Genomic DNA, 115,343 nt, shown 5'->3' on the forward strand with positions numbered 1-115,343 from the left:
GAGGTTGCGCTGGCTCATGGGGCGGGCGGTGGCGCCCGGCGTGCGGTTGAAGCCGGTCATCTGCCAGCGCTGGACGGCGGACCCGGCCGCGGCGCGGTGCAGCAGGCGCAGCGCCGAGACGGCGACGAGGGCGTCGTCGGCGCCGATCTGGATCCACAGCTCGCCGCCCGAGCGGTCCGGGTCCAGGGCGTCGGCGCTGAACTCGGGCAGCGGGGCGAGCGCCGTGGGCCGGGCCTCGGTGAGGCCGAGGGTGTCGAAGAGGGCGGCGCCGAAGCCGAAGGTGACGGTGAGGGAGGACGGGCCGGCGTCCAGGGCGATGTGGGTGCCGTCCACGTCCGCCGCCTCGCCCGCCATCAGCGCGGCGGCCAGCTGGGACCAGCGACGCAGCAGTGCGGCGGCGCCCCGCCGGTCGGTGCCGGGGACGAGGTCGTAGGCGAGCAGGTGGCCGTGGGTCTGCAACGGGCTGGTGATGCCCGGCTGGTGGGTGCCGTGGAAGGGGTGGGCGGTGGTGCCGATGCTGGTGAGCGGGGTGGTGGTGGAGCCCGCGTGGGCGGTGCCGAGCAGGGTGCCGCCGGTGGCTCCCGCGGCGAGTCCGGCGGCGCCGGTGGCCCCGGCGGTGCCCAGCAGGCGGCGTCGGCTGATCGGCCGGGGGGCGGTGGGTTCTGGCATGGCAGTGGGTTCGCTATCCGACGGTGACGGTGGTGGTCTCGGTGGTCTGGTCGATCTCGGAGGTGCGCAGGGTGAGGGAGAGTTCCCAGTCGCCGGGGCGGGGGAGCCGCAGGTCGTCGGCGACCCAGTGGCCGACGTCGACGTGGGTGGGCTCGTAGCGCAGCGGCCCGAGGTCCTCGGCGGGGAGGGTGAGGGAGATCCGTACCTCCTCGGCGCCGTTGGGCAGGCCCTCGGGGTCGGTCAGGCGCAGGTGCAGCACGTTGTCGCCGGTGCCGCCGGGGGTGATGTCCAGCAGTGCGGTGCCCTGCCCGTGGGGGCCGCCGGTGTCGTAGGGGAGCTGGACGGAGATCGGTTCGGGGGTGCTCGTGGTCGCGGCGGCGGCCTCGGTGCGGGCCGGGGTGCTGCCGGTGAGGGCGGTGGTGACGGCGAGGATGAGGGCGGCGATGGCGGCCTCGGCGAGGACGCTGCGGCGCAGTCCGGAGCGTTCGGCGTCGGCGTCGCGGTCGCGGCGGCGCCGGGTCTGCCGGACGGCGGCGCGCTGGCGGGCGAGCTGCGCCCGGCGTACCGGGTCCTCGCCGTCCTCGCTCCCGGGGGCGGACGGTACGGCGGCGGGCTCGGGGGCCGGGTCGCCTTCCGCCGGTGGGTCCGCGTCCCGGTGGCCGGTTCCCTCGGCCAGCCGGGCCGTCCAGCGCCGGGAGATCCAGGCGGCGGCCAGGATCAGCACCACCAGCGCGACTTTGACGATCAGCAGCTGACCGTACCGGGTGCTGAGGAGGGCGTCCGCGTCGCCGACCTGTCGCCACGCCTGGAAGATCCCGGTCACCGCCAGCGCCACCACCGACCAGAACGCCAGCAGCGAGAAGCGCCGCACCACCGCCCGCGACACCCGCTCGGGGAAGCGGAACAGCAGTGTCAGCAGCGTGGCCAGCCCGCCCAGCCAGGCCCCCGCGGCCAGCAGATGGATCACATCCGCCGGGACGGCCACCTGTGTCCACCGCCCGGTGGAGGCGTGCTCGGACAGCGCCCAGGTCGCCGCCAGCCCCACCGCCAGCAGCGTGCCCGCGACCGGCAGCGCGTACCCCGGCAGGTCCCGGCCGCCGCGCCGCTCCCGCGCCCCGCCGCCGTACAGCACCGCGAGGAACAGCGCGGCGGCGGCGAGCAGCAGCAGCCGGCTCAGCAGCGCCGTACCGGTCCTGGTGTCGATGGCGTCCCGCAGCCCGACTCCGGTGTACGGGCCGCGCAGCAGCACCAGCGTGATCGTGGCGCCGGTCAGCGCCGTCCAGCCGGCCAGCGCCAGCCTCCCGCCGGCCCGCGCCGCCCCCGCGCCGGGACGGCACAGCAGGGTGAACGCCACGCCGCCCACCAGCAGCACGAACCCGGCGTACGCGGGAAAGCGCGCCGTCTCGTACAGCAGCCCCACCGTTCCGCCGCCCGGTTGCTGGCCGGACAGCCGCACGGAGGTCTCGGACGGGGCGCCGACGGAGAAGGTGAAGGCGCCGGCGATGGGGTGGCTGTCTGCGGAGACGGCCTGCCAGGCGACGGTGTAGGTGCCGTCCGCCAGGCCGCCCGTCAGCGCCACCCCGTGCCGTACCGTCCCGTCCGCGCTCAGGTCCGTGATCTCGCCGGTGTCCACCCGGCCGCCCGCCGGGTCGAGCACGCGCAGCGCCTTGTCGCCGCTGAGCGTGACCCGTTCGGAGAAGGTGAGGACGACGGTCTCCGGGGCGGTGGCCACCACCTCCCCGTCCGCCGGGCTGCTCCCGGTCAGGCTCGCGTGCGCCGCGGCCTGCGGGGCCCCGGCGAACAGCAGGGTGCCGAGCGCCGCCAGCAGGACGAGCAGCCGGGCGGCGCGGGTGGCGGTGGTGGTCGTGGGCATGCGGGAGGTCACTCCCCGGTGTAGGTGGTGGCCTGGACCGGTACGTCGAGGGTGATCGGCTCGGACTTCTCGAAGCGCAGTTCGAGGGAGACGCTCTCGCCTTCGAGCGGCTGGTGCGAGAGGCCGACCAGCATCAGATGACTGCCGCCCCGCTCCAGGCTCAGCCGCCCGCCCGCCGGGACGGGGAAGGAGTCGACCGGGCGCATGGCGTTGTCCACCGTCTCGTGCATCTCGACGCTCTCGGCGAGGTCGCTGTGCACGGAGGTGAGGGTGTCGTCCGCGTCCCCGGTGTTCTCGATGACGAGGAAGCCGCCCGCCATGTCCGCGGTGATGGGCTCGGGGATGTACGCGCCCGCGGCCGTCAGTTCCGGTTCGCCGCCGCCGTCGGAGGAACAGGCGGTGAGCACGGTGAGCGCCAGCGCGAGGCCCGCCGCCGCGCGTGCCGCGCGCCTCACGGGGTGCGCCCCTCGATCAGGCCGGGCAGATCGGCGGCGTAGGTGTCCTGGGTGACGCCCTCCATGTAGATGACGTGCGCCTTGTCATCGGTGGGCAGGAAGGCCAGCACCTGCGAGCCGTGGGTGGAGATCCAGTTGCCGTCCTCGTCCTGGCTGGGCGGGTCGATGTAGATGCCGAGCGAGCGGGCGGCCTCCTGGATGGTGTCGAAGTCGCCGGTGAGGCCGACGAAGTCCTCGCCCTGGGCGCGCAGCCAGGGGCCGAGCGATTCGGGGGTGTCGCGCTCGGGGTCGGAGGTGATGAAGACGACGCGCAGGTCCTCGCGCTGCTCGGGGGTGAGCCCGGCGGTGGCGTTGCCGATGTTGCTCATGGTGAGGGGGCAGACGTCGGGGCAGTTGGTGTAGCCGAAGTAGACGAGGGTGGCGTGCCCCGCGGTCTCGGCGACCAGGTCGTACGGTTCGCCCTCGGTGTCGGTGAGGGTGATGGCCGGCTTGGCGAACGGGGTGTCGAGCACGGTGCCCTGGGTGGGGTCCTGCTCCCCGGAGACATCGGCGACGGCCGCGTCGCCTCCGGCGCCGGAGCCGGAGTCACCGCCGCAGGCGGTCAGGGCGAAGGCCGCGGCGAGGGCGACGGCGGCGGTACGGGTGAGGGTGCGAGTGGTGTGCGGACGCATGTGGCTTTCCTGTGGTGCGGGTTTCGGGACAGGGGGACCGGCGGGGGACGGGGCGGGGCGGACGGACGACCGCCCCACCCCGTCCGTCCGGCTCAGGACTGCGGGTCGGCGGGGGTGGCGCGGCGGCGGCCGGCGAGCACGCCGATGGCGATGCCGGCGATGCCGGTGGCGAGGCCGGCCCCGGCCAGCACCCGCGCGGTGGTGTCACTGGCGGAGGCGGCCTCGGCGACGACCGACTCCGTACCGTCGTGGCCCGCCTCGCCCGCCCCGGACTCGGGGGCGCCGTGGCCGTGCCCGCCGTCCGTGGCGGGGGTCAGCCGCAGCACGGCCGCGGGGTACTCGGGCTCGGTGCCGTCCGCGGCCGGTTCCTCGATCCAGCGCACGACCTCGTCGCTGTCGTAGGTCTGGATGGCCTTGAAGACGAGCTGATCGGTGTCGCCGGGCAGCGGGCCCAGGGAGACGGGGAACTGCTGGAAGGTGCCGGGGGCGATCTCCCCGCCGCTCCAGGTGATGACGCTGGGGGCCTCGGTGATCTGGCTGCCGTGGTGGTCCAGGGGCTCGTCGAGCGGCGCGGTCTCGATCTCCACGTCCCAGCCGGGAACGGGCTGCGGCATGACCGAGGACAGCGGGTACGCCGGGTCGAGGTGGATCTCCAGCCGGACGGTGGAGGCGTCGGCGCGCTCGTTGGGGACCTTGAAGTTGACGACGCTGTAGCCGCCCTGCCCGGCCTCGCCGGGGTCGACGGAGACATGGGCCTGGGCGGTGCCGGCCAGCGCGAGGACGCCGGTGGCGGTGAGGAGGAGCGTGGCCGCGCGGGCGGCGACGCGAGTGCGATGCATGACAGGACACTCCACGGACGGACGTCGGGTGAATGAGGGAGAAGGAGCGCGCGGCACCGCGCCGCGCTCCCTTCGGGTGTCCGTCGGAGAGGCGGGCGATCAGGCCGCGAGGGTGAGCCCGGGCGGCGGTCCGCGCCGGTGCATGCTGTGCGCGAGCAGCAGCGTGGGCGGCTTGGCGGCGGCCGGGTACCGGTCGGCGCGGGGCACGGCCGGGCCGTACGGGACGGGCCGCGCGGCGCCGTACAGCAGGTGGGTCAGCCGGACGGCGAGCGGCCACGGCAGGTGGGCCGCGGCGACCCGGGTGGCCAGCCGCACCAGCTGCCACAGCGCGGCCTCGCCGCGGCGCAGCAGCCAGCCGGTGGCGAGGGCGGCCAGCAGGTGGCCGAGCAGCATGAGGGAGCCGCTGGGCGCGGCCCCGGCGGCGTGCGCGGTCGCTTCGGCGCTCTGCGCGGCGCCCGCGGTGGGGTCGAGTCCGGCGTCGCGGACGATCTGGGCGGCCCGCTCCTCGGTGAGGGGGACGGCGTAGCCGTTGCACAGCAGCCGCCCGGCCAGGGCGAGCGGGCCCTCGCCGCTGTCGCCGCCGTGGTGGGTGGGGAGGCCGAACTGGCCGAGGGAGAAGAGGTGGTGCAGGGCGAACTGTCCGGCGGCCAGCGCGCCGGCCAGTGCGGCCACCGAGCGGCGTTCGCGCCCGGCCAGCGGGAGGGACAGGGCGCACAGGGCGGCCCAGGCGGTGACCAGCGTCCAGGCCGGCAGCGGTGGGCCGCCGGCGCTCAGGTGCCCGGCGGCGGCCAGCGCGGTGCAGGCCGCGGCGAAGACCGCGGCCCTCAGCAGACGCAGATCGGCTCCGGCTCGCATGGCGGGCTCATCATCTCACCGGCCGCCACGCCGGAGACGGGCGGGATCAGGGATCGTACGCATGTGCCCGCATTCACCCTCGCCCGGCTGTCGTTATATCGACGTAAGCCTCCCGGTACATCCGCTGAATGGGGGTTGTTGGTTCCTTCCCACGCTTACGGGCCGCGCTCACCGGCAATGCCTAGGGAGAATTCACCGCGCGGTCGGGAGGCTGGAGCATGAGCATCTGGTGGTCACTCCAACTGCGGCGGGAAGCGTCCAGCGTCCCGCTCGCCCGGCGGTTGCTGCTGGGAGCCATGGAGACGGCGGGGGTGGACACGGACATCACCCACGAACTGTGCGTGGCGCTCACCGAGGCCTGTGCCAACGCCGTCCAGCACGGAGGCGGCGGCGGGGCCGTGTACCGCGTGACGGCGTCGATCGACGGCGACGTGTGCCGCATCGAGGTCACCGACTCGGGCCCCGGCTTCCCGGCCGATCCCCCCGGACCGCGCCGCGAGAGCCAGGCCCTGGCACAGGGCGGGCGCGGGCTCCAGCTGATCGAGGCGCTCTCGGACGCCTCCCGGTTCGGCAACCACCCCGGCGGCGGAGGCGCGGTCGTCAGCTTCGACAAGGTCCTCAAGTGGCGCGAGGACGCCCTGCTCAGGGCCTCCTGACCCCCTCGCCCCCCGCCCCGCCGCGCGACTCGGCGGAAAACTTTCCGGCGGGCTGCAACATCGTCCCGGGCCCGGCGCATCGAAGGGAGTGAAGGGCGAGAGCGACGGGAAACCCCGCCTCGCCAGGCACTTTCACCGGCCGATGGCCGGTGTGGATGGGGGTCCGGGAACGATGGAGAAGATTGTGAAGCGCAGCTGGCGGCGCCGGGCGGCTCTGACGGCGGCCATCGCCACCGTCGCCGCGGCGACGACCATGGGGGCGGCGTCCGTGAGCACGGCGTCCGAGCAGGGCACCGCTCCGGCCACCGGGCAGGAGATCGTCGAGGCGCTGACCGGCCTGCTGCCGGAGGGCACCGAGATCACCGAGTCCTTCGGCGAGGGCTACCAGGACAGCGAGTACCCGTACGGCTACGTCGAGGCCACGGACAACACCGGCGGCGCCACCACCATCGACGTGGGCGTCCACCGCTCCACCGGCGACTGGCGCGAGTACGCCGGCTGCCAGGAGGACATCGACGAGGGTGACACCGAGGAGGGCTTCCTCGGCGACTGCGTCGAGACCGAGCTGTCCGACGGCCGGCTGCTCTCGGTCAACACCTGGGAGTACGAGACCGACGGCACCGGCGAGGGCGAGGACGGCGAGGCCTACCACGCGATCGGCTGGGACGTGTGGCTGGAAGGCCCGGGCAACCCGGACTTCGAGAACGAGAGCGGCCGCAGCGTCTACCTCTCGCAGTACAAGGACCTCACCGAGGTCGCCGACGCCGGAGCCTACGTCCCGGTCCTCGACGAGGCGCAGCTGACCGAGGCCGCGCAGTCCCAGGTGTGGCAGGACCTGCTGGCCGCGCTCGACGCCGAGTACGGCGAGCCCGTCGAGGAGGAGTGGGAGGGCCCCGACGGCCCGCAGATCCCCGCCGCGCAGCTCCAGGACACCTTCCGTTCGCTGGCGCCCGAGGGCATCCAGGTCACCCCCGTCGAGGCCGGTGAGGAGGAGGTCGACTACGCCTCCCTGCTGGTCGACGACGGCCGGGGCGCCGTGCTGGTGGACATCTTCGCCTTCGGCCCCTGGGACGAGGAGGGCTTCGATGAGGGCATCGACTTCGACGCCGCCGCCGACGACGAGTTCGGCCCGGAGTGCGAGCACACCATCCTGGACAACGGCAACGAGCTGAACGTGTGCACCTGGGCGCCCAGCGACGAGGACCCGCTGGGTCTGTGGTCCGCCACCGTGTACTACGCCGACGGCTCCAGCCTCGACATCACCCAGTACAACGTCGCCGACTGGGACAGTGACCCGACCCGCGCCGACGCCCCGCTGAGCGTGGACCAGCTGGCCGACATCGCCACCGACAGCGCCTGGCAGGACCTGTTCGGCGCCTCCGCGGTCTGATCCGTTCGGTACGACCGGAGGGTGGCGGTGACGGCGATCACCGCCACCCCCGGAAATAGGCTGTAACGTCCGGCGGCTGCTCGCGCGTCATGGAAGTGAGCGGGGGCAGCCCCGGGGAATGTTGAGGGGGACCTGATGAAGCAGCGGGATCTGGAGGCGTACCACGACTTCGCCATGCGGCGAAGCGGTGCGCTGTACCGGTCCGCGTGCCTGCTGACGAGCGGCGACACCCACCTCGCCGAGGACCTCGTCCAGGAGACGCTCGGGCGGATGTACACCGCCTGGAAACGCAAGCGCTGCATCGACAACCCGGCGGCGTACGCCCACACCGTTCTGGTGCGCTGCTTCCTGACGTACAAGCGCCGCCGCAGCAGCGGTGAACGGCCCGCGGTGGCGCTGCCCGACCAGCCCGCCCCCTCGGCGGACTCCACCCTCAAGGTCACCCTGCTCCAGGCGCTCGCCCAGCTGCCGCCCCTGGACCGGACGGTCCTGGTGCTGCGGTTCTGGGAGGACATGAGTGTGGAGCAGACCGCGGAGATGATGCGCACGAGCTCCAGCGCGGTACGCACCCGCAGCAGCAGGGCCCTGACCAAGCTCCGAGGCGTGCTCGGCGCGTCCGGTCTCGCTGAACTGATCGCGCAGTAAGGCCGATGGAGAGACACCCCATGAAGAGAATCGACGACACTCCCTCCAGCTTCGAACACGAACTCAGCACCATGCTCCGGCAGACCGGTGAGGGCTTCGAGCCCGACCCGCTGCGGCTGGCCGAGGGCGGGCTGCGGCGCGGCCGGACCCGGGTGTTCCGCCGGCGTGCCGGCATCGTGGCGGGCGCGGCCTCGGTGGCACTGCTGTCCGTCGGCGCGGTCCAGCTCACCGGCGGCGGTCAGACCACCCCGGTGGCCGACTCCCCCCCGGAGAACAGCGAGGAGATGATCGAGACCCTCAGCGCGATGCTGCCCGAGGGGGTGGAGGTGCTGAGCAGCGAGGCCGAGAGCCCGCGCGGCCTGGAGACCCCCAGCATCTTCCTGACGCTGCGGGACACCGTCCCCGGCGAGGTCACCCTGGGCGTGACGCTCCAGCGGTGGGCGACCGAGGACTTCCGGGTGGACGCGGGCTGCGTGGTGCCCGACGAGCCGGGCTACCGGTGCTCCCAGAAGGACCTGGACGACGGTTCGGTGCTGACCCATCTGCGGTGGGACTGGCACGGCATGGAGGACATGCCGGACATGACGACCTGGAACACGACGCTGGAGAAGGAAGGGTCCTTCGAGGACGTTCCCTCCGTGCGTTCCGTCTCCGTCGACCTCGAAAAGGACCTCTCGCGGATCGGCGATGCGGACAGCTACCAGCCGCTCCTCGACGAGGACCAGCTGGCCGCGATCGCCACGGCGCCGGTCTGGCAGCAGGTCTTCGACCTGGTGGACGACACCCAGGGCGCGCCGGGCGAGGACTACTTCGACCCGGAGATGGTCAATGTCGCGCCCGAGGTGCTGCGGGATCTGTTCCGCGACCTGGCCCCGGAGCGTCTGACGGTCACCGACGACGTGCGGGAGGAGGAGGGGCCCGGCGAGGCGTACCTGGTGGTGGACGACGGCGACGGTCCCGCCTACGTCTCGATCCAGCTGTGGGCCTCCTACGAGCCGTACGAGCCCTATGACCCCAGCATGGAGGGGTACTTCGACAGCTGGGACGACCTGGATCTCACCGCGGAGGAGCGGGAGGCCCTGGAGGAGTTCGGCTGCGCGAACGAACGGGTCGATGACGCCACGCATGTCGAGCTGTGCGACCTCGGCCCCACGGAGGGCGACCCGACGGGCATCTGGTCGGCGTCGGTCGGGTTCTCCGACGGGGCGATGATGGACATTACGGTGAGCAACATGCCGGGCCTGGAGGACGACGATGCCGTGAGCCGCCCCGACAGCCCGCTGACGATGGAGGAGCTGAGGGAGATCGCCCTCGCCCCGGAATGGCGTGACCTTTTCGAGTGATGCGGGGCCGGTGTGATGCATGATGTGCTGGCCGACATGACCACGGACGGAAGGCGTCGCACATGAACCGCACCTCCCGGCGGCTGGCCGCCGCGCTGCTGTGCCTGGGCCTGATGACGGCCTGCGGCTCCGAATCCGGGGACGAGGGGTCCTCGGACTCCCAGGGCCGGGAACAGCAGGGCGGGCAGCAGGAGCAGGACGGGCAGGAAGAGGAGCAGAGCGACCTCGGGCAGGACATCCCGTCCTCCCTGGCCGGCCCCGCAGGGGCGGAGGCGTCGCAGGCCACCAGCGCCGTCCTGCACACCAGCGAGGGCGACATCACGGTGACGCTGTTCCCCGAGGAAGCGCCGCTGACGGTGACCAACTTCGCCGGACTGGCGGACGGTTCGCTGCCCTGGGAGGGGCAGCAGGACGGCGAGCCGCTCTACCAGGACCTCATCTTCCACCGGGTGATCGACGGCTTCATGATCCAGGGCGGCGACCCGCAGGGCACCGGCATGGGCGGCCCCGGCTACCAGTTCGACGACGAGGTCGATTCCGGCCGGACCTTCGACGAGCCGTACCTGCTGGCGATGGCCAACGCGGGGCTCAACCCGGACGGTTCGGGCACCAACGGCTCGCAGTTCTTCATCACGGTGGTCCCGACCGAGCACCTCAACGGGAAGCACACCATCTTCGGCGAGGTCGCCGACGAGGAGTCCCGGGCCGTGGTGGACGCCATCGCGACCACCGAGACCGCCGCCCAGGACCGGCCGGTCAAGGACATCGTCATCGAGTCCGTAACGATCGGCGACTGACCGCACCCCACCCGCACCACCCCCGTACTGCCCGCCGGGGCCATGGGCGGCACGCTCAGCGCGTGCCGCCCATGGCCCCGGCCTTCGTCTTCCCCGCCTTGTCCGCGCACAGCGCCCCGCGGACGGCCGCGATGTGCGCCATGTTCTCCCGGCCCCAGTCCCCCAGCGGGCCCAGCGCCCCGTTCAGCGAAACCCCCAGCGCGGTCAGCGAGTACTCCACCTTCGGCGGCACCTCGCGGTAGACCTCCCGGTGCACGATCTCGTCGGCCTCCAGCTCCCGCAGCTGCTGGATCAGCACCTTCTCGCTGACCCCGGGAAGCTGCCGTTTCACTTCCCCGAAACGCTGCTTGCCGTCCTTCAGCGCCCACAGAATGAGCACTTTCCATTTTCCGCCGATGACATCGACGGCCGCGTCAATTCCGCACACATAAGGCTGTTCCCGCATCGCGACTCCCCGCCCGTACGCACCTGTAGGTAGGTATCTGACTTCACAGTCGGTACTTGCCGATCGTACCGCCGTGGAACAGGCTTTCTCCTGGCGCCAGTTCTCATACCCCTTGACACGGAGCGGAGCGAAACACGTGAGCGGGACATCCCCCGTCACTCCGGTGACGGTGCTGGGCCTGGGCGCCATGGGAAGCGCCCTGGCCACCGCGTTCCTCGACGGCGGCCATCCGGTCACCGTCTGGAACCGCACCCCGGCCAGGGCGGACGCCCTGGCCGCACGCGGCGCCACCCGGGCCGACGACGCCCGGCAGGCGGTGACGGCCGGCGAACTGGTCGTGCTGTGCGTGCTGGACCACACCGCGGCCTACGCCACCCTGGGCGCGATCGGCGACGCCCTGCGGGGCCGGACCCTGGTCCACCTCACCAACGGCACCCCGGCCCAGGCACGGGAGTTTGCCGAGTGGGCCACCCAGCGCGGCGCACGGTACGTGGACGGCGGCATCATGGCCGTCCCGCCGATGATCGGCGGGCCCGGCTCGCTGGTGCTGTACAGCGGCGACCGGTCCGCCCTGGAGGAGCACCGCACCGCCCTCGAACTGCTGGGCGCCGCCCGCTGGCTGGGCGATGATCCCGGCCTGGCGTCCCTGTACGATCTCGCGCTGCTCAGCGGAATGTACGGGCTGTTCGCCGGATATCTGCACGCGACCGCGCTCGCCCGGACGGAGGGCGGGAGCACCCGGGAATTCACCGACGAACTGCTGATTCCCTGGATGACCGCGATGATGTCCGGATTCCCGGACTGGGCCCGGCAGATCGACAGCGGAGAATTCGGCCCGGTGTCCTCACCCCTCGCGATGCAGGCCACCGCTTTCGTGAATCTCATCGAGGCCAGTACCGCGCAGGGCGTCGATCCGGCACTGCTGATCCCGGTGCAGGAACTCCTGAACCGCGCGGTCTCCGCCGGACTCGGCGATCAGGACAGCCCCGCGCTCGCCACCCTGCTGAGCGGCACGGGGAGGAAGCCCGTCCGATGACCCCGCACCCCACGGACGTCACCGTGCTCGGCCTGGGCGGCATGGGCAGCGCCCTCGCCGGCGCCGCGCGGGACGTGGACGCCCGGCACTACCCGGGCGACGTCGGCAATCTGGCGGTGGAGGCGACCGGCATCGGACACATCATCGACGCCGTCGTCGCCCGTGGCCTGGACGCGAGCGTGCTGCGGTCGGTCAAGGCACTCGCCGACCGGGCCGTCGCCCGGGGCCACGGCGGGGACGATTTCAGCCGGCTGGTCGAGGTGATCAGGCCGGGGTGACCGCAGGGGTTGGCGCCCGTACACACGAGGGCCCCGGGACGGTTTTCCGTCCCGGGGCCCTCGCCCGCTCCTTTACGCCACCGGTTCCGGCCGCATCAGCCGCACCAGCAGGTCATCCAGGCTGATCAGCCCGGACAGCCGTCCGTCACCGTCGCGGACCACCGCCAGCGAGGCGCGCCGCTGCCGCAGCTGCTCCACCGCGTAGGAGACGGTGTCGTCCGGGGCCAGCTCGGGCACCGGCCGGGCCAGCTCGCCCGCGGTGACCCGCTGTCCGCGGGCCCGCGCCACGATGGCGTCGCGCGCGTGCACCGAGCCGAGGATCCGCTCCCCGTCCCGTACCAGCAGCCGGGTGTGGTCGCTGGCGGTCGCCGCGGTCAGGATCGCGTCGGCCCCGGCGCCCGCCGGCACCTCCGCGATCTTGTCGGCCGGCACCAGGATGCCGCCCACCGGCGACAGCGGCTGGGTCAGCGAGCGGGTGATCAGCCCCGAGTCGGCCTCACTGATCAGGCCGAGCCGCTGGGACTCGCCGACCAGATGGGCCAGCTGCTCCCGGTCGTGGATCGAGGTCAGCTCCTCGCGCGGGGTCACCTTGCACAGCCGCACCAGACCGTTGGCGATCTTGTTCATCAGCCAGATGACCGGCCGGACCGCCCCCACCACCGCACGGAACGGCGGTGCCAGCAGCATCGCCGAGCGCTCCGGATGGGAGATCGCCCAGGACTTGGGCGCCATCTCGCCGACCACCATGTGCAGGAAGACCACCACGACCATCGCGAACAGGAACGCGATGCCGTAGGAGAGCCCGCCGGGCAGCCCCAGCTTCTCCAGCAGCGGATCGACCTCGTGCGAGATCGCCGGCTTGGAGATGGAGCCCAGCCCCAGGGTGCACGCGGTGATGCCCAGCTGGGCGCCGGCCAGCATGAGCGAGAGCTCACGCGTTCCGGCGAGCGCCGCCTTGGCGCCGCGCTTGCCCTCGGTGACGGCCTGCTCCAGGCGGTGCCGCTTGGCGGCGACCAGCGCGAACTCGGCGGCCACGAAGAAGCCACTGCCGATCAGCAGCAGCACGGTGATGAACGCTGCCATGCCCATGCTCATGAGCGCTGCTCCACCCGTTCACGCGGCGCGCCCACCGGGAGACCCCCGGCGGTGCCCTCCGCGGGCGGTTCGACGCGCTCCAGCCGGACCCGGCCAGGCACCCGCCGGTCGAGGGTGAGCACCTCGATGACGGCCGTGGCGCCGTCCGCCAGGCCGACCTCGATGCGGTCGCCGACGCCGGGGAAACGGCCACAGCGGTTGATGATCAGACCGGCCACGGTCTCGAAGTCCTCTTCCTCCGGCAGTGCGATGCCGGTGGCCTCGGCCGCCTCGTCGACGCGGCGGCCCGCGTCCACCAGCCAGCTTGTGCCGTCGGCGATCGCCGGCAGCTCGATCTCGTCGGTCTCATCGGCGATGTCGCCGACCAGTTCCTCGGCGATGTCCTCCAGGGTGACGATGCCGGCCAGACCGCCGTACTCGTCCAGCACCACGGCGAACTCCTCGCCGGCCGCCTGCATCTGTTCCACGGCACCCGGCAGCGGCAGGGTGTCGGGCAGCAACAGCGCGGTCCTGGCCAGCGGGCCCGCCTGGGCGTCCGCCAGCTCCGGCGGGGTCGCGCGCATCAGCTCGCGCACCCCGAGCACGCCGGTGATGTCATCGATCCGCTCGCCGACCACCAGGTAGTGGGAGTGGCCGTGCTCGCCGATCAGCGCGACGACGGAGGAGGCCGGATCGGTGGCGCGTACATAGGACACGTCGACCCTGGGCACCATCACCTCTGCGAGGGTGCGATCCGAGAACTCCAGAGCGTGATCGAGGAGCTGCGCGGTGTCATGCGTCAGCTGCCCGTGCTCGTGGGATTCGTCGATCAGCCGTCCCAGCTCCTCCAGGGTCGCCCCGTGGTGGAGTTCCTCGACCGGCTCGATGCCGACCTTGCGCAGCAGCTTGTTGGCCACCGAGTCGAAGACATGGACCACGGGGCCCGCGATCTTCAGGTAGGCGAGGGTGGAGGAGGCGAGGGACTTGGCCAGGCGCTCGGGTACGGCGAGCGCGAGATTCTTGGGGCCCAGCTCACCCAGGACCATCTGGATGACGGTGGCCAGCAGGAACGCCGTCACCAGCGCGACACCGGTCGCGGCGGCCTCGGGCACGCCCATGCCGCTCAGTACGGGATCGAGCAGGGTGGCGAAGGCGGGTTCCGCCAGGAAACCCACGATCAGGCCCGTCACGGTGATGCCCAGCTGGGCGCCGGAGAGCATGAAGGACAGCCGTTCCTGGACCTTCAGCGCGCGGGCGGCACGCTTGTCACCCGCGTCGGCCTCGCTCTGCAGGGCCAGCCGGTCGGCGGCCACGTAGGCGAATTCCTGGGCTACGAAATACCCGGTGCCGGCTGTCAGCACGATCACTGCCAGCAGACCCAGTAGCGCGGCACTCAACTGACACCACCTCGCCGTGTGCCGCTGTGCGTTCCATGCGGACGAGGTGGTCGGGGACTATGCCCAGGAGGGTCCGACGAATTGGCGGACAAGTTATCTCCTTTCATGGTGGGTGACACCGTTCAGCACGGTTGTGAACGGTCTGGCTGCTTGTCCAACGGGACGGGAGGTGTCCGTGTTCCCAGGGCTGTACCCGAAAACACCCTCTTGACACCTCGCGTCCCAGGCGGAACGTTCAGGCGCCGGCCGGGGCCGCGGCCCCGGCCGGCGGAGGTACGGAATCAGCCGGTCAGCCGGGCCATCCAGGCCTCGACCTCCCCGGCCTCGCGCGGCAGGCCGGCCGAGAGGTTACGGGTGCCGTCCTCGGTGACCAGCAGGTCGTCCTCGATGCGCACGCCGATGCCCCGGTACTCCTCGGGCACCGTGAGGTCATCGGCCTGGAAGTACAGGCCCGGCTCCACGGTCAGCACCATGCCGGGCTCCAGGGTGCCCTCGACGTACGCCTCCCGCCGCGCGACGGCGCAGTCGTGCACGTCCAGGCCCAGCATGTGGCCGGTGCCGTGCAGGGTCCAGCGGCGCTGCAGCCCCAGCTCCAGCACCCGGTCGACCGGGCCCTCCAGCAGGCCCCACGCCACCAGGTGCCCGGCCAGTACGCGCTGGGCCGCCTCGTGGAAGTCGCGGTACTTGGCGCCCGGCCGCACGGCGGCGATGCCCGCCTCCTGGGCCTCGTACACGGCGTCGTAGATCGTGCGCTGGAGCGCGGTGAAGCGGCCGTCGATGGGCAGTGTGCGGGTGACATCGGCGGTGTAGAGGGAGCGGGTCTCCACGCCGGCGTCCAGCAGGAGCAGCTCGCCGGGGCGCACCTGCCCGTCGTTGCGGACCCAGTGCAGGGTGGTGGCGTGCGGTCCGGCCGCGCAGATCGAGCCGTACCCGACATCGTTGCCCTCGACGCGGGCCCGCAGGAAGAAGGTGCCCTCGATGTAGCGCTCGGAGGTGGCGACGGCCTTGTCCAGCACCCGGACGACATCCTCGAAGCCGCGCGCGGTGGCCTCGCAGGCGTACGTCAGCTCGGCGATCTCGAACTCGTCCTTGATCAGCCGCTGCTCGGACAGGAAGCTCTTGAGCTCGGCGTCGCGCTCGGCGGTGATCTTGTCGGTGAGGGCCGTCTCGATGGTGCTGTCGTGGCCGCGGACCACGCGCACCGGGCCGGTGGCCTCCTTGAGCAGCGCGGCGACGGTGCGCACGTCGGCGACGGGGAGCCCGTACAGCTGCTCGGCCTCGGCCAGGCTGTCGCGGCGGCCGACCCACAGCTCGCCCTGGCCGCTGAGCCAGAACTCGCCGTTCTCGCGGTCGGAGCGGGGCAGCAGGTACAGCGTGGCCTCGTGGCCCCGGCCGTCCGGCGCGCCCTCGGCGTTCTCGGTGGGCTCCAGGACCAGGACGCCGTCCTCGGTCTGGTTGCCGGTGAGGTAGACGTACTCGGTGGCGGCGCGGAAGGGGTACTCCGTGTCGTTGGAGCGCGTCTTCAGCCGGCCGGCCGGGATGACCAGTCGCTCGCCGGGGAAACGGGCGGAGAGCGCGGCGCGCCGGGCGGCGGTGTGGCCGGCCTGCGGGACGGGGGCCAGATCGCGCTGCTCGGTGTCGGCCCAGCCGCTCTTCATGTTCTCGGCGAGCTCGTCGGAGACCGTCTTGTTCACGTTGTTCTTGCGCTGCTTGATGGTCTCGGCGGGCTTCTTCCCGTCCGTGGGCTTGGCTTCCTCGGCCACCCTGCTGCCTCCTCGCGTGCCGGCGGGTCCCGGTGGGGACCGGGTTCCATCGTATGTGCGAGTGGGGGATGCCGGACAGAGCCGTTCAGGGCCAGACATATGGCATGGCACTCCCCGGTGCCGCCTGGTGGTACCCGGTGTGACGCGGCGTGGCTCAGTGGAAGCGAACGGCGAGCAGTACGACCTCCTCGGCGCCGCTGTCGGTGGCGGGCACGGTGCGCAGCATGTGGTCGAGGAGGGCCTCGGGGTCGGCGCGCACCTCGGGTGCCGCGGCGCGGGCCGCGGTTCTCAGCCGGGCGAAGGCCCGGTCCATGGGCTCGCCGGTGCGGCGCAGCAGTCCGGCGCTGTACAGCAGGACCGTTTCTCCCCGCGCGACGTCGATCTCGACGCTGGGCGCCTCCCAGCAGGCGAGCATGCCGAGCGGGGCGGAGAGCGTGGTGTCGGCGAACTCGGCCCGGTGTTCCCCGATGACCAGGGGCGGCGGGTGCCCGGCGGAGGCGAGCACGAGGCGCCCGGCGGCGGGCTCGGCGTAGCCGAACAGCGCGGTGGCGGAGCGGGCGGGTTCGGTCAGCCGCAGCAGCAGTTCCAGGTCGGACAGGACGGCGACCGGGTCCTCGCCCTCCATGACGGCGTAGGCGCGCAGCCCGGCGCGCAGCCGTCCCATGGCGGCCACGGTGGCCGGGCCGCTGCCGCCGGTGCTGCCGATGGCCAGGCCCAGTGCCTGTTCGGGCAGGGCGAGGGCGTCGTAGAAGTCGCCGCCGCCGGCCGGCAGGGGCCGGTGGCGCACGGCGAGGGTGACGCCGGGGAGGTACGGCAGCCGGCTGGGCAGCAGTCCTTCGCGCAGTGTGGCCAGCTCGGCGCGGGCGGCGGCGAGGGTGGCGTGGTGGGCGAGCTGCTGGGCGGCGTGCCGCAGATAGCGGCCGAGCAGATGGCGCTGGCGCTGGTCGGGCTCGGTGGGCTGGTCGTAGAGCCAGACGGCGGCGGCGCGCAGCCGGCGGTCCGGGCTCCGGGCGGGGTCGGCGTCCGCGGCGCCCGGTCCGGCGGTGAGCAGGACGGCGTGGCTGGCGGCGGCGCCCAGGCGCCGGGCGACGTCGCGGTGCCGGGGGTCGAGTGTGTCGTCGGCGGCGATGTCCTGGTGGGTCAGCTCGGTGGGGCCGGCGGGGGTGTCCTGCGTCGCGGCGTCCAGGAGCCGGGTGTGGGGGGCGGCGGTGTCCGGCACGGTCTCCAGGTGGCCGAGTTCGCCGGGGGTGAGGCCGTAGCCGACGAGCCGGTCGGGAGCGGTGGGCCGGGGCCGGCCGACGGCGGCGTCGCCGTCCGGCGCACCGGGGTCGCCGGACTCCTCGGGGCGCAGCGCGATCAAGCCGCGGCGTGCGCCGATCAGGTGCGCTCCGGCACGGAGAGTCTCGTGAATTGCATCACTGAGCGTGCTGGTACGGGCGAGGCGCTCGGTGAGGTCGTGGAGAGCGCTGAGGTCGCTGATCCAGGAGGCGAGCCGTTCGGGCCCCGCGCCGGGTGGGACGGGTGCGTCAGTGGGTGGAGGAGTTTGCGGTACAGGGGTGATCGTTGGGTGGATTCCGGCCACATTCGAGGGGACGGATGTGCTCATGGGCGCTCTCTTCCGTCGAGGAGCGACTGCCGCGATCTCATCGCAAACCCCCCTGTTGTGCGGGGCGGCCACGAACGGCGCACCGCTGCCGGTGGGCGGGACCTTGGTGTCCGGTGTGCTCTTGGGTCGGGAATGATGATGCCCGTGTGACTGTGGTGTTCTCTGATCGACAGGCCGGGTCCAGAAGAGTTTGGCGTAAAAGGAACGCCGGTGCGTGGGACGCGCGATCGACTGGGAGGAGCCGGCGGCGGTCGCGCCGGACGGGCTGGGTACGTACGGGGTAGTGCTCCGGGCCAGTCACGGCCGGAACGGTTGTTTGGGTTCTGGCGTCCTCACCAATGCGCAAGACGCTACACACGGTGATCTAAGTTCCACGTGAGTGATTGGCCGGAGGATCTCTTCCGGCCCTCAATCAGCCGCGAAGGAAGGGACGAGCGCTCATGCGCGAGATCCTCGGAATGCGACGCACGAACGGCAAGGGCGAAAGCGGGGGGAAGGACGACAACGGATCCGGTCACGGCGATGACCGCGTGCTGCGCGACGCCGCCTTCGGCTATGCCCGGCGCTGGGGCTGGCCGGTGCTGCCCGGCGTCGAGCGGGGGGCGGACGGCCGCTGCGGCTGCGGGAAGGCCACCTGCGTGGTGCCCGGTGCCCACCCCCTGGACCCCGAGCTGCTGGCGGCCAGCAGCGATCCCCGGATGGTGCGGTGGTGGTGGACCGAACGGCCCACCGCGCCGATCATCCTGGCCACCGGCACCGACGGGGCGCCGTGCGCGCTGAGCCTGCCCGCCGCGGCCGCCCCCTGGGCCCAGGCCGAACTGGCGAGCCGGGGCGTGCGGACCGGGCCGGTGCTGGTCACCCCCACCCGGGCCTGCTGGCTGGTGGCGCCGTACGACCCGGCCGAGCTGGGGGAACTGCTGTACGCCCAGGACCTGGTGCCCGGCTCGCTGCGGTTCCACTCCGCGGGGGGCTACGTACCGCTGCCGCCCTCGGAACTGGCGGCCGGCCGGGCGGCCTGGCTGCACGGCCCGTGGCCGGGGCGGGACGGGCGGATCCGGCTGCCGCGCACCGCCGCGCTGCTCGATGTGCTCGTGGAGGCGGCGATCCGTACGCCGGGCGGCGGCTCGCGGCTGGCGCACTGAGGGCCGTCCGCGGGCGGACACGCAAGAACCCGGTCGCTGGCGACGGGGGATGCACCAGCGACCGGGCTCACTTCAGACGGTAACAACTCCAGCGGGAATCGCAAATCCCGGCCGGCCCCCGCGCGGGTGGATCCCGCCATCCACCCGGGGCCCTGTGACCGGAATCACTCCTTTCGGATGACCGCTAGTTCAGGGTGATCTGACGGTTCGTGAGGCCGCTGCGGGCCTTGCGCTCCTCGGGGGTGAGCGGGGTGGTCGCGGCCAGCGCCTCGGCCAGCCGCTCGCCGAACGCGGTGGCCGGCTTCTCGCACTCCTCGGCCCCGAAGGCACTGGGCAGATCCCACACCGGCACGGTCAGTCCGTGCGCCCGGAAGGAACCCACCAGACGGGTGTCCTCGCCCAGGGACGACGCGCCGGCGGCGTGCAGCCGGGCGAGCGCGTCCAGCAGCTGGTCCTCGGGGTGCGGCATGACCCACCGCAGGTGGTTCTTCTCGGGGGTGCGGCACCAGTACGCGGCGTCCACACCGGTCAGCCGGGTGGTGGGCACGGCGGCGGCGTTGGCGCGCTCCAGGGAGGCGGCGACCTCGCCGGTGGCGGACTCGGCGTCATCCAGCCAGAACTCGAAGCCGCTGTGCACCTCGGGCACGAACGGGGCGGACAGGTCCAGCAGGTCCTGGAGCCGGGGCCCGCCGGAGGCGGTGCGGCCGGCGGCCACCGGGCTGCCGGGGGTGGTGGCCAGCGCGCGGGTGAGCACATCGGCGAGGTCGCGCGAGAGGTCGCCGGTGGCGGTGTCGTTCTGCAGGGCGAGCAGCACGGCGCCGTCGTCACGGCGCAGCGCCGGCCAGGCCATCGGCAGCACGGTGGCCAGGGTGAGCGCCGGGACGTCCTGCGGCAGCCCCTCGCGCAGGGTCAGCGGCACGGTGGCGGCGGGCACCAGCTCGCGCAGCGCGACCCAGTCGCACTCGCCGGGCAGGCCCTCGAAGGGGCGGCGCACCAGCTCGGTGGCCGCCTGGGCGGCGGCACGGCCGTGGCAGGCCTTGTAGCGGCGTCCCGAGCCGCACGGGCACGGCTCGCGCGCGCCGACGACGGGGATCTCGCCGTCGGTGAGCTGCGGCGTGGCCGCGGCGCTGGGCTGGGTACGGGGGCGGCGCTTCTTGGCCATGCGGACGGCTCTCCTGCGTGTGTCGCGTACTCCTACGGCTTCGCCGCGAGCTTAGTGGCTCCGCGCGGGCCGCCCTCCGCCCCTCAGCGCGGATCCAGCACCACCCACACCGTCACCGCGCCGGACGGGTCGGCGTCGTGCACGCCCCAGGCGCGGGCGAGTGAGCCGATGATGGTCAGCCCGCGGCCGCCGCGCGCCGTGACGGACGGGGAGCCGGCGCGTGGCCGGGTCGGCCCGCCACCGTCCGTGACCGAGATGGTGATCTCACCGTCGGCGTCCTGGGACCAGGACGCCCGGACATGGCGGCCTTCGTTCAGTGGCCGTGCATGTCGATATGCATTACTGAGCAGTTCGGAAAGGATCAATACCGCATCGTCGATGATCGATTCCCTGGCACCATTTTCGAGCAATTCCGATCGCATACGCCGTCGTGCCGTCCCCACGCCACCGGGGCCATGGGGGACCGACATGGACGACGACGTCGGCACCTGCTGAGTTACCACCAACGCCACCCCCGATACCTCCTTTGCCCCACGCCAAGATGGGGATGCCCCCGGGGCGGAAAGCGGAAACCGGCTGTGCCCCATCCGTTGACGTACTCGTAATGATCGGATACGAAGCGAATGCGCCGGTGCACTCCCTGTCAGGCTTTGGTCAACCCATGCGCCTCAGCTGGTCACGCACCGTACGCGGCCGGTTGGTGATGATCGCGTCCACCCCGAGTCGCGCGCACAGCTCGACGTCCGCCGGGTCGTCCACCGTCCACACGTGCACCCGGTGACCGGCGCGGTGCGCCCGTTCCACATAACCGGGGTCGCGGCGCAGGATCCGGATGCCGGGGCCGGCGATCGAGGCGGCGGCGGGCAGCCGGCCGGTGCGGTTCCTGGGCAGCAGGAACTGCATCAGGAAGACGGTGGGCAGCTGCGGGGCGGCCTTGTGCACCCGCTGCAGCGAACGGGCCGAGAAGGACATGACACGGACCTGGCCCGGCAGCGGATGCGCGTCCAGGAGTTCCAGCAGCCGCTCCTCGACCCGGCCCGCCCAGCGGGTGGGGTGCTTGGTCTCGATGGCGAGCCCGATCGGCCGGTCGGCGTCGGCGACCAGCCGCAGCAGACGTTCCAGAGTGAGGACCGTGGTCCGCTCGGGGTCGGCGGCGTCGGGTGCCTCGGCCCCGCCGGAGGGCGTCATCCAGGAGCCGAAGTCCAGCTCGTTCAGCTGCGCCAGCTCCAGGGTGGACACGGCGCCGCGGCCGTTGGAGGTGCGGTTGACCCGCCGGTCGTGCACACACACCAGATGGCCGTCCGCCGTCAGCCGGACATCGCATTCCAGCGCGTCCGCGCCGTCCTCGATGGCCTGCCGGTAGGCGGCCAGGGTGTGCTCGGGGGCGTCCTCGGAGGAGCCCCGGTGCGCGATCACCTGAATCCGGTGGGGTGCGGGTTCCATCGGCTCATCCTGTCATGCACCGGGTTTACGTCCCGCTGACAGACACTGGGGAAGACTTCCCGCACTGCCCCGCACCACCCCCGACCGCTCGTGCACCCGAGGAGACAGCTGTGAGCACCGAGAAGGAGGGCCTGGCCCAGCCGGAGGAGCGGCCCACCCCGGCCCCGGCGGCGGTCACGCCGGAGGAGTCCCCGGCCGCGCCCGCGACGGCGCCCATCCCCGTGCCGCCGGCCGCCCCGGGCCCGCCGCCCGCCCCCGCGGCGCCGCCGATCCCGGCCGTGACGGGCGCGGAGGCGCCGCCGGCGCCCGCCGGGCCTCCGCCGGGCGCGTTCGGCGGTCCGGTCGGCCCGCCGGTGGGCCCGCCGGCCGGTCCGCCCGATGTCCCGTGGACGGCGTTCGGGGCCGCCCCGCCGCCGAAGAAGCGGCGCACCGGCCTGATCGCGGCCGTGATCGCCGCCACACTGCTGGCGGGCGGCGTCGGCGGCGGTGTCGGCTACCTGGTGGCGGACGGCGACTCGGCCACCACCAGTTCCGCGGCGTCCGGCGCGGGCACCGGCGAGGGCACCTCCGCGCGCCCGCCGGAGTCGGTGGCGGGGATAGCGGAAGCGGCGCTGCCCAGCGTGGTGACGATCGAGGCGCAGAGCTCCACCGAGGGCGGCACCGGCACCGGCTTCGTCTACGACGAGCAGGGCCACATCCTCACCAACAACCACGTCGTGGCCTCGGCCGCCGACGGCGGCACCCTGACGGTCACCTTCTCGGACGGCACGAGCTACGACGCGGAGGTCGTGGGCCGCGCCGAGGGGTACGACGTGGCGGTGCTGCGCCTGCTGGACGCGGGGGACCGCGACCTGGTGCCGCTGCCGGTGGGTGACTCGGACGCGGTGGCGGTGGGCGACGCCACGATCGCCATCGGCGCCCCGTTCGGCCTGTCCGGAACGGTCACCACCGGCATCGTGAGCGCCAAGAACCGTCCGGTGGCCTCCAGCGACGGCCAGGGCGGCAGCGCCTCCTACATGAGCGCGCTGCAGACCGACGCCTCGATCAACCCGGGCAACTCCGGAGGCCCGCTGCTGAACGGCGACGGCGAGGTCATCGGCGTCAACTCGGCGATCCAGTCCACCCCCGGAAGTGGGATGGGCCAGAGCCAGGCGGGCAGCATCGGTCTCGGATTCGCGATCCCGATCAACCAGGCGCAGCGCGTCGCACAGGATCTGATCGACAACGGTCAGCCGGTGTACGCGATCATCGGCGCCTCGGTGGAGACGCGCGGCGACACCCTGGGCGCCAAGATCTCGGACGCCGACGCCGCGGGCACCGACGCGGTCACCCCGGGCGGCCCGGCCGCCGAGGCCGGCCTGCAGCCGGGCGATGTGATCACGCGCTTCGGCGACCGGGTGATCGACAGCGGTCCGACCCTGATCAGCGAGATCTGGGCGTACGAACCGGGCGACACCGTCCCGGTGACGTACCAGCGCGGCGGCCAGGAGCACACGGCGGACATCGTGCTGGGCGAGCGGGTGGGCGACGCGTAGCACCGTCCCACCCACCGCGAGCCGTTACCCTTACTCCTGCCGTCCCGACGGACGGCAGGGGAGACTTGCCCGAGCGGCCTAAGGGAACGGTCTTGAAAACCGTCGTGGCAGCGATGTCACCGTGGGTTCAAATCCCACAGTCTCCGCAGCACGGCTGAACGCCGACCCCGAGGGGGTGTCCGGATCCCGGACACCCCCTCCGCCGTGCCGGGCCCCGGGCCGGTGCGCCGGCCATCGCAGGAGCCACGCCGTCGCTGGTCATGCGCTCCGAGCCGCGGATCGTGTCCCCTTCGGTGCTCTCCGAGGAGGGCCCCGCACCGGGCTCCGTCGGGCGGCCGCCGGCGGATACCGAGGCCATGGCGCGGCGTCGGGCCGACCGGCGCGGACGAGCCGATCGCTCGGCATCCGCCGTTCATATAAGCGTTGTTGGGGCCGTCATGACCGGCCCTGTGGGCAAGGGGCGGCGGTAGGGTAGGGGTTGCCTGCCACTGGCGCAGGTCAGGAAACTGGGCTTGCTCGGCGGGATCCGTGGCCGTGAGGACCGTCGGGATGGCGATGCCGTCCCTGGTCCGCCGGCCACCGTTCTCGCCAGGGGTACCGCGGAGTCCGGAACGACGTGTTCCCGTACGGCGGTGCCCCTCGACGTATGCCCGGGAATGATCGTTTCGGGTAGTCGGAACGCTTCATTCCGTAAGTTTTCTGGTCTTGATGATGCACGATGGGGTCCCGTTGTTCGTTGTGAGGGGCAGAGGGCGCACAACGTGTCTTCTCCGCACACGACTTGAGAGGACCTGTGGGTCTGTGATCCCGCGTCACACTCCCGCCGCCCTACGCGCCCTGGAGGGGTACCGGTGACCGAAGCATCTCGCGCCCCGTTGGCGGGGGTGATGCCCTTGCCCGCGGACCTCCGGGCGTTCCACCAGCTGTACCGGCCCGCCTATGTGCGCTGGGCCGAGCTGTACCTGGGGGAACGTCCCGGCGCCGAGGACGTGGTGGACCTCGCCTTCGAGCAGCTCGCCGAGGACTGGGGCGAGGCGCTGCGGCTGGACAGCCCCGCCGGGTACGCCTGGACCATCCTCAGGAGCCGCACGCTGGAGGCCGCCCGCTCCCGCGGCCGGCGGCCGGTCGTGATGGACACCGCCGCCTTCGAGACCGCCGCCCTGCGGGACGCCGTGGACCCGGTCGGCGAACTGGAGGAGAGCCTCAGCATCTACCAGGCGATCCGGGAGCTGCCGGAACGGCAGCATGATGTGATCGTCCTGTTGTACTGCCTTGGCTACGGTGTCCGGGAGACGGCCGATGTGCTGGGCATCAGCGTGCCCGGGGTCCGTTCCACCGCCCGCTACGCCAGGCGGCGGCTGAAGGAAGCACTCGGCCTCGACCGGGAAGGAGGCAGCGGTGACCTCACCGATCTCGCCGATTGACCGGATGCTCGCCAAGGCCACTCTCACGGCGCGGCCCTACACCGAGGCCGAGCTGGACGCCGCCGAACTGCGGCTGGCCGCGCGCATCACCCACCGTGTGCTGTTCGGTGCCCTGCACTTCGACGACGAGATCCGCTCGGTACGGGGCGAGGCGCTGCCGCCGCCCCGGGCGCAGATCGACGCCGAGGCGGCCGGGCATCTGGAGATTCTGTGCCGCACCGTCATCGAACGGGACGGCGCGCTCCAGCACATGTCCGCTTTTCTGGGCCGGCGCATTCCGTACCCGGACGGAGCGCGGGTGCTGGGCTGTGTGCTCCAGCTCGCCGGTCGCGAGGACAGCGCCCGATTCTGGTGGCAGTTCGCGGCGGGCGCGGGGGACGGTGCCGCCGCCTATTGCCTGTATCTGCACCACCTCACCCTCGGGGAGGTGTGGGAGGCGCAGTTGTGGCGCGGCCAGGCCGCCGAGTGCTCCGGCGAGGCCGCGGACGCCGGTGAGAGCACCGAGAGCGGCGGCGCCACCACTGACCTGGTGCTGCGCGTGCTGGGCCTGCTGCGCGGCAACCACTGCTGTCTGACGGACGTGGCCAGCGCCGTCCTGCGGTATGTGCCGGACGCCGTACATTTCGTCGACGAAATCGAACTGCCGCTTCCCGCCGTCGATTTCGCCCAGAGAATCGAAGAACTGACCACCTCTGCCTGAGGCGGGTTCAGCCTTTCGTGTCGGCCGAAGACGTTTATCGCGACCTCTTCATTCGTGCGAGGGAATGACCCGGTGGAACGCGAATGACCGGAGTGGGCTTGGGCAACTCTGCTTCCGCGACGTCGTGCTCAACAACCACTTCGGTTCACTGGAGGAATTCCATGGCAAGCATCCGCACCGCCCGTGTCATCGCTGCCGCCGCCTCGGTCCCGCTGGCGGTAGGTCTGCTCGGTGGCACCGCCCACGCGCTGGTAGGCGACAGTGGCGCCCTGGCGGGTGTCGCCTCCGACGCGACCGCCATCAGCACCGTGGGCAGCGGGGTGGCCGGCATCAACACCGGCAACTCCGGCACCATCCAGCAGGGTGCCACCGGAACCGGAGCCACCAACCAGAGCAACGCCGCCCAGGTGAAGGACGCGGGCTTCGTGGCGATCGACCAGGACACCACGAACTTCCAGCTGATCTTCAGCCCCCTGTGGTGAACCGTCGGGCCCACTGAGCCCACCCCCGGGCCACGGCCCACCGGGGTGCGCCATCAGAGGGTGACCGGGCAGGGGCAGGCCGTGCGGCCGTACCGGAAGGTACGGCCGCACGGTCATGTCTGTGCTCATGTCCCCGGTCACGTCTGCTCGCGCACGGTCGCGGACGGTCATCCCGATCACCAGGGAGATCCCTGATGACCCCTGAGGAGACACGCACCGCTCCTCCACCCCTGGGAGGTGTCACCAGGACCACCTCTACTCCCTGGGGGGGATACCTCATCGCGACCTGTGGCCGATCCGGTGAGGGGGTGCCCCCGCCTACGTTGGTTTCCATGACCACGCCCAGGACGGCCCAGTCGGGGACGCCGCTGACCTTCACCTCCTACGTGCAGGCACGCGGCCCCGTGCTGCTGCGTACGGCCCGCTCGCTGACCGCCAACCCCAGCGACGCCGAGGACCTGCTCCAGACCGCGCTGACCAAGACGTACGTGGCGTGGGAGAACATCGAGGACCACCGCGCCCTGGACGGCTACGTCCGGCGCGCGCTCGTGAACACCCGCACCTCGCAGTGGCGCAAGCGCCGCGTCGACGAGTACGCGGTGGACGAGCTGCCCGAGCCCGACCCGCTGCCCGAGCCCGATCCGGCCGAGCAGCAGGCGATACGCGAGGCCATGTGGCAGGCCGTGCGCAAGCTGCCCGAGCGGCAGCGGGCCATGGTCGTCCTGCGGTACTACGAGGACATGAGTGAGGCCGCCACCGCCGAGCTGCTCGGGGTGTCGGTCGGCACCGTCAAGAGCGCCGTCTCCCGGGCGCTGGCCAAGCTGCGCGAGGACACCGAGCTGGTGGCCGTCACCCGCCCCCAGGTACTCGCCGCCTGACCCGGCCCGCCCGATCGGGCCCAGCCCCATCGGGCCCGCGTGACCCGGATCTCCCGTCGGGCACCCCCCGGCCGCCGTCCGCCGGGAACCCCCCGCGCGGGCAGCGCGTCCCGCACACCCTCCTGACAGATCGCGTCCGCACTGTCAGACTGCCGAGGCATCATGGTGTTACTCAGAGTGACCTCGGGAGGCTCCGGTGTTCAGCACGATGCAGGACGTACCGCTCACCGTCACACGCATACTGCGCCACGGGCAGCGCATCCACGGCGGCTCCCAGGTGATCACCTGGACCGGTGACCCGGCCACGCCCCGGCGCCGTACCTACGCCGAGATCGGCGCCCGCGCCGCCCAGCTGGCCCACGGTCTGCGGGAGCTGGGTGTCCGCCCCGGTCAGCCCGCCGCCACCCTGATGTGGAACAACGCGGAGCACGTCGAGGCGTACTTCGCGATCCCCGCCATGGGCTCCGTCCTGCACACCCTCAACCTGCGGCTCCCCGCCCACCAGCTGAGCTTCATCATCCAGCACGCGGACGACCGCGTGATCATCGCGAACGGCTCGGTCCTGCCCCTGCTCGCGCCCCTGCTCCCCGCCCTCGACCGGGTCGAGCACATCGTGGTCAGCGGCCCCGGCGACACCTCACTCCTGGCCGGTACCCGGGCCCGCGTCCACGACTACGAGGAACTGATCGCCGGCCGCCCCACCACCTACCCGTGGCCCGACCTGGACGAACGCGCCGCCGCCGCCCTGTGCTACACCTCCGGCACCACCGGGGACCCCAGCGGCATCGTCTACTCGCACCGGTCCATCTACCTGCACTCCATGCAGGTCAACTCGGCCGAGTCGATGGCCCTCACCGCCGGTGACGTCTCCCTGGCCGTGGTCCCGCAGTTCCACGTGCTCTCCTGGGGCTTGCCGCACGCCGCCCTGCTCTCCGGCTTCAGCCTGCTGATGCCCGACCGGTTCCTCCAGCCGGGGCCCCTCGCCGACATGATCGCCGCCGAACGCCCCCGGCACGCCGCCGCCGTTCCCACCATCTTCCAGGCCCTCGTCCACGAACTCGCCGAACGCCCCCGCGACATCTCCGCCCTCGCATCCGTCACCATCGGTGGCTCCGCCTGCCCCGAGAGCCTGATGCGCACCCTCGACGAGCGGTACGGCGTACGCGTCGCCCACGCCTGGGGCATGACCGAGACCTCCCCCCTGGGCACCACCTCCCAGCCGCCGCCCGGCCTCACTCCCGAGGAGGAGTGGCCCTACCGGCTCAGCCAGGGCCGCTTCCCGGCCGGCGTCGAGGCCCGCCTGATCGGCCCGGACGGCGCCGAGATGCCCTGGGACGGCACGGCGGCCGGCGAACTGGAGGTGCGCGGACCCTGGATCGCCGGCGGCTACTACGGCGGCGCCGGCGCCACCGGCCCCGAGCGCCCCGCCGACCGCTTCAGCCCGGACGGCTGGCTGCGCACCGGCGACGTCGGCACCATCAGCCCCGACGGCTACCTCACCCTCACCGACCGCGCCAAGGACGTGATCAAGTCGGGCGGCGAGTGGATCTCCTCCGTGGAGCTGGAAGGGCTGCTGATGGGCCACCCAGAGGTACGGGAGGCGGCGGTGGTCGCCGTGCCCGACGAACGGTGGGGCGAACGCCCGCTCGCCTGCGTCGTCCCCGTCATCACCGGCGAGGTGGACTACGCCGCGCTGCGCGCCTTCCTCGGCGAACGGCTCGCCCGCTGGCAGCTCCCCGAACACTGGACGACCATCGAGGAGGTCCCCAAGACCAGCGTCGGCAAGTACGACAAGAAGGTGCTGCGAGCCCGCCACGCGGCGGGCGACCTGACGGTCACCACCCTCGCCCCGGTCCCCCGCTGACCGCGGGGCACAGCCCGCCCGGCCGCGCCCCCACGCCACACGGCGTGCGGAGGCGCGGGCCCGGCAGGCGCCATGCGCCCATGCGCCGGAGAAGGCGCCTAGTGTGCGCCTATCTTGGTCAGCAGATCCACGATCTTGCTCTGCACCTCGGGATGGGTGGACCGCTCCGCCAGGAACAGCACCGTCTCGCCCGAGGCCAGCTGCGGCAACTGCGTCGGGTCCATCTCGGCCGCCGTGTAGACGACGAACGGGGTACGGCTCAGCAGCCCGTTGATGCGCAGCCAGTCGATGATGCCGGCCCGGCGACGGCGGACCTGGTTCAGGTCCATCACCACCAGGTTCGGCCGGATCTGCGCCGCCACCTCCATCGCCTCGGCGTCCGAGACGGCGTGCGCCGCCTGCATACCGCGCCGCTCCAGCGACATGGCCAGCGCCTGGGCGATGGCGGGCTGCTCCTCCACCAGCAGGACGCGCGGCGGATGCTGCTCGCTGTCGCGCGGGGCCAGCGCCTTCAGCAGGACGGCCGGATCGGCACCGTACGCCGCCTCCCGGCTGGCCTGGCCGAGACCGGCCGTCACCAGCACCGGCACCTCGGCGGCCACCGCCGCCTGCCGCAGCGACTGCAGCGCGGTGCGGGTGATCGGGCCGGTCAGCGGATCGACGAACAGCGCGGCCGGGTAGGCGGCGATCTGCGCGTCGACCTCCTCACGCGAGTGCACGAGGACCGGACGGTAGCCGCGCTCGGTCAGCGCCTGCTGAGTGGAGGGGTCCGGCTCGGGCCACACCAGCAGCCGGCGCGGATTGTCCAGTGGCTCCGGCGGCAGTTCGTCGTCGGCCGGGGCGGGCACCCGCGGGGCGCCGCCCGGGCGGCCCTCGGTGACCTCCACCGCGCCGCCGGGACCGTCCAGCGGCTCCGGACCCTCGGCGGCACCGGCCGCCGGGGCGCTGATGGCGAACTCCCGCCCGCCGCCCGTCACATTCTGCGCCGCCTGCCGGGCCGCGCCCACGGCACGGGCCTCGGCGGGCGCGGCGGCGCCCTCCGGACCCGCGGGCTGCGGCGGCTCGATCTCGGCGGGCGGGGCGGCGAGCTTGCGGCGGCGGCCCGGATGCGTCCCCGTCCCGGCGGCACCGGCGCCGGTGCCCTGCGGCGGAGTGTGCACCGGGACACCCTGGCCGAGCGTCTGCACGCTCACGGCCGCCCGGGCGTCCGGCTTGCCGGCCCGGTCGCTGCCGGGCATCGGCAGGGCGCGGGGCTGGCGTACGGGCAGGGCGTTCTGCGGGGCGCTGCCGTCCAGGATCGGGCTGGACGCGACCACGGAGTGCTCGACGGGCTGCGGTTCGGGTTCCGCCTCCACCTCCGGCGCGGGTGCCGGGGCGGGCACGGGCCCCTGAGGTTCCGCGCCCTGGCCCTCGCCCGGATTGGCCCGGCGACGGCGCCCGGTCGGCGCCTCGCCGGAGGGCCCCGTCGACTGCTGCGGAATCTCCGGCTCGGGCCCGGCGGCCGGCACCGGGCCCAGCGCGCGCCGGCGGCGACCGCCCAGCGTGCCGCCCTGCCCCTCCGGCTCCTCGGGCCCCGCCGGCAGCGCCGCGGGCACCGGCACGGGCGCGGGAGCGGGCGTCGGCCCCGGGGGCAGCGCGGGCAGCGCCTCCCCCTGCCGCCGGCGCCGCCCACTGGGCGCCTCGGCCTCGGCCTCCACCGCCGGCTGCGGCTGCTTCTTCTTGGCCTGCGTCCCGCGCGCGGGCTGCGCGGGCACCGGCATCACCGTGGTGTCACCGCTGGCGTCCCGGCCCGCTCCCACGCCCGTACCGACGGCCTGGGGCGCGCCCGCGCCGTCCCCGCCGGAGACCGGAACCTCCAGCACGTACGCGCTGCCGCCCGCCCCCGGCACCTGATGCGTCTGGAGCACGCCGCCGTGCTGCCGCACGATCCCGCGCACGATCGGCTCGTGCACCGCGCCGCCGCCGGGGCGGGGCCCGCGTACCTCGATCCGTACGACATCCCCGCGCTGCGCCGCGGCCACCACGATCGTGGCGTCCCCGCCGCCGCCGCGGCCGGTGGCGTCCACCCCGGCCACATCGGCGATCAGATGGGCCAGCGCCTGCGCCAGCCGCTCCGGGTCCACCTCGGCGTCGATCGGCGGGGCGTGCACGGCGAACTGCACCCGGCCCGGGCCGATCAGCTCGGTCGCGCCCTCCACCCCGGCCGCCACGACCTCGTCCAGCGACGCCTTCTCCAGGGACAGCTTCTCGACGCCCTCGTCCAGGCGCTGGTAGCTGAGCACGTTGTCGACCAGCGTGGTCATCCGGGCGTACCCGGCGGCCAGATGGTGCAGCAGCTGATTGGCCTCCGGCCACAGCTGCCCGGCCGGATCGGCGGCCAGCGTGGTGAGTTCGTCGCGCAACTGCTCCAGCGGGCCGCGCAGGCTCTCGCTGAGCACGGACTGCAACTGCACGTGCCGGGCGACGAGCGCGTCGTACGGGCGCCGGTCGGTGAACGTGAGCACCGCGCCGACCAGTTGCTGCCCGTCCCGGACGGGCGCGGTGGTGAGATCCACCGGCACCGCGCGGCCGTCCTTGGTCCACAGCACCCGGCCGCGCACCCGGTGCTTGCGCCCGGAGTGCAGCGTGTCGTGCAGCGGGGTCTCCTCGTACGGCAGCGGGCTGCCGTCGGCGCGCGAGTGCTGGATGAGCGGGTGCAGTTCCTGGCCGCCGAGCTGGCTGGCCCGGTGCCCCAGGATCTGCGCGGCGGCCGGATTGACGAGCACGATGCGGCCCGCCGTGTCCACCCCCACCACGCCCTCGGAGGCGGCCCGCAGGATCATCTCCGTCTGCCGCTGCTGGCGGACGAGTTCGGCCTCGGTGTCCAGTGTCCCGGACAGGTCCCGCACCACCAGGACCAGCAGTTCCTCGCCCGAGTAGTCATCGGTGAACGCGGCCTCGACGGCCGAGGCGTAGTGCGCGTGCCGGTTGTTGAGCCCGGCGCTGGTCACCTCCACCGGCAACTCGACGCCGTCCGTGCGCCGCGCGACCATGCGGGTCGGCTTGGTGCGCGCGGCGGGATCCTCCTCGGGACGGCGCATGGAGCCCGGAATACGCCGCGGATCGAAGTCCGGGACGATGTCGAGCAGTCCGCGTCCGATGAGGGGCGCGCCGGGGACCTCGAGGGTCTCCATCGCGATGGCGTTGGCGTTGACGACGGTGCCGTTGCCGTTGACGAGCAACAGCGCGTCCGGCAGCGCGTCGAGTATGGCGGCGAGGCGAGCAGCGCCTCTCGCTGGCCTGCTGCTCACGACGTCGTTCCTCCCTAGCCCGTGCCAGTCGTTAGGGGGGAGTCTACGGCCAGCGGTCCCCGGCGCGGTGGTGTGTTCGTGGAAGCGCTGTTCAGGAGTGGTTGCCGACCCGCGGCAGGGCGGGGACGAGGGCGTCCCAGCGGGCGATCTCACACCCGTCCGTGCGGCTGAACTCGGCAGCCACCCGCTGCCCGTCCCACACCCCTTCGACCCGCGCGGTGGCCGGCCCGCCGTAGACGCGGGTGCACAGGGTGCCGTCGGCGAGCGGCGCGAACGGCGCCTGCACGGCCTCGATGGCGGCACAGGCGTCGGCCGCCCGCGGGTGGTCCCCGCCGGCCGGCGAACAGCGGAGCCGCTGGACGCCGTCGGCCGACCCGTGATCGCTGACGGTGATGGTCAGCTCGTGGGTGGGCGCGGGCGCCGGCTGCGGCTGCGCGGTACCGGCGAGGGCGGCGAGAACGAGGGCGGCGAGGGAACTGCTGTACACGGGGGCCTCCAGGACGATCGACTCCGGACGGGGTACTCCCCGCCGCCGTGCCTAACGCCCGTCCCCCCGGATCGTTGCGGAACGGATTGGCTGACCCCGCCACGCCTGTGGCATCATGTGCCACGCACCGTGTGCGAGGAGGCTTCGCCTAGTCTGGTCTATGGCGCCGCACTGCTAATGCGGTTTGGGGTAACCCCCCATCCCGGGTTCAAATCCCGGAGCCTCCGCCGTGAGCCCTGGTCCCGAGGACCAGGGCTTTGGTGTGTTTGCCCAGCTCAGAGGGGCTGGACGAACGGATTTCCCCCCCGGCCGCAGGTCATGTAATGTTGTCCCCGCAAGCCGGTCCGCAAGGGCCGCAGGCGCTCGTAGCTTAACGGATAGAGCATCTGACTACGGATCAGAAGGTTGCAGGTTCGAATCCTGCCGAGCGCACAGAATGAAGCCCCGTTCCCACCGGAACGGGGCTTTTTCGTGCGATGAAACAGCCGCCGGTACGTTCCGGAGAGCCTGGCCCGGCCTGGGTGAACTCGATCCCGCTCCGTTCATCCTTCGTGATCGGCGACGCTCTCCACGCCTGAAGGGGAGATCCGCTCGGCACCTGGAGCGACAAGGTTGTCGGCGGGCTGGAACCAGACCAGGGCGATCAGCAGGAGAGGCCAGGGGCGGAGAGCCAGTCGGCCGGTGATCTCCCGCATGGTCGCGAAAAGGTCGACGAGGAGGGCAGCGGTTGTCCGGGAGTCCTCGCCTTGGTCGATCGGAGTAGGGCGATGGTGACAGGGATGAGCGACATCGGCCGTGGAACGCGACGCAGGCTCCGCAGGGGAGAAGCATCCCGCAAGAGGGCAGGTCGTGGTGCCCTGTTGCGCCCCGTGAGCCTGCGAAGCAGAGCCACCCCGAACTGACCCGACGGCGCGGGGGAAGCGGCTTAAGTGAGACATGGATGCCTTCCTTCCGGATGTGCGAGGAGGGGCTTCAACGTGGCCGCCGGTTGCCCGGAAACGGACATTTTGGGGTTCCTTGGACGCTGCCGAGTCGGGCTGTCGAGACAAGCAAGGCGGCGCACGTGCGCCCGTGTCGGTCGGTGGAGCCGTACTGCTCCGCGTCGGCCAGGACCGTCTCCTGGCCGACGCGTTCGCAGGGTCCGCACGCTTCGCCTGCCGGAGGCGAGAGGCGCTGCCAACGTCTCCACCGTAGCTCGCACAGAAAGTACTGTCTAGTACTTCAGATACCAGTTCACATTTCTTGTACGCCCAACTCGCTTGCCAATGCTCGGAGCTGGTCGGACGGCAGCGGGCTCATGGCCATGAGATCGGCGACGAGCTGCTTGACGGCGGGCTTCGCGCGGAACATCTCCGGCAGCAACTCGCGCACGTTGCTGAGGGAGTGGACGGCCTTGTCGATCTGGCGGCGTTGGGCATGGGCTTTGGCGAGGTCGATGCCGAAGCGTGCCTGTCGTTCCGAGGACAGGCCGGACGGGTCCACGCTCTCGGCGGCGCGCAGGGCTACTCCGGCGTCGCCCAGGTCGACAGCCACGGCGACTTCGTGGAGCGCGACATTGGTGGGGCCGAACTCGGTGTTGTAGTCGTTGCGTCCGTCGCCAATCCGATCGGCTAGCTCCTTGGCCGCCCGAAGGTGCGTGTATGCGTCGTCGGCGTGGTTGAGGCGGCCGGCGGCGAGCGCACGCTGAAGGGTGAGGGCGCCGCGCAGCGCGATGGCTTCTGGTTCACCGCCGTCGGCCAGGGGGGCAAGCGCGTCAGCCGCGCTGCCGGAGACCTGGGCAGCTTGGTCGTAGTGGCGTGCCCCGAGGAAGACGATCGACAGCCGGAACTCGCCGGCCGCCATCAGCAGCGGATCTCCTGCCCGCTCAGCTGCGACGACGGCGCGGTCGACAGCGATCCACGCCGCTTCGGGCTCTCCCATGTTCGCGAGGGCCGCACTGCACGTGTGGTACATCGAGGCCAACAGCCGGAAGAGTCCGGGGCGTTCTCCGTCACTGCCGGCACGAGTGGCTGACTCCAGTCGCGGAACCAGACCTTCGAGCAGCTCCGCCAGATCCGCGTAGTTGCCCTCGTGTGTCAGCGACCAAGCCCGATCGACATCGGTGCGCAGAGCGGGGATGTCCGGCGATTCCGGCTGGCCGAGGATGGCCTTCAGGGAGTGCGCGGAGCTGAGCACGAGCCGGAGACGGCTCGCACCGGGTGCCTCGTGCTCCGTCACCGAGGCGACGATCGGAGCCTCGGCGGCCAACTCGGCGACCGGCAGGTCCAAGACCTCGGCGACCTTCTCCAGGACCGTCATCCGGTCGATGCGGCGCACGCCCCGTTCCACTTGGGAGACCCAGGCTTCCGACCGGTCCAGCAGGCCGGCGAACTCCTTCTGCGACAGCCCGCGCCGTTTGCGGTTGAACGCGATCTTGCGGCCGAGGGTCTTCTCGTAATCAGTGCTCAACGTCCACACCCTTGCCGGACACGAAGTCCAGGCGGTCGACCTCGGTCGAGGCGAGGTACTGCTCCCGCTCGGCGAGGAAGGAGCGCACGTAGTCCTGCGACTCGTGCGTGTCGAAGGCGGCCACGTCCCGGTACAGCTCGTAGAAGATCCGCTCCAGCGGCCGGCCGTCAACACGGTGCACGGTGTAGATCACCGTTCCCGGCTCGTTCGCACGAATCTGCTCCCCTGTCCGCGCGACCAGTTCATCGAACGCAGCGGCTGCGGCCTCGTCCTTGCAGGTGAACCGCACCATCAATCCGAACATCGGGGTTCCTCTCTCGTCGACGTACGCGCCCGGCATCGCGCCACTGCGCACGCTATGCGGGCATCACCCGCACGAAAAGTGCGATCCCGCACTTTCGCAACGCACATTTTGGGTACGGTGCTAGTACTAATTCTACGTGTCATTGCGGTTGGCGTCATCACAACGCACGAACTGGTGCAAGAAACCGCAGGTCACCAAGGATGAAGGAGCGCTCATGCCGACCCATCGACGCACCTTCCCAGGGCTACCTGAGGAAGTCAGTCGTGCTCGTCACTGGATCCGGGAGATCCTCGGCGACCACCCCTGCACGCAGGACGCCGAGCTGATCGTCACGGAGCTCAGCGCCAACGCCATCACTCATACAGAAAGTGCAGACGCTGCCTTCCGCATCGCGGTGACCTGTACCGGAGACACGGTGAAGATCGCCGTCGCCGATGCCGGTGGCGCCCACCGCCGCCCGCGCATCGAGCACCAGGACAACAGTTCCCCTCACGGCCGAGGTCTGTTCCTCGTCTTCGCTTGCGCGTCGACCGTCGACATCAGAGGTGACCGTCACGGCCACACCGTGACCGCTGAGCTCACCGGCAAGCCGACCGGCACCTGTACATGCTGATCACCACCAAGGCGTTGCCGCTCCAACTCGACACAGGATTCTGGTGCGAGGCCATTGCCTACACCTCCAATGGCGTGTCCACGCACTGGCTGGGATCGGCTCCGTCTTCGACGGCCTGGATCGCGATCCGGTGGCTTCGCTGGAGGGCCGGGCCACATCAGCGACCAGCTGGATCCGCCGGCTGCGTATCCGGTGCGGTGCTGGCTCGCGGACCAGGCCGAGCACGAGCGGGCGCTGGAAGTTCTGGTGACCGGGGACCTGTACACGCTCACGATCCCCGACGGCGCGGTCCGCTTTCTCCTGTCAGCCCAGCCGGCGAAACACACGCCCCTGCCGAGGCGCGCATGGTGAACGAACACGAGTACCAGCACGAACAGCTCTACCGCTACGAGATCACTGCCGCCATGAACCATGTGGTCCGCGCCTGCCACGAGATCGCCCGCGAGCACAGCCACCGCGGCTTCTGGACGCCCCACACCGACCCCGGAGCCGAATTGCACATCGACCTCATCGAAGCCGCCCGCCGCGACATCCTGACCAAGCTCCAAGTGGTAGTCACAGCAGCCGAAACTGTTGCCTACGATATCGAGCAGGACCGCCAACGGACCCAGTGAGTGACAATCCTCTCTGCGAGTTCAAGGTGCCACGCAAGCGCGGCACGCGCGGCAGCGGGCCGCCGCTTGTGTCTCGCCCACGCCAGCCAGCGCCCGCTGGGCGCGCGCCGAGACAGGCTTAACTGGTTACGTTGAGGAATTCCGAGAGCCTCTTCTTTGATGGGTACTTGTGATTTTGGCGGAGTCACTGTACGGCAGCACATAGCAGCAATCAGTCCAGCCGAAGAGGAGTTTATGTCAGCAGCCATGCCAGTGTCACAGGACCGACGAAGAAGGCCTCTGCCTTACTCGGTTTTTGGTTAGCCCTTCGCACTTTAGACGCTGAGCATGTTGTGGAGGTGGTCCGACAGAGTCAGCAATAGAAATTTGCGACAGTAATCGAATGTGCGTCAAGCTAATATTCCTTTCTCCGATCGAATCCATTGGGCTCAAGGTGGCGAGCGCATCATTAGATTCCCAGCTGCAGAATAGTAATTACGCTAGCCAGATGAGTGACTACAGTTCAGAATTTGCAACCGATCAAATAAGTGGTGACTACCCGTGTAGTCGCTCGGAAAGCTGCTGCACCCTAAGTAGGCAGCGAGCCAAACTTGGTGATTCTCTAGCAGCCATACGAGGTCGCCAATTTCGCTGTCCAAATTCGCGAATATCTGAAGCGTAAGTTGGTCCGACAGACGCGCCGCTCTTGGACCTTGGAACTAGCCCCTCTCTGATATCTCTCTTTCGCGATCTGCGTGCCAGATTGATAATTTCTTGCTTCGGATCTCGGAGCGAATCAGGATTCCTTGGGATCCTGCTTTCGGCAACTCCAAGGAAATCTGCAATCGCCTCTCGATCAGCTAGAAGCCAACTTTCAAGTTCTGCCACTGCCACGCGAAAGACCATGTTCTCCGAGGGGTTCGGTAGCCATGTTGCCACGCTTTCGACGACGCAGTCCTCAGGCGAATCCATGTCAATGAGAACGAACCAGGGAAAATGAATGGCCGACTTGTTGTAGGCGGACAGTTTCCTCAGTAGGGAATTTTTCCCATTCTTTCCCTGGATCATTTTCGGCGTCAATCCAAACTCTCCGAGAATGGATCGAACGGCGCCTTCATCGGAGATTCCTTCAACTCCAACCATGACTTGATTCATTTCTACCCCACAAAGAAGCTCAACTGGCCAGCTTCCTCGGGGGCTGTTAGTTCTTTCAAGATATCCCCCAGTGGAACTCCGGCTTCCCGCAACGACTGAAGATCAGACTGCTCAGACAGTGAATTTACTGCAGTTCCTTCTGACTCTGGAATCAAAGCCAAAACTTCGTCCGAGCCAATTCCCGAATCATTCAAAATTTCGGGAGAATGCGAACTTACTAGAATTTGACGGGCGGACCTTCGTTGAACACGTGCGAACATCTGAGGAATATAACGGACCACCTCAGGGTGGAGTGAGAGCTCCGGCTCTTCAAGGAGCAATGGCCCCTTGGAGTCTGCTACGGCCCAGAGCAGTCCGAGAAGGCGAAGTGTGCCGTCAGAAAAATGATCTTCGGTTTGCCAGGCACCATTTGGCCTCCAGTGCTGGTATTTTCCTCGTAGATGCGGGACGCCCCGAATGTCAGGCTGCAATTCCAGAGTTTGTAGCTGTGGTACCGCGACCTTCAGTGCATCGACGATCTTGCGTAGTCTGGAATCACGCGTGGCCTTCGGCGTCCTTGCGATCTGTTCAAGAAAGTCTCCACCAAATGGGTCGTTCTTTTTTCCGACGGATCGATCCGGTTCGCGAACCAATTGAGGGACGATGTGCATATAATTCAAATTTGCGAAAAACTCTGCAACTGTCCTGAATCTGCGATTGACATTCACTTGCTCCAAGTGAGTCTGCTTCAAACGTTCGGCGTCATCACGGTCGCCGGAATCAGGTCTGCGTAGAACATCTTTCCCGCGATATTTCACCACTTCAGACTCGATAATGGGGCGTCGGTTATTATCTTGTTTGAACTTGAGTTCATACATCCATTCATTGGGAATTGAGTCATTCCCCAGGGTTACTTTTAGGGAAATTGATGGATATCTACGAGCGGCGAAAGAGCGGATCATGCTTACTCCTCCACGTCTGGCGACTGCGGCCTCAAAGCCACCTCCCACGGATACGATTTCGGACAAAAATCGAAAGCAGTCCAGAAAGTTCGATTTTCCTGACGCATTGGGACCCACCAGAAACATTCTCTGTTGCAAATCTACGGAGAAGCTGGTGAAGTTTCTCCAGTTTCCCACTTGAAGACTTGTAAAGCGCATGCCCCTGCGCTCCAGAGGCTCCAAGACAGTAGGGCTTTCGATGTTGCTCATTTTTCCTCCCCCTAGGGTTCGAAAAATCATCGCCTTGATAGAGATGCTACCGCTCTACGGGCGCCTTTGTCAGCGTTTCATCCGGACGGCCGGTATGGCCTTTCGTCTTTGTGTTTTTGTCCTGATCGATGGTGGAGCCATCATCAGAGTTGCATCCCGGGTCGGTGCGGCGGGGCACTTGGCTGGGGCCTGGTGTTGTGTGGCAAGACTTGTGCCGCTGTCAGTGAAAATCGTCATATCCGACACGGTCTCGTCTGCGTCAGCTGGTCTGAGGAGCAGGCGTAGCAGATCTGGTTCGGTCCACCATCTGGCAAAATCTGGTGACGATCTTGATGTTCTTCCTCAACGGACTGGTCGCTGCGTTGCTCAACAGGGCGAAACGGTGAGGCCCCGGATACCTAGGTGTGACTGACTGTTGTCTTCGGCCTTGATGGAGACGCATGGCTGAACCCGGCGTCACAGCAGGGCTTCGGCCAGGGTGTGCCATTGGGGGAGGGGGATTTCTTCTTCGTTCCGGGTGACCACGTTCAGGGCGACGTGGTCCGCGCCGGCCGCGTGGAAGGTTTCGACCTTGGCGGCGATGTCGGCCGGGGAGCCGAGGGCGAAGACCGCGTCGAGGAGGGGGTCCGAGCCGCCGTTCTCGAAGTCTTCGGTGGTGAAGCCCAGCCGCTGGAGGTTGTTCGTGTAGTTGGGGAGGGCCAGGTAGCGGGCCAGGTAGGTGCGGGCCGTCTCGCGGGCGCGGGGGATGTCCTCGTCCAGGACGACCTTCAGGTCGGGGGCGAGCAGGGCGTCCGGGCCGAGGGCCTCGCGGGCCTGCGCCGTGTGCTCCGCCGTGACCAGGTAGGGGTGGGCGCCCGCGGACTCGGTGCGGGCCAGCTCCAGCATGCGCGGGCCGAGGGCGGCCAGGACGCGGTGGTCCCTGGGGACCGGGGTGGTGGCCTCGTCCAGGGCGGTCAGGAAGTCCCGCATCGAGGCGTACGGCTTCTCGTAGCGCTCGGTGAGGATCTCGTGGCTGACGCCCAGGCCCAGCAGCAGCCGGTCGTCGAAGGCCGCGTTGACGCGGCTGAAGGCCTGGGCGACGTCGGCCGGCTCGTCGTTCCAGATGCTGAGGATGCCGGTGGCCACCACGATCCGGGAGGTGGCCTCCAGCAGCGGAACGGTGTCCCGCACGTGCGGGCTGCCGCCGAGCCAGATGGCGCCGTAGCCGAGGCGGTCCAGCTCGGTGGCGGCCTCGGTGATCAGGGCGCGGCGTTCGGGGTCCTCCGAGCGGAGCACGGGGGTCCAGATGCCGATCCTGCCGATGGTGTCCTTCAGCTGCTTCAGCGTCATGGGCCAAGCCTGCCATCCCGAGCTTCAGCCGACGGTGATTTCGTCCCCTTGTACATGGACGTCCAGCGGCGGGAGGGGTTTCAGGGCGGGGCCCGAGAGGGGTTCGCCGGTGGCGGCGTCGAAGACCGAGTTGTGCAGGTGGCAGCGGAGCTGGGTGCCCTCGGGGGTGACCTTGCCGCCCATGTGGGTGCAGACCGCGGTGAAGGCCACGAGCTCCGTGTCGTCGGCGCGGTAGAGCAGCGCCTCCTCGCCGGAGGCGGTGGCGACCTCCACCGCCTCGCCGACGGGGATGTCGGTCAGGGACAGCTCGGAGGGGGGCGTGGTCTGGTCGGCGCCGCCCCCGCCTGCGCCGCAGGCCGCCAGGCACAGGGTGCCGGCCGTCGCCGCCGCGCCCGTGAGCAGGGCGCGGCGGCTGGGAGGTGTGAGGGGTCTGTCCGTGGCTCTCATACCCCGGTGAACGAACGGGGACGGATCAGGGTGCCGTCCACTTCTGGGCCGCGTTCCCGGAGCAGGTCGCGATCTGGAGCTGGTTGTTGTTGGCCGGGTCCGCCCAGGGGACGTCCAGGCACTTGTCGGCGGAGATGTTCACGATGTCCCGCGCGCCGCTGATCGCCCAGCGCTGTGTCGCGTTGCCCGTGCAGTCCCACAGGTGGACCTTCGTGCCGTCGCCGGTCGCGCTGCCCACCAGGCTCAGGCACTTGCCCAGCGCGCGCAGGGTGCCGTCGGAGTGGACCGTCCAGCGCTGCGCCGAGGAACCGTTGCAGTCGTACAGGACGACCGGGGTGCCGTTCGCGGTGTTCGAGCCCGCCACGTCGACGCACTTGCCGGCCAGGCCGGAGATCTGGCCGGTGCGGCCGTTGCCGCCGCCGTTGTCGCCCCCGCCGTCGTACGAGGTGACCGTCACGTAGTCGACGATCATCTGCTGCGGGAAGGTGGTGCTGCCGTCCGGGTAGCCGGGCCATTCGCCGCCGACGGCCAGGTTGAGGATCATGAAGAACGGCTTGTTGAACGCCCACTGGTTGCCGCCGAGGTCGGCGGGGGTGCGGGTCTGGTAGGTGACGCCGTCCACGGACCAGCTGATCCGGTCGGGGGCCCAGTCCACCGCGAAGGTGTGGAAGTCGTCGGCGAAGGCCCGCCCGCCGGGCAGGGTGTACGAGGCGCCGATGCCGCCGCCGCCCGAGTAGCCGGGGCCGTGCAGGGTGCCGTGCACGGTGCCGGGCTCGCGGCCGATGTTCTCCATGATGTCGATCTCGCCGCTGGCCGGCCAGCCGATCTGGCCGATGTCGTTGCCCAGCATCCAGAACGCGGGCCAGATGCCCTGCCCGCGCGGCAGCTTGATGCGGGCCTCGACCTTGCCGTACGTCGTGGTGAACTTTCCGGCCGTGTTCATCCGGGCCGAGGTGTACTGGCAGGTCCCGTACCAGCACTGGTAGTTGTTCGGGTTCTCCTTGCGGGCGGTGATCACCAGGTTGCCGTTGCCGTCGAGGGCGGCGTTGTTGTTGCCCGGCGTGTAGTACTGGTGCTCGCGGTTGTTGCCGCTGTTGTCACCCGTCTCCAGCTGCCACTTGGAGCTGTCGACGGCCGAGCCGGCGGGGCCGTTGAAGTCGTCGTGGAACAGGACGGCCGCGGTGGACACGTCGGTGTCCGTCTCCTGGTCGGCCGTCGCGGTCATGGTCGTCAGCGCGGTCCAGGCCAGGGCCAGTGACAGACCTGCCGCGAGAAGTCCGCGGGTGGGGGTACGCAGTGCGTGTCTCCGCTTCATGGCCCTTATTTCAGCGGCTCACTCTGCGCATGACAAGGTGTTGGTATAGACCAGGCTTAGGGCGAGGTTAAGCCATCCTCAAGGGCCCGGACTGTGTCCTGTGGGCAGGCGTTCGCTAGGGTCACCGGACATGGCTCACAACCCCCAAGCACCCCAGAACCCGCAGCAGGATCCGGCGGGCAGCACCCAGATGTTCCGCGCCTTCGTCGACGAGGAGCCGCCGCAGCGGCGCGCCCAGCAGTCGGCGTCGGCCGGCCCGCGTGTCGGGCTGATCGTGGGCATCGTGGTGGGTGTCATCGCGCTCGCCGGCGTGGCCTGGCTCGCCTTCAGCTGACCCCTGTCACGTCCCCGGACCGGCGCCCCGACGCCGGTCCGGGTTTCTCATTCCTCGGCCGTCAGACCGTCGCGCAACTGGGCGAGGGTGCGCGTCAGCAGCCGTGAGACATGCATCTGCGAGATGCCGACCTCCTCGCCGATCTGCGACTGGGTCATGTTGGCGAAAAAGCGCAGCATGATGATCCGCCGCTCGCGCGCGGGCAGCTTCGCCAGCAGCGGCTTGAGGGACTCGCGGTACTCCACGCCCTCCAGCGCGCCGTCCTCGTAGCCGAGCCGGTCGGCCAACGAGCCCTCGCCGCCGTCCTCTTCGGGCGCGGGGGAGTCCAGGGAGCTGGCGGTGTAGGCGTTGCCGACGGCGAGGCCGTCGACGACCTCGTCCTCCGACACCCCCAGGCACACGGCGAGTTCGGCGACGGTGGGGGAACGGTCCAGGCGCTGCGCGAGTTCGTCGCTGGCCTTGGTGAGGGCGAGCCGCAGCTCCTGGAGCCGGCGCGGGACCCGTACCGACCACGAGGTGTCGCGGAAGAAGCGCTTGATCTCCCCGACCACGGTGGGCATCGCGAAGGTGGGGAACTCCACCCCGCGTTCGCAGTCGAAGCGGTCGATCGCCTTGATCAGGCCGATGGTGCCGACCTGGACGATGTCCTCCATCGGCTCGTTGCGGCTGCGGAACCGCGCCGCCGCGTACCGCACGAGCGGCAGGTTGAGCTCGATGAGGGTGTCCCGGACATAGCCGCGCTCGGGGCTGTCCTTCTCCAGGGTGGCGAGGCGCTGGAAGAGGGAACGCGAGAGCGTGCGGGTGTCGAGGCCTTCGGTCGGCGGTACGGCGGGGAGCGGTTCGGGTTCCTGCGGCGTGCCGGCTGTGGTGAGCACCTTGGAGCTGCCCAGTTCTACGGACATGCCACCCCCTTGAGGTCGTGGACGGTCACGGCGGCGCACTTGGTACGAGAAGTGGCGTCACCCTCGTGGATACCGGAGCTGCCGCCACGGCAAACGCGGTTCTAGCAGAATGTCACATGTCATCAACACGATGTAGCGTCATGTCGATAAAACGGCACAGCGAAGCCCGGAGTTCCAGGAGTTGGGTCCCTCGTTCGAGTTACGCGTCGATCGGATTTGCGGAACGCAGCCGCGCGAAGCTCCTGGTGAGCAGCCGGGACACGTGCATCTGCGAGACGCCCAGCTCCGCGCTGATCTGCGACTGGGTCAGATTGCGGTAGTAGCGCAGCAGCAGGATGCGCTGCTCGCGCTCCGGCAACTGCACCAGCAGATGCCGTACCAGCGCCCGGTGTTCGACCCCCGCCAGCTCCGGGTCCTCGTACCCGAGCCGCTCGATCAGCCCGGCGGACCCGTCGTCGCGCTCCTGCGCCGCCTCCAGCGACGAGACGCGGTACGCGCTGCCCGCCTCCAGCGAGGCCAGCACGTCCTCCTCGGGGATCTGGAGCCGCTCGGCGATCTCCGCCGGGTTCGGGTCCCGCCCCAGCGCCACCGTCAGCTCCTCGGTGGCCGCCCGTACCTGGGCCCACAACTCGTGCAGTCGGCGCGGCACATGGACCGAGCGCACGCTGTCACGGAAGTAGCGGCGGATCTCGCCCACGATGGTGGGCATCGCGAAGGTGGGGAACTGCACCCCCCGCTCCAGGTCGAACCGGTCGATCGCGTGGATCAGCCCGATCGTCCCGACCTGGACGATGTCCTCCATCGGTTCGTTGCGGCTGTGGAAGCGCAGCGCCGCGTACCGCACCAGCGGCACATTGGCCTCGATCAGCGCTCCACGGACCCGGGCGTGCTCGGCGGTGCCGGCCTCCAGCCGGTCCAGTTGCTCGAACAGCGCCTGCGTCAGCGCCCGTGCCTGGGCGCCCCGGGTCTGCGTCACCGCCACCAGCCGACCGACCTTTCACGTTTCAATCAACGGCAAAAGCGGTCATAGCATCACAAGACATGTCCACTGTGTGCAAGCACCTGAGCACGACGTGTTGATCGCCGCGCCCCGGGCGTCAGTGGACGAGGGAGGCCACGAACCGGCCCACCCCGAGCGCGGCCCCCGACACGGCCTCGATCGTCATCGCCGCGAAGTCCGCCGCCCGCCCCGGCTCCGCGATCACCGCGTACAGCATGAACACCAGCAGGGCGAAGAGCAGCAGCCGACGGGTGTGTTCCAGCGTCACAGCGGCGCCACCTCCCGCGGATACGGCGAGGGCCCGAGCCCCCGGAAGGGGGTCGGGCCCGTCGCACACACGCGGTAGCGGAGGGATTTGAACCCTCGGTGGAGTTGCCCCCACACTCGCTTTCGAGGCGAGCTCCTTAGGCCGCTCGGACACGCTACCGTGCGGAAGCTTAGCATCCGCCGCGCCGGAAGAATTCCGTGAGGAGGCCCGCGGTCTCCGCCTCCAGCACGCCACCGATCACCTCGGGCCGGTGATTGAGCCGCCGGTCGCGCAGGACGTCCCACAGCGAGCCCGCGGCCCCCGTCTTGGCGTCCCTGGCGCCGTACACGACGCGGTCCACCCGGGAGAGCACGATGGCCCCCGCGCACATCGTGCACGGCTCCAGCGTGACCACCAGCGTGCAGCCGGTCAGCCGCCAGTCGCCCAGATGCCCGGCGGCCTCGCGCAGCGCCAGCACCTCGGCGTGCGCGGTCGGGTCCCCGGTGGCCTCCCGCTCGTTGAAACCCCGGCCGAGCACGGCCGCGCCGTCCGGCCCGCCGGGGCCGAGCACCAGCGCCCCGACGGGTACGTCACCGGCCGCGCCCGCCGTGCCGGCCAGGGTCATGGCCCGCCGCATCGCGGGGATCCAGGGATCGCGCACGGGGTCCGCGGGGTCTGCGGGGTACGGGGGGCCGGCAGCCGTTCCGTCACCCATCCCGCGCGGCACCCCGGGCGGTCACCTGACGGCCTCCAGCACATCCGCCGCGCCCAGCGTCTCGGCGATCTCGCCGAGCGCGTCGTCGGCGGAGAGCTTGAGCACGGTCCCGGCGTCGATGCCGAGATCGGCCAGCAGGCCCGCGTCCCCGACCGGGCCGCGCGGCACCTCGTCCGGATCGGTGTCGCCGTCGCCGTCCAGGGCGCCGCCGGCGCCGGTCTCGTCGTCGTCCGTGTCCCGGCCGGCCCCGACCTCGTCGTCCGCGGGCTCGTCCAGGTCATCGAGGGCCAGCATGTCGGCTTCCGCCGCCTCCCGGCCCAGCAGTTCGTCCGTCAGCAGGATCTCGCCGTACGCGCTGCGCATGGCCCGTGCGGCGTCCGAGACGAAGACGCGTGGATCGTCCTCGCCGTCGATCCGGACGATGCCGAACCAGACGCCCTCCTGCTCGATGCAGACCAGGACGGTGTCGTCATCGGGAGCTGCCTCCCGGGCCATATCGGCCAACTCGTCCAGGCTCTCCACATCGTCGAACTCGGTATCACTCGCTTCCCAACCATCATCGGTCCGCGCGAGCAGTGCGGTGAAGTACACCGTGACTCTCCCCACTCGGTCTGGCTCTGCCACTCAGCATCGTGGCAGAAAAGGGGTGCCCTGTCGGGTAACCCGGCAGTTCACCCGCGGAATATTCCGCATCCGCCCGGCAGCCGGGGTGTCCGGGGCATTCGGTACTGTCGCACTCATGCGGACCCATGTCGTCGACCACCCGCTGGTGGCGCACAAGCTGACCACGCTGCGCGACGAGCGCACCGATTCCCCCACCTTCCGGCGGCTGGCTGACGAGCTGGTCACCCTGCTGGCGTACGAAGCGACCCGTGACGTCCGCACCGAACTCGTGGACATCACCACCCCCGTGGCCGCGACGACGGGGGTGCGCCTGTCACACCCCAAGCCCCTCGTCGTGCCGATCATACGGGCGGGTCTGGGGATGCTCGACGGCATGGTGCGGCTGCTGCCGACCGCCGAGGTGGGCTTCCTGGGGATGGTCCGGGACGAGGAGACGCTCCAGGCGGCGACGTACGCCTCGCGGATGCCCGAGGACCTGTCGGGGCGCCAGGTGTACGTGCTGGACCCGATGCTGGCGACGGGCGGCACGCTGGTGGCGGCGATCCGGGACCTGATCGAGCGCGGCGCCGACGACGTGACCGCGATCTGTCTGCTGGCCGCGCCGGAGGGTGTGGAGTTGATGGAGCGCGAGCTGGCCGGAGCGCCGGTCACGATGGTGACGGCGGCGCTCGACGAGCGGCTGAACGAGCTGGGCTACATCGTGCCGGGTCTGGGCGACGCCGGCGACCGGCTGTACGGGACGGCCGGCTGACGCGGCCGGTCAGCAGGCCGGGGCGGTCTCCTCTTCCGCGGGCTTGCGGAGCTCCTCCAGGGCGCGGGCGGCGTCCTGGGGGGCGGAGAGGTTCTTGAAGCCCTCGCCGATGACGAAGTCGACCTGGGGGCCGGCCGCGGCCTCCTCGTCCTGCTCCTCGCCCTCGGGCGCGGCCGGGGCCGCCGCGTCCCCCTCGGCCTGCTCGGCGCCGGCCAGCTGGGCGCCGACCACGGCCAGCGCGCCGGACTCCTGGGCGTCGGCGGCGCCCATCAGCAGCCCGGGTGCCGCGACCTTGCCGTCCAGTTCCTCGGGGGCGTTGTCCACCGTGCCGATGGTGAAGCCGCGTTCGGCGAGCGCGTCGGCGGTCTGCTGGGCGAGGCCGGTACGTGCGGTCGCGTTGTAGACGTTGACGGTGATCGTCTTGGGCTCGGGCAGTTCCGCCAGCGGTCCCGAGGCGCCCTCGGTCTCCTCCCCGACCCCGGGCCGGTCGGTGGCGCACTCCCGCACGCCGGAGGCGGCCGGCCGGGTGCCGTCGCCCTCCGCGTCCGCGGAGAACACCCGGATGAGCTGGAGCGTGCCGGTGCCCACCAGGCCGAGGACCGCGAGGGTGGACAGGGCCACGGCAACGGTGCGGCGGCGACGGCGCGGGGGGCGCATCCGGGGGTAGCGGTCACCCGTGACGCGGTTCTTCTTTCCGCCCATGCCGGGAGGCGTCAGCATGCTCATGGACGCAGCGTAGTCATGTGCGGCGCCAGGACCTACTAAATGATCAACCGATGGGCGGAACCGGCCCCGAACGGCGGACCGGCCGCGGCCTCACAGCGGGTGGTCCATCTCCAGGACCCGGGCGTGCAGGACCTGGCGCTGCTGGAGCGCGGCGCGGACCGCCCGGTGCAGGCCGTCCTCCAGATAGAGGTCGCCCTGCCACTTCACGACATGGGCGAAGAGGTCGCCGTAGAAGGTGGAGTCCTCGGCGAGCAGCGTTTCCAGGTCCAGCTGGCCCTTGGTGGTGATCAGCTGGTCCAGGCGCACGGGGCGCGGGGCGACGTCCGCCCACTGCCGCGTGTTCTCCCGGCCGTGGTCAGGGTATGGCCGGCCGGTTCCGATGCGCTTGAAGATCACAGGCAGAGCCTACCGGGCGGGGCCCCCACCGCGCAGCCGCACAGTTTTTTCCGGCCTCAGGGGGCGGTGGTGAGCGCCTCCGGGTGCCACACGGCACGGCCGACCGTCCCCGCGATCACGCGGACGTTCGCGGCCAGCGCCGCGTGGCCGATATTGCCGAGGTCGTCGCAGGCGGAGTGGTAGCAGGGATCGTACGGTTCGCCCGCCGTGCCGCCCCACAGCCGGGCCTGGGCCTCGGTCTTCAGGCCCTCGGCGCCGGTGAACAGGCCGCCGGCCGCGATGCCCGCCTCGACGAAGGGGGCGTGGTCGCTGCGGCTGCCGAACGGCGTGAGTTCGGCGGTCAGGCCCTGTTCGGCGAGGGACGTCACCAGGTGCTCCGTGACCGCGGCCGAGCCGGCCGGCCCCTCGCTCCCGTCGTAGACGAACAGGGCGTGGTTGGGGGAGGCGATCATGTCGAAGTTCAGATAGACGGAGATCGCGTCCCGCTCGGCGCCGGTGAGCCCGGCCACGTAGTGGCGGGAGCCGAGCAGCCCCCACTCCTCCGCGGACCACAGCGCGAACCGTACGGTGGCGCCGCCGCCGCGGTGGTGCTCGGCCAGCCGCAGGGCGGTCTCCAGGACGCCGGCCGTGCCGGAGCCGTTGTCGTTGATGCCGGGGCCCTCGCGCACCGAGTCCAGGTGGGCGCCCGCCATCACCACCCGGTCGGGGTCGCCGCCCCGGCTCTCGGCGATGACGTTGAAGGTCTCGCGCTCCTCGGCGAGCTGTTCCAGCTCCAGGTGGACGGTCGCCCCGTCCGCCGCCGCCAGTTCGTGTCCGTCCGCCAGGGTGAGGCCGCCGACCGGGATCACCCCGGCGTCCGGGTCGCTGAGGCTGCCGGTGAAGGGGGTGTCGCCGGGGACGTTGTCGTGGACGAGGGCGGCCACCGCGCCCGCCGCCGCCGCGTGGGCGGCCTTCTCGGCGAAGGTGCAGGTGCCGCGGGCGATGAGGGCGATCCGGCCCCGGTACGCGTCGCCCGCGAAGTCGCCGGGCGCGCAGCCCTCGCTCCCGGTGACGGCGAGCGGGGCCGTCAGCCCGCCGGGCGGGGTGTTCGCGGTGTACGTGAGGGCCCGTACGGGGACGGCGCGCTCCCCGTCGCCGGTGAGGGTGAGGCGTTCGGCGGTGGTCTCCCGGTGGGAGAAGGTGAAGGGCTGGTGGCTGACCCGGTAGCCGGCCGCCTCCAGCAGCGCGGTGGCGTACCGCGCCGAGCGCTCGTGGCCGGTGCTGCCGGCCTCGCGGTGGCCGCCGGAGGCGTCGGCGATCCGCTGGAGGGCGGTCAGATGGCGCAGGGCGCCCTCGGCGGTGGTCCGCTCGGCGAGGACCTCGGCGAGGTGGTCGCCGGGGCCGGGGGCCTCGGTGGCCCGGGGGGTTTCGGGGGCGAGTCCGAGCAGGAGGGGGAGGACGGCCAGCGGCGCGATGATCGTACGCATTCTCGTGTGCACGGAGGGTGACGGTAGGCGTCCGGCTCGGTGCTGTCACGCAGGTCAGCGGTGCGTCCCGGTAGTTGAGATCACATTGACCTATTAGATGTACACGACACATAGTTGCCCGCATGGGTGGTGTGATCACAGGGTTCGCGATCATCGCCAGCGTGATCGGCACCGGCTATCTGCTCGGATGGCGGGGATCGCTCGGCGAGAACGGGCGGGAGGTCCTCACCAAGCTCGCCTTCTACGTCGCCACCCCCGCGCTGCTGTTCACCACCCTCGCCGGCGCCGACCTGGGCGTCATCTTCTCCACCCCGCTGCTGGTCACCGCCATCTCGACGTTCGCGGTCGCGGCCGTCTTCATCGCGCTCGGCGCGATACGCGGCTGGGGGGTGGGCCGCACCACCGTCGGCGCGCTGTGCTCCAGCTACGTGAACGCGGGCAACCTCGGCATCCCCATCGCCGTGTACGTGCTGAACGACGCCACCCTGGTCGCGCCGGTGCTGCTTTTCCAGCAGCTCATCGTCATGCCGGTGGCGCTGACCGTGCTCGACCTGTCGGGCGGGGGCAGCGCGGACACCCCGGTGTGGCAGCGGGTGCTGACCCCGTTCCGCAACCCCGTGGTGATCAGCGCGCTCGCCGGCGTGGCGGTGGCGGGATCCGGCTGGACGGTGCCCGAGCAACTGCTGGAGCCCGCGGTGCTCATCGGCAACATGGCGGTGCCCGCCGTGCTGCTGGCGTTCGGGATCTCGCTGCACGGCAGCAGCCTGCCGGGGCAGGGGGACGACCGCTGGCCGATGCTGCTGTCCGTCGCCCTGAAGTCGGTGGGCATGCCGGTGGTGGCCTGGGCGGTGGCCGCCGGGGTCTTCGGGCTCGGGGCCACCGACGTCTTCCATGTCGTGGTGACCTCCGCGCTGCCGGCCGCGCAGAACCTGTTCACCTACGCCTCCCGCTACCAGGTGGGGGTGCGGCTGGCCCGGGAGTCGATCCTGCTGTCGACGGTGCTGGCCATTCCGGTGCTGGTGGTCGTGGCGGCCCTGCTGGGCTGACCCGGGGCGGCGCGCGGACCGGCCGCCCGTGATGTTGGGTTAGGTTCAGCTCTGTTGATTCGCGGGCGTTTCTCTTACGCTTCGGCCCTATGACCGTTCTCTTCCGCGACCCCGTGCACGACGGGGCCACCGACCCCACCCTCATCCGGCACCGCGACACCGGCGCGTGGTGGATGTTCTACACCGCCCGCCGGGCCGGCCACGACGGCGCGGGCGTGGAGTGGGTGCACGGCACCGACATCGGCATCGCCGTCAGCACCGACGACGGCGCGCACTGGGAGTACCGGGGCATCGCCCGCGGCCTGGAGTACGAGGCGGGCCGCAACACCTACTGGGCCCCCGAGGTGCTGTGGCACGACGGCACGTACCACATGTACGTGACCTACCTCACCGGCATCCGCGCCGACTGGAGCGGGCCGCGCCACATCCTCCACTACACCTCGGCCGACCTCGAGCACTGGAGCTTCGTCTCCCGCCTGGAACTCTCCTCCGAGAAGGTCATCGACGCCTGCGTGTGGCCGCTGCCGCCCGAGGCCGGCGGCGGCTGGCGGATGTGGTTCAAGGACGAGGCGGACGGCTCCACAATTCACGCCGCGGATTCACCCGATCTCTTCTCCTGGCGCCCGATCGGCCGCGCCCTGGAGGGTGACCAGGCCCACGAGGGCCCCACCGTCCTGGCCCACGCCGACGCCTACTGGATGCTCACCGACTGCTGGGACGGGCTGCTGGTGTACCGCTCCACCGACCTGACCCACTGGGAGCGGCAGCCCGGCGCCGTCCTGGCCGGTGAGAGCCCCGCGCACCACGCGGTCGCGATCGGTCAGGGGGACGACGCGGGGCTGCTCGTCTACTTCACCCAGCCCGAGCCCGACAGCGTGCCGCGCCGTTCCCAGGTCGAGGCGCTGCCGCTGGCGGTCGTGGACGGCGCGCTGACACCCCTGATGTCCGGCACGCTCCCGCCGCTGCGCGCGGACCTCACCGTGCCGCTGCGCGGCGGGACGGCGCACTGAGCGGCTCCGCCGCCGCGCCGCCCCCGTAGCACTGCGGGCAGTGCTCGCGCCGCACCTCCAGCGGCGAACGCGCGTCGTCGTAGCGGTAGATCTCGCCCACCGAGCCGTCACAACCCCGGGTCGGACACGGGGCGTTGGCACGCAGCGCGGAGGCGCGCGGGGCGGCGGCCGGCACCCAGTTGCAGGACAGGCAAGGGTGGAGGAAGATCTCGCCGCGCACGTCCAGCGCGGTCACCGCCTGCGGGGCATCGCAATCGGGGCAGGGGTAGGCCATGCGCCGGAACGTACCCGGCTCACGCCCTTCCCCTGCCCCGAGTCAGCTTCTGTCACCCGTGGACGCCCGTGCGATCAGCCGGAGATGGTCCACTTCTGCGCCGGGTTGCCCGAGCAGATGGCGATCTGGAGCTGGATGCCGCTGGAGGAGTCCGCCCAGGGCACGTCCAGGCACTTGTCGGCCGAGATGTTCACGATGTCGTTGTTGGGGCTGACGGCCCAGCGCTGGGTGGCGTTCCCGGTGCAGTCCCACATGTGCAGGAGCGTGCCGTCGGTGGTCTTGGCGCCCACCACGCTCAGGCAGTTGCCCATCGCGCGCAGGGTGCCGTCCGACCAGAAGTTCCACTTCTGGGCGTTGCTGCCGTTGCAGTCGAACAAGGTGGCGGGCGTGCCGTTGTCGGTACGGGAGTTGGCCACGTCCAGACACTTGCCGTCCAGACCCTTGATCTGGACATTGCCCCGGGTGATGTACGGGGCCGGCGGGTCCTCGTTCTTGGGCTCGGCCGGAGGATCGTTCTTCTTCTCCTCCTTCTCGGCCGGCGGGTCCGCCTTCTTCTCCTCCTCGACCACCACCGGCGGGGCGGGCGGGGGCGCGGCCGGCGGGTCGGCCTGCCTCCGCTCCTCCTCCTTCTCCTCCTCGGCTTCCTCTTCCTCCTCCTCGACGAGCTCCTCCTCGGGCTCCTCGGAGGGCAGTTCCTCGATGATCAGGGGCGGGAGTTCGAACTCGGGGGTACGGACGTCGGCGGCCAGTTCGGTGTTGCCGCTGTCGAAGACGTTGGCGCTCAGCAGCGGCACCGCGAGGACGGTGGCGGCCGCGAGCACGACGCCGGAACCCAGCGACGTCCACACCCGGCGGCCGGGAACGAGACCGCGCGGCGCCCGGGCGGGCGCGCGGGCGAAGGTCTCCGCGAATCGTGCATCGGACATGGGGTCTTCTCCTGTCAGAGGGGAAGGTCTTCTTCGCGCAGCGTCATCAGCTGCTGCGCCTCGGGGCTGGTCAGTTCGGAGACACGCATGGCCTGACGCTCCGTCATGGCCTGGAACAGCTGGCGCGCGGTACGGCCGTTGCCGAACCGGTCATCGCGCGGAATGGCCTCCACATAGGCCGCCAGCCGGTCGCGGGCGCCGTCGCTCAGCTCGTAGCTGTGCAGCTGGGCGTGGTGTTCCACGATGGACACGAGTTCCTGGGAGGTGTAGTCGGCGAACAGCAGCGTACGGGTGAACCGTGAGGACAGGCCAGGGTTGGAGCCGATGAAGCGGTCCATGTCCTGGGGATATCCGGCGGCGATGACCACGACCTCGTCACGGTGGTCCTCCATGAGCTTCACCAGGGTCGCGATCGCCTCCCCACCGAAGTCATTGGCGACACCGGCCGGAACCAGCGCGTACGCCTCGTCGATGAAGAGTACGCCGCCGCGCGCCCGCTGGAACGCCTCGGTGGTCTTGGGACCGGTGTGCCCCACGTACTCACCGACCAGCGCGCTGCGGTCCACCTCCACCAGGTGGCCCTTGCCCAGCAGCCCCAGCGCCTTGAGCAGCCGGCCGTACAGCCGCGCCACCGTCGTCTTGCCCGTACCGGGGTTGCCCGCGAAGACCAGATGCCGTGAGAGGGGCGGGGCCGGCAGCCCGGCCTCCTCGCGCATCCGCACCATCTGCATGAGCTTGACCATGCCGCCGACGTCGCCCTTGACCCCGTCCAGGCCCACCAGCTCGTCGAGTTCGGCCAGCAGCTCCTCCAGGGTCTCCGGCTCCGGCTCGGCCTCGCCCGCGTCGGCCAGACCCGCCTCGGGGTCATCGGCCGAGGCCGGTCCGGTGCCGCCGTTGATGTCCTGGGGCACGGCGGGCGGGCTCCCGGGGCCGGTGCCGGGACCCGCGGGACCGCCACCGCCCTTGGGGCCGGTGCCGATCGGGCCGCCGGTCAGCGTCGCGCTGCCCACCCGGACCGACACGCACTCCTCGAACGTCGGCTTCGCCCCGTTCGCCGTGCCCACGTCCTGCTCGCAGTCGAAGACCCGGCAGCCGCGGAACACCGGCTCGGCGTCCGCCCCGATGTGCAGCGCCGGGAAGGTGGTCACCGACACGTCGCAGTGCTCGAAGAGGCCGCGCGCCTTCTCCCCGACCAGGATGCCGTTCTTGCCGGCCCGTTCGATCCGCACCCCGCGCACCTGCGGCTCGGTGCCCTGCCACACCACCAGGCCGCTGCCGCCCGCCCCGTAGACCCCGCCGCCCTCCATCCGCAGCCGGGCCCCGGAGTCCACCGTCACCCCGGCGCTGCCCACCCCGGTCACCGAGGTGGCCAGCAGGGCGACGGTGGCGTCCGTGCCGATCTCCACGCCGCCCTTGCTCTGGCCCCCGATGGCGCACTCGCGCAGTTCGCTCTCGCCCGAGGACCGCACCCGCACCCCGGTCTCGCCGCCCACCACCCGGCTGCCGCGCATCGTCAGCCGGGCCGCATCCGTCACCTGCGCCCCGCACATCACCGCGCCGGTCAGGGTGCAGCCGGTCAGCTCGGCGCTCGCCGAGTCGGTGACGGCCACCGCGTGTTCGCGGCTGTCGGCGACGACGGTGCCCAGCACCGTGCCCGTGGAGCGGTCCGCGAAGTGCAGAGCGGAGAAACCGGTACGCGACAGCTGGCAGTTCACCGCCTCCGCCGTGGCGTCCCCCAGCGCGAGCAGGCCGTTGGCGGCCGGCTCCACGATCCGGCAGCCGTTCGCGATCAGCCGGGTGGTGCCGCCCGCCGCCAGCGCGCTGCCGCCGGCCCGGGTGACCCGGCAGTCCGTCAACTCGGCGCGTGCCTCGTGGTCCAGCTGCACCCCGGACATCGCCACGCCGTCGATGCGGCAGTCCTCCACCTTGGCACGCGCGGTGTCCTGCACCAGCACCCCGTGCCGCCCCGCCCCGGACAGCCGCGCGTCGCGCACCAGCAGCCGGGAGTTGCCCCGGGCGCGCAGCGCCGAACCGGACACCTCGCTCACCCGCAGCCGCTCGGCCAGCAGCACCGCGGCACCCGACAGCACCACCCCGATGCCCTCCACCGAGTCGATGATCGAGTCCTCGGCGCGGGCCCGGGCGTCGCCGTCCAGGTGCAGGGCGGTGTGGTGCGCGCCGTGCAGCCGGGTGTGCCGCAGGACGAGTACGCCGCCGGCCACCGGATCGTCCAGCTGGGCGCGCAGATCGTCGTCCACCGTCAGCGGCAGCGGGCCCCCGTCGGGGTCGGCCGGCACCCCGGCCGAGCCCAGCACCTCCACCCGGCCGTGACTGAGCCCGCAGTCCTCCAGGGTGAGCCCGGAGCCGTCCTCGACCCGGACCAGCGGCTGGGCCGGGTCCTGGCCGCGCAGCACCAGGCCGCGCACCAGGCAGTCGGCGGCGGCCACGGTCAGCGCCGGACTCTCCACCGGGCGGATGACGACCGAGCCCGCGCCGGCGGCCGGTTCCAGGGTGACGCGGCGCTCCAGGCGCAGCGCCTCCGGGTATTCGCCGGGCGCGATGGAGATCACCGCGCCCGCCTCGGCGGCGGCCAGGGCGCGCGCGATGGTGCGGTGGGCACCGCGGCCCTTGGGGGCGACCAGGATCTTCATCGGTATCAGTTCGTTTCCTCGGTGCTCTCGGTGCTCTCGCCGGTCTCATTGTCGCCCGCGCCCGTGTACCAGTCGGGGGAGATCTGTTCGCGCAGCCAGCCGCCCATGAAGCCGAGGCTGAAGCCCTTGTCGCCCAGCTTGCCCAGGAACGGGATGCCGAAGATGTCGAGGGCGCCCTGACGGTGGTACCAGCGGCCGCTCATGTTGTGGATCAGCGCGGTCCGGCCCGCGCCGATGCTCACACCGCCGATGAGTCCGCCGAGCGAGGCGCTCGCGCCCTCCAGGAGGGCGTCCGTGCCGGTCAGCTTGACGAGGTTGCCGTCGGCGTCCTTGACGCCGAAGATCGCGGCCGAGGCGGCGCCGGAGATGAAGCCGCCGATCAGCCCGGAGGCGATGGCCACCCCGTAGTCGTAGGTGCCGGACCGCCAGCGGGTGATCTTCTCGATGCCGGCGTACTCCGAGCCCCAGTTGTCGTCGTTGGGGCGCCGGGTGAACGGGTTGCCCGCGTCGACCTGGCTGTTGCCGACCTTCCAGGTGCCGCCGCGCGACTGCGAGAAGTGGCCCAGGGAGAAGGTGCCCTTGACCCCGGCGGCGATGGTCGCGCCGAACGCCGCCTTGGCCACGTCCAGCCAGGTGAACTCGGTGTCGGTGGCGGCCGAGATGATGCCGGTGATGGTGATGGTGGCCAGGAAGTCGATGATCCACTCCTGGGCCATGTCCACCGCGAGCGACCGTACGGCCTTGCCGGTGAACGAGGCGTACTGCGACTCGCCCGCGCCGAACTGCGGGCGGCTCCACTGCCAGTCGTTGACCTCGCGGTACATCCGGCTGAAGCCGCGGTACTCGGCGGCCAGGCCGGTCCAGTTGGTGTCGCGGCCGATGAGCTGGGCCGGCGGCACGGACGTCATCGGGGTGGGCGTGGTCGCCGCGGGAGCGGCCGCCGGGGCGCCCGTGGCCCCCGGTGCCGGGGCGGTCCCGGCGGGGACCACGGCGCCCGACCCGCCGGCGGTGCCCGGGGTGACGTCCCGGCCGCTCAGCGAGACCCGGCCGAAGGGGTCGTAGCTGTAGACGTAGCCGGACATGGTGCGCTCATTGATGACGAACTGGGTGCCGTCGATCTCGGTGTAGCGGCGCCACGCCTTGGTCCACTCGTCGCTCTCCAGGAACGTGCCGTCGTCCAGTTCGACCTTGCGGCGGATCTCGATGCCGTTGTCGAACTCCTTCCAGGCCCGCAGATCCTGGGCCGCGCCGCCGACGGCGCCGGCGCCCGGGGGCTCGGCGTGGTACTCGCGGACCCGGGGCGGGCCGTCGTGGTGCCAGGCGCGGATGCTGCCGTTGTTCGGCTGCTTGGGCATCTCCTGGATCTTGAAGACGGTGCCGTCGCGGGTGAAGGAGTCCTCCCAGCGGAAGCCGTTCTGCCAGTCGGCGTGCCGGGCGCCGTTGGCGTCGATCCACATGCGGGTGCGGTCGCCGACGTCGCCGAAGTGCTGGATGTTGCCGTGCCGGTCGATCTTGTTCCAGTGCCAGGTGACGTTGGTGCCGTCCGCGTTGGTCACCCGCCAGGCGTCCACGGTGGTGCCGTCGGACAGCATCCGGTGCTCGCGGACCAGCGGGCCCCGCTGGTTCGGGATGATCGCACCGTCGCCGCCGCGCACCGCGGCGAAGTCCTGGAAGGACTCACGGTCCCAGTAGAGCTTGTTCATCTGGCCGTTGAAGGCCGTCCCGCGGATGCCGGAGGCGATCTCGTTGCCGGCCGCGTCGAAGGACTGCCAGGTCATCGTGCCGGTGGGCCCGCCCCTGGAGATGACGGTGACCTGGTGGGCGCCGGAGCCGAAGGTGTCGGAGCGGCCGATGACGTTGCCGTGGATGTCGTAGTGCGTCCAGTTGTTGGAGCGGGAGTCGACGGTGAGCCGGAAGTTCCGGTCCCCGCTGCCCGTCGTCACACCGCCGCCGGTACGGACCTCCGGCGAGGGCCGGAACTCCATCAGGGAGCCGTCCTTGAAGCCGATCCGGGCCACCCGCATGTCGCCGTCGGCCCCGCGCAGGAACGGGTTGACGCCGTCGGTGGCCTGGTCGGCCCGGAAGCGGTCCTGGAACAGCATGGTGTTGGCGTCGGTGTCCGGCCGGGCGGCCAGGTCCGGGCGGACCGGCGGCTGGGGTGCGGGGGCGCCCGGGGCCGCGCCGGGGGCGGGTGCCGGCGCGGGCCCCGGCCGGGTGTTGGTGACCGTGAAGTCGGCCTGGTCGAAGGTGCGCACGCCCTGGAGCTTGTCGGCGCCCTCGGACCAGGGGAGGTTGCGGCCCGGCATGACGGTGCCGTCCGGCATCTTCACGTCGCCGACGGTCAGTTCGTTGCCGCTGCCGAGCTTGCGCACCTCGCGGACCATGTCTCCGGCCCGGTTGATGGACTGGATGGTTCCGTTGCCGCTGGTGGCGGAGATACCGGTGTCGCCGGGGCGCCCGGCCGGGGTGGGGCTCTCCTTCCACACGGCGATCTGGAAGGCGCTGTCGCTGCGCAGGTAGCTGAAGTTGTCCAGCGAGGTGTGGAAGTAGATGTCGGGCGACAGGACGTTGCGGAACCACACCGGCGGGCGCTGCTCGGCCAGCCGCTGGGACTCCAGCCAGTTGCCGTTCTTCAGCTCCTTGCTGACCCCGGTCTCCTTGGCGGCGGGCGAGTGCGAGAGCCAGCTGCCTTCCTTGAACGCGCCGTCCTCGCCGAGGGTCAGCTGCTGGTAGCGCCGTACGTCGTGCGGCGTGGGCTGGAAGCGGCCGAACTTCTCGTGCACGGTGACGGTGTTGCCGGTGCGCGGGTTGATCGCGACATCGCTCCAGCCACGGCCGTGGCCCCAGTCCCGGGTGCCCTCGGCGAGGTGCTTGAAGTCGGCGTCGTACCGGTGCCACTGGCCCTTGGTGAGGGCCTGGCCGACCGGTACGGCGTTCATGTCGGTGAGGACGTGGCCGCCGTCCGGGTTGAGCCGGAAGTGCCGCACCCGGTGGCTGAGGGCGCTGATCTTGCCGGTGTCGGCGACGTCGAACCAGCTGCGGGTGGACTCGCCCCAGTGCCGGCTGCCGTGCTGCACGGCGTTGCCGGCCGGGTTGATCTCCGACCAGCGCGGGCGCTGGCTGAACAGGCCGAACTCGCCGCCGCTGGCGGAGGTGTGCACGTCCAGGGTGTTGCCGTTGTGCAGCGGGCGGCGCATGAACACCTCGGCGCCGCCGTGGTGGGTGAGGCGGACCACGCCGTTGCCGTGGCCCTTCATGTCGACCGGTCCGCCGTCGTACAGGCCGGTGGCGCGGTTCGGGGGCGGGGCGATGACCGTGCCGTGGTTGTCGGTCCTGATCCGCGACCAGGTGCCCTTGGTGGCGCCGTCGGTGAAGGTGACCTTGAGGTGCTGGTCCGGGACGAGCTGTCCGTCGCGGATGACGTTGATGCGCTCCGAGGTGAGCTTGCCGGACCCGTCGTACACCTTGTACTCGCCGGCGTTGAGCCCCTGGTCGTTGCCGCGCTGCACGCGGAAGCCGTTGCCGTCCGGGGTGACGGTGGCGTGCGGGGTGGTGACGGCGTTGAGGTTGCCGTCCAGCAACTGGTGGGTGTCCACCCGGATGAAGGAGCCGTTCACGTCGTCGGACAGCCGGACGGCGTCGAAGGTGGTGCCGTCGGCGTCGGTGACCCGGAAGCGGGTGAGGTCCTGCCCGCCCACGGTGATGTCGGTGGACTGCGCGGTGCGGGTCACCTGCCCGTTGCCGTTGTGCAGGGTGATGGTGTTGCCGTCGGCGCTCTGGAAGCGGAAGCCGCCGCCGGGGCCGCCGACCGGGGTGATGCGGACGTCGTCCACCTTGGCGAGGGTGTTGTTGTTGACGACGTCCAGGGCGGTCAGGGTCTGGCCGTTGTGGGTGACGGAGAAGGTCCGCACGCTCTGGGTGGTGTCGCCCAGTCGCACGGTCTGGAAGTCGAACGAGCCGTCCGCCTTGTGCACGGTGACGCGGGTGTCGCTCGTGGTGCGGAAACCACCGTTGTGGGCCGCGAGGTCGATCGTGGTCGGGTTGCCGCGGGCGTCCAGCGCGTGCGCCCCGAGCGGGCCGCCGTCCGCCCCGGCCGGCCGGTGCACGTAGCCCACGGTGGTGTTGCCCGCCCCGGTGAGGGTGGTGACGTTGTGGGTGTGGGCGCCGTCCGGGCCCAGGACGAGGTGGTGATCGCCGTGCTGGACGCGCACGGCGCCGCCGGTCTGCGGGTGGACCGGGGCGATGACGGTGCCGTCGCCGTTGAGCAGCGCCGGGTTGGCGCCGCCGCGCAGGAAGTTCCCGTCGAGGGGTGTGCCGGTGAGGCCGGGGGCGGTGAGGGTGTGGTTTCCGCCGGTGCCGTGGAAGGTGAGTTCGTTGGTGCCGCGCAGTACGAAGCCGTCGTTGCCGTGCCGGACCACGGTGAGGTTGGTGATGGGGTTGCCGGTGGCGGTGAGCGGGTGGCTGCCGGGGGTGAGGCGGGTCCCGTCGACCGGGAGGTGGACGTGGCCGACAGGGGTGCCGCCGCCCGGGCCGGTGAGGGTGGTGACGTTGTGGGTGTGGGCGCCGCCCGGGCCCAGGATGAGGTCGTGGCCGCCGTGCTGGACGCGCAGCGCGCCGCCCGGCTGGGGCGTGATGGGGATGAGGTCGCCGCTGCCGTTGAACAGCTGCGGGTTGGTGCCGGTGCGCAGGAACGTGTCGGTGAGCGGCGTCCCGGTCAGGGACGGCGCGCTGAGGTTGTGGTGGCCGTTCGCGCCGTGGAAGGTGAGTTCGTTGTTGCCGCGCAGTACGAAGCCGTTGTCGCCGTGCCGGACGACCGTGAGGTTGTTGACGGCGTTGCCACCGGCGTTGACCGGGTGGCTGCCGGGGGTGAGGCGCGTCCCGTCGACCGGGAGGTGCAGGTGGGCGATGGTCGCGCCGTTGGCTCCGGTGAGGGTGGTGACGTTGTGCGTGTGGACGCCGCCCGGGCCCAGGATGAGGTCGTGGCCGCCGTACTGGATGCGCACGGCGCCGCCCGGCTGCGGGGTCGGGGTGGAGATGAGGTCGCCGTTGTTGTTGAACAGCTGCGGGTGACCGTCCATCCGCAGGAAGTTCCCGTCGAGCGGCGTGCCGTGCAGGGCGGGCGCGGTGAAGGTCTGGTTGCCGTTGCCGCCGTGGAAGGTGAGCCCGTCGTCGGTGCGCAGGACGAACTCGGTGTCGCCGTGCCGCACCAGGGCGATGTCGTCGATGGCGGTGCCGCCGGGGGTGAGCGGGTGGGCGCCGGGTGCCGCGTGGGCGGGGCCGGTGGGCCGGTGCACGACGCCGATGGTGCTGCCGTCGCCGCCGCGCAGGGTGATGACGTTGTGGGTGTGGTCGCCGCCCGGGCCGACGACGATGTCCCGGCCGCCGAACTGCACCCGGGTGGCGCCGCCCGGCAGCGCGGTGAGGTCGGCGGCGGCGGTGGTCCCGTTCGGCCGGATGAGGCTGAGGGAGCCGTCCGCGGCGCTCCGCAGGGACTGGATGCCGGCGAGGGCTCCGGCGGCCAGGGCCAGGTCCTGATGGCTGAAGGCGTGGCTCGCGTCGTAGAAAGCCGTGCCGCGCCCGCCGCCGGCCGGATTGATCTGGAAGCCGCCGTCGTTCAGGCGCGTGATGGCGTTGGGCCGGGGGCTGTCCACGTTCAGCACGGTGCCGTCCTCCGCCCGGTGGACGGAGACGGTGAGGTTGTCGAAGTCGCCGTTGGCGAGGGTGATGTCCTGCTGGTGGCCGCGGAAGGTGGTGGTGCCGTCCGGGGCGAGGTTGAAGCTGTAGTTGTCGTTCTGCCGGGCGCTGACCCGGATGTCCACGTCGAAGACGCGCAGGTCGGGGCTGGTGGTGACCCTCAGCCCGCCCGCGGGGCCGCCGGTGGGCACCACGCCGTTGATCGAGCCGTCCGCGCCGAACCGCAGCTCCACCTGGCGGCCGCCCAGGCCGGGCAGGTCGATGGTCCGCGAGGCGGGCGGGGTGGGGGTGAGGGAACCGCCGCCGAGGCCCGAGGTGGTGGGGGTGGGGGTGAGCGCGCCGAGTTCCACGCCGCCGGTCCCGCCGAGACCGCCCGTCGTCGACCCGGGGGTCAGGCCCGAGCCGCTGGGCGGGTTGACCACCGTGGGGGCCCCGGTGGCCTCGTGGGTGATCATGTCGAAGTCCCAGCGGCGGAAGGAACCGCCGTCCAGGGCCTGTTCGATGCGGATGACGGGGCGGCCGCCGTCGTGGGCCTCGAAGGCGCGCAGTCCGTCGATGCCCTCCGTGTTCCCGGCGACGCTGACCTGGAAGGAGCCGGAGGCGTTCGGCTCGTCGACCCGGACCGAGACGCCGGGCAGGCCGTCGATGGCCTGGTAGGTGTGGACGGCGGCGTACTCGGTGGTGGACGGCTGCATGAACACCTGGGTGACCATCGGCCGCGGCGGCACGGCGCCCGGTCCGAACAGGCCCAGGGTGCGCAGGACCTGGAGGTCCATCGGGCTCAGCGGGCTCAGGTGGGCGCCGCCGGTCTGCAGGTGCAGCCCTTCGAGGCCGGGCTGCTTGACGGGCGGTGCCGGCTGGGAGAGGTCGACGCGGCCGATCTCGCTGCTTGCCGGAGTGCCGCCGGGCCGGGCGTTGTTGACCTCGGGCACGCCGAGGTTGCCGGTGGTGGGGGTGGCGTTGTGCGGCAGGCCGCCCAGGCTCACCGGGGCGTTGGCCGGGGTGACGGCCGGGGTGACGGCGCCGGTGGACGGGGTGGCCACGGTGGGCGGGGCCACCTGCCCGGCCGGCGGTGCGACGTGCGCGGCCGGCGGGGTGAGGGTGGCGCCGGCCGCCGGGGTGACCTGGGTGTTCGCGGTGATCTCGGGGGTGTCGATGCGGCCGGCCCCGTTGCCGGCGCCGAGGTTGATGCCGAGTTCGGGGACGCTCACGTGCCCGACCGCGGGGGTGCCGCCGGTGCTGGGGACGGCGTTCACCTGGCCGCTGAGCGAGGGGAGGTCGGCGAGGCGGGTGTTGATGTTCGGGGTGTTCAGCTGGAGCGAGTCGAACTTGGCACCCACGTTGTTGAGGGTGGGCGGGCTGATCGCCTGGCCGATACCGCCGGTGTTGATGTTGTTCAGGGCGTTCACCGCGGGGGTGTCCACGGCGCCGACGGCTCCGACACCCGGGGTGGAGACGCCGGAGATCCCGGGGGTGGTGACACCGCCCATGCCCGGGGTGGTGACGTTGCCGACGCCCGGCGTGGTGACCCCGCCGACGCCCGGTGTCACGACGCCGTTGATGCCGGGGGTGGTGACGCCCGGCATGGTGGCGCCGACGTTCCCGACGGACGGCGGGGTGACGGTGGCCCCGGTGGGCGGGAGGATCGCGTTGATCGCGTTCAGCTCGGGGGTGTTGATGCTGCCCAGGCCGTTGCCGGCGTTCAGGTTGATGCCGAGTTCGGGGACGCTCACCTGGCCGCCCACCGGCGTGCCGACGGTGCCGGGGGACGCGTTCACCTGGGCGTTGATCGACGGGAGATCCGCGATGCGGGCGTCGATGTTGGGCATGTTCAGCTGGAGCGAGCCGAACTTGCCGCCGACGTTGTTGAGCGTCGGCGGAGTGATGGCCTGACTGATGTTGCCGATGTTGATGTTGTTGAGGGCGTTGATCGCGGGCGCGTCCACGGCGCCGACGCCCGGGACGCTGATGTTGTTGAAGCCGCCGAGGCCGGGCGAGGAGATGGCGGGGGAGATGGCCCCGATGCCGGGGGCGTTGACGCCGGGCATGTTGGTGCCGATGCCGGGGATGTTGACGCCGCCCACGCCCGGGGTGGTGACGGAGGGCATGTTGGTGCCGATGCCCGGGATGGTGACGCCGCCGACACCGGGGGTGTTGACCCCCGGCATGGTGACCCCGATGCCGGGGATGTTGACGCCGCCCACGCCCGGGGTGGTGACCGACGGCATGCTGTTCCCGATCCCGGGGACCGTGACGGCCCCGACACCCGGGGTCGTCACACCGTTGATGCCCGGGGTGGTGACGGAGGGCATGTTGGCGCCGATGCCGGGGACCGTGACGCCGCCCACGCCCGGGGTGGTCACGGCCGGCATGTTGGCGCCGATGCCGGGGACCGTGACGCCGCCGGCGCTCGGAGTGGTGACAGCCGGCATGTTGGCGCCGATGCCGGGGACGGTCACACCGCCCGCGCTCGGGGTGGTCACGGCCGGCATGCTGGTGCCGATGCTGGGCACCGCGACGGTGCCGGGGGCCGGGGTGTTGACCGCCGGCATGGTGGTCCCGATGTTGGTGACCGGGACGGCGCCGATGCCGGAGGTGGGCGGGCTGACCACCGGGACCATCGGGCCCAGCGTCGGGGCGCCGATGGGGGCGACCCCGGAGAACGGCACATCGGCGATCAGCGCGCCCATGTTGGGCAGCGGGGGCATGGAGAACCCGACCCCGCCCATGTTCTGGTTGGCGAGGTGCAGGTTGATCGGGGGCGGCGAGACGACCTGGACGCCGCCGCCGAAGCCGGTGCCGAGGCCGCCCGGGGTCAGCGGTCCGGTGCCCACGGCGATGGGCGGCATGGTGCCGAACCCGGCGTTGTTGAAGCGCACCAGCTCACCGACGCCGGGCGGCGGGGAGAAGATGTTGACCCCGGCCGACGCGGCGCCGGAGATCTTGCTGCCGCCGCCCGCGAGCGTGGCGAAGTCGAGACCGTAGCGGTGCATGCCGAACAGGCCGCGGTCGATGAACCCGATCTTCAGGGCCTGGCCAAGACCCACCATCCGGATCTCGTTGGCCGCCACCGGCAGCACCAGACGCAGGCCCTGGGCGCCGGTGAGGCCGCGGTAGATGTTCACCGGCAGGTTTTTGACCACCATGAAGCCCGAGGCGAAGATCTTGGTGATCTGGAACGTCCTGACCCCGACGTTGTTGATCACGGAGAGCCCGGCCATGGCCGGGCCGAACCGCAGATGGTTGAGGTTCGTCCCGAACTTGATGCCGAGGTTGCCGGCCTTGAGGAAACCGGGTGAGAAGCGGAAGCCGCCCCACAGTCCGTTGACGCCCTTGACCCACAGGGCGCCGAACTCGAAGCCCTTCGTGATGCCGAAGAACGCCTTGCCGCCCTGGACGCCGCCGGAGAAGGCTCCCTTGAGGCCGCCCCACAGCTTGCCGACCGACAGACCCCTGGTGGTGGGGGCGATGACACCCAGGATGGACAGCACCAGTTCGGTGACGCTGGCCTTGCCGTTGGCGAAGTCGACGGCCGTCTTGATGAGCAGCGCCACGTTCAGCGCGAGCACGAAGAGGGCGAGCGGGCCGCCGACGATGATGGCCGGGATGATCAGGATGATCGCCAGCCAGCCGAGTGCCTTCCAGAACTCGTCGCACTCGTTGACCGGCGAGTCGATGCTGTTCCCGGCCGCGCGGATGGTGCTGGCCGCCGTGCTGGCGGCGCTCTCCAGGTTGGACTTCGCGTCCTCGGCGGTGGACTTGTAGCCCTCGCGCTCGGTGTCGTCGTCCTCCCCGAGCCCGGCCGCCGCGGACAGGGCCTCGTCCGCCCGGCCCTGCTCGGTCCGCATGACCTCGACATAGGTCTTCAGGGCGCCCTGGACGTCCTCCTGGGCCTGCTTGAAGGAGGAGACGTAGTTCCGCAGATCATTGTCGATGATCTTGCGCAGGGCGTCGGCGGTCTTGCCGACGAAGGCGCCGTCCGCGGTGTTCTTGACCTCGGTGAGGCCCTCGTCGATGGTCGTCGCGAGCGTGACGAGCTTGGCCTGCGACGAGATCAGATCGTCCAGGGCGCTGGGGTCTCCGGGCGTCGGGTCGCTGCTGAGACCGAGGGCGCTCCAGTCCTCGGGACGAGCCATGGGCGGCACTCCTTCCGGGTCCCTGCACATGGAAGTGCGGGTACTTCCCGGCGACACTGCACGGTGGGCTTCCGTTTCTACTACGCCGCAGACGCGCCCACGGTTCAATCCGATCTCGATCCGGTGTGAAATCCCCTTCGTCACCGCCACGATGCCGTCCGTTCGCCGGAAGCTCCCGAAGTCCGCCCGGCCGAACGGGAGATGACGGCGGAGCGAACCGGCGCCGGCCGGCGGCGTGCGGAATACCTCACCGGGGCCGCATTGAACCTTCTCCCGGGCTGGGGCGTAGAAAGGGCAGCGGCACCCAAGGAACGTCCGGAGGACCCGTGGCCGACTTCTCCATTGACTACAGCCAGCTCCAGATCGTGCAGACCAAGATGCGCTCCCTGGCGGACGAGGCGGGGTCCGGCGGCGCCGACGGCAAGTTCAAGGAAGTCGGCGAGGGATCGCTGGGCGACGCTCAGAACGTCCTCGGCAACCGGCAGCTGGCCGCCGCCTTCCAGACCTTCTACACCCGCTCCCGCAGCCGCACCAAGCAGGCCAAGGACGGGCTGACCGAGCTCGCCGACACCTTCAAGGGTGTCTCGGACGCCTGGTTCGACGCCGACTCCAAGCTCGCGTCCAGCGGTGGCACGGACTCCCAGCGCGGTGAGTTCAACGAGTGGGTCAACGACAAGAAGACCCACGACAAGTGGCTGGACGACAAGGCCGCCTGGGACGGGATGCTGGAGGACATCGGGGCCACCGAGTACTTCGAGGAGAACCCCGACGCCTCCATCCGCCAGGTGTGCGCCGCCGACGACGCCCCCGACTTCTGTGCGGCGTGGCGGGACCTGGAGAAGGACGGCAACCACGCCCTCAAGCCCGGTGACGAGCCGCCCCTGCCCGAGGGGGACGGGCCGCCGACCGAGTACACGTACGAGGACGAGGACGGCACCGTCAAGGTGACGCTGGAATACGACGACGACTACAACGTCACCAAGCAGACGTCGGAGATCAGCAATCCCAACGGCCAGTCCTACAAGTCGGAGCAGGTGTTCGACGGACCGGTCCGCGAAAGCACCGGTTCCGACGGCGGCAGCATTCAGGACTACACCCTCACCACCACCTATGGCGACGGCACGGAGAGCGTCGCGGTGGTGAAATTCAACGACGACGGCTCGGGGACCATGGAGGTCACCGCCGACGATGAGACGACCAAATACACCCACAGCGGCAAGAAGGACGACGAGTGGGAAGAGGTCGAGGACTAGTCGCTGACTAGCCCCTACGGTTCCAGCACAAAGGAGAAAGAGACCCATGGCTGCCAACATCAGTCTGGACTACGCCGAGATCGAGCGGGTGTGCGGTGTCCTGGACGACGCCGTCGACAACACGCTGGTGCCGCGCATGAACGAGGCGAAGGAAGAGGTCGCCGCGCTGCTCAACAGCGGTCTGGTGCTGACCGCGACCAGCCCCGCGCTGGAGGCCAAGTACGAAACGTTCACCATGAACCTCGTCGCCGGTGCCGAGGCCATCAAGGAGTACGCCAACCAGTTCAAGGCGATCAAGCAGTCCGTCGAGGACATGGACAAGGACATGGCCGAGAAGATCAACGCCGGCTGATTCCGCTACCTTCCCTCTCAACCATCACCGGAGAATTCCATGGCGAATGATGTCGTCTTCGATTACGACGCGATCGACACCACCGCATCGACGATGGGCAACAAGCTCGCGGATATCGCCGCCGAGCTGACGACCCTGAAGGACACCGTCGCGTCCCTGCTGCAGAACGGCCTGGTTTTCGAGAAGGCCAGCCCCGCGATGACCGACGCGTACAACCAGTTCACCAGCCAGCTGGACGCCTCGGCGAAGAACATCGACGAATACGCGAAGATGTTCCAGAACTTCGCCACCGAGATGGCCAACTCGGACGAGCAGATCACCAACGACGTCAACGCCGCCGCCGCGGAGGCCGCGAACAACAACGAGGAGTGATCCGGCCCGCTCACGGACGAACGGCCGCCCCCTTCTCCCCGGGGGCGGCCGTTCTCCGTGCGTGCGGACCGGCTCAGCCGTCCAGCACCGTCAGCGGCACCTGGACCGCTATGGCGTGACCGGAGGGCCCCGCCGTCCAGCCACGGCCCTCCGGCAGCGCGCTGCGCATCTGCTCCGACGACAGCCGCGAGCCGATCAGATCGCCCTCGCCGATGGACTTGGGGCCCAGCAGGATGCCGCTGCGGGACCGTCGCGCCGCGCCCATCCAGCCCAGCGAGGACATGGACTCCGAGGGACCGGCCAGCAGCAGCCCCCGGCCCTGGTCACGGCCCGAGGTGGCCACGGCGCGCAGCACCCGGTCGGCCCGGCAGTTCGCCAGCATGTCGGCGTCGTCCACCACCACGACCACCGGCCGCCCCTCCACCGCGTCCAGCGCGGCGGTCAGCTCCTCGACCGACGGATCGGTGTCCGTCATCACCTTCGCCAGCTCGTGCACGCCCAGCCGGCGCAGCTGCGAGTCGCGCGGTGTGATCACCACCAGGGAGGTGCCGCCCAGCAGCAGCGACACACTCATCGCCGCCAGCGTGGTGGAGCGCCCCGAGCGCGGCGGGCCCGCCACCAGGAAGCTGCCGCCGCCCGACGCGAAGTCGTAGCCCAGCGGGGCGGCGGCGTCGCCGCCGATGCCCAGCAGCGCCCACAGCGGACGCCGCTGCTCGGCCGGCAGCTGCTCCATCGCCTCGGTGAAGCCGATCAGGCCGGGCAACTGCCCGATCCGGAACGGCCGGCGCGCCTGCGGCACCTTGCTGTCCCGCTTGCTCACCCGCCGGCCGATGGCGCGCACCGCCTCGCCCTGGTCGCTCGCGGCCTCGCCGTCCTGGTCGCCCGGCAGCAGACCGATCTGGGTCTCGATACCGGCGGGCGCCATCCAGCCGCGCCCCGGCGGGACATGGCTGGGCACCTTGCCCCGCGCCATGCCGACCAGGTGGTAGTCGCTGGGGTCGGTCTGCCGCAGCAGCAGCCGGCGGTCGTTGTGCGCGGCCAGCCGGCCGCCCAGCAGCAGCCGCTCCGAGGTGGCGATGACATGGAGACCGGCGGCCTGGCCCTCGCGCAGCAGCCGGATCACATCCGTGTACATCCGGCCGCCGTCGTAGTCGTCGATCATGCCGCTCAGCGCGTCCCAGCCGTCGATGAGCAGCAGCAGGTGGGCCGGCCGCTGGTCCTTGGGCAGCTTGGCGCGCAGCTCGGTGAGGCTGGAGCAGCTGTGCTGCGACAACGCCCGCTGCCGGGACGTCAGTTCACTGACGAGCCGGGCGACCAGGCGTTCCAGGCGCTCGGTGTCGTGCCGGTCGACGACCGCACCGCAGTGCGGCAGGCTCTCCAGCGCGGCGAGCCCGCCGCCGGCCGCGTCGATGCCGTAGATGTGCAGATCGGCGCTGCTGACGGCCATGGCGGCCGACCCGGCGACGGTGCGCAGCACCTGGGTGCGGCCGGTCCGCGGGGCACCGATGACGTACAGGTGGCCGAAGGTGGCGAAGTCGATGCTGCCCAGCCTGCGGTCCTGGAACTCCGGCAGGTCCAGCAGTCCGTACGGCACCAGCGGCAGCCCGCCGGGTGTCTCCGGCGGCTCGGTGGGCGGCAGTTCGTCCAGCCGCAGCTGCTCGGAGAGCGGCGGCAGCCAGGGGCTGGGCTGCTCGGTGTAGTCCGGCAGCTGGTGGGCGGCCGTGGTGATGGCCTGCACCAGGGCGAGCAGATCGGTGGGCCGCTCGACCGGGATCGGGCGTTCGGACTCGGGAAGGTCGTCGTCCTCCACGCCGAGGTCGGTGGGGCGCCCCATGCCGCTCCAGGTCAGCTCGGCGGCCCGCACCGTGCGCACCGGCGTCGGCGCGTCGGGGCCGTCCTCGTCGACCGCCATCTCCTGCGGGGTGTCGCTGTCGGTGCGTTCGGCGCCGACCCAGGCCGTCTGGAACGGGGTGGGGTTGTTGTGCCCGCGCCGCAGCAGGGCCCGGCCCGGGGTGCCGGCGGAGATGGCCGCGGCGTCCGGGTTGTTGATGATGTCCTGGCTCTCGGAGCGGTCGGTGACGCGCAGCGCGATCCGCAGGTTGGTGTTGGCCTTGATCTCGTTGTTGACCGAGCCGCCGGGCCGCTGGGTGGCGAGGATCAGGTGCAGGCCCAGCGAACGGCCCCGCTGGGCGAGGGAGATCAGCCCGGGGACGAACTCGGGCAGCTCCCGTACCAGGGTGGCGAACTCGTCGATGACCAGCAGCAGCCGGGGCAGGGCCGGCAGCCGCGGGTCACGGGCGCGCTTGAGGCGGTACTCGGTGTGGTCCTTGGCCTCGACGTCGGCGAGCAGTTGCTCGCGGCGGCGCAGTTCGGCCTCCAGGGAGGCCAGCGCCCGCTGGACGAGATGCCCGTCCAGGTCGGTGATCATGCCCAGGGTGTGCGGCAGCTGGGCGCACTCGCGGAAGGCGCTGCCGCCCTTGTAGTCCACCAGCACGAAGGCGAGTTCGTCGGGCCGGTTGGCGGCGGCCAGCGAGGCGATCATCGTCTGGAGCAGTTCGGACTTGCCGGAGCCCGTGGTGCCGCCGATCAGTCCGTGCGGGCCGTCGCGCACCAGGTCGATGCGCAGCGGTCCCTCGTACCCCTGGCCCAGGGTGAACGAGGTGGAGGCGGGCCGGCGGGCCCAGTTGTACAGCAGCGTCTGCGGGTTGGGCGGTTCCTGGTCGAGCAGGGGCAGCAGCCGTACGTCGCCCGGCAGTCCGGAGTCGGCGTCCACCGTCACGTCCCGGACCGGGGCGATCGCGCGGGCGATCTCCTCGCACCAGGCGGCGGTGACCATGTCGGCGCGGATGCCCTCCACGGTGGGCACCCCGGAGATCCGGACGGTCAGGGCGTCCTTGTCCTCGGTGCCGGCGTCGCCGGAGGAGGTGGTGATGACCGCGACGCACTCCTCGGGCAGCAGCCGCTCGCGCTCGTCCAGGCAGACGCTGAAGATCCGCACCCCGGGCCCGGCGGTGAGAACCTCCACGATGCCGGGGACATCCCGCAGCCGCCGGGAGCCGTCCAGGATCACCAGGGTGTCGGGGAAGTTCATCAGGGTGCGGCCCAGCGCCGAGGAGGCGGCGTCCGTCCTGGCCTTGATGTCGGCGATCAGCTCGTTGACCCGGTGCGCGGTGGACTCGGGGTCGTTGCCCACCGAGATGACGGTGCCGGCCGCGCCGGGCCGGTCGGGGCGCAGGTGCGGCAGCCAGCGCACCCAGCTCCAGCTGTCGGCGTGCTCGTTGCTGGTGAGCACGACGATCCGCAGGTCGCGGGGGCTGTGCAGGACGGCGGACTGGGCCACCGCCCAGCAGGCGAGGCGGCGCGGGCCGGTGCCGGGCCCGGTGATGCCGACGACGCCCAGCTGCGTCATCTCCACGCAGTACGGCACGTCCGCCAGCCGCCAGTGCACGCTCGTGTGGTTGCTCTCGCGCGCCGAGTCGGTGATCCGCTTGAGCGAGGCGCGGGCGATGGTGCCCACCCGCAGCGCCAGATGGTCGGGGTCGCGGCGGCGGCGCTCCCACAGCTGGTGGCCGGGTCCGGTCGCGGTCAGCAGCAGGGACGCCGGGTCGGGGAACGTGTCGTTGCGCAGGACGCGTTCGGCGACGGTCGCGTTGCGGACCTCCAGCTCCAGCGCGGCGCGGCGCAGCCGGAACAGCCGCAGCTGCTCCTCGTACTGCTTGCGTCCGCTGCGCTTGCTCATGAGCCAGTTGCCGATCGCCATGATCGGGGTGAAGAAGACGAAGACGACGAAGAAGAACGTCCGGAAGAGGCTGACCATCACCAGGCCCATGACGAGCGGGGCGATCAGCATCAGGAACGGGAAGGGCCGGTTGCCGCGCTTGCCGGGCGGGCCCGCCATCTTCATGGACTCGGCGTCCAGGTGCGGGGCGATGCGCGGCGGCCGGTTGTACTCCACGCCCAGGCCGTCGGGGGAGGGGTTGATGGCGGCGTCGGGCTCGAACGGGGTGCTCAGGCGCAGCAGATGGTCACCGAGCGAGAGGTCGGCCCACACCGGCCATTCGGCCTCGCCGTCGTCGGGCTCCGGCAACTGGTGCACGGGGGGCAGCGGTGGCGGGGCGGGCTGGCCGTCGGGGCCCGGCGGGGGAGGCGCCACGGAGTGCCCGCCGGGGCCGCCGTCCTGGGTGCCGGCCGGCTCCTCGGCGGTGAGCGGGGTGCCGGTCTCGGGGTCGACGGGCGGCGGCGGGGTCAGCGAGCGCAGCCCGCAGCGGTCCGGGTCGGCGTCCTCGGGGAGGCGGAAGCTGACGCCGCCGTCGGCGGCGATCGTGATCCAGGTGCCGCGTTCGGGGGCGCCGCCGCCGTCCAGGCGCAGGGCGCAGCCGCGGTCGGTGCCGATCTCGTGGCTGCCGGGGCCGAGTTGCCACACGTGGCCCGCGCCGGGGCCCGAGACGTGGCGCACCTCGACCAGCGCGGCGTCGGTGGCGGGCGGGGACCAGGCGCGGGTGAGGGAACGGCGGCCCTCGGTGGCGGGGGCGTCCACGCCGAGCAGGACGCCCTCACGGATGCCGCTGGCGCCCAGGGTGGCGTCGGGGTCGAGCTGCTGGTCGCCGAGGTAGAGGTGTTCGGCGCCGAGTACGGAGCCGAGGTCGGCGACGGTCGCGTCCTCGGGGACGTCCAGCAGATGGTCGGTGGGTGTGCCGCCCGCGGGGGCGGCGGAGACGGTCAGTTTCACGGGAGTCCAGCGGCGTCGGGCGCTCTCGGCTCAGCTCAGGGCTGCGGGGAGCGGCTGGTGATGGAGGGGGAGGTGCCTGGGGTGGCGTCGGCGGTGGGCCCTGCGGAGGTCTCGCCGGCCTCCGCGTCCGCCACGGATGCGAGCGGGGCGGCGGCGCTGCGGCCGAGCGGGACTTCCTCGGGTTCGGCCTTGCGGGTCTTGACGAGGGTGGTCTGCTGCTGCTCCTGGCCCTCGGCCTCCTCGAAGAGGTCGCTGGCGGCGTTGCCGGTGGGCGGGGCGGGCGGCAGGACGGGCGGGATGTGGGGCAGGACGCGGGCGAGCGCGCGGCCCAGGGCGTCGAAGAAGGGCAGCAGTGGGGTGCCGGTGACGTAGACGCGGGCGTGCCGGTCGGCGAGCAGCCGCCGCACGTGGCCGCGGCCGGGGCCGGTGACGATGACGCGCGGGACGCTCAGGTCCTCGGAGGGCGGCGCGCTCAGCTCGACGGGCAGCGGGTCGGGCAGTTCGGTGGCGATGAGCACCGGGCCGAGACCGAAGTGCGGTTCGGTCTCGCGGGCGGCGCGGTAGGCGTTGCGCACCGGCTCGCCCTGGTGGTCGCGGTGCACGCCCTCGGCCACGGTGACCAGGCCGGCCGGCAGCCGGACGTCCAGTTGGGCGGCGATGGCCTGGAGCAGGGCGGCGCCGGCGCGCTGGTCGCCCTCGATCGCGAACTGCTGGGGGCCGGTGGCCAGGTCGAGGAAGACGGCGCGGCCGGTGCCGTCCTCGCTGACGCCCAGCGAGACGATCACCGGACGCACGGCGTCCGGGTCGGGGGTGACGGCGGGCAGTTCGGTGCGGTCGATGGTCCAGGTGCCGGCCTCGGTGGAGTCGGCGAGCAGGACGGTGACCTCGCGGTCGTCCACGAGCGCGGCGTACGGGCGGGCGGGGGCGGCCTCCTGACGGGCGCGGACCAGGGCGCGTTCGGCGTCGCGCCAGGTGAGCGGGGCGCCCAGGTGGTGGACGAGGCGCCGCAGCCGCCGCTGGTGCTGGAACCAGGCGCGGATGGGTGCGGCGAACGCGTTGCGGGTCACGGCGAGTTCGCGTTTGACGCGGGCCCACGCCGCGGACCAGCCGCCCATCCGCATGGCGATGGCCCGCAGGATGAGGAAGACGATCAGCAGCGCGCCGATGATCCCGCAGATGCGGAAGATCGTGTCGCGGTGGGTGCTGAAGAACTCGAAGGGGTCGGTGTTTCTCATGCCGCGGCATTCTCCCGTCGCATCTCGCGGCGCATGGCCAGCAGAGCGTAGTGGGTACGGGACTTGACGGTCCCCTGGGGGACGCCGATGGCGCGGGCGGCATCGGCACGGGACCGGTCGCACAGGTGCACCTGGACGAGGACCTCGCGGTGTTCGGGGGTGAGGCGGGCAAGCGCTCCGTGCACCACATGGCGTTCGACGACGGCGTCGGCCATGTCGGGCTCCGTGCAGCGCTGGAGCATGGGTGCCGGGACCACTCCCATGGGGACGGTGCGGTCACGGCGGTGTGCGTCCACCGCGAGGTTACGCGCGACGGTGTACAGCCAGGCGACGAGGCGGTCCTCGTCGTAGGCGATCTCGTGCTCGGCGGCGCCCGTTCGCGTGGACTGCCGCACGGCCAGGCGCCACACCCGGAGCATGGTCTCCTGCACGATGTCCTCAGCGCGGTGGGGGTCTCCCAGGGTGAGCCGGTTCACATAGCGCAGCAGCCGGGCACGGTACGCGCTGCTGAGCCGGTCCAGCAATTCGCCTGGGTCGCGTTGAGCGGTACGCATGGGTCTGCTCCATCCTCAGCGTCTCGGCGTGGAGAGCGTATTCATGTCCGCGTCCATGTTTCTCCAGATGGTGGGGAAAATCCCGGCCAATAAGCTCAGATGTAGCTCAGATTTTTGTTTACCGATACCTGGGGGACTTTGCGGGCGGGCGGCATACGGGCAGTGCGCGGCTGACAACAGGCGGCGGCGCGTGTGACGTCGGGGTAAAACCGCAGGCAGGGCGCCGATGGGCGATGCCTGGCGCGGCCACGGCGGGCGCGCGGGGGGCCGGGTGACGGTGCGCGGAATTCTCCGCGCACCGGTTGTTCAGCCGCGGCGGGTGGTGAGATATGAAAGAAGGCTGCGAATTTCCCCGGCAGGGGCGGGTGCCAGCGGCACCGCGCGCAGCGACCGGTGGGCCAGGGCCAGTTGCCGGTCCGCCTCGGCGAGCGCGGCGGCGCGCCCGCCGGCCGCCTCGATCAGGGCGGCGGCGTACCGGGCGTGTTCGTCGCCGAACGGGTCCGTGCCCAGCACGGCGGCCAGGGCACGGGCGTCCGCGCGATCGCCGGCCAGGGCCAGCAGCACCGGCAGGGTCTTCTTGCCCCGCCGGAGATCGCCGTACACGGGCTTGCCGGTGACCGCCGGGTCGCCCCAGATGCCCAGCACGTCGTCGATGGCCTGGAAGGCCACCCCGGCGTGCAGCCCGGCACGGCGCAGCGCGTCGACGGTACGGGGCTGGGCGCCGCCCAGGGCCGCGCCCAGCGCGGTGGCGCAGCCGAACAGCGCGCCGGTCTTGCGGCCCGCCATGCCCAGGTACGCGTGCGGGGTGACGGCGCCCTCGCCGCGCCAGGGCGCGTGCTCGAACCGGAGGTCCTCGGCCTGGCCGTGCACCAGGTCGCGCAGGGCGCCGATCAGGTGCCGTACGGCGGTGGCGGTGTGCGGGCCGCCGCCGGCGGCGAGGGTCTCCAGGGCCAGGCTGTGGAGCGCGTCGCCGGCGAGGACGGCGGGCCCGGTGCCGTACGCCTTCCACACGGCCGGGCGTGCTCTGCGGTGTTCGTCGCCGTCCATGATGTCGTCGTGGACCAGGGAGAAGGTCTGCACGAGTTCCACGGCGACGGCGCCGGGGACGGCGGTGGCCCCGGTGGCGCCGACGGCTTCGGCGGCCAGCAGGGTCAGGGCGGCGCGGATGCCCTTGCCGTCCGGGGTGTGGGTGGCCATCTCGTGCAGCCAGGGATGCAGTTGGCGCAGTGCCCGGTCCAGGGCGGGGGCGGTGGCGGCGCGGGTGCGGGCGAGGATGTCGGCCGCGGGGGTGGGGGTGGTCGTGGGGGCGGTGGCCGGGGTGGCTGTCGTGGGGGTGAGTTCGCGGATCATGGGGCGGCCTCCGCGGGGGCGGGCGCGGTCGTGGGCAGTTCGGCCAGTGCTTTGTCGGTCATGGCTCTGGCGTGGTACAGCCCGATGCGCTGGAAGAGGGTGCGCAGTTCCCGCAGTTCGGCGGCGGTCTCCTCCGGGCCGCGCTGCCCCAGCCGGTGCAGGGTCTTGGCCAGTCCGAGCCGGCACAGGGCCTGGCCGCGCAGCTCGTCGATGGCGCGGAACTCGGCGAGCGTCTCCTCGTAGCCGCGCTTGGCCTGCCGGTAACGGCGGGCGCGGAAGAGCACGTTGGCGCGCATCTTGTGGTTGTAGGCGAGCGCGGAGGTGAGGTTCATCCGGCGGCAGGCTCGTTCGGCCTTCTCCAGGATGCTCAGCGCGCGGTCGGCGTCGCCGTCGCGGACCGAGACGATGTCGGCGATGCCGCGCTGGGCCCAGGCCCAGCCGCGCCGGTCGTCGGCGCCCCGGGCGATCTCGGCGGCCTCCTCGAAGAGGGCGAGCGCGCGGTCGAAGTCCCCGGTGTTGCGGTGGATCTGGGCGATCCCCTCCAGCGCCCAGACCGTGTGCCGGGCCTCGCCGCGCTTGCGGGCCTCGGCGAGGAGCTGCTCGTGCAGCCGGCCGACGGCTTGGTAGTCCCCCTGTATTCGGCCGGTTTCGGCGAGCCCGGCGAGGGAGTAGCCGCGGGCGACGACGTCGTCGCCGCGTTTGCCGAGATCGGCGGCGAGGGTGAGCAGCCGGCGGGCGAGCGGCAGCGCGCCGCGCTGCCGGGCGAGGGTGCCGCCGCTCCACATGGCCCAGGCCATGGCGCCGAGGTCGTCCGCGGCGCGGGCGGCACGGTAGCTGGCCTTCCACGCGGCGTCCGCCTCGGCGACCTGGCCGAGCCGGCGCCGTGCCTCGGCGACGCCGAGTCCGGCGCGGGCCACTTCGCGCCGGTCGCCGGAGGCTTCGGCGATCCGCAGTTGTTCGCTCGCCGCACGCAGGACATCGGTGAGCGAGGAGTTGACCGACAGGGAGTTCAGGGCGCCCTGATATTCGGGCGCGAACGCGTTGGCGTACATGCGGAGCGACTATACACGAGGTGTATACTCAGTATGTATAGCCGTTGTGGTGGTCCGATGATGAGACGCGCCGGAGCCCCGAACGGCTCCGGCGCGCCATGAATTTCAGACGTTCCTCACCGCAACTGGCCGATCAGCACCTGCGCCCGATGGCTCAGCGCGGCCCGCGCGCCGTCCGACACCGAGCGCTTCGACGCCTTCTCCAGCTGCCACACGAACGACTCCAGCGCAGCCACCGCGCCCCGCGCGCTGCCGGCCTGCTCCCACTGCACCTTGGCCACCAGCAGCGGCACCGACAGCAGGATGCCGGTCACCCGGTCGACGTCCCCGGCCCGGACGAACCCGTCCAGCGCGTCCTTCAGCGCGGTCACCCCGCCCGGCGTCACGTAGTCCGGCACCGGGACGTCCGCCCAGTCGGTGTCGGAGGCGAAGTAGAAGCCCGGGTAGGACGGCTGGTTGTAGGTGGTCTGCTGCCGCGCCACGTCCACCCGGTACTGCGGGTCGTGCATGAGGGTGTACAGCTTGCGGTCGGTGACCTCCGTGCTCGTGTAGACGCGGATCGCCGAACTGTCCTCGGTCCGCACCAGCAGTTCCTCGCGCCAGTCGCCGAAGATGTCGGCCACCAGGGACGGGTTGCCCTTGGTGTGGTTGTTGGTGAGGGTGCCGGTGGCGGTCAGCAGCGTGCCGCGCTGCCAGTCCTCGATGGTCGGGGTGACATCGATCGCGCCGTCGACCAGCTGCGTGGTCATGTCGCCCGACCAGCGGATGCTCATGTTGGTGCCGGGGGTCTGCGAGCCCAGCCGCTCACCGCCGGCGCTCCACAGCCCGATCCCCGAACCCCACGTCTCCAGGCCCGAGCGGTCCGGATCGATGTCCCCGATCATGCCGCGCCCGGTGTCCACGCCGGTGTAACCGCCGTACAGCACCTCACCGGTGGCGGCGTCGCGCAGCGCGTACCCGTACGGGGCCCACGGCCCGCCCTCGTGGACGGTGTAGATCTCCAGGCCGGGGCGGTCCGGGTCGATGTCGGCGACGTGCATGGCGTCACCGTGGCCCAGCTTCACGTACTCGCCCGGGACGCTGGACTCCGGCGGGCCGAAGTCGTAGGAGCTGTAGAGCAGCGAGCCGTCGTGGTCCAGGGTCGCCGAACCGTAGACGATCTCCTGCTTGCCGTCGCCGTCCACATCGGCCACGGACAGCGAGTGGAAGCCCTGGGTGGTGAGGGTGCCGTACTCGGGGTCGGTGCCCTCGACGCCGTGCGGGCCGTCGTTGAACGGGTTGGACATCGGGGTCCAGCCGCTGTCCACGTACCAGTCCTCGGTCAGCCGGTGGCCGTCCCAGCGGTAGGCGACGAGGGTGGTGCGGGTGTAGTAGCCGCGGGCGAACACGGCGGAGGGGTGTGTGCCGTCGAGGTAGGCCACGCCGGACAGGAAGCGGTCGACCCGGTTGCCCGGCTCGATGCGGTTCATCGCGTAGTCGCCCCACATGAGCCCGTCGTCGTGGCGGCCGGGCTTGTAGGCGATGGTCTGGAGCTCGGCGCCGGTCAGGCCGTTGAAGACGGTCAGGTACTCGGGCCCGTCGACGATGAAGCCCTCGAAGGCGCGCAGCCGGTTGTTGCCGCTGCGCGAGGGGGCGTAGACATCGATGAAGTAGTCGGTGAGTTCGGCGGCGTCGGCGGCCGACAGCGGGTAGCTGTGGCTGAACTCGTCCTCGGCGCCCAGCGCCTCCTCGACGGTGGCCGGCCAGTTCCCGGCGACGACCTCGGGGTGCTCGTGCCAGCCCCGGAAGATGCCGGCGAGGTGCTCGGCGTAGTCCTCGGCGCTCATCCGGTAGTCGTCACCGTGCCCGTAACCGGCGCGCACGTCCTCGCGGGGCATGGTGATGTACTTCGTGGAGACGGCCCGGCCGTCCTTCCCGTACCGGGTGATCTTGGTGCCCGGCGCGGTCTTGAACATCATCTCCGAGCGGCCGTCGCCGTCGAAGTCGTACACCAGGAACTGCGTGTAGTGGGCGCCCGCCCGGATGTTGACGCCCAGGTCGATACGGTGCAGGAGGGTGCCGTCGAAGCGGTAGGTGTCGATGTAGACATTGCCGGTGTAACCGACCTGGGAGACGTCCTTGGAGTTGGACGGGTCCCACTTGACGATGAACTCGTACTGGCCGTCGCCGTCCACGTCGCCGACGCTCATGTCGTTGGCGCGGTACGTGTACGCCTCGCCGGCCGGGGTCACGCCGTCGGCCGGCTTGCGCAGCGGGATGTCGTAGTAGCCCTCGGACCAGGGGGAGACGGCGTCGCTGCGGTCGACCTCGGTGCCGCCGACGAGGGCGGCGACCCGGTACGAGGCGCCGTCCTGACCGTCCGGGTCGAGGAAGTTGGTGCTGTCGGTGACGGTGGCGATGGCCTCGCCGTCCCGGTACACCCGGAAGTCGGCGCCGGTCATGCCGTTCTCCCCGGCCCCGGTCACCTCGTGGCCGAGCAGCCGCCAGCTGAGGAACACACCCTCGTCGGTGGCGACGGCCACCAGGCCCCGGTCCAGCTCCTCCAGTTGGAGGGCGGCGGAACCGGTGCCGGAGCCGGATCCCGGGGCTGCGGCCCCGGGCCCGGCGGCACCCGCCAGCAACCCGCCGACGAGCGCCGCCGTCACGGCGACGGCTCGCGTTCTTCCGTACGGTCTCATGGGAACGTCCCTTCCACGACCGATGATTGAATCGACTCAATAAACGGCCGAGACGCTACGGTGCCCCCTCCACACCGTCAACCCTTTGCGCACAAAAGGCGAGAGCTTCACTCAAAGGCGCGCAATGGATCCGTTCCGTGCGTCCACTGGACACCGAGCCGCTGGCGCGCCACCAGCCAGCCGCGCCCGGGATCACGGCGGAACTCCCACGCGTACGGGCCACCCATCGCGTACGGGGCAGCGACCGCCCCGGGGGCGGGCCCGCCGACCGCGACGAACCACATGTAGCCGAAGCCCGACGCCCGGTCGCCCGCCGCGCCCCCGTCCACCTCCACCTCCACGTGCAGGTTGAGGATGTGGTGCTGCATGGCGGCGTACGGCGACTCCGCCTCCTCCACCCGCGCCCGGATCGCCTCCCGCCCGCGGATCTCCCCCCACGGACCGAACTCCAGCACCGCGTCCCCGGCCCAGCAGGCGCTCCACGCCCCCCAGTCCCCGCGATCCAGCGCCCGCCACCCCCGCAACAGCAGCGCGCGTACCGCCTCCTTGTCCTCCAGCACCCCGAGCCGGCGCTCCAGCGCTGCGAGATGATCGCTCACTGGGCACTCCCGGCGGGACGCACGACGATCTCGTTGACATCGACCTCGCGCGGCTGGACGACGGCGTACCCGATCGCGTCCGCGACGGCCGAGGCCGGCAACGCCACCGCCCGGTACGCCGTCATGGCCGCCCGGGCGACCGGATCGGAGATGCCGTCCGCCAGTTCCGACTCGGTCACCCCGGGAGAGACCAGCGTGACCCGCACCCGCCCGCCCGACTCCTGGCGCAGCCCCTCGGAGATCGCCCGCACCGCGAACTTGGTCGCGCAGTACACGGCGGCGGTCGGCGAGACCTCGTACGCCCCGACCGAGGCGACGTTGACCAGATGGCCGCCGCCCTCCTGCTCGCGCATCAGCGGCAGCGCGGCGGCGATGCCGTGCAGCACGCCGCGCACATTCACATCGATCATGCGGTCCCACTCGTCGGTGCGCAGCGCCTCCAGGGGCGACAGCGGCATCACCCCGGCGTTGTTCACCAGGACGTCCAGCCGCCCGAAACGGGCACGGGCGCCGGAGACGAACTCCCGTACGTCCGCGGCGTCCGTGACATCGAGCCGCCGGTACGCGGCGGTCCCGCCCGCGGCGTTGATCTCCCCGGTGAGCGCGGCGAGCCGGTCGGTGCGCCGGGCGCCCAGGAACACCCGGTGCCCGTCGGCGGCGAGCCGCCGGGCGGTCGCCTCGCCGATCCCGCTGCTCGCGCCGGTGATCGCCACCACCTTGGCCGTGGTGCGGGTCATCGCGTCGTCCTCTCCCGGTGGAGGACGAGGTGCTCGTGGTACAGCACGCCGTCCCGGATGTCGCCGGTCGCCGTGAACCCGGTGTCGTCGACGTAGTCGATGTGGTCACCGGTCACCGTGTAGCGGCCGGTGTACGCGCCGCGGCGCGCGCCGCGGGCCTCCTCGTACCGGCCGTCGGCCCGCAACTCCTGGCGGATGTGACCGTCCGCGGTCACCCACAGGCCGACCACGCTCGTGTGGTCCGTCATGCCGGACTCCCTTCGCTGGCTGTCACGGCCCAGCCTGGGGCGGGCGCCCGGCGGCGGCCAGGACGGTCGCTGCCGGGGTGCGGCACACCCAGGCGGGCCCGGCGCGGGCGTCCTAGCCTGGAGGACATGACCGGCGACCGTTCCCCGTCCGGGGCCCCGCGCCCCTCCACCCCGTCCCGCTCCGGTTCCGGTTCCGGCAATCACCTGGGCGATTTCCTGCGGGCCCGCCGGGCGGGCCTGGACCCGCAGGACGTGGGCATGCCGAGCTACGGGCAGCGCCGGGTCCCCGGACTGCGCCGCGAAGAGGTCGCCGTGCTGGCCGGGGTGAACGCCGACTACTACGCCCGCCTGGAACAGGGCCGCGAACGCCACCCCTCCGCCCAGATCCTCGACGCGCTCGCCGACGCCCTGCGGCTGGACACCGACGCCCGCCAACACCTGCACCAACTGGCCGGCACCACACCGGGACAGCGGTTCACGCCGCCCGCCGGGGAACGCGTCGGCCCCGCACTGCGCGACCTCATCGACGGCTACCCCGGCGCCCCCGCGTTCGTCATCAGCCACACCCTGGACATCCTGGCGGCCAACGCCCTGGCCCAGGCTCTGCACTCCCCCTTCGGGCAGCCGGACAACCTGGCCCGGATGGCGTTCCTCGACCCGGCGGGGCGGGACTTCTACACCCGCTGGGACGCCACGGCCGAGGCGCTCGCGGGCCATCTGCGCCAGGCAGCGGGACCCGATCCCGACCATCCGCGCCTGCGCGCCCTCGTCCGCGAGCTGACCGCCCGCAGCCCGGAGTTCAGCCGGCTGTGGAACGCCCACACCGTCCGGGGCAAGACCCGGGCGGCCAAGCACCTCCACCACCCGGACGTCGGCCCGCTGACCCTGACCTACCACGCGTTCGACGTGCGCGAGGCCCCCGGCCGGCAACTGATCATCTACCAGGCGGCCCCCGGCTCCGCCGCCGCACAGGCCCTGACCCTGCTGGGCACCCTGCACGCCACGTCGCGGGGCGCCACGGGCGGCACCGGCTCCCTCTGAGGACGTATCGGCGCGTAAACCGGGTGCGGACCGCCGCGCCGGTGCGCTGTGATGGGCCCATGACGATCGCCTTGCGCACGCCGGAGCCCGAGGGTCTGACCGAGGTCGTGGACGCGCTGCGGGAGTGGCAGGACGACGGGCAGCCGATCCAGCTGCACCCCGGGGACCTGGGCTGGTTCTGGCGGTTCGGGGCACGGGCGACGGCCGCGGCGGTCCGCACCTGGAGCCGGGACGGGCGGATCCTCGCCGTCGGACTGCTGGACGGGCCCCGCCTGTTCCGGCTGACCACCGCCCCGGAGGTGCGCCGCGACGGGGAGTTGGCGCGGCGGCTGGCCGATGATGTGGCGCGCCCGGAACGCGGCGTGCTCGGCCCCGGGACGGCGGATGTCGAAGCCCCGATGGACTCCCCGCTCCACGACCTGCTGGCCGAACGGGGCTGGCGCGCCGGCGAACCGTGGACGCCCCTGCGCCACGGCCTCACCGAGCCGCTGCCGGACCCGGGAGTACGCATCGAGGTGGCCGGTCCCGAGCGGGTCGGCGACCGGGTCGCCGTGCAGCGGGCGTCCTTCGACAGCTCGACCTTCACGGACGGGCGCTGGCACGCGATGGCGGCCGGAGCGCCGTACGCGGACGCCCGCTGCCTGGTCGCGTACGACGAACAGGGCACGGCCGTCGCGACGGTGACGGTCTGGTCGGCCGGCCCGGGGCGACCGGGTGTGCTGGAGCCGCTGGGCACCCACCGCGACCACCGCGGTCGCGGATACGGCCGGGCGATCGCCGTCGCCGCGACGGCGGCCCTGCGCGAACTGGGCTCCTCCAGCGCCCTGGTGTGCACCCCGACGGCCAACACCGCGGGGGTCGCCACCTATGTGTCGGCGGGCTTCCGCACCCTCCCGGGGACCCGGGACAGCCACCGGGAGGCATAGAGGCCGGACCGCTTCATGCGGCCGGTTCGCCATGACGACATGGGTGGGTCGACCCGATCGCCGCGCCGAAAGCCCGGCAGGCGTCACGGGCTCGCGCGGTCCGGCGGTACGCGGCCGGGCCGGGCGTTCTCCGTGCGCACCGTGCGCCTCGGGCGCGGACGGCCGCCGCACCGCCGTTCTCCGTCCGCCGGCACGCCGCCGCCCGTGGAGGCGCTGGAGTTCCGTGGGGGAGCGTGCGGTGCTGCCCTCCCGGGCCCGAGCCGAGGGTCGGGGTCGGACGGCAGGATCCGGTCCGGGACCGGGCGCCGGGGGAACGCGGCGAACGGGGGACGCCGGAAGAGTGAATGCTCCTGATGGCCCTTTCTGGAAGGCCCGTTCCCGGTAGCTACCCAACAGAGATGGCCACGTCGGCGTGGGGCTTGTGTCTCCCGGCGTTCCGCCGCGGCGCGTGGGCTTCGCGCTCGGTTCATGTAGCGAGCCTCCTACGGGTGGCCCCGTCGGCCAGAGGTCAGAAGAGTCTTTCCTTCTCGGACCATTCGGCGAAGCCCCCGGGCCCGAAGGGGAGACGGTACTTGCTCACGATCAGGTCATCTGCGACCGCGGAAACCAGCGGAACCGTGAGAAGTCCGGCGCGGACGCCATCACACAGGAGTCCCAGTGTCCGACGCAGTGTCACAGGGCGGCCCCGGGCGGCTGCCTTGGCCACTCGGTCATCGACGACGGCCACGGCCTCCGGCAGGGACTCGGCTAACGCGAGGACACCGCACTCGCCGACGTTGCGTCCGTCCGGACCGACCAGGCGCCGCTCGTAGTGGACGAACGCCTTGAGCTGGACGGGCGTTTCGAGCGAGACGGTCCGGATCCAGTCGGCCTCCAGTACCGAGTGCAGATGATGATGTTGTTGAGCTCCGTTGCGCAACTCCTCCGCGACCAGGTCGGGAATCAGCACGCTGTGTTCCTTCAGCAGGATCTTGAGCACCCCCAGCCACTGCGCCTTTGCGAAATGGCTCAGCGGCCCGGTGTCCAGTACGTAAGCCGACTCGGGCTCAGTCACGACGTCACTTCCCAGATCTCCGCCTCCGGCGCGTGAGGCAGGTCGGGCAGCGAATCCCGGTCGAAGTTTCCACGGAGCAGCCCAAGAGCGCGTTCCGCAGTGATGGTCTCGCGCCGGTAGAGCTTCAGTACGCCCTGCTCGTAGGAGCGCGGCAGGGCCACTGGTGCGAGTTCGTCCCGGACGACCAGGTTCTTCTCCACGATGTCGGCCTGCTTGGTGTTCACCCGGCGAATGTCGTCCGCCTGGTGCTTCTCCACCAGGCCGATCTCGGAAAGTCTGCGCGCCAGCGTCGCCATGTCGGCTCCATAGTGGCTGGCGGCGCGCACTGCGGCATCTCGCCATGTCTCATCCGCTGTACCGAGCCAGGCCGCCCAGCGCTGCCGGAGGTCATCGCCGGGCAGGAGGAGAGCGCGTGCGAAGCGGTCCAGTCTCGCTTCGAGGTCATGAGCCTGGGAGGTGGCGATCCGCCAGTCCAGCGAGAACTGGTCCGCGATCAGGTAGTGCCCCAGTTCGTGGGCGGCGGCGAGGCGCCGCCTGCCGACCCGCCAGTGTCCGTTGACGAGGGCGATGCCACCGCGCCTCAGAAGTACCGTGCCGGCATCCGCTCCCTCGCCCAGATCCATCGCGAACAGGAGCAGCCCTACACGGGCGACCAGCCCGGAGAGGTCGTGGGCCGGTTGCTCCGGCTCCAGGTCGAGCAGTTGCCGGGCCGAGGCGGCAAGCTTCTCGGCTTCTTCCGCCGTAGCGGGTCGTGGCAGGGTGTCGGGTTGGCCCTTCACGAGATCGGGACAGTGGTCCGTGACGAACTCGGCGTCCCGGACGAGCGAGTCGAGTTCGGTGTCGATGGCCTGCACAGCCACCTCTGGCTGGGCTTTTCGGTAGGACGCGAGTGCGGGTGGGGCCTCATCGACGAACCATTCGACGCGACGCCTCAGTTCACGTGCGATCGCCACGAGCTCCACGGCAGCCACGCGACGACTTCCGGACTCGATCTTCGCAAGTACGGTTCGGTCCATGCCGAGGGAAGCGGCAAGTTGAGCCTGAGTGACGCCGAGTTCTCCTCTGGCCTCGGCCACCCGCCTTCCGATTTCCATGTGTGCGAATTTAGCACAGAGGCGCCGAGAGAAGTCGCTCTTTGCATGTGAGTACATGCTTTGGGTGAGTTTCTCCATCGCCGTGTGCGCCGCCACAGTGACGCGAGGGCTCCGCACCAGCTGGAGCACAGGCCCCGGCGCCACTACGTGATGTCAGCGCTCCGGATTGGGGCTGCCCGCCCTCGCCCAGTCTGGGCTTCCATGAGCTGCGGGTCGTGCGCCCGCGCGAAGCGGCGTGGACATGCGGCCTCCGGGGCCGGACGAGTCATGTCCCGGCTACCCGCCACTGTCCCCTTCAGCGGGAGCCGGGCGAGGCGATGCGGCGGTAGGTGTCCTCCAGCATGGTGTGCATGGACATGCGGAAGATCTCCGCCTGGTGCTCGGGTCCCACGAACGCGGTGTGGCCGAACACCTCCAGGACGATGAGCCCGTGCATGTGTCCCCACATGCTGAGCAGCAGCGATGTCGCGGGCGTCGGCAGGACGCCCGCGCCCAGAAGGTTCAGATGGGCGCGGAGTTCGGGTGACAGGGGCGGGACATCGGCCGCGGCGAGCTGTTCCGGGGTGAAGCCGCCGAACAGTTCGTGCTCGAAGATCGCGCTGATCCGGCGCACCGCCTGGGTGGTGGGCCCCTCCGGTGGCGCCGCGTAGCCGCGCAGCGGTGTCCCGTACAGCAGCTGGAACAGCTCAGGGTGGGTGAGGGACCACCGCCGGTACGCCTCGACGCCGGCCAGCACGCGGGCCACGACCTCGCCCTCCGGCACGGAGTCGACACCGGCCCGCACGGCGTCGCCCAGGTCGTCGTAGGTCTTGGTGATGAGCCCGGTGATCAGGGCGTTCCGGTGGGGGAAGTAGTGGTAGAGCGACTGCACGCTCATCCGGAGATCGCGGGCGATCCCGCGCAGGGACAGACCTTCCGGCCCCTTCCGGATGACCTGGCGCTCGGCGGTCTCCAGGATTTCCCGGGTGGCGGTGGCCCGCCGCCTCTCGCGCAGGGAGAGCGGGGGATGCGCGTCGTCGTCTGCGGGCATGCGGTGACCCTATGCCGCTCCCGCCGGGTGACAAATGTGCGGGGGTGTCAGGGAAATCTGACACTCCCGCATCCGTGTCCGGCTCACTAACGTCGTGCCGGCGACGAGGAGTGCGTCACCGCACCCGCCTGTGATCAGGGCGAAGTGCCCCCGCGGAGCACCCGGTCGGTTTCCCCGCAGTCACCCCGCTGCCCTATCCCGATTCACCAGCCCGATTCACCAGCCCGTTTCACCCTGCGCGCTTCCAAGGAGAATGTACGTGTTTGACCGTATAGCCGAGCTGGCGATCCGCCGGCCCCGGCTCGTCCTCATCGCCGCCTTCGTGGCGGTGCTCGTGATGGGCGCCGTGGGCGGCGGCGCCTTCGAGAAACTGCGGGGCGGCGGGTTCGACGATCCGGCGTCCTCCTCCACCCGGGCCGGGGAGCTCATCGAGGAGAAATTCGGCGGAGGCACCAATCTGATCCTGCTGGTCGGCGCCCCGGACGGGGTCGACGACCCGGCCGCCAGGGAGAGCGGCGAGGCGCTGCTGGCCGAACTGCGCGCGGAGGAGCACCTCGCCAACATCGTCTCCTACTGGGACACCGGCAGCCCGGACCTGCGCTCGCGGGACGGCAGGGGTGCCATCGTCCTCGTCCATGTGGCGGGCGACGAGATGGAACTCCAGGAGAACACCGACGCCGTCATCGACACCTACACCGGCACGTACGACAGCACGCTGACCGTACGCGCCGGGGGCGCCGCCGCCGTGGGCTCCGACATGTCCACGCAGGTGGTCGACGACCTCATCCTGGCGGAGATCATCGCCGTCCCGCTGGTGCTCCTGCTGCTCCTGGTCGTCTTCGGCAGCGTCGTCGCGGCCCTGCTGCCGCTGGTCATCGTGATCATCGCCATCGCCGGAACGTTCGCGCAGCTGACGGTCCTCGGCTCGATCACCGAGGTGTCGATCTCCGCGACCAACCTGACCACCGCACTGGGCCTGGGACTTGGTGTCGACTACGCGCTGCTGATGACCAGCCGGTTCCGCGAGCAGCTCGCGGCCGGGACCCGGGTCGAGGACGCCGTGCGGCAGACGGTCGCCACGGCGGGCCGGACCGTCGCGTTCTCCGCCGCGACGGTGGCGGCGGCGCTGGGCACCCTGCTGGTCTTCCCGCAGTACTTCCTGCGGTCGATCGGGTACGCCGGGGTCGGGGTCGTGGTCATCGCCGCCGTCAGCACCCTGTTCGTCATGCCGGCGCTGTTCATGGTCCTGGGGCACCGGGTGAACAAGGGCCGGATGCCCTGGGCGAAGGCGGGGGTCCGCGACGCGGGCGGCTCGCTGTGGGGTCGGCTGGCCCGTACCGTCATGCGCCGTCCGGTGCTCACCGCGCTGCCGGTCCTCGCGGTGCTGGTGGCGGCCACGGCCCCGCTGCTCGGCATCACCTTCGGCGTCCCCGACGAGCGGGTGCTGCCCACCGGTGCCGAGAGCCGTCAGGTCTCCGAGGCGCTGCGGAACGACTTCGACGGCAACGACGACGCCGCCGTGCACGTCGTCATCGACCGGGGCGTCGGCCGGGACGAACTGGCCGCGTACGCGGTCGAACTGTCCGCGCTGCCCGGCGTCGTCCGGGTCGAGACCAGCGCGGGCGCCTTCACCGAGGGGGAGCCCGCGGCCACGGCCCCCGGCAACCCCGGTCTCGGCCGCCCCGACGCGGAACGGATCACCCTGGTGAGCGGGCTGGCCCCGGCGTCCGACGCCGCGCAGGACCTGGTCAGGGAGGTCCGCGCGGTGAGCGGCCCGGACGGGTCCCAGCCGCTGGTCGGCGGCTCGGACGCGTCCCTCATCGATTCCAAGGACTCCATCGGCGAACGGATCCCGCTCGCCCTGGGCCTGATCGCCGTCACCACCTTCATCCTGCTGTTCCTGTTCACCGGCAGCGTCGTGCAGCCGCTGCGCGCCCTGGTCCTCAACATGATCACCCTGGGCGCCACTCTCGGCGTGATGACCTGGATCTTCCAGGACGGCAACCTGTCCTCGCCGCTCGGCTTCACCCCGCAGCCGATGGAAGTCGCCATGACGGTGCTGATGTTCTGCATCGCTTTCGGCCTGTCGATGGACTACGAGGTGTTCATCACCAGCCGGATCAGGGAACTCCACGACGCCGGCGCGGACAACGAGACGGCCGTCGCCGACGGCCTCGGGCACACCGGCCGCATCGTCACCGCCGCGGCCCTGCTGCTCGCGGTGAGCTTCTTCGCCTTCGGCACCTCGCAGATCAGCTTCATGCAGATGTTCGGCCTGGGCAGCGGGCTGGCGATCCTGCTGGACGCCGTGGTGGTGCGCGGCGTGCTGGTACCGGCCTCGATGCGCCTGCTGGGCCGCTGGAACTGGTACGCGCCGGGGCCGCTGCGCAGGATCCACGCCCGGATCGGCCTGCGGGAGGGCGGCACCGCGCCGGAGCAGGCCCCGGTGGAGAAGGAGACGGCCGGGGTCTGAGCCGGTCAACGGCCCCGGGTCCGCCGGACGTCCGCCCCCGCCGTACCGGGGGCGGACGGGTTCAGGGCGGCGGACCCGGGACACCGGGCGGCACCCTCCCCCGGGGTGCCGCCCGCTGTCATCGCGCGACCCAGCCGCCGAAGGTGTTGACGTTCTCCTCCCCGGCACGCCGCACGGTGAGCGGGCGCCGCGCGCCGCCGGCCCTCGTCCCCTCGGACCTCATGTCCACGGGCACCGGGTGATGACCGCCGATTTCTGGCCTCGCGCGGATATTCTCTGCCGCATGGTCGTACCCACCTCGTCGGCTCGACCGTGCGCCCGGCGTCCACACCGTCGTCCCGCTTCACGGCCACGGGCACCCCGGCCAACCCACCGTCGCCCGCCGGACGTGCGACCCGGACCCGGCGGTCCGGGCGTACGACCCGCGTCCGCCGGCCCGCGCGCCCCGCACCGGCCCGCCCGGCACGCTCACCCCGGCACCCGCCGCTGCCGGCCGGTGCTGCCCCCGTACCGCCCGGCGAGGGCCCCGCGCACCCCGTTCACCGAAGGAGCCCCCGCCCATGCCCGCTGAACTGGTGCTCGGCACCATGACCTTCGGCGACACCGTCGACGCGGCCGGAGCCGCCGCCATGCTCGATCTCGCCGAGGAAAGCGGCATCACCCAGCTGGACACCGCCAACGTGTACGCGGGCGGGGCCTGCGAGGAGATGCTGGGCGAGCTGCTGGCGGCCGGCGGGCGCCGCGAGCGGTTCGCGGTCGCCTCCAAGGCGGGGATGCCGCACGAGGACGCCGCCGGGGCCGCCCCGCTGTCCGCCGGCGCGCTGCGGCGCAGCGTCGAGGGCAGCCTGCGGCGGCTGCGCACCGATCGCCTCGACCTCTTCTACCTGCACAAGCCGGACCGGGAGACGGAGATCGCCGAGACCCTGGACGCCCTCGCCGCGCTGGCGGCGGAGGGCCGCATCGGGGCGGTCGGTGTCTCCAACCACTCCGCCTGGCGCATCGCCGAACTGCGCGCCGAGGCCCGGCTGCGCGGCGCCCCCGTCCCGGGGGTCTCGCAGTCGCTGTACAACCTGATCGCGCGGCGCGTCGAGGAGGAGTACGCGGAGTACGCGGCGTCGGCCGGGATCTCCACCATCGTCTACAACCCGCTGGGCGGCGGGCTGCTGACCGGGCGGCACCGGTTCGGGGAGCCGCCGGAGCACGGAAGGTTCCGGGACTCGCGGCTGGCGGCGATGTACCGCGAGCGGTACTGGGACCGGCGGTTGTTCGCGGCCGTCACCGAACTGACGGTGGTCGCGGACGGGCTCGGCATCCCGCTGCCCGAACTGGCGCTGCGCTGGCTGGTGGACCGGCCGCTGGTCAACGGGGTGCTGATCGGCGCCTCCACGCCCGGCCAGCTGCGCGCCAACATCACGTCGGCCGGGCGCGGCCCGCTGCCGGCCGAGGCCCTGGACCGCGTCGACGCCGTCTGGCACACCCTGCGGGGCCCGGCCCCGGCGTACCACCGCTGACCCGTGGGCACGCGCCGGGTGGCCCGGACGTGCCGGGGCGCCCGTAGGGAGGCCCGGGGGCCGGTGGGTGTCAGTCCACGACGATCCCCGGGTAGCAGTGCCCGTGGTGCCAGTCCGGCCGGATCGGGTAGCCGCAGTGGCACCGCGCCGGCCGGGCGTCGAGCCCACGGGCGCGGCGGCGCAGCGCGATGAGCAGCGGCTGCCGTTCCAGCCAGGCCGTCGCCCGCTCCTCCCGGCGCAGGCCGAGGGCGTCGGGCGCGATGCCCAGGTGCTCGACGAGCAGATGCACGATCTCGTCGGCCTGCCGCAGGACGAACCGGGCGACATTGCGGCAGTAGGCCGGTGACATGCTGTCGAGGCGGTAGCGGTTGTTCTGGGCGTCCTGCCATATCTCGTCCTGGTTGAGCAGCACCACCCAGTGCTCCTCCGCCATCCAGGTCCGCGGGGCCGGCTCGACGGGGATGCCGGCGGCCCGGTCCTCGGCCGCCTGCCGGGCCTTGAGCGCGTCCCGCAGATCCTCGCCGAACCAGGAGGGCCGCACCCCGACCAGCCGCCGGTAGTACCCGATCGCCTCGTCCGCCGCCGCCCGTGCCACGGCCGGTTCGTGCCCCGCGTGGATCCGGGACCACGCGGACCGTCGCAGCGCACGGGCCAGTTCCGCCTCGTACGTCCGGGGGCTGGTGGCGTCCTCGGCGGTCTGCGCGAGCCGCCGCCGGTAGAGCGTGACGGCTTCGTCGCCGGCGTTCAGGCCGTCCCGCCAGCGGCCGGACTCGGGCAGGAAGCGGCTCAGATCGTGCAGTACCCGGGCCAGTTCGGGTTCGAACGCGGCGGGGTTGGCCTCGGCCGCCCGCCGGAAGATGCCGGCCGACTCCTCGGCGGCGGCCACCCCCTGCGGGCGCTGCCCGGCCGACCAGCACATCACCGCCAGGTTGCCCAGCAGCTGCGCCAGGTCGGACTCCTCCACCGTCATCGCCCGGCCCAGTGCACCCCCGGAGGGGCCGCCCGCCATCCGCTGCCGCAGGATGTCCACCGCCCGCTCGACGGCCTGCCGCCCGTCCGCCCACCGCCGGTGACTCCACAGCAGGGCGCCGAGGTTGCCCAGGGAGATCGCCAGCGCGGGCTCGTACTCCGAGGGGTCCGAGGCGGCCAGCCGCTGAAAGGTGCCCACCGCCCGTTCCATGGTGGCCAGCGCCTCCCGGCCGCGCCGCTGGCGCAGCAGCCCCTGGCCCAGCTGCGAGAGCGAGACGGCGAGTTCGGGTTCGTACATCACCGGATCCGCACGGGTCAGCCGCCGGTGCAGCGCGACGGCTTCCCGCGCCGCCCGTACGCTCTCCGCCCGGCGTCCCGCCCGGCCCGCCTGTTCGGCCAGCTGCCCCAGCGCAGCGGCCAGCTCGGCCGGGTCCGCGTCCGGGTCCGCCGTCTGTCTCAGCTCCTCCACCGCCCGGCGGCTGGCGGTCAGTGCCTCCTCGCGCCGGCCCGCCCGCGCCAGCCGGAAACCCAGCTCCTGAAGCACCAGGGCCCGCTCGCGGGGCGTTCCGGCGGCGGCCAGCCGTACCGTGCTCAGCCGTTCGGCGAACGGCGCGATGCCCGCGTCGAGATCGAGCTGCCCCAGCTCGGGCAGGGCGCCGCCCACGGCCTCCAGCACCGGAGCGGCCAGCTCGACCTCGGCCAGCGCCCCGAGCGCGGCGCCGCCCGCGTCGACAGCCAGCGCCGGGTCGGCGCCGAGCAGCTCCGCCAGCACCCCGGCCACGTGCGGCCAGCGGCGCGGCGCCGCGGCGGCGGCCAGGAAGGTGAGCGCCCGCCCCGCGTACCCCGGTGCGGCACCCGCCGGGTCACGGGCCAGCAACCCCCGCACCGCGTCGGGTGCCCAGGGCTCCCCGGGATCGCCGCCGACCGGGTGGCCGGGGAGGGTGAGCGCCAGAAAGTCCTCGGCCAGCCGGTCCGGGTACAGCGGTTCGAGGACAGCTCCCGGCTCCCCCGGCGGATAGCAGGCGCGGTGATCATCCAGCAGCCGGCCGGCCGACTCCGCACCGAAGCCGAGCCGCCCCAGGGCCGCGACGCCGTCCGCGTGCGGGGCGGCACCGGTCAGCACGGCCGTGAACACCGCTCGCCGCAGCTCGCCCGGCGGCGTCGGGTGGTCGAGACCCTCGCGGTGGTTCTCGTACCGGCGGCGCCAGTGCGCCGCTTCGCGGTGCAGGAGGTACGCGGACAGGCCCGCCATGTCCCGTGGGGGTGCCAGGTCATCGGCGCGGGCGTACGCGTCCACGGCCACCAGCGCGGCCATGTGCAGCGCCAGCACCAGCCCGAACTCCGGTCCGTCCAGCGGTCCGGGCGGCTCGACCGCGCCGGGGTCCCGGAGTCCGTAGCGGGCGGCGAAGCAGTCCCGGGCCGTGCGGAACATCGCCTCCCGCCCCTCGTCCACCGGCTCCAGCGCCAGGTCCCGGGTCCCGGCCCACCGTTCGCCCCCCTCCAGCGCGCCGCGCACGGCCGGCCAGGCGGACGCGGAACGTGCCAGCAGCAACACCCGGGTGGGCAGGGGCAGATCCAGCAGTTTGTTGCTGAGCAGCCAGGTGAGGTGGGTGAGCGGCCAGCGGTCGGCGTAGTCGACGATCAGCAGCAGGCCGCGGGCGCCGGGCCCGGGGCGTACGTCGTGGCTGCCGGGGGAGGGCACGAGGGTGCCCGGGCCGTGGGTCGCGGTGACCACCTTCCAGCCGGCCGCCGCACTCTCGGCGGCGACCTGGGCGGCCAGCCGGGACTTGCCCTGCCCGCCGGGGCCATGCAGCCACAGCACGGACAGCTCCTCGTCCGTGTCACGCCAGCCGGCCAGGGCGGCCCGCTCGGGCTCCCGGCCGGTGAAGTCCACCACCTCGTAGCGGGAGTTGAGCAGCCGGCTCGGCTGCCCCGGCGGTACGCGGCGGCCGGCCGGGAGGGCGGCGGAGCGGTACTCCGCGAGCAGGTACACCGGGCCCCGGTCGGCGAAGACGTGCAGGTCGGCGCCGACCACCCCGTAGCCGTAGCCGCTCTCGACGTGGAAGACCTGGCGGCTCACCGCTCGTCGCGGTGGTACACGTGGACGTCGCCGCCCTGCGCCACGTAGGCGCTGCTGTTGTCGTGCGTGGTGACGTGCTGCACCTGGCCGCGGATGTCGGCGGCGACCCGGTCGCGCTGGTCGGTGGTCAGCGCCGCCGAGATCTCCCCGATCAGCTCCCGCAACTCCTCGGCGGCCTCCGGATGCCGGCGCAGCAGATCCTCGAACTCGTCCTGCCAGAGCGGGGCGAGCCGCGCCCGCGCCTGCCCGGCATCCTCGGCGCGCCCCACCCGGGCCGCCGACCGGTCCAGCTGCCCCTGGATCTGGGTGACTTCCTCGTCGTCGTCGGCACCCCGCCGGAACAGCCGCACCACCCCGTCCCGGGCCACCTGCCACCCCTCGGTGGCCATCGCTCCGACGACGGTGGCGCCCCCGGCGATGATCAGTTCCTCCAGCACGTTCTCCCCCTCCTGGTCGGTTCCCCCACCCTTACCCGGGCGGGCCGCCCGCGCCACCGCCGATTGTCAGTGGCTGCGGCTAGGTTGCGCGGTGTCGGATCACGTACGCAGGTACGCCCGCGAACCGGCCCGTCGGGGGGCGGGCCGGACGGGGGACCGGCGCCTGGGTCAGGGGGAGACGGAGAAGAGGTACGGGCCGGCCTCGCCGACGACGGCCAACTCCTCGCCGGACGGTGAGAACGCCGCGTCGTGCACGGGGGAGTTCGTCCGCAGCCAGCACAGCGGACGCAGGCTGGCCAGGTCGAACAGACCGATCAGGCGCGGATTGGCGATCAGCGCCAGGTGGGTGTCGTCGGCGGTGACGCGCCGGATGTGCTCGATCGGCGGCGTGACCGGGGCGGAGTGATCCGCGACCCAGTGCGTCGCGGAGGTCTGCGGTGCGGCGTCGGTCAGTGACCACTGGGTCAGGCGCGTGGACTGCCCCCGGCGGCCGGCGGCGATGACCCGCTCCCCGCCGGGGGTGAAGCAGAGCGCGGCCCAGCGCCAGGTGTTCTCGGGGAGGGGGAGCGTGTGCGCGCCGAGGTCCGTGGAGACCACCCGCAGGGGCTCCATCCAGCGCGCCACGGCGTAGGCACGCTCGCCGGGGGCGAACTCGACCAGCACGCTGCGGCCGTGGGCCGACTCCCACTCCCGCGCCTCACCCAGCTCCCGCAAGGTTTCGCCGACGTTCCGCTGCGGATCCCGGGGGACCCAGGAGGGCGGATCGGACCGTGCCGGGAGCCCCGTCGACGGAAGGCCGCGTTCGGTCGTGCGCCACATGCCGCCGCCGTCCCGCACGGCCAGCGCCCGGCCGTCGGGGCGCCATGCCGCGCGCCACAGTCCGTGGCCGGCCGGGGGGCGTTCCGCGACGCGCGAGGTCATCGGCCGCCAGAGTTTGAGCGTCTTGCGGTCCAGCGCGGTGGCGATCGCCGTACGGTCCGGCTGCCAGACGACGTTCTCGTTGATCGCGACGAAGTTGCCGGGCTGGACCCCGCCCGGCACGCGGTGCGGTGCCGCGCCCCGGGCGATCTCGGCGTCGTCCGGCACCCGCCACGAGACCAGTTCGGCGGACGGACCGTGGAGTCCCGCCAGGGCCGCGCCGTCGGGTGACCACCAGGCCCGCGTCCGGCACGAGTTGTCCGGATGCGTGAACACTTGCCGGGTACGGGTGAACACCAGCATCCACTGTCCGCGCGCGGTCACCACCGCTGTCGAACCGCCGGGCCGCCAGCGCAGCCCCGCACCGGCACCGCGGAAGTCCGGGTGGCGCCACACCGACGGCGCCCGACCGGTATCCGGATCCGGCCAGTGCAGCAGTGCCCCTTCGGTGTCATGGTCGCCCGCGGCATGGGCGAGCAGACCGTGCGTGGGGTGCCAGTCCAGGGTGTCCCACGCGCCGAGGCCGTCGTCGGGCGGGCCGGGCAGCGGGTCGGGGTCCTTGCCGGACCCCGGCTCCCACCGCTGCACCTCGCGCTCGGACCGGATCACCGCCAGCGAGTTGGAGTCCGGGGCCCAGGTGAATTCCGGCGGGGTGCTGGGGAACAACCCGCGGCCCGGTACCGGAAGGACATCCAGCTCGGCCCCCGTGTGCGGATCGACCACCGACAGCGCGAAGACGACGGTACGGGTGTCCACATCGTCCGGATCCTGCGCGCGGGGCCGCTCGGTGAACCGGTCCGTGTCGCCGAGCAGCGCCAGCCACCGCCCGTCCGGGCTCCAGCGGGCGGCGCTGATGATCGCGCCCGGGATCTCGATCGAGCCGGTCACCTGCCAGGTCCGCGTGTCATGGATCGCGACGGACGGCCCGTAACCGGCGGTGGCCAGCAGCGGCAGGCTCGGATGCGCCTCCATGAACTCGGCGGACCCTCCGTCGCCACGGATGGGCACCGATCGCAGCAGGGTGCCGTCGTCGCGGTCCGGCAGGGGGTGCCGGGCGCGCAGCGGGACGTGTGGTCCCGGCGTCATCGTCAGGGGCCGGCCGCGCAGCCGGCTGTCCAGCGTGACGGCCACATCGGTGGCCGACAGGCCGGGGCCGGTCAGCAGGTGGCTCTCCTGGCGGACGAGCACGGTGAGTTCCCGCGCGTGCTCGTCCGCCGGATGGGTCGACGCGTGGATCGCCAGGTCCGCCTCCAGGGCGGTGGGCCCGTGATCCGCCAGCCGGGCGACCACGAAGCGCATGTCCCGCAGCAGCGCGCCGAGTTCGTCCGGGCGGCCCGCCTGACGCAGGTGGTAGGCCAGCCCCTGCAGGACATCGCGCTCCGGCTCCGGCAGGGCGTGCCAGCCGTCCGCCGGGCGCAGCGCGTCGAGGAGTTGGGCGCTGACCGCCGCCATCCGCTCCGGCTCCGCCCGGCGCAGGGTCTCCCTGGGGAGGTCGTGCATCTGGAGGCCGCCGGGGTGCGGGAGCTGGGCCAGGGAACGGGAGACGAAGCGGCGCGCCTCGTTCCTCGTGCGCAGCGGGTTCAATCCCCACAGCCGGCCGAGCAGCCAGTACGGGATCACCTCGCCCTCGGGGAAGGCGGCCAGGGAGACGTAGCGGTCGCGGGAGTCCGGTCCCGGGAGGTCCAGCAGGCTCAGCTCCAGGGTGCGGGCGATGCCGCGTACCTGCCGGTCGTCGTACAGCTCGTCGAGGGCGGCCGGTCCCGCGGCGTCCAGTTCCCCGATCAGGGCGGCGACCGCTTCGGTGACGGTCATGCCGTCCAGGGTGACGAGGCCGCGCAGCATGGCGAGCGCCAGCGGCCAGCGGCCGATCCGGTCCAGCAGCGGCAGCAGCGGGGCATGGTCGCCGCCGCCGAGGAGGGCGACCGCCTCGTGGTCGTTCATCGCGTCCACCCGGATCTCCGTGCCGTCCACCAGGCCGGGGCGGCGGGTGGTGACGAGGACGGTGAGCCCGTTGGCCCCGATCAGGAACGGCCGTACGTCGTCCGCCTGCCAGGCGTCGTCCACCACCAGCAGGGTCCGTCCGCGCGCCGCCGCGACGGCCGAGCCGAACGCCCCGGACGCCGCGTGTACATCGGCGTAGGTCCGGGCCCGGCCACCGGTGAGCGCGGCGGTCAGGCCGGCGAGGGAGGCCACGATCCGTTCCGTGCCGGGCTGTTGCCCCAGTTCGGCCCAGAGCACCGCGCCCTCGAAGCCGCGTGCCGCCCAGCCGGCCATGGCGGTTTTGCCGTAGCCGCCGCCTCCGGCCAGCACCACGCGGGCGCCGGGGCGCAGCGCCTCGGTGATCGCACGGCCCAGTTCCTCCCGGACGACGAACCGGGTCGGGGCGGCGGGTGCCATGCGCGGTACGGCGGGGGCCGGGGGTGCGCTCTCGTGCAGATGGACGGTGTGGGCCTGGACCACATTCCGGGCCCGGCCCGAGAACTCGTTGCGGCCCTGCGCCCGCGCCCGTCCCTGCGTCTGCTCCTGGTCCCCCTGCATGCGGCCCAGTCTCGCCGGGGCCCGGCGCCGGGACAAGCGTCGCCGGCCGTGCAACCCGGCGCGGCTCCGCTCCGTACTCCCTTTGTGCGAGGGGCAGTCGGCCCCAGTCGCGTGGTTCGGTTGGAGTGGTGATGAACGTACGTAAGCAGCGGATGCGCCGGGTGCTGGTCGGTCTGGCGGCCGGGGGTGCCCTGGCCGTGGCCGGGTGGGGCGTGGCGTCGGCCTCGGCCGCGGACAAGCCCGCGCCGTCGCCCGAGGTGGAGGCCCTGGACGAGGCGCCGGCCGCGCCCGCGCCCGCGCCGGTGGACGAGGCCACCGAGGCGCCGCGGGAGGAGGTGCCAGCGCCGGTCCCGCCGGTGGACGAGGACGGCGACGCCCCGCTGGAGGCGGCCCCCGAGATCGTGCCGGTGCCCGAGGCGGACGGGATCGCCGAAGCGCCGCGGGAGGTGCCGCCCACCGTCGCACCGGCGCCGGAAGCGGCCGAGGCCGGGGAGGCCGCCGAGGCGTGCCCGCCGCGGGACGAGATCACCGCGGCGGACGAGGAGTCCGTGCCGCCGGTCGAGGAGGGATCCGTGCCGGCCCCGGCGCCCGCCGGCTGAGCGTCCCGCTACCGTCCCGCGCCCAGCGCCCGGTTGATGGCCGTCGCCCAGCCGCTGGCGGCCGTACCGAGCCGCGGGCGCGGGACGAGCGGCACCGTGCGGTCGTTGAACTGCACCAGCATGAGTTCGTCGCCGGTACGCACCGGGCCGTCCCCGCGTACCACGCGCGGCCAGCACAGTGCCTCGCCCGGCGCCAGCTCCGTCAGCGGCGGGCTGCCGGCGAGCGGGCGCGGGCCGTGCGGAGTCAGCCGGTACCGGCCGGGGCTCGGCAGGTCCGGGCCGAGGCCGGCCGCGCGCCGCGCGTGCACCAGGATCTGGCTCAGCGGCGGGAGATCGCCGTGCACCGCGCGGGAGGCGGGCAGGGCGGGCAGCAGCTGGGCCAGGATGTGCAGCCCCAGGACGGGCAGCAGTCCGGCGGCCCGCTCGGCGGCGTGGGTGAGGGAGACCGCCGTCTGGAAGCCGGGGTTGATCTCCACCGCCAGTACCCGGCCGTCCTCGGCGACCAGGTCGAGCCCGAACACGCCCCGGTAGCCACGTCCGCGCAGCACCTCGCCGACCCGGTGCGCGGCGTCCCGGGCCGCCGCGTGCACCCCCGGCGGCAGGTCGGCGGGCCCGGCCAGCTGGCCGCCGCACGGGGTGCCCCAGTGCGGGGTCAGCTCCGGCAGCCCCACCAACTGGTGGGAGACGGCGGAGACCACGGTGCGGTCGCCTCCGGCGCAGCCGGTGACGGTGAGCGGCAGGCCGGGCACCAGTCGGCTGAGTTTGAGGCGGTGGCCCTCCCACACGCACAGCGCCCGGGTCAGTTCGGGGCGGCTGGTGACGCGGACGGTGCCCCGGCCGCGCAGGGTGTTCTCGCGGCGCTGGAGGACGGCCTGTTTCCACGGGGCGGGCCAGTACGCGGCGGTGCCGCGGCGGCCGGTGGCGGGGACGAGGACGTGTTCGGGCACGGGGACGCCGGCCTCGGCCAGCAGGGCCAGCGCGTCGATCTTGTCCCCGGCGGTGGCGGTGATGCCGGCGGCGGGGGAGAGCAGCCGGTGCCCGTGGGACCGGGCCCACTCGGCGGCCCGGGGGCCGTGTTCAGGGCCGGGGGCGAGAGCCACCCGGCGGCCGGTTCCCGCGCCGGCCACGGGGTCCGCCGTCTTCCGCGCGGCCTGCCGGGGGAGGACGGCGGGCCGCAGCCAGCGTCCGGTGCCCCCGGTCCCGAAGGCGTGGCTGAGGTAGGGGGAGCGGTCCAGCCAGACGGCCTCGTCGACGAGTTCGCGCAGCAGGGCGAGCCCCGTGTCGGCCGGTACGCCCTCCAGGACGGTCTGTCGCATCGGCCCGGCCACCCCTCTCCCGTCCCCGCCCGGTCAGCGGCCTCACGAATGTAGGCACGCCGCGCCCACCGCCCGGGTCTGTCCCGGAACTTCCCGTGACAAACACCTCGTTCGGATGATTCGGTGGCCGTGCGCCGCCGGAGAACGGGTACGTCTGTTCGATCTCTGGTGCGTCGGGGCGGGGTTGCTCTCGCCGCGTACGGCGGGACGACGCACGCCGTGACCGATTCGTCACGGTGTGGAGGGTGATCTTCGGAGCCTGTTCACGTTTTTTCTTCGTCCTCCCCCGGTCTCGTGCTAGCCTCGGAAACTGGTTGCAGTTGTGGTTCCCAGACGTGAAATGCTCCTGTCGCTTTCCGGGGTCGTTACTCTCGGACCGGTGGGAGTTTTTTTGTTTTTCCGGTTTTCCTCCGGTGGGGCAATCATCGCGGCGACACGCAGCCCGCAAGGTGCGGGTTTCGGTACTGCCCCGAAGGAGATATGACATGGCCAGTGGCACTGTGAAGTGGTTCAACTCGGAAAAGGGCTTCGGCTTCATCGAGCAGGAGGGTGGCGGCCCCGACGTCTTCGCCCACTACTCGAACATCGCCACCCAGGGTTTCCGTGAGCTCCAGGAAGGCCAGAAGGTGACCTTCGACGTCGTGCAGGGCCAGAAGGGCCCGCAGGCGGAGAACATCGTCCCCGCCTGATCCTGAGGCGCTCACGCACCTTTGAATCACGCGTGAAGGCCGGGCCCCGCATCCCTCGGATGCGGGGCCCGGCCCTTTGTCATGCGTGGGCGCCCGGGAGCGGGCGCCCGGCGGCCCGGACGGCTCGTGGGCGCCCGGTCTCAGGCCGTCGCCGCCCGGGGCGCCGGGGGCAGCAGGTGCTGGGGGAGTTCGGCCGGGGTGAAGGCGTGTTCCACCACCATCGCGGCCGCCCCGTACACCCCGGCCCGTTCGCCGGCCGCCGACTGGACGATGCGCAGGTCCTGGGTCGCCAGCGGCAGTGACCGCTGGTAGACGACCTCCCGGATGCCGGCCACCAGGTGTTCGCCGGCCTGGGAGAGCGCCCCGCCGATCACGATCCCGGACGGGTTGAACAGGCTCACCGCCGTCGCCAGGACCTCCCCGATGTGCCGTCCGGCCTGCCGGATCAGCTTCAGCGTGGTCACCGACCCGTTGCGCGCCTGGGCCACCACATCGGCGCTGCTGAGCGCGGGCATCCCCAGTTCGGTCAGTTTCGCCGCGAGGGCCGCCCCGCTGGCCAGCGCCTCCAGGCAGCCGGTGTTGCCGCACCGGCACGGGACGTCCGCCTCGTTGGGCAGCTGCACATGGCCCATGTCGCCGGCCACGCCCTGGGAGCCCCGGTGCAGCCGTCCGTCGGCGATCAGTCCGCTGCCGATGCCGGTGGCGATCTTGACGTAGATCATGTGCTGCCACTCGGGCCACTGGGTGCGGTGCTCGCCGAGCGCCATCAGGTTGACGTCGTTGTCGACCAGCGCCCGGGTGCCGAGCAGGTCGGCCACGTACGCGGGTACGTCGAAGCCGTCCCAGCCGGGCATGATCGGCGGATTGGTCGGCTTGCCCGAGGCGTGTTCGACCGGCCCCGGCAGGCCGATGCCGATGCCGAGCAGGTCGCCGCGGTCCCGGCCCGCCCGGCCGAGCAGGGCCTCGCCATGTTCGCTGACCTGCTTGAGCACGGTCTCGGGCCCGGCCGCGATCTCCAGGGTGAGGTCTTCCTCGGCCAGCACGGCCCCCGCCATGTCGGTGATCGCCGTCTTGGCGTGAGTGGCGCCGACATCGGCGGCCAGGACGACCCGCGAGGACGGGTTGAAGACGAAGGTCGACGGCGGCCGGCCGCCGGTAGAGCGGGCGTTGTCGGTCTGGGTCAGCAGCCCCGAGGTGAGCAGGGTGTCCACGCGTTCGGCGACGGCCGAGCGGCCCATGCCGGTCTCCGCGACGAGTTCGGCCCGGGTGCGCGGGCGGCCGTCACGTACCAGCCGCAGCAGTGTGGCGGCCCCGGCCGCCTGCCCGGCCGGTGGCAGGCCGTCTTCCGCCTCCGCCATGGTGAGCCCTGCCCTTCTGTCGACTGCGGACCGTAAGCGCATGATTCACGATACAACGCACCGGGCTTACGTCTTGTACCACCCGATCTTCCCGCACAAACTGCTGCACTTTCTATTGACTCCCGGCAAAAGCCTCCCTACGTTGACGGCCATGACAGGCCCACCGAAGGCGTCCGGCCCGTCCCCGGAGCAGCCACAGCACCAGGCACCGGTCACGGACGCAGGCGAACCGCTGCTGGCGATGCACGGCATCGTCAAGCACTTCCCGGGCGTCCGCGCCCTCGACGGCATCGACCTGGACGTTCTCCCCGGCGAGGTGCACTGCCTCCTCGGCCAGAACGGCGCCGGCAAGTCCACCCTCATCAAGGTGCTCGCCGGAGCGCACCAGCCGGACACCGGCCGCATCCTGTGGCAGGGCGAAGAGGTCCGCTTCCCGCGTCCGCAGGCGGCGCTGGAGCGCGGCATCGCGACGATCTACCAGGAACTCGACCTGGTGGACGGCCTGTCGGTGGCGGAGAACATCTACCTCGGGCACGAGCGCGCCGCCTTCGGCTTCACCGCCCGCCGGGAGATCACCACGGCCACCGCCGAGCTGCTCAAGCGGCTGGGCCACCCGGAGATGTCACCGACCACCGAGGTCGGCGCGCTCTCGGCGGCCGGGAAGCAGATCGTCTCGATGGCCAGGGCCCTGTCGCACGACGCCCGCCTGATCATCATGGACGAACCCTCCGCCGTCCTGGACCAGGAGGAGGTCGGCCGGCTGTTCACCGTCGTCGCCGACCTGGCCGCCCAGGGCATCGCGATCATCTACATCTCGCACCGCCTGGAGGAGATCCGGCGCATCGGCGACCGCATCACCGTCCTCAAGGACGGCCGCACCGTCGCCACCGGGCTCCCGGCCGCCGACACCCCGACCTCGGAGATCATCCGGCTGATGACCGGACGCTCCATCGAGTACGTCTTCCCTGACCGCCCCGGCGTGCGCGAGAGCGAGGAGCCGGTGCTGGAGGTGGAGAACCTCTCCCGTCCCGGCGAGTTCTCCGACGTGGGCTTCGCCGTGCGCCCCGGGGAGATCCTGGGCCTGGCCGGGCTGGTCGGCTCCGGCCGCTCCGAGATCCTGGAAACCGTGTACGGCGCCCGCAAGTCCGCCACCGGAACGGTCCGGGTCGGCGGCGAGAAGGTGCGCCCGGGACGGGTCGGCTCCGCCATGGCGGCCGGCATCGGCTTCTGCCCCGAGGAGCGCAAGAGCCAGGCGCTCATCCTCTCGGACGCCGTCTACCGCAACATCACCCTCGCCTCCCTCGCCCGCTTCCAGCGCGCCGGGTTCCTGGACAGCGGCAGTGAGCAGGAGGCCGCCGCCGAGCACACCGAGGCGCTGGACGTGCGCCCGGCCGGAGTGACCCGGCCGGTGGGCAACCTCTCCGGCGGCAACCAGCAGAAGGTGGTGCTCGCCCGCTGGCTGCTGCGCGGCTGCCGCGTGCTGCTGCTGGACGAGCCCAGCCGGGGCGTGGACGTCGGCGCCCGGACCGAGATCTACGCCCTCATCCGTGAACTGTCGGCCCAGGGCATCGCCGTGGTGGTCGTCTCCAGCGAGATCGAAGAGGTCATCGGACTCTCCGACCGGGTGCTGGTGATAGCCGACGGGCGGATCGTCGCCGAGGCGGCCGCCGATGACATCGACGAGCACCGCGTGCTCGACCTCGTAATGGAAGGTGATGCGGCGTGACCGCGCAGACCCACGCCCAGCAGGCGCCGGATGGCGCCGCGCCCCCGGCCCCGCCCAGCGGGAAGACCCGGATCGGCGCCCTGCTCGGCAGTCCGGCCGGCCGCAATCTGGGCCTGGTGGTCGCCCTGTTGCTGCTGGGAGTGGTCGGACTGGCCACGGTCGGCGACCGGTTCGGCTCCTTCGACAACATGATGACGATCCTGCGGGCGGCCTCGGTCATCGGTGTGATCAGCGTCGGCATGACGTTCGTCATCACCGGCGGTGGCATCGACCTGTCGGTGGGCGCGCTGGTGGCGCTGGCCTCGGTCTGGGCCACCACGCTCGCCACCCAGCAGATGGCGGCCGACTTCCACTGGATCGTGATCGTGACCACCGCGCTGCTGGTGGGCGCGGGCGCCGGACTCATCAACGGACTCCTGATCGCGTACGGGAAGATGGCGCCGTTCATCGTCACCCTCGCGATGATGGCCGCGGCCCGCGGTCTGGCCGAACTCATCTCGGACAAGAAGACCCAGGTGCTCACCGAGCGCGGCCTGATCGACTTCTTCGGCGGCAAGGTGCTGGGCGTCCCGGTGCTGGTCATCATCTTCGCGCTGGTCGCGGCCGGCGGCTGGGTGCTGCTGAATCGCACCACCTTCGGCCGCCGTACTCTCGCGGTCGGCGGCAACCCGGAGGCCGCCCGGCTGGCCGGCATCGATGTCCGGCGGCACACCACCATCCTCTACGTGCTGCTGGGGCTGGCCTGCGGGCTGGCCGCGGTGATGATCATGGCCCGCACGACGGCCGGCATCGCGACGCACGGCAGCTTGTACGAACTGGACGCCATCGCCGCCGTGGTGATCGGCGGCACGCTGCTCAGCGGCGGACGCGGAACAGTCGTCGGCACCGTTTTCGGGGTGCTGATCTTCACCACGCTCACCAATGTGTTCGTGCTCAACAACCTCAACACCTCCACCCAGGCCGTGGCCAAGGGCGCGATCATCGTCGCCGCCGTGCTGCTCCAGCAGCGGGTGGCCTCCCGGGGCAGTACGCCCTAGCGACGCGGCGCCGCCCGCGCACCATCCGCACCACCCGCACCACCACGCACCACGTGCTTCGCCTTCTCCTTATCTCTCTCTCGCTCGGAGACAGCCATGTCCATGCCCAGAAAAGTCGCTCTGGCCTGTGCCACCCTCGCCACCGCCGGTCTGCTGGCCTCCTGTACCAGCAACTCCGCCGACACCGGCGACAGCGAAGGTGGTTCCACCACCGTCAGCTCCAACGACGACCCCGGCGAGAACGTCGTCATCGGCTTCTCGGGACCCCAGGCCGGCCACGGATGGATGGGCGCCATCAGTCAGTTCGCCACGGAGACGGCCGCCCAGTACGAGGACGTCGAACTGCGGGTCGCCGAAGGCACCGACGACCCCAGCACCCAGGTCAGCCACATCGAGACGTTCATCAACGACCAGGTGGACGCCATCGTCCTGCTGCCCATCGACGGCGCCGCGCTCACCGAGGTCGCCATGCAGGCCATGGAGGCCGGCATCCCGGTGATCAACGTGGACCGCGAGTTCTCCGACGATGCCGCCGCCCGCCTCACCCTCCTCGGCGACAACTACGGCATGGGCGTCTCCGCCGGCGATTACGCCTGCGGGCTCATCGCCGAACACAACCTCGGCGACGACGCCGTCATCGCCGAGATCGCCGGCATCGACTCGCTCCCGCTCACCCAGGAACGCTCCCAGGGCTTCGCCGATGCCCTCGCCGCCTGCGGGCAGGACGTCGACAACCGGGTCGCCGCCGAGTTCACCGTCGATTCGGGGGAGCGCGCCGCCTCCAACCTGCTCCAGGCGGCGCCAGAGATCGACATCATCTGGAACCACGACGACGACCAGGGCGTCGGCGTCAAGGCCGCCTTCGACAACGCCGAGCGCGACGAGTTCTTCTTCATCGGCGGCGCCGGCTCCGCCAACGCCATGCGCTGGATCGAGGCGGGCGAGATGGAGGCCACCGTCATCTACCCGGCGACCCAGGCCGCTGACGGCATCAAGCTGGCCCGTCTCATCGCCCAGAACCGCGGCCTGTCCGACCTCGTCCAGATCGAAGTCCCGCGCCGCATCGTGCTCGACGCCCCCGTCGTGACGGCCGACAACCTCGACCAGTACACCCCGATGGGTTTCGAGTCCTAAGGAAGGCCAGCCTTCATGAGCTCTCTCAGCAGCACGCCAACGCCACCACCGGCCCGGGGCGATGACCCCCGGGGCGCGGAACGGAGCGGCATCGGCATCGGCATGATCGGTTACGGCTTCATGGGAGCGGCCCACTCCCAGGGCTGGCGCAACGCCCGCAGCTTCTTCGACCCCCCGCTGCGTCCGCGTTTCGCCGCCCTCGGAGGCCGCAACCGGGACGCCGCCGGCCACCTCGCCGACCGGTTCGACTGGCCCGTCGTCGAGACGGACTGGCGCGCGCTCATCGCCCGCGACGATGTCGGCATCGTCGACATCTGCACCCCGGGCGACACCCACGCGGAGATCGCGATCGCCGCGCTGGAAGCGGGCAAGCACGTGCTGTGCGAGAAACCGCTCGCCAACTCGGTCGCCGAGGCCGAGGCGATGGCGGCGGCGGCGGAGACGGCCCGCGCCCGCGGGATCCGTTCGATGCTGGGCTTCACCTACCGGCGGGTCCCCGCCCTCACCCTGGCCCGCCGCCTCGTCGCGGAGGGCCGGATCGGCGAACTGCGCCACGTACGGGCCCGGTACCTCCAGGACTGGCTGGGCGACCCCACCGCCCCGTACACCTGGCGGATGTCGCGCGAGCGGGCCGGGTCCGGCGCGCTGGGCGACATCGGGGCGCACGCCGTGGATATCACCCAGTACGTCACGGGTGAGTGGATCACCGGGGTCTCCGGGCTCACCGAGACGTTCGTGCGCGAGCGCCCGCTCGCGGACGGCAGCGGCGGCACGGGGCAGGTCACCGTGGACGACGCGGCCGTCTTCACCGCACGGTTGGGTGGCGGGGCGCTGGCCTCGTTCGAGGCGACCCGGTACGCCACGGGCCGCAAGAATGCGCTGCGGCTCGAACTCAACGGCACCCGCGGGAGCCTGGCGTTCGACCTGGAGGACCTCAACGTCCTGCACTTCCACGACGCCACCGCCGACACCCTCACCCAGGGATTCACCCGGATCCTCGTCACCGAGGCCGAACACCCCTACCTCGACGCCTGGTGGCCGCCCGGCCACGGCCTGGGCTACGAGCACGCCTTCGCCCACCAGTCCGTCGACCTGCTGACCGCCATCGCCGAAGGCACCGACCCCGAACCGTCCTTCGCGGACGGCCTGCGGGTGCAGCGCCTGCTGGCGGCGGTGGAGGAGAGCGCCGCGGGCAACGGCGTCTGGACCGCCGTCCCCACCCCCTGACGCTCGCCCCGTCCCCCCACTCCCACCCCCGTAGGCCACCCCCAACCCCCAGGAGCCGTCATGTGCTACGGATTCGACGGAGACAGAACGCTCACCCAGTCACTGGCCGCGCGCGGCATGGGCCGCCGCTCGATGCTGCGCGGCGCGGCCGTCGCGCTCGGCGCCGGCGCGCTGGCCGCCGGCGGTGCCGCCACCGCGCTCGCGGCGAGCCCGGCCGCGACCGTGCAGGGCGGTCCCGGCCACGGCAACGGCCGCAAGCCGCTGGTCCCCCCGGGCCAGATCAGCATCCAGCTCTACACGCTGCGCGACTCGCTGGGTGGTGAGCCCGGGTACGACGCGACGCTGCGCGAGCTGTCCCGCATCGGCTACAACAAGGTCGAGCAGGCGGGCTACCACGGCCGGACCGCCCGTGAACTGCGCCGCTTCCACGACCGTCTCGGCATCCGCACCACCTCCAGCCACGAGGGCATCAGCGAGACCGACGAGGCGCTGCGCACGAAGATCGACAACGCCCGGATCCTGGGCCAGAAGTACATGAACGTGCCCTACCTGGCCTCCTCCAGCGCCGCTGACTGGCAGCGCTGGGCGGAGCGGATGAACGTCGAGGCGCGTGCCGCCTGCCGCTCGGGGATCCGCTACGGGTACCACAACCACGCCCACGAGTTCACCACCGACCTGGGCCGCGGCCGTACCCCCTGGGACATCCTGACCGCCGAACTCGACCCGCGCTACGTCCACCTGGAGATCGACCTCTACTGGACGGTGACCGCCGCCGTCGAGCTGGGCGAGCGCGATGTGGAGGGCTTCTCGCTGGAGGTGATCCGGGCCGCTCCGCAGAGCGTGCTCCAGTACCACGTCAAGGACCGCAGTGCCACCGACGGCGACACCTCCGACCTGGGCACCGGGATCATCGACTTCCCGAGGATCTTCAAGGCGCACCAGGTCAAGGAGTACATCGTGGAGAACGACCGCCCCGATGTGACGCCGATCGAGACCGCGCGCGTCGGCTACGGCTACCTGCGCCGCAAGTAGCCGCGCGCGACGGCCCCGGGCGGCACGCCCGGAGCCAACCCGTACCACCCCACGTGCTCCTGGCGGCGGCCGGATGACCGCCGCCGGGAAGCCGCGCTGTCCGACGGCACGGACGGCACGGACTTGGAACCGCCGGCCCACTCCGCAAGTCACTGCACCAATTGGGGATGCAATGCGAAGAAAAAAGACCCTGACCGCCTGGGTGGCGGTGATGGCGGCCGCTCTGCTGAGCGTACCCGCCGCGGCGACCGCCCATGACGGCGCGCACCCGGAGCCCAACCCCCCGGCCCCGACCTCCGAGTTCCAGAAGGTCACCCTCAACGACAGCCCGGGCGAGCCGATCGACCTGGCCGTCCTCCCGGACGGCCGCGTGCTGCACACCACCCGTGGCGGGGAGGTGTGGCTCAACAACCCGTGGAACGGGCTCAACACCCTGGCGGCCCAGCTCGACGTGTACACCCACGACGAGGAGGGTCTGCAGAGCGTCGCCATCGACCCCGGCTTCAACGGGGTCACCAACCGCTGGGTGTACCTCTACTACGCGCCTCCGCTGGAGACCCCCGCCGATGACCCGGAGACCCCGGACGTCAACGAGGGCGACGCGCCCATCACCGGCACCCCCGAGGACTTCGCGCCGTTCGAGGGCGTCAGCCGCCTCTCGCGCTTCCAGCTGCGCGGCAACACCCTGGACCTGAGCACCGAGCAGCAGATCATCGAGGTCGAGGCCGACCGGGGCATCTGCTGCCACGTCGGCGGCGACATCGTCTTCGACCGGGCGGGCAACCTGTACCTGTCCACCGGCGACGACACCAACCCGTTCGACTCGGCCGGCTACACGCCGATCGACGAGCGCCCGGACCGCAACCCGGCGTATGACGCGCAGCGCAGCTCCGCCAACACCAACGACCTGCGCGGCAAGGTGCTGCGCATCAAGGTCAACCGGGACGGCTCGTACTCCATCCCGCGCGGCAACCTGTTCAAGCCCGGTACGGAGAACGCCCGGCCCGAGATCTATCTGATGGGGCTGCGCAACCCGTTCCGGATCGAGATCGACCCGCGCGACGACACCCTGTTCGTCGCCGACTACTCGCCGGACGCCCGGGTGGACAACCCGCAGCGCGGCCCGGCCGGCACCGGCAAGTGGGTCACCGCGCGGCAGGCCGGCAACCACGGCTGGCCGTACTGTGTCTCGCCCGACATGCCGTACGTGGAGTACGACTTCGCGACCGGTGTCTCCGGTGAGCCCTTCGACTGCGCCGCGCCGGTGAACGACTCGCCGCGCAACACCGGGCTGCGCGAGCTGCCCCCGGTGGAGCCGGCGCAGCTGCTGTACGGGTATGACCAGGAGGACGCGTTCCCGGAGCTGGGCGCGGGCGGTATCGGCCCGATGGCGGGCCCGGTGTACGAGTACAACCGGATCATCGCCAACCTGCCGGGCTCGCGGGCCTGGCCGAAGGAGTACGCGGGCAAGCCGCTGTTCTTCGAGTTCACCCGCGACAAGATCTGGGGCCTGACCCTGGACCGGAACGCCGAGATCAGCCATGTCGAGGACGTGGTGGCCGGCATGCCGTTCTCGGCGCTGATGGACATGGAGTTCGGTCCGGACGGCGCGTTGTACGTCCTTGAGTACGGCAAGGGCTTCTTCAGCGAGAACCCCGAGGCCCAGCTGGCGCGGATCGACTACATCGGCAAGAACGGCAACCACACCCCGGTGCCGGTCGCCTCGGCCGACGTGACGAACGGGCACGCGCCGCTGACGGTCAACTTCTCCAGCGAGGGGACGTCCGACGCGGAGGGCGACAAGCTCCTGTACGCCTGGGACTTCAACAACGACGGCAAGATCGACTCGCGCAAGAAGAACCCGTCCTTCACCTACAAGAAGAACGGCACGTACACCGCCTCGCTGCGGGTGACGGACATCGGCGGGCGTGACCGGGGCCGGTCGGCGAACGCCGAGGTCAAGATCGTGATCGGGAACGAGGCGCCGGAGGTCAGCTTCGTCAAGCCGGTCACGGGCGGCTCCTTCTGGTTCGGGGACGCCATCGAGTTCGAGGTGACGGTCACCGACGACCAGCCGGTGGACTGCTCCCGGGTCACGGTCAGTTACATCCTGGGCCATGACGACCACGGTCACCCGATGACCACGGCGCGCGGTTGCAAGGGCACCATCACCACCGGCACCGACGACTCGCACGACCCCGATCACGACAACCTCAAGGGTGTCTTCGTGGCGAGTTACACCGACCCCGGCGTGGACGGGCTGCCTCCGCTCACCGGTACGGCCGAGGTCACGCTCAATCCGGTGCGTCCGTGACCGATCTGGGAATGATCGCCACTGAACAGGACTGACCGGTATTGACCGGAGATTGACCGGGTGGCCCCGGCCCATGGGACGACGGGCCGGGGCCACCCGGGCGGAACCACTGACCAGGAGGTCTGCACATGTCACCGTCACCGCTCACCCCACGCATCGGGGCGTGGTTCATCGGCGCCAGGGGATCGGTGGCGACCACCGCCACGGTCGGCACCCTCGCGCTGCGCGCCGGGCTCGGAACGCCGGACGGCTGCGTGAGCGAACTGCCCGAGGTGGCGGCGGCCGGGCTGCCCGCCCTCACCGGCATCATCACCGGCGGCCACGAGGTGGGCGAGGGCTCCCTGCCCAAGCGCGCCGAGGAACTCGCGGCCGGCGGCGTCTTCCCCACCGCCCTGGCCCGCGCGCTGTGTGCCGAACTCGCCGAGGTCGACGACCGGATACGCCCCGGCGCGGGCCCCGGCGGCGAGACCCAGCGGGCGGCGGCCGACCGGATCCAGGAGGACCTGCGGGCGTTCCGCGACCGGCACGGCCTGGACGAGATCGTCGTCGTGGACGTCTCCAGCACCGAGCCGCCCGCCCCCGACACCCCCGAACTGCACAGCCTGGACCTGCTGGAGGCCGCCCTGGACCGGGGCGAGTCCCCGCTGCCCACCAGCTCCCTGTACGCGTACGCCGCCTTCCGGGCCGGCTGCCCCGTGGTCGCGTTCACCCCCAGCCCCGGCCCCAAGCTGCCCGCGCTCGGCGAACTCGCCCTGCGCGAGGGCCTGCCGTGGGCCGGCTCCGACGGCAAGACCGGCGAGACGCTGCTGAAGTCCGCGCTGGCCCCGATGTTCGCCCACCGGGCGCTGGCCGTACGGTCCTGGGCCTCCGTCAACCTGCTCGGCGGCGGCGACGGCCGCACCCTCGCCGACCCCGAGGCGGCACAGAGCAAGCTGCGCACCAAGGGCCAGGGCCTGGAGGCGATCCTGGGCCACCCGGTCGACGGCCCGATGCACATCGACTACGTCGCCGACCTCGGCGACTGGAAGACCGCCTGGGACCACGTCTCCTTCGAGGGCTTCCTCGGCACCCGCATGTCCCTCCAGTTCACCTGGAGCGGCTGCGACTCGGCACTGGCCGCACCCCTCGTCCTGGACCTGGTGCGGCTCGCCGCCCGGGCCCGCGAGGCCGGTGAGGCCGGCCCGCTGCCCGCGCTGGGCTTCTTCTTCAAGGACCCGGCCGGCACCGCGGAACACGACCTCGGCCGGCAGTGGCAGGCGCTGACCGACTGGTGCACGGAGCTGGGGGCCCGCGCGTGAAGCCGCGCGACGCCGCCGAACTCGTCCGGCTGCCCGCCGCCCTGACCGTCCCCGGCGACAGCCTGGCCGGCGCGGCGGCGGCCGGCCGGCCGTACGGCGGCCGCACCTGGGCCGCGCCCGCCGCGTCCGTCTGCCTCTACCTGGCGGGCATGGCCCTCAACGACTTCGCCGACGCCGACCTGGACGCCGTCGAACGCCCCGAACGGCCCATCCCCTCCGGGCGGGTGGACGCCTTCGAGGCCCTCGGCCTGGCCGCCGCCCTCACCGGCGCCGGCCTCACCCTGTCCGCGTTTGCAGGCGGCAAGCGGGCCCTGCGGGTGGCGATCCCGCTGACCGCCACCATCTGGACCTACGACCTGTGGGCACAGCGCACGGCCGCCGGACCCGCCGTCATGGCGCTGGCCCGCGGCCTGGACGTGCTGCTGGGAGCGGGCGGCGACGCGCGCCGCGCCGCCCTGCCCGCGCTGGCGATCGCCGCCCACACGGCGGGCGTCACCACGCTCAGCCGCGGCGAGGTGCACGGCGCCACCCCGGCCACCGCCACCGCCGCCCTGGCCGCGACCGGAACCGCGGCGGCGGCCACCGCCACCGCCACCGCCCTGGCCGGACCGCGCCGCCGCCCCCGGGACCGCTGGGCGGTCGCCGCATCGCTGGCCGGCTACGCGGCGACCGTCGGCCGCGCCCAGCTCGCCGCGCTGCGCACCCCCGGCGACGCCGGCACCGTACGCGCCGCGACCGGCACCGGCGTCCGCGGTGTCACCGGCCTGCAATCCGCACTGCTGGCGGCGGCGGGCGCCCCCGTGGTGGCGGGCGCGCTCACCGCGCTGGGCGGGCTGGCCCGCATCGCCTCCCGAAAGGTGTCCCCCACATGACGACCCCCGCACCGCTGCGCTACGGCTACGGCACCAACGGCTTCGCCAACCACCGCCTCGAAGACGCCCTGGAGGTGATCGCGGACCTGGGGTACGACGGGGTGGCACTGACCCTGGACCACCACCACCTGGACCCCTTCGCCCCCCGGCTGGCCGCCCGCACCCAGGAAGTGGCCCGCCGCCTGGACCGGCTCGGCCTGTCCGTCGTCATCGAGACCGGCGCCCGCTACCTCATGGACCCCCGGCACAAGCACGAGCCCACCCTCGTCTCCACCCGGGGCCGCGACCGGCGCGTGGAATACCTCGACCTGGCCGTACGGGTGGCCGCCGACCTCGGCGCGCAGGCCGTCTCCTTCTGGTCCGGCATCCTGCCCGAGGACACCACGCCGCAGGAGGGCTGGGAACGGATCACCAAGGGCACGGCCCAGGTCCTGGCCACGGCCGAGGAGCACGGCGTGCTGTGCGCGGTGGAGCCCGAACCCGGCATGTTCCTCGACACCCTGGCCGGCGTCACCGCACTGCGCCGCCGCCTCGGCGACCCGCCGGGCCTGCGCCACACCATCGACATCGGCCACACCGTGTGCAACGAACCGGCCGACACCGCCACCTGCGTACGCTCCGTCGGCCCGCTGCTGGCCAACGTCCAGGCGGACGACATGCGCCCGGGCGTCCACGACCACCTGGAGTTCGGCGAGGGCGACATCGACCTGCCGGCGACGCTGGCGGCGCTGCGCGAGGTCGGGTACCGGGGCCTGGTCGCGGTCGAACTCCCGCGCCACGCCCACGCCGCCCCCACCGTGGCGGCCCGCGCCCTGGCGGCCCTGCGCGCGGCGGAGGCGACGCTGTGACGCACGGGAGCCACGCCCCGCTCGCCCTCGTCTTCCCCGCCGTGGCCAGAAAGGTCGGCCGCGCGCGGGCGGAGGAGACCCGGATCGCGCTGCTGAAGGACGCGGCACGGGCCGGCACGCTCACCGACACCGAACTGGGCGAGCTGTACGACTTCGGCGACACCGACGAGAAGCACGCGATCCTGCGGGCCCTGGGCGAGCCCGAACTCCTGGACCGCCCGGGCCTGCTGCCGCTCGTCGAGGACGCGCTGCGCACCAACGACCCGCGCCTGGTGGCGGCGGCCATGGGCGGCTACGCGACCCGCCACCTGCCGGACTCCCCCTGGCGGCACGGCGTACTGAAGTGCCTGTTCATGGAGGTGCCGCTGGACGCCGTCGCCGGCTGGGAACGCCGCGCCGACGCGGAACTGGCCCGGATGACACGCGCCTTCGTGGCCGAACGGGCGGCGGCGGGCCGGGCGATCCCGGACGACGCCATACGACTGACGGAACGGAACGCCGACTGATGCGCATCTTCGACCCCCACATCCACATGACGTCCCGCACGACCGACGACTACCAGGCGATGTACGAGGCGGGGGTGCGCGCCGTCACCGAACCGGCGTTCTGGCTGGGCCAGCCCCGTACGACGGTGGGCTCCTTCCGCGACTACTTCGACACCCTGGTGGGCTGGGAACGCTTCCGCGCCGCCCAGTTCGGCATCCGGCACCACTGCACCATCGCGCTGAACCCGAAGGAGGCCAACGACCCCCGGCTGGCCGGCGTCCTGGACCTGCTGCCGCGCTACCTCGTGAAGGACGGCGTGGTGGCGGTGGGCGAGACGGGCTTCGACGCGATGACGGAGGCGGAGGAGAAGGTCCTGATCCACCACCTGGACCTCGCCCGCGAACACGGCCTGCCGGTCCTCGTGCACACCCCGCACCGCGACAAGGCGGAGGGCACCCGCCGCACCCTGGAACTGGTGGCGGCCTCCGGACTGCCGCCCGGGATGGTGCTGATCGACCACCTGAACGAGGTGACGGTGGGCCTGGTCGCGGACAGCGGCTGCTGGATGGGCTTCTCCATCTACCCCGACACCAAGATGGACGAGGGCCGGATGACGGCCGTGCTGAAGGAGTACGGCACCGAGCGGATGATCGTGAACTCGGCCGCCGACTGGGGCCGCAGCGACCCGCTGAAGACGGCGAAGACCGGCGCCGCCATGCGGGCGGCCGGTTTCACCGAGGACGACGTCGACAAGGTGCTGTGGCGCAACCCCGTGGAGTTCTACGCCCAGAGCGGCCGGCTGCTGCTGGACGAGGACGGGGACGGGGACGGGGACAGCGCCGGAGCCGCCACCTGGGAGGGCAACTCGATCCTGCGCGGAGAACGCAAGGACCCGGCGGCGGGCGGGGCAGCGGGCGGCGACGGGGAGACGGCATGAGGTTCCGGCACCCCGACGGTACGACCGTCCACCTCGCGTACTGCACCAACGTCCACCCCGCCGAGGACCTGGCCGGCGTCCACCGCCAACTGGAGGTGTACGGGGCGGCGGTGCGCGCCCGGCTGGGCGTCCCCAGCCTCTCCCTGGGCCTGTGGCTCCCCGCCCCGCTGGCCCGGGACCTGGCCCGGAACGCGGCGGACCTGTCCGCCCTGCGCGGCGAACTGGCCCGGCACGGCCTGGAAACGGTGACACTCAACGCCTTCCCCTACCGCGGCTTCCACGCCCCGGTGGTCAAACAGGCGGTCTACCACCCCGACTGGACGCAGGAGGACCGCCTCTCCTACACGCTGGACTGCGCCCGGGTGCTCGCCGCCCTCCTCCCGGACGACGCCGCGCGCGGCAGCGTCTCCACCGTTCCGCTGGCCTGGCGCACCCCGTGGGACCCCGCGAGCGCGGCCCGCGCCCGGCTCCAGCTGGACCGGCTCGCGGACGGCCTGGCGAAGATCGAGGCGGAGACCGGCCGCACCATCCGGGTCGCGTTCGAACCGGAACCCGGCTGCGTCGTGGAGACGACGGAGCAGGCCGCGCGGCAACTGTCCGGCGTCGACACCCACCGCCTGGGCGTCTGCCTGGACCTGTGCCATCTCGCGGTGGCCTTCGAGAACCCCGACCGGGCCATCGGGAACCTCGCCGGGGCGGGCCTGCCGATCGTCAAGGCCCAGGTGTCGGCCGCCCTCGAAGCGGCCGACCCCGCCGACCCGGCCACCGCCGCGGCACTCTCCCGCTACACCGAGGAACGCTTCCTCCACCAGGTCCGCGACGCGTCGGGCGGATCGACCGACGACCTCCCCGAGGCGCTCGACTCCCTGCCCACCGGCTCCCCGTGGCGCGTCCACTTCCACGCCCCCCTGCACCGCCGCCCCGAACCCCCGCTCACCTCGACCACCGGCCACCTGCGCTCGACCCTCACGACGCTGCTGGGCGGCCCCAGGGCGCTGACCGACCACCTGGAGGTCGAGACGTACACCTGGTCCGTCCTGCCCGAACACCACCGCCCGACGACGGAGGCGGAGCTGGCCGACGGCCTGGCCGCCGAACTGAACTGGACCGCACAAGCGCTGCACGAAGTGGGAGTCGTCGACCGATGAGCCGCAACCGCATCCTCCTGTTGAACGTCGTGGGCCTCACCCCCCGCCTGCTGGCCCACGCCCCGAACCTGCGCGCCGTGGCGGAGGCCGGCTGGCAGGCGGAACTCACCCCGGTATTGCCGGCCGTGACCTGCTCCGTGCAGTCCTCGATGCTGACCGGCCTCCCGCCGTCCGGACACGGCATCGTGGGCAACGGCTGGTACTTCCGCGACCAGGGCGAGATCCACCTGTGGCGCCAGCACAACCGCCTGGTCGGCGGCGAGAAGATCTGGGACGCCGCCCGCAGGACCGACCCCGGCTACCGGGTGGCCAACGTCTGCTGGTGGTACGCGATGGGCGCCGACACCGACTGGACGGTGACCCCGCGCCCCGTCTACCACGCCGACGGCCGCAAGTCGCCCGACTGCTACACCAGGCCGCCCGAGCTGCACGACGAACTGACCGAGGAACTCGGCCCGTTCCCCCTCTTCCACTACTGGGGGCCGACCGCCTCGATCCGCTCCAGCGCATGGATCGTCGCCGCCACCCGCCGCCTGATGCCGCGCGCCGACCTGACCCTGTCCTACGTCCCGCACCTGGACTACGACCTGCAGCGCTACGGCCCCGACAGCCCGCAGGCGATCCGCGCCGTCCAGGACGTGGACCGGATCCTGGCCCCCCTGCTGCGGGACGCGCGCGAGAGCCGGACCACCGTCGTGGTGGTGAGCGAGTACGGCATCACCAAGGCGTCCCAGCCCGTGGACATCAACCGCGCGCTGCGCCGGGCCGGTCTGCTGGAGGTCTACACCCAGGAGGGCATGGAGTACCTGGACCCCTGGACCTCCCGCGCCTTCGCGGTCGCCGACCACCAGGTGGCCCACGTCTACGTGCCGGACGCGGCCGACCTGGATCAGGTGGCACGGCTGTGCGCCGAACTGCCCGGCGTGGCCGAGGTGCTGACCAAGGACGAGCAGGGGAAGTACGGCCTGGACCACGAACGCTCGGGCGAACTGGTCCTGGTGGCCGAGCCGGAGGCGTGGTTCACGTACTACTACTGGCTGGACGACGCCCGCGCCCCCGACTTCGCCCGGGGCGTGGAGATCCACCGCAAACCCGGCTACGACCCGGCGGAGCTCTTCTTCGACCCGGACAACCCGCGCGCCCGCCTCCAGGCGGCGGCCGGCCTGGCCCGCAAGAAGCTGGGCCTGCGGTACGCGATGAACGTCGTCCCGATGACCGGCACCTGGGTCACGGGCACTCACGGCCGCCTCCCCACCACCCCCGAGGACGGCCCGGTCCTGCTGTGCTCGGACCCCGCCGCCGCCCGGACCGAGCTGGCGGCGACGGAGGTGAAGGACCTGGTGCTCACCCTGGCGGGCGTGGCCTGAGGGGTCGGCCCCGCAGCGGATTCCTACGAGGGCCCCGCCGTTCACGGCGGGGCCCTCGGTCCTCATGCCGCCGGCCGCCGGGTCACGGCGCCTCGGCGGCCGTCCGCGACCGCTGGATGAGTCCGCCGCCGACGTTGTCACCGTCGGGCAGGTAGGCGGAGAAGTCCCCGACGGCCCAGAAGGCGCCGGTGTCGCCGGCCGGTGCCAGGTCGTGGAACGTGTAGCTCGGCCAGC

Annotated in this window: 94 protein-coding genes and 4 tRNA genes (2 of these 98 running past the window's edge); 45 read left to right on the plus strand and 53 right to left on the minus strand. The window is 71.9% G+C overall.

The features are described 5' to 3' along the window. From efeB to H7827_RS15205, 6 genes are all read right to left on the minus strand, one after another. Positions 1–669, minus strand: partial view of an iron uptake transporter deferrochelatase/peroxidase subunit gene (gene efeB / locus H7827_RS15180; protein ID WP_432745768.1) — the 5' portion only. Its footprint begins 576 nt before the window's first position; the window shows 669 of its 1,245 coding nt (coding positions 1–669); it begins with the start codon at positions 667–669; its stop codon lies off the left edge, out of view. 13 nt (positions 670–682) lie between these two features. Continuing rightward, positions 683–2,542, minus strand: coding sequence for a copper resistance CopC/CopD family protein (locus H7827_RS15185; RefSeq protein WP_432745770.1), 1,860 nt, complete (start codon positions 2,540–2,542; stop codon positions 683–685). A gap of 8 nt (positions 2,543–2,550) precedes the next feature. After that, a complete protein-coding gene (locus tag H7827_RS15190) occupies positions 2,551–2,997 on the minus strand; it encodes a copper chaperone PCu(A)C (protein WP_200366056.1) in 447 nt (148 codons plus the stop codon). Then, a complete protein-coding gene (locus tag H7827_RS15195) occupies positions 2,994–3,668 on the minus strand; it encodes an SCO family protein (protein ID WP_386535970.1) in 675 nt (224 codons plus the stop codon). The genes H7827_RS15190 and H7827_RS15195 overlap by 4 nt, the downstream gene beginning before the upstream one ends. A gap of 92 nt (positions 3,669–3,760) precedes the next feature. Beyond that, on the minus strand, positions 3,761–4,507 hold the full coding sequence (locus H7827_RS15200; RefSeq protein ID WP_432745772.1) for a YcnI family copper-binding membrane protein: 747 nt from the start codon (positions 4,505–4,507) through the stop codon (positions 3,761–3,763). 99 nt (positions 4,508–4,606) lie between these two features. Beyond that, positions 4,607–5,362, minus strand: a complete 756-nt coding sequence (locus H7827_RS15205) for a hypothetical protein (protein ID WP_432745774.1) — start codon at positions 5,360–5,362, stop codon at positions 4,607–4,609. 218 nt (positions 5,363–5,580) lie between these two features. On the opposite strand from H7827_RS15205, the gene H7827_RS15210 reads away from it, so the two are divergent. The 5 genes from H7827_RS15210 (at position 5,581) to H7827_RS15230 (ending at position 10,193) form a co-directional block, all read left to right on the plus strand. Continuing rightward, the gene (locus H7827_RS15210) at positions 5,581–6,018 is read left to right on the plus strand and encodes an ATP-binding protein (protein WP_030732393.1); all 438 of its coding nucleotides are present in this window, start codon (positions 5,581–5,583) and stop codon (positions 6,016–6,018) included. Between the two features lie 172 nt (positions 6,019–6,190). Next, a complete protein-coding gene (locus H7827_RS15215) occupies positions 6,191–7,408 on the plus strand; it encodes a hypothetical protein (RefSeq protein WP_432745777.1) in 1,218 nt (405 codons plus the stop codon). Positions 7,409–7,543: 135 nt separating this feature from the next. Further along, complete coding sequence (locus H7827_RS15220) at positions 7,544–8,053, plus strand: SigE family RNA polymerase sigma factor (protein ID WP_200366064.1); 510 nt, start codon at positions 7,544–7,546, stop codon at positions 8,051–8,053. Positions 8,054–8,073: 20 nt separating this feature from the next. Then, positions 8,074–9,396, plus strand: coding sequence for a hypothetical protein (locus tag H7827_RS15225; RefSeq protein ID WP_432745779.1), 1,323 nt, complete (start codon positions 8,074–8,076; stop codon positions 9,394–9,396). A gap of 248 nt (positions 9,397–9,644) precedes the next feature. Beyond that, positions 9,645–10,193, plus strand: a complete 549-nt coding sequence (locus H7827_RS15230; RefSeq protein WP_046725627.1) for a peptidylprolyl isomerase — start codon at positions 9,645–9,647, stop codon at positions 10,191–10,193. Positions 10,194–10,248: 55 nt separating this feature from the next. Here the strand turns inward: H7827_RS15230 and H7827_RS15235 are convergent, their stop codons facing one another. Next, positions 10,249–10,638 carry a winged helix-turn-helix transcriptional regulator gene (locus H7827_RS15235; RefSeq protein ID WP_432745781.1) on the minus strand — a complete coding sequence of 130 codons (390 nt, stop codon included), beginning with the start codon at positions 10,636–10,638 and terminating at the stop codon, positions 10,249–10,251. A gap of 136 nt (positions 10,639–10,774) precedes the next feature. On the opposite strand from H7827_RS15235, the gene H7827_RS15240 reads away from it, so the two are divergent. Then, on the plus strand, positions 10,775–11,674 hold the full coding sequence (locus H7827_RS15240) for an NAD(P)-dependent oxidoreductase (RefSeq protein ID WP_432745783.1): 900 nt from the start codon (positions 10,775–10,777) through the stop codon (positions 11,672–11,674). Then, entirely contained in the window at positions 11,671–11,952 is a 282-nt protein-coding gene (locus H7827_RS15245; protein ID WP_432745785.1) for a hypothetical protein, read from the plus strand. Before H7827_RS15240 ends, H7827_RS15245 begins: the two co-directional genes overlap by 4 nt. Positions 11,953–12,024: 72 nt before the next feature. Here the strand turns inward: H7827_RS15245 and H7827_RS15250 are convergent, their stop codons facing one another. From H7827_RS15250 to H7827_RS15265, 4 genes are all read right to left on the minus strand, one after another. Continuing rightward, entirely contained in the window at positions 12,025–13,047 is a 1,023-nt protein-coding gene (locus tag H7827_RS15250; protein WP_432745786.1) for a hemolysin family protein, read from the minus strand. Continuing rightward, on the minus strand, positions 13,044–14,423 hold the full coding sequence (locus H7827_RS15255; protein WP_432745788.1) for a hemolysin family protein: 1,380 nt from the start codon (positions 14,421–14,423) through the stop codon (positions 13,044–13,046). Before H7827_RS15255 ends, H7827_RS15250 begins: the two co-directional genes overlap by 4 nt. A gap of 281 nt (positions 14,424–14,704) precedes the next feature. Further along, positions 14,705–16,186, minus strand: a complete 1,482-nt coding sequence (locus H7827_RS15260; RefSeq protein ID WP_432745790.1) for an aminopeptidase P family protein — start codon at positions 16,184–16,186, stop codon at positions 14,705–14,707. A 154-nt stretch (positions 16,187–16,340) separates the two neighbouring features. Beyond that, positions 16,341–17,792: a PP2C family protein-serine/threonine phosphatase gene (locus H7827_RS15265; protein WP_432745792.1), complete on the minus strand. Its 1,452-nt coding sequence runs from the start codon at positions 17,790–17,792 to the stop codon at positions 16,341–16,343. 440 nt (positions 17,793–18,232) lie between these two features. Here H7827_RS15265 and H7827_RS15270 point away from each other — a divergent pair, with 440 nt between their 5' ends. Then, on the plus strand, positions 18,233–18,934 hold the full coding sequence (locus H7827_RS15270; protein ID WP_432745794.1) for a bifunctional DNA primase/polymerase: 702 nt from the start codon (positions 18,233–18,235) through the stop codon (positions 18,932–18,934). Positions 18,935–19,118: 184 nt separating this feature from the next. On the opposite strand, the gene H7827_RS15275 is transcribed toward H7827_RS15270, so the two are convergent. The 3 genes from H7827_RS15275 to H7827_RS15285 all read right to left on the minus strand — a co-directional run bounded on the left by H7827_RS15275 (position 19,119) and on the right by H7827_RS15285 (position 21,539). Then, entirely contained in the window at positions 19,119–20,096 is a 978-nt protein-coding gene (locus H7827_RS15275) for a DUF5926 family protein (protein ID WP_200366076.1), read from the minus strand. An 83-nt stretch (positions 20,097–20,179) separates the two neighbouring features. Then, complete coding sequence (locus tag H7827_RS15280) at positions 20,180–20,608, minus strand: ATP-binding protein (RefSeq protein ID WP_030732362.1); 429 nt, start codon at positions 20,606–20,608, stop codon at positions 20,180–20,182. Positions 20,609–20,750: 142 nt separating this feature from the next. After that, positions 20,751–21,539, minus strand: coding sequence for a glycerophosphodiester phosphodiesterase (locus H7827_RS15285; RefSeq protein WP_386536006.1), 789 nt, complete (start codon positions 21,537–21,539; stop codon positions 20,751–20,753). A 110-nt stretch (positions 21,540–21,649) separates the two neighbouring features. On the opposite strand from H7827_RS15285, the gene H7827_RS15290 reads away from it, so the two are divergent. From H7827_RS15290 to H7827_RS15320, 7 genes are all read left to right on the plus strand, one after another. Continuing rightward, the gene (locus H7827_RS15290) at positions 21,650–23,074 is read left to right on the plus strand and encodes a S1C family serine protease (RefSeq protein ID WP_432745796.1); all 1,425 of its coding nucleotides are present in this window, start codon (positions 21,650–21,652) and stop codon (positions 23,072–23,074) included. Between the two features lie 59 nt (positions 23,075–23,133). Further along, positions 23,134–23,220: transfer RNA gene (locus H7827_RS15295), tRNA-Ser, on the plus strand. A 741-nt stretch (positions 23,221–23,961) separates the two neighbouring features. Then, positions 23,962–24,498 (plus strand): sigma-70 family RNA polymerase sigma factor, encoded by a 537-nt coding sequence (locus H7827_RS15300; RefSeq protein ID WP_432747991.1) that lies wholly within the window; start codon positions 23,962–23,964, stop codon positions 24,496–24,498. Then, the gene (locus tag H7827_RS15305; protein ID WP_386542083.1) at positions 24,473–25,198 is read left to right on the plus strand and encodes a hypothetical protein; all 726 of its coding nucleotides are present in this window, start codon (positions 24,473–24,475) and stop codon (positions 25,196–25,198) included. Before H7827_RS15300 ends, H7827_RS15305 begins: the two co-directional genes overlap by 26 nt. A 161-nt stretch (positions 25,199–25,359) precedes the next feature. Continuing rightward, a complete protein-coding gene (locus H7827_RS15310; protein ID WP_030732346.1) occupies positions 25,360–25,680 on the plus strand; it encodes a hypothetical protein in 321 nt (106 codons plus the stop codon). A 332-nt stretch (positions 25,681–26,012) separates the two neighbouring features. Continuing rightward, the gene (locus H7827_RS15315; protein ID WP_030732344.1) at positions 26,013–26,558 is read left to right on the plus strand and encodes a SigE family RNA polymerase sigma factor; all 546 of its coding nucleotides are present in this window, start codon (positions 26,013–26,015) and stop codon (positions 26,556–26,558) included. Positions 26,559–26,754: 196 nt separating this feature from the next. Then, positions 26,755–28,422, plus strand: a complete 1,668-nt coding sequence (locus H7827_RS15320) for a long-chain fatty acid--CoA ligase (RefSeq protein ID WP_432745799.1) — start codon at positions 26,755–26,757, stop codon at positions 28,420–28,422. 98 nt (positions 28,423–28,520) lie between these two features. Here the strand turns inward: H7827_RS15320 and H7827_RS15325 are convergent, their stop codons facing one another. Together H7827_RS15325 and H7827_RS15330 are read right to left on the minus strand one after the other, a co-directional pair. Further along, a complete protein-coding gene (locus tag H7827_RS15325) occupies positions 28,521–31,712 on the minus strand; it encodes a hybrid sensor histidine kinase/response regulator (protein ID WP_386540399.1) in 3,192 nt (1,063 codons plus the stop codon). A gap of 91 nt (positions 31,713–31,803) precedes the next feature. After that, the gene (locus H7827_RS15330) at positions 31,804–32,199 is read right to left on the minus strand and encodes an SSI family serine proteinase inhibitor (RefSeq protein WP_432745802.1); all 396 of its coding nucleotides are present in this window, start codon (positions 32,197–32,199) and stop codon (positions 31,804–31,806) included. A 137-nt stretch (positions 32,200–32,336) separates the two neighbouring features. Between H7827_RS15330 and H7827_RS15335 the strand changes: the two genes are divergently transcribed. Beyond that, positions 32,337–32,426: transfer RNA gene (locus tag H7827_RS15335), tRNA-Ser, on the plus strand. 132 nt (positions 32,427–32,558) lie between these two features. Beyond that, positions 32,559–32,631 (plus strand) — tRNA-Arg (locus tag H7827_RS15340). A gap of 801 nt (positions 32,632–33,432) precedes the next feature. On the opposite strand, the gene H7827_RS15345 is transcribed toward H7827_RS15340, so the two are convergent. Then, positions 33,433–34,656 carry a helix-turn-helix domain-containing protein gene (locus H7827_RS15345; RefSeq protein ID WP_432745804.1) on the minus strand — a complete coding sequence of 408 codons (1,224 nt, stop codon included), beginning with the start codon at positions 34,654–34,656 and terminating at the stop codon, positions 33,433–33,435. Beyond that, a complete protein-coding gene (locus H7827_RS15350; protein WP_093843881.1) occupies positions 34,637–34,951 on the minus strand; it encodes a putative quinol monooxygenase in 315 nt (104 codons plus the stop codon). The genes H7827_RS15345 and H7827_RS15350 overlap by 20 nt, the downstream gene beginning before the upstream one ends. A gap of 214 nt (positions 34,952–35,165) precedes the next feature. Here H7827_RS15350 and H7827_RS15355 point away from each other — a divergent pair, with 214 nt between their 5' ends. Both H7827_RS15355 and H7827_RS15360 read left to right on the plus strand, forming a co-directional pair. Then, positions 35,166–35,564 (plus strand): ATP-binding protein, encoded by a 399-nt coding sequence (locus H7827_RS15355; RefSeq protein WP_432745807.1) that lies wholly within the window; start codon positions 35,166–35,168, stop codon positions 35,562–35,564. 344 nt (positions 35,565–35,908) lie between these two features. After that, positions 35,909–36,178, plus strand: a complete 270-nt coding sequence (locus H7827_RS15360; RefSeq protein ID WP_432745809.1) for a hypothetical protein — start codon at positions 35,909–35,911, stop codon at positions 36,176–36,178. A 1,136-nt stretch (positions 36,179–37,314) separates the two neighbouring features. On the opposite strand, the gene H7827_RS15365 is transcribed toward H7827_RS15360, so the two are convergent. The 4 genes from H7827_RS15365 to H7827_RS15380 form a co-directional block, all read right to left on the minus strand. Next, on the minus strand, positions 37,315–38,502 hold the full coding sequence (locus H7827_RS15365) for an AAA family ATPase (protein WP_432745811.1): 1,188 nt from the start codon (positions 38,500–38,502) through the stop codon (positions 37,315–37,317). 456 nt (positions 38,503–38,958) lie between these two features. Further along, entirely contained in the window at positions 38,959–39,831 is an 873-nt protein-coding gene (locus H7827_RS15370) for an LLM class F420-dependent oxidoreductase (RefSeq protein ID WP_432745813.1), read from the minus strand. 24 nt (positions 39,832–39,855) lie between these two features. Then, entirely contained in the window at positions 39,856–40,278 is a 423-nt protein-coding gene (locus H7827_RS15375; RefSeq protein ID WP_432745815.1) for a Rieske (2Fe-2S) protein, read from the minus strand. Between the two features lie 25 nt (positions 40,279–40,303). After that, the gene (locus H7827_RS15380) at positions 40,304–41,593 is read right to left on the minus strand and encodes a family 16 glycosylhydrolase (RefSeq protein WP_432745817.1); all 1,290 of its coding nucleotides are present in this window, start codon (positions 41,591–41,593) and stop codon (positions 40,304–40,306) included. Positions 41,594–41,723: 130 nt separating this feature from the next. Between H7827_RS15380 and H7827_RS15385 the strand changes: the two genes are divergently transcribed. Next, on the plus strand, positions 41,724–41,927 hold the full coding sequence (locus H7827_RS15385) for a hypothetical protein (protein WP_200366104.1): 204 nt from the start codon (positions 41,724–41,726) through the stop codon (positions 41,925–41,927). A 47-nt stretch (positions 41,928–41,974) separates the two neighbouring features. Here the strand turns inward: H7827_RS15385 and H7827_RS15390 are convergent, their stop codons facing one another. From H7827_RS15390 to H7827_RS15415, 6 genes are all read right to left on the minus strand, one after another. Next, positions 41,975–42,829 (minus strand): RNA polymerase sigma factor SigF, encoded by an 855-nt coding sequence (locus H7827_RS15390; protein WP_030732317.1) that lies wholly within the window; start codon positions 42,827–42,829, stop codon positions 41,975–41,977. A 199-nt stretch (positions 42,830–43,028) separates the two neighbouring features. Further along, complete coding sequence (locus tag H7827_RS15395; RefSeq protein ID WP_030732314.1) at positions 43,029–43,811, minus strand: RNA polymerase sigma factor SigF; 783 nt, start codon at positions 43,809–43,811, stop codon at positions 43,029–43,031. A gap of 115 nt (positions 43,812–43,926) precedes the next feature. Then, complete coding sequence (locus tag H7827_RS15400) at positions 43,927–44,097, minus strand: hypothetical protein (RefSeq protein WP_432745820.1); 171 nt, start codon at positions 44,095–44,097, stop codon at positions 43,927–43,929. 72 nt (positions 44,098–44,169) lie between these two features. Beyond that, a tRNA-Ser gene (locus H7827_RS15405) sits at positions 44,170–44,256 on the minus strand. A gap of 10 nt (positions 44,257–44,266) precedes the next feature. Continuing rightward, the gene (gene tadA, locus H7827_RS15410; protein ID WP_386540411.1) at positions 44,267–44,791 is read right to left on the minus strand and encodes a tRNA adenosine(34) deaminase TadA; all 525 of its coding nucleotides are present in this window, start codon (positions 44,789–44,791) and stop codon (positions 44,267–44,269) included. Between the two features lie 21 nt (positions 44,792–44,812). After that, positions 44,813–45,382, minus strand: coding sequence for a hypothetical protein (locus tag H7827_RS15415; RefSeq protein ID WP_432745822.1), 570 nt, complete (start codon positions 45,380–45,382; stop codon positions 44,813–44,815). Positions 45,383–45,530: 148 nt separating this feature from the next. On the opposite strand from H7827_RS15415, the gene upp reads away from it, so the two are divergent. Beyond that, on the plus strand, positions 45,531–46,166 hold the full coding sequence (gene upp / locus H7827_RS15420) for a uracil phosphoribosyltransferase (protein ID WP_200366110.1): 636 nt from the start codon (positions 45,531–45,533) through the stop codon (positions 46,164–46,166). Between the two features lie 9 nt (positions 46,167–46,175). Here the strand turns inward: upp and H7827_RS15425 are convergent, their stop codons facing one another. The 3 genes from H7827_RS15425 to H7827_RS15435 form a co-directional block, all read right to left on the minus strand. Next, on the minus strand, positions 46,176–46,892 hold the full coding sequence (locus H7827_RS15425; RefSeq protein ID WP_432745824.1) for a LytR C-terminal domain-containing protein: 717 nt from the start codon (positions 46,890–46,892) through the stop codon (positions 46,176–46,178). 90 nt (positions 46,893–46,982) lie between these two features. Beyond that, positions 46,983–47,288 carry a type II toxin-antitoxin system VapB family antitoxin gene (locus H7827_RS15430; protein ID WP_030732301.1) on the minus strand — a complete coding sequence of 102 codons (306 nt, stop codon included), beginning with the start codon at positions 47,286–47,288 and terminating at the stop codon, positions 46,983–46,985. Positions 47,289–47,344: 56 nt separating this feature from the next. After that, a complete protein-coding gene (locus H7827_RS15435; RefSeq protein ID WP_432745827.1) occupies positions 47,345–48,766 on the minus strand; it encodes a M28 family peptidase in 1,422 nt (473 codons plus the stop codon). A 110-nt stretch (positions 48,767–48,876) separates the two neighbouring features. Between H7827_RS15435 and H7827_RS15440 the strand changes: the two genes are divergently transcribed. Both H7827_RS15440 and H7827_RS15445 read left to right on the plus strand, forming a co-directional pair. Continuing rightward, the gene (locus tag H7827_RS15440; protein ID WP_432745829.1) at positions 48,877–49,800 is read left to right on the plus strand and encodes an AEC family transporter; all 924 of its coding nucleotides are present in this window, start codon (positions 48,877–48,879) and stop codon (positions 49,798–49,800) included. An 89-nt stretch (positions 49,801–49,889) separates the two neighbouring features. Beyond that, on the plus strand, positions 49,890–50,810 hold the full coding sequence (locus tag H7827_RS15445; protein WP_432745831.1) for a glycosyl hydrolase: 921 nt from the start codon (positions 49,890–49,892) through the stop codon (positions 50,808–50,810). On the opposite strand, the gene H7827_RS15450 is transcribed toward H7827_RS15445, so the two are convergent. The 4 genes from H7827_RS15450 to H7827_RS15465 all read right to left on the minus strand — a co-directional run bounded on the left by H7827_RS15450 (position 50,776) and on the right by H7827_RS15465 (position 64,491). Beyond that, a complete protein-coding gene (locus tag H7827_RS15450) occupies positions 50,776–51,084 on the minus strand; it encodes a hypothetical protein (RefSeq protein ID WP_030732291.1) in 309 nt (102 codons plus the stop codon). The two genes, H7827_RS15445 and H7827_RS15450, sit on opposite strands and share 35 nt — an antisense overlap. A 74-nt stretch (positions 51,085–51,158) precedes the next feature. Continuing rightward, a complete protein-coding gene (locus tag H7827_RS15455) occupies positions 51,159–52,010 on the minus strand; it encodes a ricin-type beta-trefoil lectin domain protein (protein WP_432745833.1) in 852 nt (283 codons plus the stop codon). A gap of 14 nt (positions 52,011–52,024) precedes the next feature. Further along, on the minus strand, positions 52,025–54,661 hold the full coding sequence (locus tag H7827_RS15460) for a right-handed parallel beta-helix repeat-containing protein (protein WP_432745835.1): 2,637 nt from the start codon (positions 54,659–54,661) through the stop codon (positions 52,025–52,027). A gap of 5 nt (positions 54,662–54,666) precedes the next feature. Continuing rightward, positions 54,667–64,491 carry a hypothetical protein gene (locus tag H7827_RS15465; protein WP_432745836.1) on the minus strand — a complete coding sequence of 3,275 codons (9,825 nt, stop codon included), beginning with the start codon at positions 64,489–64,491 and terminating at the stop codon, positions 54,667–54,669. A 326-nt stretch (positions 64,492–64,817) separates the two neighbouring features. Between H7827_RS15465 and H7827_RS15470 the strand changes: the two genes are divergently transcribed. Genes H7827_RS15470 through H7827_RS15480 form a run of 3 tightly spaced genes read left to right on the plus strand, consistent with a single transcriptional unit; the run spans position 64,818 to position 66,468 of the window. Next, positions 64,818–65,744: a serine/arginine repetitive matrix protein 2 gene (locus H7827_RS15470; RefSeq protein ID WP_432745838.1), complete on the plus strand. Its 927-nt coding sequence runs from the start codon at positions 64,818–64,820 to the stop codon at positions 65,742–65,744. A gap of 46 nt (positions 65,745–65,790) precedes the next feature. Beyond that, positions 65,791–66,096: a hypothetical protein gene (locus tag H7827_RS15475; protein ID WP_386540388.1), complete on the plus strand. Its 306-nt coding sequence runs from the start codon at positions 65,791–65,793 to the stop codon at positions 66,094–66,096. A 39-nt stretch (positions 66,097–66,135) separates the two neighbouring features. Then, positions 66,136–66,468, plus strand: coding sequence for a hypothetical protein (locus tag H7827_RS15480; protein ID WP_030732278.1), 333 nt, complete (start codon positions 66,136–66,138; stop codon positions 66,466–66,468). Between the two features lie 73 nt (positions 66,469–66,541). Here the strand turns inward: H7827_RS15480 and H7827_RS15485 are convergent, their stop codons facing one another. The 9 genes from H7827_RS15485 to H7827_RS15525 form a co-directional block, all read right to left on the minus strand. Continuing rightward, positions 66,542–71,197 carry an FtsK/SpoIIIE domain-containing protein gene (locus H7827_RS15485; protein WP_432745841.1) on the minus strand — a complete coding sequence of 1,552 codons (4,656 nt, stop codon included), beginning with the start codon at positions 71,195–71,197 and terminating at the stop codon, positions 66,542–66,544. Positions 71,198–71,232: 35 nt separating this feature from the next. Continuing rightward, a complete protein-coding gene (locus H7827_RS15490) occupies positions 71,233–72,432 on the minus strand; it encodes a hypothetical protein (protein ID WP_432745843.1) in 1,200 nt (399 codons plus the stop codon). Further along, a complete protein-coding gene (locus H7827_RS15495; RefSeq protein WP_432745845.1) occupies positions 72,429–72,986 on the minus strand; it encodes a sigma-70 family RNA polymerase sigma factor in 558 nt (185 codons plus the stop codon). Before H7827_RS15495 ends, H7827_RS15490 begins: the two co-directional genes overlap by 4 nt. Positions 72,987–73,292: 306 nt before the next feature. Further along, entirely contained in the window at positions 73,293–74,336 is a 1,044-nt protein-coding gene (locus H7827_RS15500; RefSeq protein WP_432745847.1) for a polyprenyl synthetase family protein, read from the minus strand. Continuing rightward, on the minus strand, positions 74,333–75,388 hold the full coding sequence (locus H7827_RS15505; protein ID WP_386540395.1) for a tetratricopeptide repeat protein: 1,056 nt from the start codon (positions 75,386–75,388) through the stop codon (positions 74,333–74,335). Before H7827_RS15505 ends, H7827_RS15500 begins: the two co-directional genes overlap by 4 nt. Before the next feature lie 116 nt (positions 75,389–75,504). Continuing rightward, the gene (locus tag H7827_RS15510) at positions 75,505–78,066 is read right to left on the minus strand and encodes a rhamnogalacturonan lyase (protein WP_432745849.1); all 2,562 of its coding nucleotides are present in this window, start codon (positions 78,064–78,066) and stop codon (positions 75,505–75,507) included. A gap of 107 nt (positions 78,067–78,173) precedes the next feature. Next, the gene (locus H7827_RS15515) at positions 78,174–78,665 is read right to left on the minus strand and encodes a nuclear transport factor 2 family protein (RefSeq protein ID WP_432745851.1); all 492 of its coding nucleotides are present in this window, start codon (positions 78,663–78,665) and stop codon (positions 78,174–78,176) included. Then, complete coding sequence (locus H7827_RS15520; protein ID WP_432745853.1) at positions 78,662–79,402, minus strand: SDR family oxidoreductase; 741 nt, start codon at positions 79,400–79,402, stop codon at positions 78,662–78,664. Before H7827_RS15520 ends, H7827_RS15515 begins: the two co-directional genes overlap by 4 nt. Beyond that, positions 79,399–79,650 carry an Atu4866 domain-containing protein gene (locus H7827_RS15525; protein ID WP_432745855.1) on the minus strand — a complete coding sequence of 84 codons (252 nt, stop codon included), beginning with the start codon at positions 79,648–79,650 and terminating at the stop codon, positions 79,399–79,401. The genes H7827_RS15520 and H7827_RS15525 overlap by 4 nt, the downstream gene beginning before the upstream one ends. 126 nt (positions 79,651–79,776) lie before the next feature. Here H7827_RS15525 and H7827_RS15530 point away from each other — a divergent pair, with 126 nt between their 5' ends. Together H7827_RS15530 and H7827_RS15535 are read left to right on the plus strand one after the other, a co-directional pair. Next, on the plus strand, positions 79,777–80,691 hold the full coding sequence (locus tag H7827_RS15530; protein ID WP_432745857.1) for a helix-turn-helix transcriptional regulator: 915 nt from the start codon (positions 79,777–79,779) through the stop codon (positions 80,689–80,691). 59 nt (positions 80,692–80,750) lie between these two features. Further along, the gene (locus H7827_RS15535) at positions 80,751–81,617 is read left to right on the plus strand and encodes a GNAT family N-acetyltransferase (protein WP_432745859.1); all 867 of its coding nucleotides are present in this window, start codon (positions 80,751–80,753) and stop codon (positions 81,615–81,617) included. A 508-nt stretch (positions 81,618–82,125) separates the two neighbouring features. On the opposite strand, the gene H7827_RS15540 is transcribed toward H7827_RS15535, so the two are convergent. The 3 genes from H7827_RS15540 to H7827_RS15550 form a co-directional block, all read right to left on the minus strand. Then, on the minus strand, positions 82,126–82,671 hold the full coding sequence (locus tag H7827_RS15540) for a hypothetical protein (RefSeq protein ID WP_386537146.1): 546 nt from the start codon (positions 82,669–82,671) through the stop codon (positions 82,126–82,128). Continuing rightward, the gene (locus tag H7827_RS15545) at positions 82,668–83,765 is read right to left on the minus strand and encodes a helix-turn-helix domain-containing protein (RefSeq protein WP_432745862.1); all 1,098 of its coding nucleotides are present in this window, start codon (positions 83,763–83,765) and stop codon (positions 82,668–82,670) included. The genes H7827_RS15540 and H7827_RS15545 overlap by 4 nt, the downstream gene beginning before the upstream one ends. A gap of 295 nt (positions 83,766–84,060) precedes the next feature. Further along, positions 84,061–84,795, minus strand: a complete 735-nt coding sequence (locus tag H7827_RS15550; RefSeq protein WP_432745864.1) for a TetR/AcrR family transcriptional regulator — start codon at positions 84,793–84,795, stop codon at positions 84,061–84,063. Between the two features lie 253 nt (positions 84,796–85,048). Here H7827_RS15550 and H7827_RS15555 point away from each other — a divergent pair, with 253 nt between their 5' ends. Then, positions 85,049–87,268, plus strand: coding sequence for an MMPL family transporter (locus tag H7827_RS15555; protein ID WP_432745866.1), 2,220 nt, complete (start codon positions 85,049–85,051; stop codon positions 87,266–87,268). A gap of 560 nt (positions 87,269–87,828) precedes the next feature. After that, a complete protein-coding gene (locus H7827_RS15560; protein WP_432745868.1) occupies positions 87,829–88,779 on the plus strand; it encodes an aldo/keto reductase in 951 nt (316 codons plus the stop codon). A 70-nt stretch (positions 88,780–88,849) separates the two neighbouring features. Here H7827_RS15560 and H7827_RS15565 read toward each other — a convergent pair whose 3' ends face one another. The 3 genes from H7827_RS15565 to H7827_RS15575 form a co-directional block, all read right to left on the minus strand. After that, positions 88,850–91,828: a hypothetical protein gene (locus tag H7827_RS15565; protein WP_432745870.1), complete on the minus strand. Its 2,979-nt coding sequence runs from the start codon at positions 91,826–91,828 to the stop codon at positions 88,850–88,852. Further along, positions 91,825–92,265, minus strand: a complete 441-nt coding sequence (locus H7827_RS15570; RefSeq protein WP_432745872.1) for a hypothetical protein — start codon at positions 92,263–92,265, stop codon at positions 91,825–91,827. Before H7827_RS15570 ends, H7827_RS15565 begins: the two co-directional genes overlap by 4 nt. 168 nt (positions 92,266–92,433) lie before the next feature. Continuing rightward, on the minus strand, positions 92,434–95,721 hold the full coding sequence (locus tag H7827_RS15575) for a hypothetical protein (protein WP_432745874.1): 3,288 nt from the start codon (positions 95,719–95,721) through the stop codon (positions 92,434–92,436). A gap of 131 nt (positions 95,722–95,852) precedes the next feature. On the opposite strand from H7827_RS15575, the gene H7827_RS15580 reads away from it, so the two are divergent. After that, complete coding sequence (locus H7827_RS15580; protein ID WP_432745876.1) at positions 95,853–96,320, plus strand: hypothetical protein; 468 nt, start codon at positions 95,853–95,855, stop codon at positions 96,318–96,320. A gap of 8 nt (positions 96,321–96,328) precedes the next feature. Here H7827_RS15580 and H7827_RS15585 read toward each other — a convergent pair whose 3' ends face one another. Continuing rightward, positions 96,329–97,636, minus strand: a complete 1,308-nt coding sequence (locus H7827_RS15585; RefSeq protein ID WP_432745878.1) for an ATP-grasp domain-containing protein — start codon at positions 97,634–97,636, stop codon at positions 96,329–96,331. Between the two features lie 485 nt (positions 97,637–98,121). Between H7827_RS15585 and H7827_RS15590 the strand changes: the two genes are divergently transcribed. Continuing rightward, on the plus strand, positions 98,122–98,325 hold the full coding sequence (locus H7827_RS15590; RefSeq protein WP_019434089.1) for a cold-shock protein: 204 nt from the start codon (positions 98,122–98,124) through the stop codon (positions 98,323–98,325). Positions 98,326–98,465: 140 nt separating this feature from the next. Here the strand turns inward: H7827_RS15590 and H7827_RS15595 are convergent, their stop codons facing one another. Further along, a complete protein-coding gene (locus tag H7827_RS15595) occupies positions 98,466–99,683 on the minus strand; it encodes an ROK family protein (protein ID WP_432745880.1) in 1,218 nt (405 codons plus the stop codon). 241 nt (positions 99,684–99,924) lie between these two features. Here H7827_RS15595 and H7827_RS15600 point away from each other — a divergent pair, with 241 nt between their 5' ends. The 13 genes from H7827_RS15600 to H7827_RS15660 all read left to right on the plus strand — a co-directional run bounded on the left by H7827_RS15600 (position 99,925) and on the right by H7827_RS15660 (position 115,109). Then, the gene (locus H7827_RS15600) at positions 99,925–101,409 is read left to right on the plus strand and encodes a sugar ABC transporter ATP-binding protein (RefSeq protein ID WP_386537171.1); all 1,485 of its coding nucleotides are present in this window, start codon (positions 99,925–99,927) and stop codon (positions 101,407–101,409) included. Next, entirely contained in the window at positions 101,406–102,446 is a 1,041-nt protein-coding gene (locus H7827_RS15605; protein ID WP_432745882.1) for an ABC transporter permease, read from the plus strand. Before H7827_RS15600 ends, H7827_RS15605 begins: the two co-directional genes overlap by 4 nt. A gap of 102 nt (positions 102,447–102,548) precedes the next feature. Next, the gene (locus H7827_RS15610; protein ID WP_432745884.1) at positions 102,549–103,580 is read left to right on the plus strand and encodes a substrate-binding domain-containing protein; all 1,032 of its coding nucleotides are present in this window, start codon (positions 102,549–102,551) and stop codon (positions 103,578–103,580) included. Between the two features lie 15 nt (positions 103,581–103,595). Beyond that, complete coding sequence (locus tag H7827_RS15615) at positions 103,596–104,807, plus strand: Gfo/Idh/MocA family protein (RefSeq protein ID WP_376047795.1); 1,212 nt, start codon at positions 103,596–103,598, stop codon at positions 104,805–104,807. A gap of 60 nt (positions 104,808–104,867) precedes the next feature. Further along, positions 104,868–105,839: a sugar phosphate isomerase/epimerase family protein gene (locus H7827_RS15620; RefSeq protein ID WP_432745887.1), complete on the plus strand. Its 972-nt coding sequence runs from the start codon at positions 104,868–104,870 to the stop codon at positions 105,837–105,839. 172 nt (positions 105,840–106,011) lie between these two features. Then, positions 106,012–108,153, plus strand: coding sequence for a PQQ-dependent sugar dehydrogenase (locus tag H7827_RS15625; RefSeq protein WP_432745889.1), 2,142 nt, complete (start codon positions 106,012–106,014; stop codon positions 108,151–108,153). A gap of 128 nt (positions 108,154–108,281) precedes the next feature. After that, a complete protein-coding gene (locus tag H7827_RS15630) occupies positions 108,282–109,451 on the plus strand; it encodes an inositol-3-phosphate synthase (RefSeq protein ID WP_432745891.1) in 1,170 nt (389 codons plus the stop codon). Beyond that, positions 109,448–110,323, plus strand: coding sequence for an SCO3242 family prenyltransferase (locus tag H7827_RS15635; protein ID WP_432745893.1), 876 nt, complete (start codon positions 109,448–109,450; stop codon positions 110,321–110,323). Before H7827_RS15630 ends, H7827_RS15635 begins: the two co-directional genes overlap by 4 nt. After that, on the plus strand, positions 110,320–111,171 hold the full coding sequence (locus tag H7827_RS15640) for a sugar phosphate isomerase/epimerase family protein (RefSeq protein ID WP_432745895.1): 852 nt from the start codon (positions 110,320–110,322) through the stop codon (positions 111,169–111,171). Before H7827_RS15635 ends, H7827_RS15640 begins: the two co-directional genes overlap by 4 nt. After that, positions 111,168–111,677 carry an EboA domain-containing protein gene (locus H7827_RS15645; RefSeq protein ID WP_432745897.1) on the plus strand — a complete coding sequence of 170 codons (510 nt, stop codon included), beginning with the start codon at positions 111,168–111,170 and terminating at the stop codon, positions 111,675–111,677. The genes H7827_RS15640 and H7827_RS15645 overlap by 4 nt, the downstream gene beginning before the upstream one ends. Beyond that, positions 111,677–112,594: a TatD family hydrolase gene (locus tag H7827_RS15650; RefSeq protein WP_432745899.1), complete on the plus strand. Its 918-nt coding sequence runs from the start codon at positions 111,677–111,679 to the stop codon at positions 112,592–112,594. The genes H7827_RS15645 and H7827_RS15650 overlap by 1 nt, the downstream gene beginning before the upstream one ends. Beyond that, on the plus strand, positions 112,591–113,742 hold the full coding sequence (gene eboE, locus H7827_RS15655; protein ID WP_262833611.1) for a metabolite traffic protein EboE: 1,152 nt from the start codon (positions 112,591–112,593) through the stop codon (positions 113,740–113,742). Before H7827_RS15650 ends, eboE begins: the two co-directional genes overlap by 4 nt. Then, positions 113,739–115,109, plus strand: coding sequence for a nucleotide pyrophosphatase/phosphodiesterase family protein (locus tag H7827_RS15660; RefSeq protein ID WP_432745902.1), 1,371 nt, complete (start codon positions 113,739–113,741; stop codon positions 115,107–115,109). Before eboE ends, H7827_RS15660 begins: the two co-directional genes overlap by 4 nt. A gap of 82 nt (positions 115,110–115,191) precedes the next feature. Here H7827_RS15660 and H7827_RS15665 read toward each other — a convergent pair whose 3' ends face one another. Next, positions 115,192–115,343: the final stretch of a hypothetical protein gene (locus H7827_RS15665; RefSeq protein ID WP_432745904.1), read on the minus strand. It continues 973 nt past the right edge of the window; 152 of the gene's 1,125 nt are visible here — the last part of the coding sequence; the start codon falls outside the window, past its right edge; the stop codon is at positions 115,192–115,194.

Source organism: Streptomyces sp. JH002, assembly GCF_050916115.1.
Classification (GTDB): domain Bacteria; phylum Actinomycetota; class Actinomycetes; order Streptomycetales; family Streptomycetaceae; genus Streptomyces; species Streptomyces xiamenensis.

Bases quoted from the DNA above. Each gene is read 5' to 3' on its own strand.
- H7827_RS15630 (WP_432745891.1), top strand. From the start codon at position 108,282: ATGTCACCGTCACCGCTCACCCCACGCATCGGGGCGTGGTTCATCGGC.
- tadA (WP_386540411.1), bottom strand. From the start codon at position 44,791: ATGGGTGACGGAACGGCTGCCGGCCCCCCGTACCCCGCAGACCCCGCG.
- H7827_RS15530 (WP_432745857.1), top strand. From the start codon at position 79,777: ATGACCGGCGACCGTTCCCCGTCCGGGGCCCCGCGCCCCTCCACCCCG.
- H7827_RS15480 (WP_030732278.1), top strand. From the start codon at position 66,136: ATGGCGAATGATGTCGTCTTCGATTACGACGCGATCGACACCACCGCA.
- H7827_RS15275 (WP_200366076.1), bottom strand. From the start codon at position 20,096: ATGGCCAAGAAGCGCCGCCCCCGTACCCAGCCCAGCGCCGCGGCCACG.
- H7827_RS15505 (WP_386540395.1), bottom strand. From the start codon at position 75,388: ATGTACGCCAACGCGTTCGCGCCCGAATATCAGGGCGCCCTGAACTCC.
- H7827_RS15520 (WP_432745853.1), bottom strand. From the start codon at position 79,402: ATGACCCGCACCACGGCCAAGGTGGTGGCGATCACCGGCGCGAGCAGC.
- H7827_RS15200 (WP_432745772.1), bottom strand. From the start codon at position 4,507: ATGCATCGCACTCGCGTCGCCGCCCGCGCGGCCACGCTCCTCCTCACC.
- H7827_RS15595 (WP_432745880.1), bottom strand. From the start codon at position 99,683: ATGGCGGAGGCGGAAGACGGCCTGCCACCGGCCGGGCAGGCGGCCGGG.
- H7827_RS15525 (WP_432745855.1), bottom strand. From the start codon at position 79,650: ATGACGGACCACACGAGCGTGGTCGGCCTGTGGGTGACCGCGGACGGT.
- eboE (WP_262833611.1), top strand. From the start codon at position 112,591: ATGAGGTTCCGGCACCCCGACGGTACGACCGTCCACCTCGCGTACTGC.
- H7827_RS15220 (WP_200366064.1), top strand. From the start codon at position 7,544: ATGAAGCAGCGGGATCTGGAGGCGTACCACGACTTCGCCATGCGGCGA.
- H7827_RS15545 (WP_432745862.1), bottom strand. From the start codon at position 83,765: ATGGAAATCGGAAGGCGGGTGGCCGAGGCCAGAGGAGAACTCGGCGTC.
- H7827_RS15440 (WP_432745829.1), top strand. From the start codon at position 48,877: ATGGGTGGTGTGATCACAGGGTTCGCGATCATCGCCAGCGTGATCGGC.
- H7827_RS15285 (WP_386536006.1), bottom strand. From the start codon at position 21,539: ATGGAACCCGCACCCCACCGGATTCAGGTGATCGCGCACCGGGGCTCC.
- H7827_RS15350 (WP_093843881.1), bottom strand. From the start codon at position 34,951: ATGTTCGGATTGATGGTGCGGTTCACCTGCAAGGACGAGGCCGCAGCC.
- H7827_RS15580 (WP_432745876.1), top strand. From the start codon at position 95,853: ATGAACGTACGTAAGCAGCGGATGCGCCGGGTGCTGGTCGGTCTGGCG.
- H7827_RS15600 (WP_386537171.1), top strand. From the start codon at position 99,925: ATGCACGGCATCGTCAAGCACTTCCCGGGCGTCCGCGCCCTCGACGGC.
- H7827_RS15205 (WP_432745774.1), bottom strand. From the start codon at position 5,362: ATGCGAGCCGGAGCCGATCTGCGTCTGCTGAGGGCCGCGGTCTTCGCC.
- H7827_RS15215 (WP_432745777.1), top strand. From the start codon at position 6,191: ATGGAGAAGATTGTGAAGCGCAGCTGGCGGCGCCGGGCGGCTCTGACG.
- H7827_RS15650 (WP_432745899.1), top strand. From the start codon at position 111,677: ATGCGCATCTTCGACCCCCACATCCACATGACGTCCCGCACGACCGAC.
- H7827_RS15575 (WP_432745874.1), bottom strand. From the start codon at position 95,721: ATGCAGGGGGACCAGGAGCAGACGCAGGGACGGGCGCGGGCGCAGGGC.
- H7827_RS15535 (WP_432745859.1), top strand. From the start codon at position 80,751: ATGACGATCGCCTTGCGCACGCCGGAGCCCGAGGGTCTGACCGAGGTC.
- H7827_RS15370 (WP_432745813.1), bottom strand. From the start codon at position 39,831: ATGACGCTGAAGCAGCTGAAGGACACCATCGGCAGGATCGGCATCTGG.
- H7827_RS15460 (WP_432745835.1), bottom strand. From the start codon at position 54,661: ATGAAGATCCTGGTCGCCCCCAAGGGCCGCGGTGCCCACCGCACCATC.
- H7827_RS15615 (WP_376047795.1), top strand. From the start codon at position 103,596: ATGAGCTCTCTCAGCAGCACGCCAACGCCACCACCGGCCCGGGGCGAT.
- H7827_RS15210 (WP_030732393.1), top strand. From the start codon at position 5,581: ATGAGCATCTGGTGGTCACTCCAACTGCGGCGGGAAGCGTCCAGCGTC.
- H7827_RS15510 (WP_432745849.1), bottom strand. From the start codon at position 78,066: ATGAGACCGTACGGAAGAACGCGAGCCGTCGCCGTGACGGCGGCGCTC.
- H7827_RS15590 (WP_019434089.1), top strand. From the start codon at position 98,122: ATGGCCAGTGGCACTGTGAAGTGGTTCAACTCGGAAAAGGGCTTCGGC.
- H7827_RS15465 (WP_432745836.1), bottom strand. From the start codon at position 64,491: ATGGCTCGTCCCGAGGACTGGAGCGCCCTCGGTCTCAGCAGCGACCCG.
- H7827_RS15455 (WP_432745833.1), bottom strand. From the start codon at position 52,010: ATGTCCGATGCACGATTCGCGGAGACCTTCGCCCGCGCGCCCGCCCGG.
- H7827_RS15265 (WP_432745792.1), bottom strand. From the start codon at position 17,792: ATGAGCACATCCGTCCCCTCGAATGTGGCCGGAATCCACCCAACGATC.
- H7827_RS15555 (WP_432745866.1), top strand. From the start codon at position 85,049: ATGTACGTGTTTGACCGTATAGCCGAGCTGGCGATCCGCCGGCCCCGG.
- H7827_RS15315 (WP_030732344.1), top strand. From the start codon at position 26,013: ATGACCACGCCCAGGACGGCCCAGTCGGGGACGCCGCTGACCTTCACC.
- H7827_RS15625 (WP_432745889.1), top strand. From the start codon at position 106,012: ATGCGAAGAAAAAAGACCCTGACCGCCTGGGTGGCGGTGATGGCGGCC.
- H7827_RS15425 (WP_432745824.1), bottom strand. From the start codon at position 46,892: ATGAGCATGCTGACGCCTCCCGGCATGGGCGGAAAGAAGAACCGCGTC.
- H7827_RS15185 (WP_432745770.1), bottom strand. From the start codon at position 2,542: ATGCCCACGACCACCACCGCCACCCGCGCCGCCCGGCTGCTCGTCCTG.
- H7827_RS15300 (WP_432747991.1), top strand. From the start codon at position 23,962: ATGCCCTTGCCCGCGGACCTCCGGGCGTTCCACCAGCTGTACCGGCCC.
- H7827_RS15500 (WP_432745847.1), bottom strand. From the start codon at position 74,336: ATGATCCGCGAACTCACCCCCACGACAGCCACCCCGGCCACCGCCCCC.
- H7827_RS15610 (WP_432745884.1), top strand. From the start codon at position 102,549: ATGCCCAGAAAAGTCGCTCTGGCCTGTGCCACCCTCGCCACCGCCGGT.
- H7827_RS15640 (WP_432745895.1), top strand. From the start codon at position 110,320: ATGACGACCCCCGCACCGCTGCGCTACGGCTACGGCACCAACGGCTTC.
- H7827_RS15490 (WP_432745843.1), bottom strand. From the start codon at position 72,432: ATGAGAAACACCGACCCCTTCGAGTTCTTCAGCACCCACCGCGACACG.
- H7827_RS15620 (WP_432745887.1), top strand. From the start codon at position 104,868: ATGTGCTACGGATTCGACGGAGACAGAACGCTCACCCAGTCACTGGCC.
- H7827_RS15310 (WP_030732346.1), top strand. From the start codon at position 25,360: ATGGCAAGCATCCGCACCGCCCGTGTCATCGCTGCCGCCGCCTCGGTC.
- H7827_RS15355 (WP_432745807.1), top strand. From the start codon at position 35,166: ATGCCGACCCATCGACGCACCTTCCCAGGGCTACCTGAGGAAGTCAGT.
- H7827_RS15390 (WP_030732317.1), bottom strand. From the start codon at position 42,829: ATGTCCGTAGAACTGGGCAGCTCCAAGGTGCTCACCACAGCCGGCACG.
- H7827_RS15365 (WP_432745811.1), bottom strand. From the start codon at position 38,502: ATGAGCAACATCGAAAGCCCTACTGTCTTGGAGCCTCTGGAGCGCAGG.
- H7827_RS15585 (WP_432745878.1), bottom strand. From the start codon at position 97,636: ATGCGACAGACCGTCCTGGAGGGCGTACCGGCCGACACGGGGCTCGCC.
- H7827_RS15360 (WP_432745809.1), top strand. From the start codon at position 35,909: ATGGTGAACGAACACGAGTACCAGCACGAACAGCTCTACCGCTACGAG.
- H7827_RS15245 (WP_432745785.1), top strand. From the start codon at position 11,671: ATGACCCCGCACCCCACGGACGTCACCGTGCTCGGCCTGGGCGGCATG.
- H7827_RS15475 (WP_386540388.1), top strand. From the start codon at position 65,791: ATGGCTGCCAACATCAGTCTGGACTACGCCGAGATCGAGCGGGTGTGC.
- H7827_RS15385 (WP_200366104.1), top strand. From the start codon at position 41,724: ATGGCTCACAACCCCCAAGCACCCCAGAACCCGCAGCAGGATCCGGCG.
- H7827_RS15550 (WP_432745864.1), bottom strand. From the start codon at position 84,795: ATGCCCGCAGACGACGACGCGCATCCCCCGCTCTCCCTGCGCGAGAGG.
- H7827_RS15270 (WP_432745794.1), top strand. From the start codon at position 18,233: ATGCGCGAGATCCTCGGAATGCGACGCACGAACGGCAAGGGCGAAAGC.
- H7827_RS15450 (WP_030732291.1), bottom strand. From the start codon at position 51,084: ATGGCCTACCCCTGCCCCGATTGCGATGCCCCGCAGGCGGTGACCGCG.
- H7827_RS15375 (WP_432745815.1), bottom strand. From the start codon at position 40,278: ATGAGAGCCACGGACAGACCCCTCACACCTCCCAGCCGCCGCGCCCTG.
- H7827_RS15495 (WP_432745845.1), bottom strand. From the start codon at position 72,986: ATGCGTACCGCTCAACGCGACCCAGGCGAATTGCTGGACCGGCTCAGC.
- H7827_RS15195 (WP_386535970.1), bottom strand. From the start codon at position 3,668: ATGCGTCCGCACACCACTCGCACCCTCACCCGTACCGCCGCCGTCGCC.
- H7827_RS15445 (WP_432745831.1), top strand. From the start codon at position 49,890: ATGACCGTTCTCTTCCGCGACCCCGTGCACGACGGGGCCACCGACCCC.
- upp (WP_200366110.1), top strand. From the start codon at position 45,531: ATGCGGACCCATGTCGTCGACCACCCGCTGGTGGCGCACAAGCTGACC.
- H7827_RS15660 (WP_432745902.1), top strand. From the start codon at position 113,739: ATGAGCCGCAACCGCATCCTCCTGTTGAACGTCGTGGGCCTCACCCCC.
- H7827_RS15225 (WP_432745779.1), top strand. From the start codon at position 8,074: ATGAAGAGAATCGACGACACTCCCTCCAGCTTCGAACACGAACTCAGC.
- H7827_RS15235 (WP_432745781.1), bottom strand. From the start codon at position 10,638: ATGCGGGAACAGCCTTATGTGTGCGGAATTGACGCGGCCGTCGATGTC.
- H7827_RS15380 (WP_432745817.1), bottom strand. From the start codon at position 41,593: ATGAAGCGGAGACACGCACTGCGTACCCCCACCCGCGGACTTCTCGCG.
- H7827_RS15560 (WP_432745868.1), top strand. From the start codon at position 87,829: ATGCCCGCTGAACTGGTGCTCGGCACCATGACCTTCGGCGACACCGTC.
- H7827_RS15250 (WP_432745786.1), bottom strand. From the start codon at position 13,047: ATGAGCATGGGCATGGCAGCGTTCATCACCGTGCTGCTGCTGATCGGC.